The organism is uncultured Arthrobacter sp. (assembly GCF_947493765.1).
GTDB lineage: Bacteria > Actinomycetota > Actinomycetes > Actinomycetales > Micrococcaceae > Arthrobacter_D.
The window spans coordinates 1-110,149 of the sequence record NZ_CANLSZ010000002.1 but is presented as its reverse complement, the minus strand read 5'-3'; the positions used below and the strand labels follow the sequence as shown (position 1 = coordinate 110,149).

At 69.6% G+C, this 110,149-nt stretch carries 107 protein-coding genes, 4 tRNA genes, 1 other RNA gene, 3 pseudogenes and 1 riboswitch (1 of these 116 cut by a window edge); of the genes and pseudogenes, 57 read left to right on the top strand and 58 right to left on the bottom strand.

The genetic code is table 11. The features are described 5' to 3' along the window. The 3 genes from Q0747_RS03455 to Q0747_RS03445 form a co-directional block, all read right to left on the bottom strand. Nucleotides 1–923: the 5' portion of a YdiU family protein gene (locus Q0747_RS03455; RefSeq protein ID WP_298251868.1), read on the bottom strand. It extends 541 nt beyond the left edge of the window; only the first 923 of its 1,464 coding nucleotides appear in the window; it begins with the start codon at nt 921–923; its stop codon lies off the left edge, out of view. Nucleotides 924–978: 55 nt separating this feature from the next. Then, nucleotides 979–1,722: a hypothetical protein gene (locus Q0747_RS03450; protein ID WP_298251867.1), complete on the bottom strand. Its 744-nt coding sequence runs from the start codon at nt 1,720–1,722 to the stop codon at nt 979–981. Between the two features lie 145 nt (nt 1,723–1,867). Beyond that, the gene (locus tag Q0747_RS03445; RefSeq protein ID WP_298251866.1) at nt 1,868–2,323 is read right to left on the bottom strand and encodes a GtrA family protein; all 456 of its coding nucleotides are present in this window, start codon (nt 2,321–2,323) and stop codon (nt 1,868–1,870) included. Between the two features lie 197 nt (nt 2,324–2,520). Here Q0747_RS03445 and Q0747_RS03440 point away from each other — a divergent pair, with 197 nt between their 5' ends. Continuing rightward, entirely contained in the window at nt 2,521–3,876 is a 1,356-nt protein-coding gene (locus tag Q0747_RS03440; protein ID WP_298251865.1) for an MFS transporter, read from the top strand. Between the two features lie 60 nt (nt 3,877–3,936). Continuing rightward, a complete protein-coding gene (locus tag Q0747_RS03435) occupies nt 3,937–4,917 on the top strand; it encodes an alpha/beta fold hydrolase (RefSeq protein WP_298251864.1) in 981 nt (326 codons plus the stop codon). Here the strand turns inward: Q0747_RS03435 and Q0747_RS03430 are convergent. From Q0747_RS03430 to Q0747_RS03415, 4 genes are all read right to left on the bottom strand, one after another. Continuing rightward, nucleotides 4,907–5,530, bottom strand: coding sequence for a superoxide dismutase (locus Q0747_RS03430; RefSeq protein WP_298251863.1), 624 nt, complete (start codon nt 5,528–5,530; stop codon nt 4,907–4,909). The two genes, Q0747_RS03435 and Q0747_RS03430, sit on opposite strands and share 11 nt — an antisense overlap. A 29-nt stretch (nt 5,531–5,559) precedes the next feature. Next, nucleotides 5,560–6,081: a flavin reductase family protein gene (locus Q0747_RS03425; RefSeq protein WP_298251862.1), complete on the bottom strand. Its 522-nt coding sequence runs from the start codon at nt 6,079–6,081 to the stop codon at nt 5,560–5,562. 34 nt (nt 6,082–6,115) lie between these two features. Further along, a complete protein-coding gene (gene soxR / locus Q0747_RS03420; protein WP_298251861.1) occupies nt 6,116–6,568 on the bottom strand; it encodes a redox-sensitive transcriptional activator SoxR in 453 nt (150 codons plus the stop codon). 137 nt (nt 6,569–6,705) lie between these two features. After that, nucleotides 6,706–7,350: a nucleoside/nucleotide kinase family protein gene (locus Q0747_RS03415; protein WP_298251860.1), complete on the bottom strand. Its 645-nt coding sequence runs from the start codon at nt 7,348–7,350 to the stop codon at nt 6,706–6,708. A gap of 106 nt (nt 7,351–7,456) precedes the next feature. Here Q0747_RS03415 and Q0747_RS03410 point away from each other — a divergent pair, with 106 nt between their 5' ends. After that, nucleotides 7,457–8,710 (top strand): amidohydrolase, encoded by a 1,254-nt coding sequence (locus Q0747_RS03410; RefSeq protein ID WP_298251859.1) that lies wholly within the window; start codon nt 7,457–7,459, stop codon nt 8,708–8,710. A gap of 45 nt (nt 8,711–8,755) precedes the next feature. Here the strand turns inward: Q0747_RS03410 and Q0747_RS03405 are convergent, their stop codons facing one another. Then, on the bottom strand, nt 8,756–9,799 hold the full coding sequence (locus tag Q0747_RS03405; protein ID WP_298251858.1) for a zinc-dependent alcohol dehydrogenase family protein: 1,044 nt from the start codon (nt 9,797–9,799) through the stop codon (nt 8,756–8,758). A gap of 13 nt (nt 9,800–9,812) precedes the next feature. Beyond that, the gene (locus Q0747_RS03400; RefSeq protein ID WP_298251857.1) at nt 9,813–11,033 is read right to left on the bottom strand and encodes an MFS transporter; all 1,221 of its coding nucleotides are present in this window, start codon (nt 11,031–11,033) and stop codon (nt 9,813–9,815) included. Nucleotides 11,034–11,139: 106 nt separating this feature from the next. Here Q0747_RS03400 and Q0747_RS03395 point away from each other — a divergent pair, with 106 nt between their 5' ends. The 5 genes from Q0747_RS03395 (at nt 11,140) to Q0747_RS03375 (ending at nt 15,500) form a co-directional block, all read left to right on the top strand. Beyond that, complete coding sequence (locus Q0747_RS03395) at nt 11,140–12,480, top strand: cation:proton antiporter (RefSeq protein WP_298251856.1); 1,341 nt, start codon at nt 11,140–11,142, stop codon at nt 12,478–12,480. 70 nt (nt 12,481–12,550) lie between these two features. Further along, complete coding sequence (locus tag Q0747_RS03390; protein WP_298251855.1) at nt 12,551–13,825, top strand: Nramp family divalent metal transporter; 1,275 nt, start codon at nt 12,551–12,553, stop codon at nt 13,823–13,825. A gap of 32 nt (nt 13,826–13,857) precedes the next feature. Beyond that, a complete protein-coding gene (locus Q0747_RS03385) occupies nt 13,858–14,199 on the top strand; it encodes a thiamine-binding protein (protein ID WP_298251854.1) in 342 nt (113 codons plus the stop codon). 285 nt (nt 14,200–14,484) lie between these two features. Beyond that, entirely contained in the window at nt 14,485–14,688 is a 204-nt protein-coding gene (locus Q0747_RS03380) for a hypothetical protein (protein WP_298251853.1), read from the top strand. Beyond that, a complete protein-coding gene (locus tag Q0747_RS03375; protein ID WP_298251852.1) occupies nt 14,688–15,500 on the top strand; it encodes a spermidine synthase in 813 nt (270 codons plus the stop codon). Before Q0747_RS03380 ends, Q0747_RS03375 begins: the two co-directional genes overlap by 1 nt. A gap of 12 nt (nt 15,501–15,512) precedes the next feature. On the opposite strand, the gene Q0747_RS03370 is transcribed toward Q0747_RS03375, so the two are convergent. Beyond that, on the bottom strand, nt 15,513–16,415 hold the full coding sequence (locus tag Q0747_RS03370; RefSeq protein WP_298251851.1) for a LysR family transcriptional regulator: 903 nt from the start codon (nt 16,413–16,415) through the stop codon (nt 15,513–15,515). A 109-nt stretch (nt 16,416–16,524) separates the two neighbouring features. On the opposite strand from Q0747_RS03370, the gene Q0747_RS03365 reads away from it, so the two are divergent. Next, nucleotides 16,525–17,319 carry a 3-hydroxybutyrate dehydrogenase gene (locus tag Q0747_RS03365; RefSeq protein ID WP_298251850.1) on the top strand — a complete coding sequence of 265 codons (795 nt, stop codon included), beginning with the start codon at nt 16,525–16,527 and terminating at the stop codon, nt 17,317–17,319. Nucleotides 17,320–17,340: 21 nt separating this feature from the next. On the opposite strand, the gene Q0747_RS03360 is transcribed toward Q0747_RS03365, so the two are convergent. Then, nucleotides 17,341–18,792: an NCS2 family permease gene (locus tag Q0747_RS03360; RefSeq protein ID WP_298251849.1), complete on the bottom strand. Its 1,452-nt coding sequence runs from the start codon at nt 18,790–18,792 to the stop codon at nt 17,341–17,343. 159 nt (nt 18,793–18,951) lie between these two features. On the opposite strand from Q0747_RS03360, the gene Q0747_RS03355 reads away from it, so the two are divergent. Continuing rightward, nucleotides 18,952–19,614 (top strand): copper resistance CopC family protein, encoded by a 663-nt coding sequence (locus tag Q0747_RS03355; protein ID WP_298251848.1) that lies wholly within the window; start codon nt 18,952–18,954, stop codon nt 19,612–19,614. A gap of 16 nt (nt 19,615–19,630) precedes the next feature. Here the strand turns inward: Q0747_RS03355 and Q0747_RS03350 are convergent, their stop codons facing one another. Next, nucleotides 19,631–20,281: an FAD-dependent monooxygenase gene (locus Q0747_RS03350; RefSeq protein ID WP_298251847.1), complete on the bottom strand. Its 651-nt coding sequence runs from the start codon at nt 20,279–20,281 to the stop codon at nt 19,631–19,633. A gap of 261 nt (nt 20,282–20,542) precedes the next feature. Between Q0747_RS03350 and Q0747_RS03345 the strand changes: the two genes are divergently transcribed. Further along, a complete protein-coding gene (locus Q0747_RS03345) occupies nt 20,543–21,562 on the top strand; it encodes a universal stress protein (protein WP_298251846.1) in 1,020 nt (339 codons plus the stop codon). A gap of 25 nt (nt 21,563–21,587) precedes the next feature. Here the strand turns inward: Q0747_RS03345 and Q0747_RS03340 are convergent, their stop codons facing one another. Continuing rightward, nucleotides 21,588–21,947, bottom strand: a complete 360-nt coding sequence (locus Q0747_RS03340) for a metallopeptidase family protein (protein ID WP_298252264.1) — start codon at nt 21,945–21,947, stop codon at nt 21,588–21,590. 218 nt (nt 21,948–22,165) lie between these two features. Between Q0747_RS03340 and Q0747_RS03335 the strand changes: the two genes are divergently transcribed. The 8 genes from Q0747_RS03335 to Q0747_RS03300 all read left to right on the top strand — a co-directional run bounded on the left by Q0747_RS03335 (nt 22,166) and on the right by Q0747_RS03300 (nt 28,001). Continuing rightward, nucleotides 22,166–22,238, top strand: a tRNA-Glu gene (locus Q0747_RS03335). An 87-nt stretch (nt 22,239–22,325) separates the two neighbouring features. Then, nucleotides 22,326–22,399, top strand: a tRNA-Asp gene (locus Q0747_RS03330). Between the two features lie 71 nt (nt 22,400–22,470). Beyond that, nucleotides 22,471–22,543 (top strand) — tRNA-Phe (locus Q0747_RS03325). A gap of 244 nt (nt 22,544–22,787) precedes the next feature. Next, nucleotides 22,788–23,309, top strand: coding sequence for a hypothetical protein (locus Q0747_RS03320; protein WP_298251845.1), 522 nt, complete (start codon nt 22,788–22,790; stop codon nt 23,307–23,309). 266 nt (nt 23,310–23,575) lie between these two features. Continuing rightward, nucleotides 23,576–24,925 (top strand): ABC transporter substrate-binding protein, encoded by a 1,350-nt coding sequence (locus tag Q0747_RS03315; RefSeq protein ID WP_298251844.1) that lies wholly within the window; start codon nt 23,576–23,578, stop codon nt 24,923–24,925. A 134-nt stretch (nt 24,926–25,059) separates the two neighbouring features. Next, nucleotides 25,060–26,025, top strand: a complete 966-nt coding sequence (locus Q0747_RS03310; protein WP_298251843.1) for a carbohydrate ABC transporter permease — start codon at nt 25,060–25,062, stop codon at nt 26,023–26,025. Then, the gene (locus tag Q0747_RS03305) at nt 26,022–26,987 is read left to right on the top strand and encodes a carbohydrate ABC transporter permease (protein ID WP_298251842.1); all 966 of its coding nucleotides are present in this window, start codon (nt 26,022–26,024) and stop codon (nt 26,985–26,987) included. Before Q0747_RS03310 ends, Q0747_RS03305 begins: the two co-directional genes overlap by 4 nt. Nucleotides 26,988–26,990: 3 nt before the next feature. After that, the gene (locus Q0747_RS03300; RefSeq protein WP_298251841.1) at nt 26,991–28,001 is read left to right on the top strand and encodes a LacI family DNA-binding transcriptional regulator; all 1,011 of its coding nucleotides are present in this window, start codon (nt 26,991–26,993) and stop codon (nt 27,999–28,001) included. 90 nt (nt 28,002–28,091) lie between these two features. On the opposite strand, the gene Q0747_RS03295 is transcribed toward Q0747_RS03300, so the two are convergent. From Q0747_RS03295 to Q0747_RS03275, 5 genes are all read right to left on the bottom strand, one after another. After that, on the bottom strand, nt 28,092–28,940 hold the full coding sequence (locus tag Q0747_RS03295) for a hypothetical protein (protein ID WP_298251840.1): 849 nt from the start codon (nt 28,938–28,940) through the stop codon (nt 28,092–28,094). Continuing rightward, complete coding sequence (locus tag Q0747_RS03290) at nt 28,937–29,746, bottom strand: exodeoxyribonuclease III (RefSeq protein ID WP_298252262.1); 810 nt, start codon at nt 29,744–29,746, stop codon at nt 28,937–28,939. Before Q0747_RS03290 ends, Q0747_RS03295 begins: the two co-directional genes overlap by 4 nt. Nucleotides 29,747–29,769: 23 nt before the next feature. Next, nucleotides 29,770–30,597: an ammonia-dependent NAD(+) synthetase gene (gene nadE, locus Q0747_RS03285; RefSeq protein WP_298251839.1), complete on the bottom strand. Its 828-nt coding sequence runs from the start codon at nt 30,595–30,597 to the stop codon at nt 29,770–29,772. Nucleotides 30,598–30,848: 251 nt separating this feature from the next. Further along, nucleotides 30,849–32,279 carry a GH1 family beta-glucosidase gene (locus tag Q0747_RS03280; RefSeq protein WP_298251838.1) on the bottom strand — a complete coding sequence of 477 codons (1,431 nt, stop codon included), beginning with the start codon at nt 32,277–32,279 and terminating at the stop codon, nt 30,849–30,851. A gap of 359 nt (nt 32,280–32,638) precedes the next feature. Further along, complete coding sequence (locus Q0747_RS03275) at nt 32,639–33,466, bottom strand: DUF559 domain-containing protein (RefSeq protein ID WP_298251837.1); 828 nt, start codon at nt 33,464–33,466, stop codon at nt 32,639–32,641. Between the two features lie 344 nt (nt 33,467–33,810). On the opposite strand from Q0747_RS03275, the gene pyrE reads away from it, so the two are divergent. Beyond that, a complete protein-coding gene (pyrE, locus tag Q0747_RS03270; RefSeq protein ID WP_298251836.1) occupies nt 33,811–34,386 on the top strand; it encodes an orotate phosphoribosyltransferase in 576 nt (191 codons plus the stop codon). A gap of 9 nt (nt 34,387–34,395) precedes the next feature. Next, nucleotides 34,396–35,394, top strand: a complete 999-nt coding sequence (locus Q0747_RS03265) for an alpha/beta hydrolase (protein ID WP_298251835.1) — start codon at nt 34,396–34,398, stop codon at nt 35,392–35,394. 14 nt (nt 35,395–35,408) lie between these two features. Here the strand turns inward: Q0747_RS03265 and Q0747_RS03260 are convergent, their stop codons facing one another. Continuing rightward, nucleotides 35,409–36,188, bottom strand: a complete 780-nt coding sequence (locus Q0747_RS03260) for an HAD-IIA family hydrolase (protein ID WP_298251834.1) — start codon at nt 36,186–36,188, stop codon at nt 35,409–35,411. Between the two features lie 78 nt (nt 36,189–36,266). On the opposite strand from Q0747_RS03260, the gene Q0747_RS03255 reads away from it, so the two are divergent. From Q0747_RS03255 to Q0747_RS03235, 5 genes are all read left to right on the top strand, one after another. Then, nucleotides 36,267–36,929 carry a TrmH family RNA methyltransferase gene (locus Q0747_RS03255; protein ID WP_298251833.1) on the top strand — a complete coding sequence of 221 codons (663 nt, stop codon included), beginning with the start codon at nt 36,267–36,269 and terminating at the stop codon, nt 36,927–36,929. 75 nt (nt 36,930–37,004) lie between these two features. Beyond that, complete coding sequence (gene fbaA, locus Q0747_RS03250; RefSeq protein WP_298251832.1) at nt 37,005–38,024, top strand: class II fructose-bisphosphate aldolase; 1,020 nt, start codon at nt 37,005–37,007, stop codon at nt 38,022–38,024. Nucleotides 38,025–38,027: 3 nt separating this feature from the next. Continuing rightward, a complete protein-coding gene (locus Q0747_RS03245) occupies nt 38,028–38,444 on the top strand; it encodes a DUF3151 domain-containing protein (RefSeq protein ID WP_298251831.1) in 417 nt (138 codons plus the stop codon). A 197-nt stretch (nt 38,445–38,641) separates the two neighbouring features. Continuing rightward, complete coding sequence (locus Q0747_RS03240) at nt 38,642–38,836, top strand: helix-turn-helix domain-containing protein (protein ID WP_298251830.1); 195 nt, start codon at nt 38,642–38,644, stop codon at nt 38,834–38,836. Between the two features lie 80 nt (nt 38,837–38,916). Continuing rightward, entirely contained in the window at nt 38,917–39,801 is an 885-nt protein-coding gene (locus tag Q0747_RS03235) for an oxygenase MpaB family protein (protein ID WP_298251829.1), read from the top strand. Between the two features lie 60 nt (nt 39,802–39,861). Here Q0747_RS03235 and Q0747_RS03230 read toward each other — a convergent pair whose 3' ends face one another. Further along, nucleotides 39,862–40,464, bottom strand: a complete 603-nt coding sequence (locus Q0747_RS03230) for a hypothetical protein (protein WP_298251828.1) — start codon at nt 40,462–40,464, stop codon at nt 39,862–39,864. A gap of 241 nt (nt 40,465–40,705) precedes the next feature. Between Q0747_RS03230 and Q0747_RS03225 the strand changes: the two genes are divergently transcribed. Further along, a complete protein-coding gene (locus tag Q0747_RS03225) occupies nt 40,706–41,995 on the top strand; it encodes an adenylosuccinate synthase (protein WP_298251827.1) in 1,290 nt (429 codons plus the stop codon). A gap of 75 nt (nt 41,996–42,070) precedes the next feature. On the opposite strand, the gene Q0747_RS03220 is transcribed toward Q0747_RS03225, so the two are convergent. Both Q0747_RS03220 and Q0747_RS03215 read right to left on the bottom strand, forming a co-directional pair. Then, complete coding sequence (locus tag Q0747_RS03220; protein WP_298251826.1) at nt 42,071–42,859, bottom strand: SurA N-terminal domain-containing protein; 789 nt, start codon at nt 42,857–42,859, stop codon at nt 42,071–42,073. 97 nt (nt 42,860–42,956) lie between these two features. Beyond that, a complete protein-coding gene (locus tag Q0747_RS03215) occupies nt 42,957–43,463 on the bottom strand; it encodes a DUF427 domain-containing protein (protein ID WP_298251825.1) in 507 nt (168 codons plus the stop codon). A 77-nt stretch (nt 43,464–43,540) separates the two neighbouring features. Here Q0747_RS03215 and Q0747_RS03210 point away from each other — a divergent pair, with 77 nt between their 5' ends. Further along, nucleotides 43,541–44,347, top strand: a complete 807-nt coding sequence (locus tag Q0747_RS03210) for a carbon-nitrogen hydrolase family protein (protein ID WP_298251824.1) — start codon at nt 43,541–43,543, stop codon at nt 44,345–44,347. Nucleotides 44,348–44,520: 173 nt separating this feature from the next. Continuing rightward, a riboswitch (cyclic di-AMP (ydaO/yuaA leader) is annotated at nt 44,521–44,702 on the top strand. Nucleotides 44,703–44,705: 3 nt separating this feature from the next. Then, a complete protein-coding gene (locus tag Q0747_RS03205) occupies nt 44,706–45,695 on the top strand; it encodes a LysM peptidoglycan-binding domain-containing protein (protein WP_298251823.1) in 990 nt (329 codons plus the stop codon). An 84-nt stretch (nt 45,696–45,779) separates the two neighbouring features. On the opposite strand, the gene Q0747_RS03200 is transcribed toward Q0747_RS03205, so the two are convergent. The 3 genes from Q0747_RS03200 to Q0747_RS03190 all read right to left on the bottom strand — a co-directional run bounded on the left by Q0747_RS03200 (nt 45,780) and on the right by Q0747_RS03190 (nt 48,593). Then, nucleotides 45,780–46,565, bottom strand: a complete 786-nt coding sequence (locus Q0747_RS03200) for an ABC transporter permease (protein ID WP_298252260.1) — start codon at nt 46,563–46,565, stop codon at nt 45,780–45,782. A gap of 110 nt (nt 46,566–46,675) precedes the next feature. Next, on the bottom strand, nt 46,676–47,701 hold the full coding sequence (locus Q0747_RS03195; protein ID WP_298251822.1) for an aliphatic sulfonate ABC transporter substrate-binding protein: 1,026 nt from the start codon (nt 47,699–47,701) through the stop codon (nt 46,676–46,678). 79 nt (nt 47,702–47,780) lie between these two features. Continuing rightward, a complete protein-coding gene (locus Q0747_RS03190) occupies nt 47,781–48,593 on the bottom strand; it encodes an ABC transporter ATP-binding protein (protein WP_298251821.1) in 813 nt (270 codons plus the stop codon). A 265-nt stretch (nt 48,594–48,858) separates the two neighbouring features. Between Q0747_RS03190 and Q0747_RS03185 the strand changes: the two genes are divergently transcribed. The 4 genes from Q0747_RS03185 (at nt 48,859) to Q0747_RS03170 (ending at nt 51,952) form a co-directional block, all read left to right on the top strand. Then, a complete protein-coding gene (locus Q0747_RS03185; protein ID WP_298251820.1) occupies nt 48,859–49,275 on the top strand; it encodes a CoA-binding protein in 417 nt (138 codons plus the stop codon). Between the two features lie 77 nt (nt 49,276–49,352). Next, on the top strand, nt 49,353–49,916 hold the full coding sequence (locus Q0747_RS03180) for a DUF1990 family protein (RefSeq protein WP_298251819.1): 564 nt from the start codon (nt 49,353–49,355) through the stop codon (nt 49,914–49,916). Nucleotides 49,917–50,193: 277 nt separating this feature from the next. Then, nucleotides 50,194–51,138, top strand: coding sequence for a hypothetical protein (locus Q0747_RS03175; protein ID WP_298251818.1), 945 nt, complete (start codon nt 50,194–50,196; stop codon nt 51,136–51,138). Nucleotides 51,139–51,247: 109 nt separating this feature from the next. Then, nucleotides 51,248–51,952: a class F sortase gene (locus Q0747_RS03170; RefSeq protein WP_298251817.1), complete on the top strand. Its 705-nt coding sequence runs from the start codon at nt 51,248–51,250 to the stop codon at nt 51,950–51,952. Between the two features lie 43 nt (nt 51,953–51,995). Here the strand turns inward: Q0747_RS03170 and purL are convergent, their stop codons facing one another. The 5 genes from purL to Q0747_RS03145 form a co-directional block, all read right to left on the bottom strand. Continuing rightward, the gene (gene purL / locus Q0747_RS03165) at nt 51,996–54,284 is read right to left on the bottom strand and encodes a phosphoribosylformylglycinamidine synthase subunit PurL (protein ID WP_298251816.1); all 2,289 of its coding nucleotides are present in this window, start codon (nt 54,282–54,284) and stop codon (nt 51,996–51,998) included. After that, nucleotides 54,285–55,076: a phosphoribosylformylglycinamidine synthase subunit PurQ gene (purQ, locus tag Q0747_RS03160; RefSeq protein WP_298251815.1), complete on the bottom strand. Its 792-nt coding sequence runs from the start codon at nt 55,074–55,076 to the stop codon at nt 54,285–54,287. It abuts the gene before it with no gap. Beyond that, nucleotides 55,073–55,333: a phosphoribosylformylglycinamidine synthase subunit PurS gene (purS, locus tag Q0747_RS03155; RefSeq protein ID WP_148601337.1), complete on the bottom strand. Its 261-nt coding sequence runs from the start codon at nt 55,331–55,333 to the stop codon at nt 55,073–55,075. Before purS ends, purQ begins: the two co-directional genes overlap by 4 nt. A gap of 195 nt (nt 55,334–55,528) precedes the next feature. After that, nucleotides 55,529–56,179 (bottom strand): SSI family serine proteinase inhibitor, encoded by a 651-nt coding sequence (locus Q0747_RS03150; RefSeq protein WP_298251814.1) that lies wholly within the window; start codon nt 56,177–56,179, stop codon nt 55,529–55,531. 76 nt (nt 56,180–56,255) lie between these two features. Beyond that, nucleotides 56,256–57,134, bottom strand: coding sequence for a 3-methyladenine DNA glycosylase (locus Q0747_RS03145; RefSeq protein ID WP_298251813.1), 879 nt, complete (start codon nt 57,132–57,134; stop codon nt 56,256–56,258). A gap of 238 nt (nt 57,135–57,372) precedes the next feature. Between Q0747_RS03145 and Q0747_RS03140 the strand changes: the two genes are divergently transcribed. Then, nucleotides 57,373–60,513, top strand: coding sequence for a S8 family serine peptidase (locus Q0747_RS03140; protein WP_298251812.1), 3,141 nt, complete (start codon nt 57,373–57,375; stop codon nt 60,511–60,513). A 707-nt stretch (nt 60,514–61,220) separates the two neighbouring features. Here Q0747_RS03140 and Q0747_RS03135 read toward each other — a convergent pair. Beyond that, nucleotides 61,221–62,510, bottom strand: coding sequence for an aspartate kinase (locus Q0747_RS03135; RefSeq protein WP_298251811.1), 1,290 nt, complete (start codon nt 62,508–62,510; stop codon nt 61,221–61,223). A gap of 226 nt (nt 62,511–62,736) precedes the next feature. On the opposite strand from Q0747_RS03135, the gene Q0747_RS03130 reads away from it, so the two are divergent. Next, nucleotides 62,737–63,669: an ABC transporter ATP-binding protein gene (locus Q0747_RS03130; protein WP_298251810.1), complete on the top strand. Its 933-nt coding sequence runs from the start codon at nt 62,737–62,739 to the stop codon at nt 63,667–63,669. Then, the gene (locus Q0747_RS03125; protein ID WP_298251809.1) at nt 63,666–64,805 is read left to right on the top strand and encodes an ABC transporter permease; all 1,140 of its coding nucleotides are present in this window, start codon (nt 63,666–63,668) and stop codon (nt 64,803–64,805) included. The genes Q0747_RS03130 and Q0747_RS03125 overlap by 4 nt, the downstream gene beginning before the upstream one ends. 42 nt (nt 64,806–64,847) lie before the next feature. On the opposite strand, the gene recR is transcribed toward Q0747_RS03125, so the two are convergent. The 4 genes from recR to ffs all read right to left on the bottom strand — a co-directional run bounded on the left by recR (nt 64,848) and on the right by ffs (nt 69,888). Further along, on the bottom strand, nt 64,848–65,444 hold the full coding sequence (recR, locus tag Q0747_RS03120; RefSeq protein ID WP_298251808.1) for a recombination mediator RecR: 597 nt from the start codon (nt 65,442–65,444) through the stop codon (nt 64,848–64,850). Between the two features lie 118 nt (nt 65,445–65,562). Continuing rightward, nucleotides 65,563–68,814 carry a DNA polymerase III subunit gamma and tau gene (locus tag Q0747_RS03115; protein ID WP_298251807.1) on the bottom strand — a complete coding sequence of 1,084 codons (3,252 nt, stop codon included), beginning with the start codon at nt 68,812–68,814 and terminating at the stop codon, nt 65,563–65,565. Further along, nucleotides 68,811–69,764 (bottom strand): tRNA glutamyl-Q(34) synthetase GluQRS, encoded by a 954-nt coding sequence (gene gluQRS, locus Q0747_RS03110; RefSeq protein WP_298251806.1) that lies wholly within the window; start codon nt 69,762–69,764, stop codon nt 68,811–68,813. Before gluQRS ends, Q0747_RS03115 begins: the two co-directional genes overlap by 4 nt. Nucleotides 69,765–69,792: 28 nt before the next feature. Then, nucleotides 69,793–69,888: signal recognition particle sRNA small type (gene ffs / locus Q0747_RS03105), an RNA gene on the bottom strand. Nucleotides 69,889–70,000: 112 nt separating this feature from the next. Here ffs and Q0747_RS03100 point away from each other — a divergent pair. Next, nucleotides 70,001–70,085, top strand: a tRNA-Ser gene (locus tag Q0747_RS03100). A 365-nt stretch (nt 70,086–70,450) separates the two neighbouring features. On the opposite strand, the gene Q0747_RS03095 is transcribed toward Q0747_RS03100, so the two are convergent. Further along, on the bottom strand, nt 70,451–71,404 hold the full coding sequence (locus Q0747_RS03095; RefSeq protein WP_298251805.1) for a hypothetical protein: 954 nt from the start codon (nt 71,402–71,404) through the stop codon (nt 70,451–70,453). Between the two features lie 367 nt (nt 71,405–71,771). On the opposite strand from Q0747_RS03095, the gene Q0747_RS03090 reads away from it, so the two are divergent. Next, nucleotides 71,772–72,014, top strand: coding sequence for a hypothetical protein (locus Q0747_RS03090; protein WP_298251804.1), 243 nt, complete (start codon nt 71,772–71,774; stop codon nt 72,012–72,014). Between the two features lie 44 nt (nt 72,015–72,058). On the opposite strand, the gene Q0747_RS03085 is transcribed toward Q0747_RS03090, so the two are convergent. Further along, nucleotides 72,059–72,481, bottom strand: a complete 423-nt coding sequence (locus tag Q0747_RS03085) for a hypothetical protein (RefSeq protein ID WP_298251803.1) — start codon at nt 72,479–72,481, stop codon at nt 72,059–72,061. Nucleotides 72,482–72,627: 146 nt separating this feature from the next. Between Q0747_RS03085 and Q0747_RS03080 the strand changes: the two genes are divergently transcribed. After that, entirely contained in the window at nt 72,628–73,545 is a 918-nt protein-coding gene (locus tag Q0747_RS03080) for a ribokinase (RefSeq protein WP_298251802.1), read from the top strand. 136 nt (nt 73,546–73,681) lie between these two features. After that, nucleotides 73,682–74,383 (top strand): LytR C-terminal domain-containing protein, encoded by a 702-nt coding sequence (locus Q0747_RS03075; protein ID WP_298251801.1) that lies wholly within the window; start codon nt 73,682–73,684, stop codon nt 74,381–74,383. Nucleotides 74,384–74,442: 59 nt separating this feature from the next. On the opposite strand, the gene thiD is transcribed toward Q0747_RS03075, so the two are convergent. From thiD to Q0747_RS03050, 5 genes are all read right to left on the bottom strand, one after another. Next, entirely contained in the window at nt 74,443–75,267 is an 825-nt protein-coding gene (thiD, locus tag Q0747_RS03070; RefSeq protein WP_298251800.1) for a bifunctional hydroxymethylpyrimidine kinase/phosphomethylpyrimidine kinase, read from the bottom strand. A 65-nt stretch (nt 75,268–75,332) separates the two neighbouring features. Then, on the bottom strand, nt 75,333–76,595 hold the full coding sequence (gene tgt, locus Q0747_RS03065) for a tRNA guanosine(34) transglycosylase Tgt (protein WP_298251799.1): 1,263 nt from the start codon (nt 76,593–76,595) through the stop codon (nt 75,333–75,335). 65 nt (nt 76,596–76,660) lie between these two features. Continuing rightward, nucleotides 76,661–77,524, bottom strand: a complete 864-nt coding sequence (locus tag Q0747_RS03060) for a DUF6707 family protein (protein WP_298251798.1) — start codon at nt 77,522–77,524, stop codon at nt 76,661–76,663. Between the two features lie 69 nt (nt 77,525–77,593). Next, on the bottom strand, nt 77,594–78,133 hold the full coding sequence (locus tag Q0747_RS03055) for an NUDIX hydrolase family protein (protein ID WP_298251797.1): 540 nt from the start codon (nt 78,131–78,133) through the stop codon (nt 77,594–77,596). A gap of 84 nt (nt 78,134–78,217) precedes the next feature. Continuing rightward, a complete protein-coding gene (locus Q0747_RS03050; protein WP_298251796.1) occupies nt 78,218–78,931 on the bottom strand; it encodes a VOC family protein in 714 nt (237 codons plus the stop codon). Between the two features lie 79 nt (nt 78,932–79,010). Here Q0747_RS03050 and Q0747_RS03045 point away from each other — a divergent pair. Then, a pseudogene (locus Q0747_RS03045) lies at nt 79,011–79,609 on the top strand (YdeI family protein). A gap of 37 nt (nt 79,610–79,646) precedes the next feature. Here the strand turns inward: Q0747_RS03045 and Q0747_RS03040 are convergent. After that, nucleotides 79,647–80,879 carry a trans-acting enoyl reductase family protein gene (locus Q0747_RS03040; protein ID WP_298251795.1) on the bottom strand — a complete coding sequence of 411 codons (1,233 nt, stop codon included), beginning with the start codon at nt 80,877–80,879 and terminating at the stop codon, nt 79,647–79,649. A gap of 65 nt (nt 80,880–80,944) precedes the next feature. Further along, nucleotides 80,945–81,982, bottom strand: a complete 1,038-nt coding sequence (locus Q0747_RS03035; protein WP_298251794.1) for a glycoside hydrolase family 76 protein — start codon at nt 81,980–81,982, stop codon at nt 80,945–80,947. Nucleotides 81,983–82,121: 139 nt separating this feature from the next. On the opposite strand from Q0747_RS03035, the gene Q0747_RS03030 reads away from it, so the two are divergent. The 5 genes from Q0747_RS03030 (at nt 82,122) to Q0747_RS03010 (ending at nt 85,560) form a co-directional block, all read left to right on the top strand. Next, nucleotides 82,122–82,907 (top strand): SDR family NAD(P)-dependent oxidoreductase, encoded by a 786-nt coding sequence (locus tag Q0747_RS03030; protein ID WP_298251793.1) that lies wholly within the window; start codon nt 82,122–82,124, stop codon nt 82,905–82,907. 35 nt (nt 82,908–82,942) lie between these two features. After that, nucleotides 82,943–84,106, top strand: a complete 1,164-nt coding sequence (locus tag Q0747_RS03025; protein WP_298251792.1) for an acyl-CoA dehydrogenase family protein — start codon at nt 82,943–82,945, stop codon at nt 84,104–84,106. 242 nt (nt 84,107–84,348) lie between these two features. Beyond that, complete coding sequence (locus Q0747_RS03020) at nt 84,349–84,675, top strand: YidH family protein (RefSeq protein WP_298252258.1); 327 nt, start codon at nt 84,349–84,351, stop codon at nt 84,673–84,675. After that, nucleotides 84,672–85,052 (top strand): DUF202 domain-containing protein, encoded by a 381-nt coding sequence (locus Q0747_RS03015; protein WP_298251791.1) that lies wholly within the window; start codon nt 84,672–84,674, stop codon nt 85,050–85,052. The genes Q0747_RS03020 and Q0747_RS03015 overlap by 4 nt, the downstream gene beginning before the upstream one ends. Before the next feature lie 88 nt (nt 85,053–85,140). Then, nucleotides 85,141–85,560: a RidA family protein gene (locus tag Q0747_RS03010; RefSeq protein WP_298251790.1), complete on the top strand. Its 420-nt coding sequence runs from the start codon at nt 85,141–85,143 to the stop codon at nt 85,558–85,560. Nucleotides 85,561–85,726: 166 nt separating this feature from the next. On the opposite strand, the gene Q0747_RS03005 is transcribed toward Q0747_RS03010, so the two are convergent. Then, nucleotides 85,727–86,458 carry a DinB family protein gene (locus tag Q0747_RS03005; protein ID WP_298251789.1) on the bottom strand — a complete coding sequence of 244 codons (732 nt, stop codon included), beginning with the start codon at nt 86,456–86,458 and terminating at the stop codon, nt 85,727–85,729. 78 nt (nt 86,459–86,536) lie between these two features. Between Q0747_RS03005 and Q0747_RS03000 the strand changes: the two genes are divergently transcribed. Next, a complete protein-coding gene (locus tag Q0747_RS03000) occupies nt 86,537–86,989 on the top strand; it encodes an AAA family ATPase (RefSeq protein ID WP_298251788.1) in 453 nt (150 codons plus the stop codon). Between the two features lie 250 nt (nt 86,990–87,239). Beyond that, nucleotides 87,240–88,172 (top strand): NADP-dependent oxidoreductase, encoded by a 933-nt coding sequence (locus Q0747_RS02995; protein ID WP_298251787.1) that lies wholly within the window; start codon nt 87,240–87,242, stop codon nt 88,170–88,172. Between the two features lie 47 nt (nt 88,173–88,219). Here Q0747_RS02995 and Q0747_RS02990 read toward each other — a convergent pair whose 3' ends face one another. The 6 genes from Q0747_RS02990 to Q0747_RS02965 form a co-directional block, all read right to left on the bottom strand. Further along, a complete protein-coding gene (locus tag Q0747_RS02990; protein WP_298251786.1) occupies nt 88,220–89,566 on the bottom strand; it encodes a hypothetical protein in 1,347 nt (448 codons plus the stop codon). A 107-nt stretch (nt 89,567–89,673) separates the two neighbouring features. Next, complete coding sequence (locus Q0747_RS02985; RefSeq protein ID WP_298251785.1) at nt 89,674–90,612, bottom strand: pseudouridine synthase; 939 nt, start codon at nt 90,610–90,612, stop codon at nt 89,674–89,676. Nucleotides 90,613–90,651: 39 nt separating this feature from the next. Continuing rightward, nucleotides 90,652–91,470 carry a DNA-formamidopyrimidine glycosylase family protein gene (locus tag Q0747_RS02980; protein WP_298251784.1) on the bottom strand — a complete coding sequence of 273 codons (819 nt, stop codon included), beginning with the start codon at nt 91,468–91,470 and terminating at the stop codon, nt 90,652–90,654. Next, on the bottom strand, nt 91,463–96,463 hold the full coding sequence (locus tag Q0747_RS02975; protein WP_298251783.1) for a DEAD/DEAH box helicase: 5,001 nt from the start codon (nt 96,461–96,463) through the stop codon (nt 91,463–91,465). Before Q0747_RS02975 ends, Q0747_RS02980 begins: the two co-directional genes overlap by 8 nt. A gap of 118 nt (nt 96,464–96,581) precedes the next feature. After that, nucleotides 96,582–97,319 carry a DUF4232 domain-containing protein gene (locus tag Q0747_RS02970; protein ID WP_298251782.1) on the bottom strand — a complete coding sequence of 246 codons (738 nt, stop codon included), beginning with the start codon at nt 97,317–97,319 and terminating at the stop codon, nt 96,582–96,584. Between the two features lie 75 nt (nt 97,320–97,394). Beyond that, complete coding sequence (locus tag Q0747_RS02965) at nt 97,395–97,850, bottom strand: 23S rRNA (pseudouridine(1915)-N(3))-methyltransferase RlmH (RefSeq protein ID WP_298251781.1); 456 nt, start codon at nt 97,848–97,850, stop codon at nt 97,395–97,397. Nucleotides 97,851–97,945: 95 nt separating this feature from the next. Between Q0747_RS02965 and Q0747_RS02960 the strand changes: the two genes are divergently transcribed. Beyond that, nucleotides 97,946–98,713 (top strand): type 1 glutamine amidotransferase domain-containing protein, encoded by a 768-nt coding sequence (locus Q0747_RS02960; RefSeq protein ID WP_298251780.1) that lies wholly within the window; start codon nt 97,946–97,948, stop codon nt 98,711–98,713. A 36-nt stretch (nt 98,714–98,749) separates the two neighbouring features. On the opposite strand, the gene Q0747_RS02955 is transcribed toward Q0747_RS02960, so the two are convergent. Next, a complete protein-coding gene (locus Q0747_RS02955; protein WP_298251779.1) occupies nt 98,750–99,268 on the bottom strand; it encodes a GNAT family N-acetyltransferase in 519 nt (172 codons plus the stop codon). 71 nt (nt 99,269–99,339) lie between these two features. Here Q0747_RS02955 and Q0747_RS02950 point away from each other — a divergent pair, with 71 nt between their 5' ends. Then, nucleotides 99,340–99,873, top strand: coding sequence for a GNAT family N-acetyltransferase (locus Q0747_RS02950; protein ID WP_298251778.1), 534 nt, complete (start codon nt 99,340–99,342; stop codon nt 99,871–99,873). A gap of 87 nt (nt 99,874–99,960) precedes the next feature. After that, the gene (locus Q0747_RS02945) at nt 99,961–100,389 is read left to right on the top strand and encodes a hypothetical protein (RefSeq protein ID WP_298251777.1); all 429 of its coding nucleotides are present in this window, start codon (nt 99,961–99,963) and stop codon (nt 100,387–100,389) included. Here Q0747_RS02945 and Q0747_RS02940 read toward each other — a convergent pair. Both Q0747_RS02940 and Q0747_RS02935 read right to left on the bottom strand, forming a co-directional pair. Then, the gene (locus Q0747_RS02940) at nt 100,280–101,650 is read right to left on the bottom strand and encodes an MFS transporter (protein ID WP_298251776.1); all 1,371 of its coding nucleotides are present in this window, start codon (nt 101,648–101,650) and stop codon (nt 100,280–100,282) included. The genes Q0747_RS02945 and Q0747_RS02940 overlap by 110 nt on opposite strands. Beyond that, the gene (locus tag Q0747_RS02935; RefSeq protein ID WP_298251775.1) at nt 101,647–102,219 is read right to left on the bottom strand and encodes a helix-turn-helix domain-containing protein; all 573 of its coding nucleotides are present in this window, start codon (nt 102,217–102,219) and stop codon (nt 101,647–101,649) included. Before Q0747_RS02935 ends, Q0747_RS02940 begins: the two co-directional genes overlap by 4 nt. 143 nt (nt 102,220–102,362) lie before the next feature. On the opposite strand from Q0747_RS02935, the gene Q0747_RS02930 reads away from it, so the two are divergent. The 3 genes from Q0747_RS02930 (at nt 102,363) to Q0747_RS02920 (ending at nt 103,832) form a co-directional block, all read left to right on the top strand. After that, the gene (locus Q0747_RS02930; protein ID WP_298251774.1) at nt 102,363–102,521 is read left to right on the top strand and encodes a hypothetical protein; all 159 of its coding nucleotides are present in this window, start codon (nt 102,363–102,365) and stop codon (nt 102,519–102,521) included. An 80-nt stretch (nt 102,522–102,601) separates the two neighbouring features. Beyond that, a complete protein-coding gene (locus Q0747_RS02925; RefSeq protein WP_298251773.1) occupies nt 102,602–103,213 on the top strand; it encodes a phosphatase PAP2 family protein in 612 nt (203 codons plus the stop codon). Nucleotides 103,214–103,271: 58 nt separating this feature from the next. After that, on the top strand, nt 103,272–103,832 hold the full coding sequence (locus tag Q0747_RS02920) for a GrpB family protein (protein ID WP_298251772.1): 561 nt from the start codon (nt 103,272–103,274) through the stop codon (nt 103,830–103,832). Between the two features lie 34 nt (nt 103,833–103,866). On the opposite strand, the gene Q0747_RS02915 is transcribed toward Q0747_RS02920, so the two are convergent. From Q0747_RS02915 to Q0747_RS02900, 4 genes are all read right to left on the bottom strand, one after another. Continuing rightward, nucleotides 103,867–104,919 (bottom strand): S66 peptidase family protein, encoded by a 1,053-nt coding sequence (locus Q0747_RS02915; protein WP_298251771.1) that lies wholly within the window; start codon nt 104,917–104,919, stop codon nt 103,867–103,869. A 57-nt stretch (nt 104,920–104,976) separates the two neighbouring features. Continuing rightward, on the bottom strand, nt 104,977–105,525 hold the full coding sequence (locus Q0747_RS02910; protein ID WP_298251770.1) for a GNAT family N-acetyltransferase: 549 nt from the start codon (nt 105,523–105,525) through the stop codon (nt 104,977–104,979). Between the two features lie 34 nt (nt 105,526–105,559). Next, nucleotides 105,560–105,946, bottom strand: a complete 387-nt coding sequence (locus Q0747_RS02905; RefSeq protein ID WP_298251769.1) for an SdpI family protein — start codon at nt 105,944–105,946, stop codon at nt 105,560–105,562. Nucleotides 105,947–106,057: 111 nt separating this feature from the next. Beyond that, nucleotides 106,058–107,095, bottom strand: coding sequence for an NAD(P)-dependent alcohol dehydrogenase (locus Q0747_RS02900; RefSeq protein ID WP_298251768.1), 1,038 nt, complete (start codon nt 107,093–107,095; stop codon nt 106,058–106,060). 175 nt (nt 107,096–107,270) lie between these two features. Here Q0747_RS02900 and Q0747_RS02895 point away from each other — a divergent pair. The 3 genes and pseudogenes from Q0747_RS02895 to Q0747_RS02885 form a co-directional block, all read left to right on the top strand. Continuing rightward, nucleotides 107,271–107,794 (top strand): annotated as a pseudogene (locus Q0747_RS02895) (leucine zipper domain-containing protein); the annotation flags it as partial. Nucleotides 107,795–107,951: 157 nt separating this feature from the next. Further along, nucleotides 107,952–109,274: an ISL3 family transposase gene (locus Q0747_RS02890; protein ID WP_298251767.1), complete on the top strand. Its 1,323-nt coding sequence runs from the start codon at nt 107,952–107,954 to the stop codon at nt 109,272–109,274. A gap of 71 nt (nt 109,275–109,345) precedes the next feature. Further along, nucleotides 109,346–109,807, top strand: a pseudogene (locus Q0747_RS02885) (integrase core domain-containing protein); the annotation flags it as partial. Nucleotides 109,808–110,149: the final 342 nt, after the last annotated feature.

Genomic DNA, 110,149 nt, shown 5'->3' with positions numbered 1-110,149 from the left:
GTCTCGGCGAGGCGCGCGAGATTCCACTCGGCGATGGGCGGCTGATTGGCGTAGGCGTAGCGGCCGTCGCGATCGATGGAGCTGTAGCTGGCACCGTGGTCGAAGACGTCCATGAAGGCGCACGGTCCGTAGTCGATGGTCTCGCCCGAGATGGTCATGTTGTCGGTGTTCATCACGCCGTGGACGAAGCCCACGAGCATCCACTGCGCCACGAGGGCCGCCTGCGCGCTCACCACGGACTCGAAGAACGCCAGGTACGGCCGCTCGGCGGAGCCCGACTCGGGGTAATGACGGCCGATGGCGTGGTCCGCGAGGCGCTTCAGGAGGCTCCGGTCCCCGCTGGCCGCCGCGTACTGGAAGCTCCCCACGCGCAGATGGCTGCCGGCCACGCGGGTGAGGACGGCGCCGGGCAGCAGCCTCTCGCGGCGCACCTCGCGTCCGGTCGCGGTGACGGCGAGCGAGCGGGTGGTCGGAATGTTGAGGGCGTGCATCGCCTCGCTCACGATGTACTCGCGGAGCATGGGCCCGACGACGGCAAGACCGTCGCCGCCGCGCGCGAACGGCGTCCGCCCCGATCCCTTGAGGTGGAGGTCGCGGAGCCGACCGGCCGTGTCGGTGAGCTCACCGAGGAGGAGGGCCCTGCCGTCGCCGAGCCCCGGGTTGAAGCTGCCGAACTGATGTCCGGAGTAGGCCTGCGCCACGGGGCTGGCGCCGTCGGGCGGGGACGTCCCGAGCAGCAGGGCCAGACCCTCGGGGGAGCGGAGGCCGGCGGCGTCGAGACCGAGCTCGGCCGCGAGGGGTTCGTTGAGGGTTAGGAGGCGTGGCGCCGGGGCCGCGTCCGCCTGCCAGGCGACAGCCATCTCGGGCAGGTCCCGGGCGAAGTGGTCGTCGACGGTGATCCTGGACCGGATAGGCGCGCTCATCCCTCCACCGTACGCGCGCCCGACACCCTGGACGATCCGATCCGATCCAATCGAATCAGTGCGTGCGCCTGCGTCGGGGCTGGGCCACGACGGCGACCGCCACCGCCAGCAGGAGCGCGACGACGCTCAGGATCCCGGCGGCCGTGTTCCTGAAGGAGGACGCGACGCCGGCCTGCAGCGTGCCTGTCGCCTCGTCCGCCTGTACGGGTTCGTCCGGCTGGATGACGGCGGCCTCCGACGATGTCCTCGTGGCGGCGGGCGACGCCGGGGTGTCCGGGGTCCGGACGACGGAGCGTCCGCCGGCAGCAGGGGCAGGGTCGGCGATGCGCGGCAGGGTGCGTTGCGCGGGAATGCCCACACCTGCCTCCAGTGCTTCCGCGGGCACCACGCCGCGGGCAGGGGTCCTGGCACTCCCGTCCGCCGTGGGCGCCGTACCGGGCACCTCGCCGGTCGGGGCGCTCGGTCCGGAGAGCGGCGTGGTCGCCTCCGGGGTGGTCTGCACCGGGGCTGAGGTCTCCGGGCCTGGTCCCGGATCCGTTCCCGGGGTCGTCTCGACCGGCGGGGACTCGACGGTCCCGGTCGGAGGGTCTGCGGTCTCGAGGGGAGGCCCGCCAGTCTCGACGGGAGGCACGACCACCGGGGCAGTGGGAACCGCAGGGACCACGGGCTGGTCGGAGGGCGGTTGCTCGACGACGGTCGGTGGCACCGGGGTGGGCATCGTGGTGGCGACGGCCGCTGGTGCCGACAGCATCAGGCCGGAGCTGATCGCCAGTGTAGTGAGGACGAGAGAGGCACGCATGGCGGGGTCTTTTCGGGTGGGACGAGACAAGTCGTTCGGGTGGGACGAGACGAGGGGTACGCGACTGCGCGGAACGCTGCCGGCCACCCCGTTCATGGTACGCCGCTCCCGGGCCGAAGCCCACCCGCTGGCGGCTGTGTCGGGCCTACTCGTGACCGGCCGTGGTCCGGTCACCGCTCGTCCGCCCGGACGACCGTGCGGGGGGCTGGAAGACCACGAAGCGGTAGGCGAAGTACCGGAAGAGATTACCCAGGAGGACCCCCACCACGTTGCCGGAGATGTTGTCCGCGAGCGCGCTGGTCAGTCCGAGGACGTAGTGCGAGACGAAGAGGCATCCCGCGGCGATCCCGAGTCCCACGAGATTCGTCAGCCCGAAGAGGACGGCTTCCTGGCGCTTGGAACGCCCGCCCAGCTCCCGGAAGGTGAAGTATCTGCTGCCGAGCCACGAGACCCCTGTCGCGGCAGCGACCGAGATGATCTTCGACAGGATGGGCGCGACGCCGAATCCCGAGGACAGGATGTTGAACAGGATGATGTCCACCACGAAGGCCACGGTTCCGACTGCGGTGAAGGATCCGAGCCTCCTCAGCACACCCCGCACGAACCGGCTCCTTCATCGTCGACACCGCAGTCTATTCCTCCGGTCATCCAGGCAACCAATCATCCCGGTCAGCGGGTACTGATGCCCCGATCACGCCACGACGCGCCGGAGAAGGGCGCGCACGTCGGGCGGCGAAGGGTGACTCCTCCGCCCGGATCGGGGACCATTGGTCCATGGACCGCGCTGGCGAAGCCTCCATGACACCCGCATCCCCGTCGGCCGTGCCGCCGTCCGGTGCGCGGACGTTCGCCCAGATCCTGGTGAACACCGCCGTCGCGAACGTGACCACGAGCTTCCTGTGGTTCGCGCTGACGTTCTGGGTCTACCTCGAGACGCTCTCCGTGCTCGCGACCGGCATCATCGGTGGTGCCTACATGCTGTTCGTGGCCGTCTTCTCCCTCGCGTTCGGGACCGTCGTCGACCGTACTCGCAAGCACCGCGTCATGGTGCTCGCCGGCGCCGTCACCCTCGTCTCCTTCGGCATCGGCGGCGGCCTGTACCTCATGTTCCCCGAGGCGGCGCTCCTCGACCTCGGCGCGCCGTGGTTCTGGCTGTTCAGCGGCATCATCCTCTTCGGGGCGGTGGTCGAGAACATGCGCAACATCGCGCTGTCGACCACCGTCACGCTGCTCATCCCCACCGAGCGCCATGCCCACGCGAACGGCCTGGTCGGTACGGTGCAGGGACTCGCCTTCCTGGTGACGAGCGTGTTCAGCGGGCTGTCCGTCGGGCTGCTCGGCATGGGGTGGACGCTGGCGATCGCGATCGTGCTCCCTGCGGCGGCCCTGGCGCACCTGCTCTTCCTGCGGATCCCCGAGCAGCAGCCACAGCGGGGCGCCGGGAAGCAGCCACTCGTCGATCTGCGCGGCAGCGTGGCGGCGGTGCGCGCAGCCACCGGGTTGTTCGCGCTGGTCGTCTTCTCCACCTTCAACAACCTCATCGGCGGCGTCTACATGGCACTCATGGACCCCTACGGCCTCGAGCTCTTCCCGGTCGAGTGGTGGGGCGTGGTGCTCGGGGTCTCCTCGACCGGGTTCATCATCGGCGGTCTGGTGATCGCGAGGTTCGGGCTGGGGCGCAACCCCATCCGCACCATGCTGCTCCTGGTCGTCCTCATGGGGGTGCTCGGGGCGCTCTTCACGATCCGCGACTGGTGGTGGCTCTACGCCGCAGGCGTCTGGCTGTACATGCTGCTGATCCCCGCGGTCGAGGCGTCGGAGCAGACGGTGATCCAGAAGGTCGTGCCGTTCGCCACGCAGGGCCGGGTCTTCGGCTTCGCGGCGGCCTTCGAATCGGCGGCGGCCCCGATCTCCGCCTTCCTCATCGCACCGCTCGCCGAGTTCCTGATCATCCCGTACATGAACTCGGAGGCCGGCCGCGGCACGTTCGGCGGTCTGCTGGGCGACGGCGAGGCGCGTGGCATCGCCCTCGTGTTCGTCATCGCCGGGGCCGTCCTGGTGCTCCTCGCCGGAGCCGCGTTCCTGACGAGGTCGTACCGCCTGATCTCGGCGCAGTACCTGGCCCCGGCGGGACACCATCCGGCGGTGTCCTGACTCCGAAGACCACCCGTCAGGGCCGCACGGCGGTCCGCACCCGAGCACGAAAGGTCCAGCATGCCCTTCCTCAGCATCCCGTCCGATTCCCCGACCGGCGCCGTCGAACTCCACTACGAGGACTACGGCACCGGCCGGCCGGTGGTCCTGATCCACGGCTGGCCGCTCAGCGCTCGCTCGTGGGAGGGGCAGGTGCCCGCGCTCGTCGAGGCCGGCTACCGTGTCATCAGCTACGACCGCCGCGGCTTCGGTGCGTCGGCGCAGCCCTGGTCCGGGTACGACTACGACACCTTCGCCGCAGATCTGCACGCCCTGCTGGAGGAGCTCGATCTCCAGGACGCCGTCCTGGTCGGCTTCTCGATGGGTGGCGGCGAGCTCGCCCGGTACGTGGGCACCTACGGCGAGGAGCGGATCGGCAAGCTCGTCTTCGCCAGCGCCGTTCCGCCGTACCTCTGGAAGTCCGAGGACAACCCCGACGGCGGCGTGGACCAGGAGCTGGCGGACTGGTTCACCACGGGCCTCACGGAGGACCGTCCGGCGTTCCTCGCCGAGTTCCTCGGGATGTTCTTCACGGCCGGCAAGCAGACCCTGCTGAACAAGCCGCTGGTGAGCCGGGGAGCAGATCGCGTACAACCTCTCCATCGCGCTCGCCGCCTCGCCGAAGGGGACGCTCGACTCCACCACGGCGTTCGCGACGACGGACTTCCGGGACGATCTGACGAGGATCACCGTCCCGACGCTCGTCATCCACGGCGACTCCGACACGATCGTCCCCTTCGAAGTCAGTGGCAAGCGCACGGGCGAGGCCATCCCGACGAGCGAGACGGTGCTCATCGAGGCCGCCCCGCACGGTGTCACCGTGTCCCACCGCGAGGAGTGGAACAGGCACCTGCTGGAGTTCCTGGCGAAGTAGCCTCCACGGGGCAGTCCCCACGTGAACGCGGAAGGCCGCTCTCCTCGGGAGGGCGGCCTTCTGCATTCCCGATGCGACGTGCTCAGGTGTCAGTGCTCGGGTGTCAGTGCTCTTGTGTCAGGGGGTGATGAGGGTGGAGGCCCCGGCGGTCGCCGCCTGGTAGCGGGCCTGGACATCGGCCCAGTTCACCAGGTTCCACCACGCCTTGACGTAGTCGGGCTTCACGTTCACGTAGTCCAGGTAGAAGGCGTGCTCCCACATGTCGAGCATCAGCAGCGGGATGGTGCCCACGGGCACGTTGCCCTGCTGGTCGTAGAGCTGCTCGATCACCAGGTTCTTCCCCAGCGGCTCGTACGCCAGGACCGCCCAGCCCGAGCCCTGCAGCGACGTCGCCGCGGCCGTGAAGTGCGCCCGGAACGCGTCGAAGGACCCGAACGCCCCGTCCAGGGCGGAGGCGAGCTCACCGTCGGGCTTGTCGCCGCCCTCGGGGGACATGTTCTTCCAGAAGATGCTGTGGTTGATCACCCCGCCCACATGGAACGCCAGGTCCTTGGAGAGCTTGGGGATGGTCGCGAACTGGCCCTGCTCGCGGGCCTCGGCGAGCTGGGCGAGGGCGTCATTGGCGCCCTTGACGTAGGTGGCCTGGTGCTTGGAGTGGTGCAGTTCCATGATCCGGCCCGAGATGTGCGGCTCCAGGGCCGCGTAGTCGTAGTCCAGATCCGGCAGTACGTACTCGCTCATGCAATCCTCCTGATTGGTGTTCGGTTCCTTCAGCCCAGCAGCGACTGGTCTCCCAGCCGATGATAGGCGCGATTGTGGTAGACGAGCGGTGCGACGTCGTTGTGCGCCCCCGGCTCGATGGACAGCACTTCGGCCGCGAGGATCATCGACCCACCCACCGGCATGCGGTGCAGGATGCGGCAGCGCAGGGCCCACGGCGCATCCACCAGCAGCGGTTCGCCCGAGGCCAGGGGGCGCCACTCAACGGCCCCCGAGAAACGGTCGGCCCCGCGGGTGGCGAAGAGCTTCGCGATGTCGAGCTGGTCCGCGCCGAGCAGATGCACCACGATTGTCTCGGACTCCACGAGGGCCGCTGCGGACGCCGATGCCGTCGACACGGAGAAGGCCAGTACGGGCGGGTCCGCCGAGACCGAGGAGACCGACGACGCCGTCAGGCCCACGGGCCCCCTGGCGCCCTGCGCCGTGATGACCGCGATCCCTGCAGGATGCGCCCGGAAGGCGTCCTTGAAGAGCTCGGCGGTGGGGGCGGCGTGGCCCGGGGATGCTGTCATGTGATTCACCGTAGAACCTGAACATTGGTTGAGGTCAAATCGGGTGGTCGGGGTCCAGAAGGGTCGCGGTCCCGTCGCGACGGGCGGCGGCGTCGTCCGGATTGACGAAGCTGCACATGGACAGCGACAGGCAGCCGCACCCGATACAGCCGCCCAGGCGATCCCGCAGGTGCTCCAGCTGGGAGATGCGCTGCGCGATCTCCTGCTGCCACGCAGCGGACATCCGCTGCCAGTCCTGCTGGTCCGGAACGCCGTCCCGGGGCAGCTCGGCGAAGGCTTCGGCGACGGTGGAGAGCGGGATCCCGGCCCGCTGGGCGGCGCGGATCACGGCGACCCGGCGCAGGATCGAGCGGTCGTAGCGGCGCTGGTTGCCAGTGGTGCGCCGGCTCCGGATGAGGCCCTGGCGCTCGTAGAAGCGCAGGGCGGAGACGGCGACGCCGCTGCGCGCGGCCAGCTGCCCCACGGACAGATCCTGCTCGTTCGGCACTGCATTCCTTCCTGCCGTTACCCGGCGCTCCGGCGTCGTCCTGCCAGCGTAGCGGCGGCCGGGACGGAGTGGTCCTGCCCCCATCGATGCCCGGGCGCCTTCTCCTTCGCGTCGACTCCCACGGGAGCCGACGCAGTTCAGGCAGGAGTCCGGTCGCCGAGGTCGAGCACGCGGTCGGCCCGGTGCCGGGTGGCCTCGACGAGTGCGGCATTCGGATCGTCCACGCGTCGCACCCAGGCCTCGGCCTCCCGGGGCTCCTTGCCGAACCTGATGTGGCGGTCGATGAGTCTGCGCCGTCGAACGGCCGGATCCACGTCGAGGAACCAGACCTCGTCGAGCCGGCTCCGGGCCTCCCGCCACCCCGGCGCGTCGAGGAGCAGGTAGTTGCCCTCCGTGACGAGCAGGGTCGCCGACGCCGGGATGGGCAACGCGTTGGCGAGGGGCTGTTCGAGCTCGCGTTCGAAGGCCGGCGCGTACACGGTCTCGGCCGGCCTGCTCCGCAGCCGGGTGAGGAGGGTCGCGTAGCCGTGGGCATCGAAGGTTTCCGGTGCCCCTTTCCGGTCCAGGAGACCGAGGCAGGTCAGCGCCCGGTCCGCCAGGTGGAAGCCGTCCAGCGGCACCAGGGCATGGGCCACCGGGTCGAGGGCCGCGATCATCCCGGCAACGGTCGATTTCTCGGCGCCGGGTGCTCCGACGAGACCGAGCACGACCCGTTCGTTCGGCGCGGGCCGGGGGAGGAGGTGATGAAGATCGTGGATGGTGCGGATCCGTACGGTCTCCACGGGGCCTCCTTCGGCCGGATGGCCGACATCGTTCGGACGGGGTTCAAGCAGGGTACGTCACGCCGCTGCGCCGGATACCCGCGCTCATCCTGCGTAGGGTCGGAGGATGCAGCCCGAGACGATCATCGCCCTCCGCCGCCGGTTCCACGCCCACGCCGAGCCGGGATTCCTCGAATACCGCACCGCCTCCGTCGTCCTCGCCGAGCTCAGGAGCATGGGGGTCCGGGCCACCACCGGCGCCGCCGCCATCGCGGTCGACCGGATCGCGGTGCCGCCCACCCGCGTCGAGATGGATACGTGGGGAGCACGAGCCGTGGACGCCGGGACCCCGCCCGACGACGTCGCCTACTTCCAGGAGCACGGCACCGCGATCATCGCCGAGCTCGAGGGAAACAGGCCCGGCCCCACGTGGGGCCTGCGGGTGGACATCGATGCCCTTCCCGTCGACGAGGAGACCGGTGACGGGCACGCCCCGGCGGCAGGCGGCTTCCGGTCCACCACGGGCTACATGCACGCGTGCGGCCACGACGGCCACGCCGCGATCGGTCTCGCACTGGCCGAGCGATTGCGCGACGGCGACTTCCCCGGCACGGTGCGCATCATGTTCCAGCCCGCCGAGGAGGGGGTCCGCGGGGCGCAGCCCATGATCGACGCGGGTGTGACGCGCGGGGTCGACCGGATGCTCGCCGTCCACCTCGGCGGCGACCTGCCGACGGGGGCCGTGGTCGGCGGGGTCACGGACGCGATGGCGACCACCAAGTGGACCGCTCGTTTCGAGGGCGAGGCGGCGCACGCTGCCGCGGCACCGGAGAAGGGCCGCCATGCGCTCGCCGCCGCTGCCCAGGCCACGCTCGCGATCCTCGGGCTGACCCGGTTCGCCGAGGCGGACACCCGCGTCAATGTGGGCACGTTCCACGCCGACGGCAGCGCCAACATCATTCCGGCGCTCGCCACCATCACCTATGAGACCCGGTCGACGTCGAACGCCGTCCTCGAGGACCTGAACCTGCGTGCGGAGAACGCCGTGCAGGGGGCCGCGCGGATGTACGGGGTGGAGGCCTCGACCACGGTGTACGGCCGCGCCGCGGTGTCCCAGCCGGACGAGGCGCTGCTCGCCGAGGTGGCGCGCGCGGCGGGGGATGTTGCGGCGATCTCCGAGTTCACGCCCAGCGGACCCTCCGGCGGCGGCAGTGATGACGCGCACCTGCTCATCCGCGAGGTGCAGGAAGCGGGCGGACTGGGCACCTACATCTTCGTCGGCGCCTCGAACCCGGCCCCGCACCACCACCGCCGCTTCGACGTGGACGAGGACGCGCTGGTCATCGCGGTCGATCTGCTCGAGGGTCTGTTCCGCGGCTGACCGGTTCCTCGGGCCGTGGCGGTCCCGCCTGCGGAACCGGTCGGTTCACAGACGCGGATCGACGACGGTCACCCCACCCACCGACCGGTCACCCGCCATCGCGACGAGGGCGTCCGGGACGGCGGAGAGGGGGATGGTCCGCTCGATCAGATCCTGGGGACGCAGCCGGCCCTCGCCGATCAGGTCCAGCAGGCCGGGATAGTCCCGGGCGGGCATGCCGTGGCTGCCGAGGACGGTGAGCTCACCGCTGATCACCGCGCCCATGGGCACCACCGGGTCCGCGGGGAAGAGCCCGATCTGCACATGGCGCCCGCGCGGGCGCAGGGACAGGATGCCCAGGGCGGCGGTCTGCTCGCGTCCCAGCGCGTCGACGGAGACGTCGATACCCGACGGCACTGCGGCGCGCACGGCGTGCACCGCCTCCTCCACCGACAGGCCGGCGGAATCCACGGTGTGGACGGCCCCGAAACGGCGCGCACGCTCCAGTGCGGCGTCGTCCACGTCCACCGCGATCATTTGCGCGCCGAGGGCCACGCCGATCATGACGGCGCTGAGCCCCACGCCTCCGCACCCCACCACCAGGAGGGACTGGCCGGCCTCCAGCCGCGCCTGGTGGACCAGGCCGCGGTACGACGTCGCGAACCGGCAGCCCAGCAGGGCGGCGGCGCCGGCGTCGAGGGAGGCGGGGACCGCGATCAGGTTCGTGTCGGCGTCGTGCAGCGCCACCTGCTCGGCGAAGGACCCCCAGTGGGTGAAGCCCGGCTGCGTCTGGTTCCTGCAGACCTGGCCGTTGCCCGCGGCGCACTCGGGACAGCGTCCGCACGCGCAGATGAACGGGGTGGTCACGCGGTCCCCGGGGCCGAACCTCCGGACCTCCTGACCCACCGCGGTGATGGTGCCGACGAGCTCGTGGCCGGGGACGTGCGGCAGGGCGATGCCGTCGTCGTGCCCCAGCCAGCCGTGCACATCGCTGCGGCACAGGCCCGTCGCCTCGACGCGGACCACGACGCCGCGGGGCGTCGGAACGGGGTCCGGGACGTCGCGGAGGACGGGGCGTTCGGTGAAGCGGTCGAACCACACAGCGCGCATCAGGCCACTCTAGTCAGGGGCGGAGCCTGCGGCGCTCCCTCCGCCCCGTCACGGTGTCGGTGGTCAGGCTGAGGGCCAGTGCCACGCCCAGCAGGACGATCAGGACGAAGGGGAGGACCCCCAGACCCACGGAGTCGAGCAGGATCCCGCCGAACAGGGCGCCGCTGGCGATGCCGATGTTGAAGGCCGTGGTCTGCAGCGCTGCGGAGAGATCGCGGATGCGGTGCGAGGCCGTGCGCATCATCCTCGTCTGCAGCATGGCCGGGATCGCCCCGAAGGCGGCACCCCACACGGTCACCGCCAGCAGCACCACCGCGGTGTTCGACGGGGCGAGCGCGAGCGTCAGGACCGCCACCATGACCAGCAGCAGCACGGCCACGAACGCCTTGCGCGGGAAGCGGTCGGTGGCATAGCCGGCGATGATCAGGCCGATGATGCCCGCTCCGCCGTAGAGGAAGAGGACCAGCGCGATCCCCTCCGGGGCGAAGGTGGAGATCTCCGTGAGCCACGGGGCTATGTAGGTGTAGAAGAGATTCTGCCCGGTGAGGACGATCAGGATCACCGCGCAGAGCAGCAGCACGGCCCTCATGCTCGGATCCCGGCGCGCCGGGACCCGTTCCTCGCCCGCCGCACGCTCCACACGGTGCTCCACCGGGGGCAGGAACTTCACGATCACGAGGGCGAGGACGAGGACGACGACGCCGATGATGGTGAACGCCGCACGCCAGCCCAGTGCATTGCCGATCGCCGTCCCCACGGGTACGCCCAGCACGAACGCCGCCGTCCCGCCCCCTGCGGTGATGGCCACCGCCTTGCCCAGCTGGTGTGCCGGGACGAGGTGCGCGGCGTACGCGGCGACCACGGCCCAGAACAGACCGTGCGCCAACCCGCCCAGGATGCGCGCTGCCACCAGGACGCCGTACGTCGGTGCGATCGCCGCCAGGACATTGGCCACCGCGATCACCAGGAGCACGACGACGATCAGCGACTTGCGGGAGAAGCGCTGGGTCACCGCGGCCAACGGCGTGGTCGCGACGACGACGGTCCCCGCGAAGATGGTCACGAGGTAGCCCGCGGTCGACAGCCCCACCCCGAGATCGCGCGCCATGGCCGGCAGGAGTCCCGTGGGCAGGAACTCGCTGGTCACGGAGACGAAGATGGCACCGGCCAGCGAGAGCAGACCGAGGTACGGGAAGGGTGCGGCGGCGGACACCGTCGGAGGCGAAGCAGACAAGGAACACCCATCGGAGAACGTGGCAGTGATCCCCCGGCTGCACCATCGAGAGCCGAGGCGTACTGGGACCAAGCGTAGGGGGCGGCAGGAGGATCAGCAGCGTCGTGTGCCGCCCGATGCGACCGGGGAGAGGCTCCTCGAAGCCCGGCACACGGGACGGTCACCGGATTACTCTGGTGACGATCCCCCTGTTGACCCTCGGAAGGCGGTCCCGGCCCTGGACATCGATCTGCTCCTCACCCTGTTCGCGGGAACCATCCTCCTGCTCTCGCTCTTCTCCTCCACGCTGCAGCGCATCAGTCTCCCCGGGCCGGTGCTGGCGCTCACCACGGGCGTGCTCCTCGGCCCGGCCGTGCTCGGCGTCGTGCGCATCGAGGATCTCGGTGTACCGACGGGCGAACTGCTGGAGCAGGCGGCGCGGATCACGCTCGCCGTCGGCCTCGCGGGCGTGGCCCTCCGGTTGCCGCACGGCTACTGGCGACGGAACCGCCGCTGGGTCGTCGCGAGCATCGTCCTCGGCATGCCCGTCATGTGGGCGGTCTCCACGGGTGTCCTCTGGGCGCTGCTGGGTGTGCCGTTCCTCGTGGCCCTGACACTCGGGGCGATCATCACGCCCACGGACCCCGTGGTCTCCACCCCGATCGTCACCGGTTCCCTCGCCGAGGCGAAGATCCCGCGGCGTGTGCGGTACGACATCTCCTCGGAGAGCGGGCTCAACGACGGGCTCGGGTACCTCTTCGTCCTCCTGCCGGTCCTCCTCCTGACCTCGCCGGAGACGGCGGGTCGGGATCTGCTGGTCTCCGTGCTGCTCCGGGAGGTGCTCGGCGCCGCCCTGTTCGGAGCGCTTGCGGGATACCTCCTGGCCAGGATCTTCGTCCTCGCGAAGAACAGGGGCCTGATGGAGGACAACTCCTACCTGGGCTTCCTCCTGCCCTTCGCCCTCCTGCTGCTCGGCGCGGGCAAGTTGCTGGGGACCGACGCCGTCCTCGCCGTCTTCGTCGCAGCAGCGGTGTTCGGCCAGGTCATCCCGCAGCGGGACGAGGACCAGGAGGACGCGGTGGAGGACGTGGTGAACAGGTTCTTCCTGCTGCCGGTCTTCATCCTGCTCGGCCTCGCCCTGCCGTTCGACGCGTGGGCGACGCTCGGGTGGAGTGCCCCCGCGGTGGTCCTCGCGGCGCTCCTCCTCCGCCGGGCCGTGGATCTCCTGGTCCTGCGCCCACTCCTGCGGCGGGTACACAGCGTGCCCGAGACCGTGTTCCTCGGCTGGTTCGGCCCCGTCGGCATCTCTGCGCTCTTCTACGCGACCCTTGCCGAGCGGATGACCGGCAACCACGACCTGTTCGTCTACACGACCCTGGCCATCACGCTCTCCGTGGTGATCCACGGTCTGTCCACCGCCCCTGCCAGCGAGTGGCTGCGCCGCCGCGAGGCGTCCATGACGTCGTGACCGAACCGTAGGCGCACCGCCACGCCCTTGCTAGGCTCGACGCACCAACGGGACTCCGAGGGGGCACACAGTGGCTGATCCTGGAAGTACGGGCGTCGACGAGCTCGAGAAACCGAGATGGCGGCTGGTGGGGCCGGGGTTGCTCGCCGCAGCCACCGGCGTCGGCGCGGGTGATCTCGTGGCCACGCTGATCGCGGGGAGCCGCTACGGCTACGCCCTCCTGTGGGCGGCGGTGATCGGCTGTGTCCTCAAGATCATCCTGGTGGAGGGCGTGGGCCGCTGGTACCTCGCTACGGGTAAGACGATCTTCCAGGGCTGGCGGACACTCGGGGCCTGGACCAGCTGGTACTTCGGCCCGTACGTCATCATCTGGGGCTTCGTGTACGGAGCGACGGCCATGAGTTCCACGGCCCTGCCCCTGCAGGCCCTTTTCCCGGCCGTCCCCCTGAACGTGTTCGCCGTCGCCTCTGGCCTGATCGGTCTGACGCTGGTGTGGTTCGGCCGGTACGGGCTCTTCGAGAAGGTCATGACCGTGATGGTCGGCATCATGTTCGTCTCCGTGGTCGGCTCGGCCGTCCTCGCGCTGCCGAACATCCCCTCGATGCTCACCGGCCTGGTGCCCACCCTGCCCGCCGAATCGGTCTTCTACGTCCTGGGACTGGCCGGCGGGGTGGGCGGCACCATCACGCTCGCCGCCTACGGGTACTGGCTGCGGGAGAAGGGCTGGAACAGGCCGAAGTGGATGAAGGTCATGCGGGTGGACAACTCGGTGGCGTACACCATGACCGGCATCTTCGTGATCTGCATGCTCATCCTCGGCGCGGAACTGCTCTACACCGCGAACATCTCGCTCCAGAGCGGGGACCGCGGGCTCCTCGACATGGGGGCAGTGCTCGAGGACCGCTACGGCGTGGTGTGGGCCAAGGTGTTCCTCGTCGGGTTCTGGGCGTCGTCGTTCTCCTCGCTCCTGGGGGTGTGGCACGGCGTCAGCCTCATGTTCGCCGACTTCTGGGCCAACTTCCGTAAGAAGGCGGACGATCTCTCCGACGACGACGCCCCCGGATCGCACAGCAGGCCCGCCCGCGCCTACATGCTCTGGCTGACCATCCCGCCCATGCTGCTGCTCCTGCTCGGGCGGCCGTTCTTCCTGATCCTGCTCTACGGGGTGCTCGGGTCGCTGTTCATGCCCTTCCTCGCCATCACGCTGCTGGTACTGCTCAACAGCTCGCGCCTGGCACAGCAGTGGCGGAACAGGTGGCTCTCCAACGTGTTCCTCGTCATCACCACCGTGGTGTTCCTCGTGCTCGGACTGAACGAGCTGGTTAAGGCCGTCACCGGGGGCTGACCATCGAGCCACCCCCGTGCCAGACTGGGAGGATGCTCGTAGCCTTCAGCGTCGCCCCGTCCGGTTCCTCCGACACCTCACGCGAGAATCCCGAGGGGTCGGTGCACGACGCCGTGGCCGCCGCGGTCGCCGTCGTGCGTGAGTCGGGTCTGCCCAATCACACCGACGCCATGTTCACCACGATCGAGGGCGACTGGGACGAGGTGATGGCCGTCGTCAAGAACGCCACCGACGCTGCGGGCCGCTACGGCAGCCGCGTCTCGCTGGTCCTGAAGGCGGACATCCGGCCCGGGCATACGGGCGAGCTCACCGGGAAGGTGGAGCGGCTGGAGGCGGCCATCACCGATCAGGAGCAGTACGAGGGCCACTCCTGACCACTGCCGGGCCGGCGTAGTGCAGGTCGGCGCCGGCGCTGTCCCGGGCGAGGCTTTCCGGTGCGCCCGCTCTTCGCTTGCTGCACGTCGATGCATCGGATGGCCGGGCGCCTGACCTTCGGGGTCTTCGCGCGCCGGGGCGTACGGGACCGGGGTCTTCGGATCGCAGATCGACCTCCGGACGGCGCGTCCGGGGCGACACGCCGCACACCGGATCGGAAGTCCCCGGTCCCGACCCATCGGCAGCGACGGGACGGCCACCACACCGCCGCTAGCATGGGAAGCATGCCCTCCACCGCCCGACCGGCCCCGTCCGTCGTCGACGCTGCCGTGCATCCCGCTGCCGTAGGGCGCGCCGGCCGGCAGCCCGCGGTCGACGACGCCACCGTGCATCCCGCTGACGCATGGCCTACCGGCGACCACCTGCCGGGTGAGCAGCCCGCCGGCCAGCAGCCCGCCGTCGCACGAACCGACCTCCGGTGGGGCTGATGGCGAGACCCGCGGGTGCGCACCCCGAGATCGGGGAGTTCCCCATCGACACCGGGACCTGCGAACTCGAGCCCGATCCGTACAACCCGGATGGCTGGGTGCTGCGAATCAACGGCGTGCCCAGCTCCCACATCGATCTCGTGGACCCGCTGCGGCTGGACTTCGAGTACATGCGCTGGATCGCCTCCCTCGTCGACTCGCGCTGGGCCGCTCCGGACCGGCTGCGCGCCCTCCACCTCGGCGGGGGCGCCTGCTCCCTCGCCCGGCGCTTCACGGCGTCGCACCCGCAATCCCGGCAGGTCGTCGTCGAACTCGACGGGCGCCTCGCGGACCTGGTGCGCCGGTGGTTCGATCTGCCGCGGGCGCCCCTCATGCGCATCAGGGTCGGCGAAGCGCGCGCCGTGACGGAGTCGTTGAGCGAGGACAGCCGCGATCTCGTCATCCGGGACGTCTTCGCGGGCAGCACCACACCGGTGTCCCTGACCACGAGGGAGTTCACCCGTGCCGTCCGTCGCCCGCTCGCGCCGGACGGCGTGTACGTCGTCAACTGCGGTGACAGGCCGGATCTCGCGCTGGCCAGGCGTGAGGCGGCGACCATCGGCGCGGAGTTCGCGCACACCGTGATCATCGCCGACCCGGCCATGCTCAAGGGCCGGCGCCTCGGCAACGTGATCATCGCCGGGAGCGACGCACCCCTGGGCACCGACCCGGGGCTGGCACGCGAACTGCTCGGCGGGGGGATGCCGGCGCAGCTCTGGCAGGACGCCCGCGTACGGGCCTTCGCCGCGGGGGCACAGGTCCTGACCGACTGATCAGATCATGGCCTACGCGCGTCGATCCTGCCCGAGGAGCTGCGGTTCGAGCGCGCGGGTACCCTCGCGGAGGGCCTGCACGACGGCGGCCACGGCGGGACGGCGCAACGCGTCCGGGCGCGCCACGAGCCAGTAGTCCAGCTGCTCGGCCACCACGTCGGGCAGGAGCCGCACCAGATCGGCGTGGCGGTCCGCCATGAAGCACGGCAGCAGGCCGATCCCCGCGCCCACGCGGGTGGCCTCCACGTGGACGAAGACATTGGTGCAGCTCAGCGCGTCGCGCATGGCGGGCAGCAGGCGCCGGGGCGTGTCGAGTCCGTCGACCTGCAGCATCGAGTCGATGAAATAGACCAGCGGGTGCGCGAGGACGTCGTCCAGCTCCGACGGCGTCCCGTGCGCCGCCAGGTAGTCCCGTGAGGCGTAGAGGCCCAGCACGTAGGCGCCGAGCCGGATCGCCTCCGCGCGGTGGAGCTGCGGTTCCCCCACCACCACCTCGAAGTCGAGCCCGGTCCGCGTCTGTGAGGCGCGGCGGGTGGTCGCGACGATCTCGACGCTGAGCCCCGGGTTCCCGGTGCGCAGGCGGGCGAAGGCGGGCGCCGCGATGTAGGCGCTGAAACCGTCCGTGGCACTGAGGCGGACGACGCCGCTGAGTGTCCCGGCGTCGTCATCGGTGAGGTGCGCGACGGCGGCGGCGATCTCCGTGGCGGCCGCGACGGCACGCGCGCCGAGCGCCGTCAGCTCCCAGCCGTCCACCGCCCGGGAGAGGACGCGCCCGCCGAGGGCCTTCTCGAGGGCGGCGATCCTGCGGGAGACGGTCGTGTGGTTGAGCCCGAGGGCGTGGGCCGCGGCGGTGTAGCGGCCCGACCGGGCCACGGCCTGCAGGACGAGGAGATCCTGGGCGTTCGGGTCGGCCATGTGTGCAGTATTGCAGAGTGACGGTGCCGAAGTGGTCATTGGAGCGCCCTGGTCCGGCAGAGATACTCGGGAGTGCCGGACCCGTCCCCCGAGCGAGAAGAGGCCAGCCATGAGTCCCGATCCAGACGTGCAGCACGACGCCGGGAGCAGCTCCGCGCAGGGCGATCTCAGCGGGCGCCGCGCCGTCGTCACCGGGGGAGCGAGCGGCATCGGTGCAGCCTGCGCGCGGGCCCTGGCGGCGCGGGGTGCGACGGTGGTGGTCGCCGACCGCGACGAGGACGGTGCCCGGAGTGTCGCCGAGGACCTCGGGGGAGAGTCCTGGGCGGTGGACCTCCTCGACACGATCGCACTGGAGCACCTGTCCCTACGGGCGGACATCCTCGTGAACAATGCCGGCATCCAGGTGGTCAGCCCCATCCAGGACTTCGAGCCGGCCGATTTCCGCCGCATCCAGACCCTCATGGTGGAGGCGCCGTTCCTCCTGATCCGCGCCGCCCTGCCCGGGATGTACGAGCGCGGCTTCGGCCGCATCATCAACATCTCCTCCGTGCACGGCCTGCGCGCCTCGCCGTACAAGTCCGCCTACGTCACGGCCAAGCACGCGCTCGAGGGGCTCTCGAAGGTCACGGCCCTCGAGGGCGGCGAGCACGGCGTCACGAGCAACTGCGTGAACCCCGGATACGTGCGCACACCTCTCGTGGAGGACCAGATCGCCGATCAGGCCCGCCTGCACTCCATCAGCGAGGACGAGGTGATGAACCGGATCATGCTCACCGAGTCGGCGATCAAGCGGCTCGTCGAGCCCCGCGAGGTCGCCTCGGTCGTCGCCTGGCTCGCGGGCGACGACGCCGGGATGGTCACCGGCTCGTCCTACGTCATGGACGGCGGCTGGTCTGCCCGCTGAGAGCCGGGCCCGCACCGGCCCTCAGACGCCGAGCAGTTCTTCGATGGGGCCGAGGCCGAAGAAGACCACGAATGCTGCCGCGACCACCCACATGAGGGGGTGGACCTCGCGGGCACGGCCCTGGATGGCGCGGATCAGCACGAAGGCGATGAAGCCGGCGCCGATGCCGTTCGCGATCGAGTACGTGAACGGCATGAGGGTGAAGGTCAGGAACGCCGGGATGGCCACGCCCCAGTCGTCGAAGTCGATCCGACCCACCTGCGCCACCATCATGAAGCCGACCACCACGAGCGCCGGCGCCACGGCCTCGAACGGGACGAGGCTGATGAGGGGCGTGAAGAACATCGCGAGGAGGAACAGGATCCCCGTGACCACGTTCGCCAGGCCGGTCCGCGCGCCCTCGCCGATGCCGGCGCCGGATTCCACGTAGATCTGGTTCGAGGACACGGATCCGGCGCCGCCGGCCACGGCACCGAGCGCGTCGACCACCAGGACCCGGTCGACGCCGGGGATGTTGCCCTTCGCGTCCACGAGCTTCGCCTCGTTCGCCAGCCCCACCATGGTGCCCATCGCGTCGAAGAAGATGCTGAGCAGGATGGTGAACGTCAGCAGGAGTGCGGCCGTGGCCCCGAGATGGCCGAAGGCGCCGAAGAGACTCACGTTGCCCACGAGGGACAGATCCGGGATCCCCACCCAGGTGCCCGTGGGGAGCTCGGGGACCACGAGGGACCATCCGGCCGGGTTCGGCTCCTCTCCGGGCGACACACTGGGGCCGATGTCGAAGGCGGCCTCGAGGACCACCGCGAGGACCGTGGCGCCGAGCACGCCCATGAGGATCCCGCCACGCACCTTGCGGACCACCAGGGCCATGGTGAGGACGAGGCCGACGACGAAGACGAGCGTGGGCCAGCCGATGAGCACGCCGCCGAAGCCCAGGCCCACCGGTACCGTGGTGTTCGCCGTGTCGGGGATGCGCCGCACGAAGCCCGAGTTCACCAGACCGATCAGGGCGATGAACAGGCCGATCCCCACGACGATCGCCGTCTTGAGGCTTTCCGGGACCGCGTTGAAGACAGCTGTCCGGAAGCCCGTCAGCACGAGCACGAACATGGTCAGGCCCGCGAGCACCACGAGCCCCATGATGTCGGGCCAGGTCAGGCCCGGGTTCGTCGCGACCGTGATGGCGACGAAGGCGTTCACGCCGAGCCCCGTGGCCAGTGCGAACGGGTACTTGGCCCAGGCGCCCATGGCGATGGTGAGGATGCCGGCCACGAGGGCCGTCACAGCCGCGACGCGGCCGAGGCCGAGCTCGGTGCCCGCAGAATCCGCCCCGGCGAGGATGAGCGGGTTGAGGACCACGATGTAGCTCATGGCGAAGAAGGTCGCCAGGCCGCCGCGGAGCTCACGGGAGAACGTCGACCCGCGCTGCGTGACGGAGAAGTAGCGGTCCAGCGCGGAACCAGTTCTGGGCATGGGCGATCCTAGGGCGGAGGAGGGCGGGCGTCGACGCCAGACATCCTATCCCGGCCCCGCCCTGACCACCGGTTCGTGACGCCGCCCCGCGCATCCGCCGCGACCGGCTCCGCAGCGGCGGAGGGCCCGTGCGCCGGGGCCTCCGCGTAGGGTTGGAGCATGCCTGCCTCCCTCTCCCCGCGCGTCCTGCACCCGTCCACGTCGAGGCACCACCGTCGTCCCGGGCGCCGTGGTTCCGGGCGCCGTCGTCCCGTGGCCGCCGTGAACACCGTGGTCGCCGCCGTCCTGGCCCTCCTCCTCGCGACGGTGATGCTCCTCGGGGCGGGTGGCGCGGCAGTCGCGCACGACGAGCTGACCGGTACCGTCCCGGCGGAGGGCGCCACCGTGGCCGTCCTGCCACCGAGCGTGGAGCTCAGCTTCACCAGCGTGCCCTCCGGTATCGGGGCGCAGGTGGAGGTCCTCGACGGGTCCGGCGAGGACTGGGCCGAGGGGCCCGTGCAGATCGTGGACCGCACGGCCACGCAGGCCCTGCGTGCGGACGCCCCGGCCGGCGAGTACACGGTCTCCTGGCGCGTGGTCAGCTCGGATTCCCACCCCATCGAGGGGGTCTTCTCGTTCACCACCCAGCAGGGCTCGACGGCGTCGCTCGACTCGATCACCACGGCCGGCCCGGCGGAGGTGCAGGACGAGCCTGCGGCCGGGTCGCAGACCGCGGGCGTCAGCGACTTCCCCTGGAGCATCGTGCTGATGATCACGGCACTCGTGGTGATCGTCGGCGTCCTGGCCTTCACCGCGCGCAAGCGCCTCGGCGGCAGCCGGTAACTCCGGGGACCGACGTTCAGGCGCTCAGCGGTGTGGTCCCGGCGGGCGGAGCGGTGTGGTGCGCCGTCGCCGGTCCCCCCGTGGCGATGGCGTCGCTGACGAGCTTGGCCTGGCGCACGATCTCCCGCGTGGTGGGGGTCAGTGGCTCACCGACCCCGATCAGATGGAGACCGATGCTGCGCAGCGTCGTCCTCAGATCCTTCCCGACGGCGACGCCCATGGCCCTGAGGAACCGGCGCAGCTCGTTCTGCGGGTACTTCGTCAGGACCACGTGGTCGGCGAGCAGGACGCCATCGGCCGTCTGCACCGCCCACTGTTTCCGGCCGAGGCGTGCGGCGATGAGGGAGGGATGGCCGATGATGCTCAGCTGCCCGGCCACGGTGCTCTGGCGCACGTCGAGGCAGTGGGCCGAGGCGTAGCCGCGCAGGAGGCGCATGAGCTCGGTGCGCTCCGACAGCGACGCGGCGTCCGCCAGCACGGTGCGCATGGTGCCCGAGTCGGAGCACTCCAGGGCCTCGACGACGATCGATTCGACGCCGCGCCGGCTCAGCTCGCTCGCGACGGCGAGGCCGGACAGGCCGGAGCCGATCACCACGGTACTGGTCTGCTCCGCTGGCCCGCACGTGCCTGATGCACGGCGCGCAGCGTCGAACGGCAAGGGAATCACCGGGATACCTCCACAGGAAAGCCATGGTCCCGTACGGCCCGGCGCCTCTTCCGGGCCGTACGGACTCTTGATTGCGAACGGGTCAACCAAGAGCACTACGCACGGCAGGTCCCCGGTCGGGATGACCGGACCCCCCCGCCACGGGTTCCTGCAGCCTATATAACTTTTCGGACACTTGATAGACCGATCTTCTGCTGTGGGTTACAAAGGGGGGACCGGCCGCGCGAGGCGGTGGGGACACGCGACCGAGGGAGGCCTGTCGTGGGCAACGGGCATGCAGAGGGATCGTCGCAGTCACCGGCGCAGCACGGGATCGTCGTCGGGGTGGACGGCTCGGACCAGGGGACGTGCGCCCTGCTGTGGGCGGCGGCGGAGGCGCGCCGGCGCCGCACCCCGCTGTACGTGGTGACGGCGTACACCGTCCCGGTCTTCGCGGCCTCGAGCATGGATGCGGGGTACGCGATCGTCGACGACGACGTCATCAGGGACAGTGCGCAGGCCGTCCTGGACGGCGCACTGGCCCAGGTGCAGCACCTGGACGTCGACGTGCGGCCGAGGATCGAGACGGGCGATGCGGCAGGAGTCCTCCTGGACCTCTCCGAGCAGGCGGAACTGATGGTGGTGGGTTCGCGTGGCCGTGGTGGATTCGTGGGGCGCCTCCTCGGGTCGGTCAGCAGCGCCCTGCCCGCGCACGCCAAGTGCCCGACGGCGATCATCCCCGTCTGCGCCTCGGCGCGACTCGGGCACCCGGAACTGGGCAGCACCCCGGGCAGGGACGCCGGCACGCAGCCCACGGCTGTCGAGCCGATCGTCGTGGTCGGGGTAGACGGTTCGGAGCAGGCCCGCATGGCATCGCTGGTCGCCGCCGAGGAAGCGCGGTCCAGGGGTCTGGCCCTCCGCGTGATCTGCTCGGTGGCGCCCTTCAGCGGGTCGCTCTCCTGGGTCCCGGCTCCGGTGGACAGGGAGGCACTCCACGCGGATCTCGCCGTGCAGCTCACAGCCGGGCAGCACTGGCTGAAGAGCCACTTCCCGGACGTGGACATCCACGTGGATCTCGTGGACGGGTCACCGGCCGAGGTCCTGATCGAGGCGTCGGCGACCTCGGAGCTGCTCGTGGTCGGTACGCGGGGTCGCGGCGGCTTCACCGGGATGCTCGTGGGCTCGACGAGCCAGGCAGTGCTGCACCACGCGCGCGGGCCGGTGCTGGTGGTCCCGGACAGGGCGGACCCCCGGCTCGAGGACCGGGACTCCTTCGGGCCCATGATCGCCCCTGCCGGCTGACGTCGGGTGACCCGGTCGGGCGCCGTCAGCCCCAGCCGAGGTCGTGGAGACGTTCGTCGGAGATGCCGAAGTGGTGGGCGATCTCGTGGACGACCGTCACCAGGATCTCCTCCACGAGTTCCTCCCTGGAGTCGCAGAGCCTCATGAGCGGCCCACGGAAGATGCTGATGCGGTCCGGGAGCGAGCCCGCGTCCCACCACGCGTCCCGCTCGGTCAGCGGAGTGCCTTCGTAGAGCCCCAGGAGCTGTGTGTCCGCGGGCTCGGCGGGGCCGGGCTCGTACTCCTCCACCACGAAGATGGCCACGTTGTCCATGGACTGCGCGAGATCGTCGGGGATGCGGTCGATCGCGTCGTCGACCGCCTCCTCGAACTCGGTCAGGCTCATCTCGAAGGGCACGCCCTGATCGTACCGACCTCGGCGTGGCCCACCTCGCCCGGACAGGGAGCGGACCCTGGCGCGACGTGCGGCGGCGGCGGAACGGCGTCCTCGATGATTTTGTGTAATCGGTGATCTGGACCTATAGTTCTGTAGGTCCACGCCAGGGAATGATCCTTCGGAAATGCTTGCCGTCCGATGAACAGCACGACCTCTGGATGGTCAAGGCCCCCATCGTTTAGCGGCCTAGGACACCGCCCTTTCACGGCGGCAGCACGGGTTCGAATCCCGTTGGGGGTACGCATGGGTGGCCCTCACGGGCGGTCGATCGGAGCAGTAAGTGCTGGTAGGCTGAAGCTCGTGCAAAACGGCACATGAAGTTAGCAAGGCCCTGTAGCGCAGTTGGTTAGCGCGCCGCCCTGTCACGGCGGAGGTCGCGGGTTCAAGTCCCGTCAGGGTCGCTCAGGCGGCTGGATCCCCTCGCGGATGCAGCTCGCGCTGGATACGGTGATCATCGGCACGATGGTCGCAAGGCTCTGTAGCTCAGTTGGTAGAGCGTTCGACTGAAAATCGAAAGGTCACCGGATCGACGCCGGTCGGAGCCACCGCTGAAGACCCCGCTGTTCCCCACGGAGCGCGGGGTTTTTTCGTGCCGTCCCCGTCCCGCGGCCCAGCGGCGACACCAGCACGTCGACGGCACTGCCTCCCCGCCGACGCCTCTCCCAGCCAACGCCGGGATTGGACCAGTAGCATCGCGGTACCCGCGCCGGGGGCCGCCCCGGATGCGGCACCGTGGGGACGGGTCCGGCTCCGTGTGACCGATCCCGGCGTCGAGACGAAAGGGCTTCCGTGAGAATCCTGCATCCCGTCGTCGGTCTCTGCCTCCTGGCCGTGGTCCTGACCGGATGCAGTCAGGAAGCGGGTCCACCGGCCGGGGCCACGCTCACCATGCCCGCCGAACCCCACGTGGCGCCGCCGGACGGCGGGACGGCCGAGGATGACGCCCCCGCTGCCCCGGTTCCCGATGCCGCGGTCCCCGAGGGTGGCGCCTCCGGGTCCGGGAGCACCGGACCGTCGACGGAAGCCGGGCCTTCCCCCCACTGCGTGATCGTCGCCGGCGGGCTCACCACGGCCGTGCTGGCGCCCCTGGGCCTGCGCTCCTCCGAGGACCACGGGCGGATGGTGGAACTCGAGCAGGAACTCCTCGACCTCCGGGACAAGCTCCCCGCGGACCTGCAGGACGACTTCGAGGTCCTCGCGCACTCGGTCGAGGCGCCGCCCACGGGCTCGGGCACCTTCGACGAGGCAGCCTTCCGGCGCGCCATGGAACCAGTACAGGACTGGCTCGGGCAGCACTGCGAGCACCCCTGACCGGGTGCTCCACGGGGCGGTGGGACCGCCCGTCCGGCGGACGCATCCCGGGAGCATGAGGCAGCAGACTTGTCCCGCCGCGCAGGGTGAGGCGGGTCACAGTTGCGTATCGATACGCCTGACGGCAGGATCTCTGTTGTCGCATGCGATGTAAGCGCTTACTGTGACGATACGTAATCAGGAACAAGCGGCGCAGCAGCGGGGCGGCAGCAGTACACGGGCACCCCGGAGAGCACTGTGGACCGCAGGACGAAGGAGTCTGTGCAATGGCGAGAATTCGCTCACGGAAGTTGACCCTGCCCATCGCGGCCCTCAGCGTCTCCCTGCTGGCCCTCGCCGGCTGCGGGGACGGAGGATCGGACGACGCCGGAGGATCCGGCGACACGGACTGCGCCGACTACGAGTCCTACGGGACGTTCGAGGACGCGGAGGTCAGTGTCTACTCGACCATCGTCGACATCGAGGCCGAGAGGCTGGAGAACTCCTGGACGGACTTCGCCGAGTGCACGGGGATCGACGTCGCCTATGAGGGTTCCAAGGAGTTCGAGACCCAGATCGGCGTCCGCGCCCAGGGCGGCACCGCCCCGGATCTCGCCATCTTCCCGCAGCCCGGGCTGCTGGCGGCCCAGGCGTCCAACCTGGTCCCCGCTCCCCAGGAGGTCTCCGACCTCGTGGACGAGAACTGGTCGGAGGACTGGAAGAACTACGGCACGATCGATGGCACCTTCTACGCCGCGCCGATGCTCGCGAACGTCAAGGGCTACGTCTGGTACGTCCCGGCGACGTTCGAGGAGAAGGGCTGGGAGATCCCGGCCACCTGGGACGAGATGATGGAGCTGACCGAGAAGATCGCAGCCGACGAACCGGACATGAAGCCCTGGTGCGCCGGTTTCGAGTCCGGGGAGGCCACGGGCTGGCCCGGGACGGACTGGGTGGAGGACGCCGTCCTGCGCGCCAACGGCCCCGAGGTGTATGACCAGTGGGTGGCGCACGAGATCCCCTTCGACGATCCGCAGATCGTCGAGTCGTTCGACCGCGTCGGTGAGATCCTGAAGGACGACAAGTACGTCAACGGCGGCTTCGGTGATGTGCGCTCCATCCTCTCCACCCCGTTCGCCGACGCAGGCCAGCCCGTCCTCGACGGCACGTGCGCCATGCACCACCAGGCCTCGTTCCAGGCCAACAACTGGCCGGAGGAGACCGTGGTGGCCGAGGACGGCGATGTCTGGGCGTTCATGACGCCTCCGATCGACGAGTCCATGGGCACCGCGATCACCGGCGGCGGTGAGCTGATCGGCGCGTACGCCGACCGCCCGGAGGTCCAGGCGTTGCAGCAGTACCTGGCCAGCGCCGAGTTCGCCAACGCCCGTGTGTCGCAGGGTGGAGCCATCAGCGCCAACAAGGGGCTCGATCCGGAGATCGCGCAGTCGGACCTCGATCGCCAGTCGATCGAACTCCTGCAGGATCCGGACACGGTCTTCCGCTTCGACGGCTCGGACCTGATGCCCGGCGCGGTCGGCGCCAACTCCTTCTGGAGCGGCATCGTGAACTGGATCAACGGCTCCTCCACGGACGAGATCACGAAGTCCGTCGAGGACAGCTGGCCCTCCTCCTGACCTGCCGACGGTCGGTGCCGGCGCCCTGAACGGCCCGGTACCGATCGTCGTCGACGGACCAGGGCGCTCCCTCCGGGCGGCGCGCCCTGGTCCGTTCCCGGGTCACCCGACAAGCGCGCCAAGGAGGCTGTGCTGTGGAAGAAATTGCAGACAAGGGCATACAGGTGGTGGTGGGGCTCGCCATCTTCACGGCGATCATCGGCCTGATCATGCTCGTCGTGGACCGCGCTCCGAAGAGCGGGCGCGAGAAGATCCAAGTCGCGGCCTTCCTGGCTCCGGCGCTGGTGCTCCTCGCCGTCGGACTGGTGTTCCCGGCGCTCCAGACCTCCTACCTGTCGCTGACGAACCGCGACGGCGACTTCGTCGGACTCGAGAACTTCGCCTGGCTGTTCACCCAGCCCGAGGCCCTGGTGACCCTGAGGAACACCCTCATCTGGGTGGTGCTCGTTCCCCTGCTGGCCTCCTCGATCGGCCTCGCCTACGCCGTGTTCATCGACCGGGCGCGCGGCGAGAAGGCCCTGAAGGCGCTCGTCTTCATGCCGATGGCCATCTCCTTCGTGGGAGCCGGCGTCATCTGGCGCTTCGTCTACGCCTACAAGGGCGCGGGGCAGGACCAGATCGGACTGCTCAACCAGATCCTCGTCTGGCTCGGCCAGGAGCCCAGGCAGTTCCTGCTCGACGCCCCGGCGAACACGTTCTTCCTCATCGCCGTGATGATCTGGATCCAGACGGGATTCGCCATGGTGGTCCTCTCCGCGGCCATCAAGGGGATCCCCACCGAGATCGTCGAGGCGGCGAGGCTCGACGGCGCCAGCGCATGGCAGCAGTTCCGGAACGTCACCATCCCGACCATCCGGGGCTCGCTGATCGTGGTCGTCACCACGATCACCATCGGCACGCTGAAGGTGTTCGACATCGTGCGGACCATGACGGCGGGCCAGTACGAGACCTCGGTCGTCGCCAATGAGATGTACACCCAGGCGTTCCGGGCGGGAGAGCCCGGACGGGGCGCCGCGCTGGCCCTCGTCCTGTTCCTGATGGTGCTTCCCGTGGTGGTCTACAACGCCCGGCTGCTCCGCAAGCAGAAGGAGATCCGATGAGCACCGTGCCCGTGGAGAACAGGAAGGACCTCCTGCCCGAGGTCAAGGACGACGCAACGCAGGGCAGGTCCACCCAGCAGAAGCGGGTGAAGCAGAAGCTGACCTCGAGGCGGGCCACGGCGGCGGCGATCATCATCGCCGTCATCTGGACCATCCCCACGTTCGGGCTCCTCGTCTCCTCGTTCCGCCCCGAGGCGAACATCAAGGGCAACGGCTGGTGGAACGTCCTCACGGACCGGCAGTTCACGCTGGAGAACTACGCCGATGTGCTCAGCCCGGGCGGGAGCCAGTCGCCCAATCTGCTCTCGTACTTCGTCAACTCCCTGGCGATCGTGATCCCGGGAACGATCTTCACCCTGGTGCTGGGATCCATGGCGGCCTACATGTTCGCCTGGGGCCGGTTCCGGGGCAAGGACGGCCTGTTCATCTTCGTCTTCGCACTGCAGATCGTCCCGCTCCAGATGGCACTCATCCCGCTGCTGCAGCTGTTCACGAAGGTCCTGGCGATCGGCGACTTCCAGCTCCTGCCGAGCGGTACCTACGCGCAGCTCTGGGTGGCGCACACCATCTTCGGTCTGCCGCTGGCGATCTTCCTCCTGCACAACTTCATCGCGGAGATACCGGGAGAGGTCATCGAGGCGGCGCGGGTGGACGGCGCCGGTCACAGCACCATCTTCTGGCGGATCATCGTCCCGCTCGCGACGCCTGCTCTCGCCTCCTTCGGGATCTTCCAGTTCCTCTGGCTCTGGAACGACCTCCTCGTGGCCCTCGTGTTCTCCGGGGGCGGGGCGGACGTCGCCCCCATCACGCAGCGCCTGGCGGAGCTCCAGGGCTCGCGCGGCGGGGAGTGGCAGCGCCTCACGGCCGGCGCATTCGTGTCGATCGTGGTCCCGCTCGCCGTCTTCTTCGGACTGCAGCGCTACTTCGTCCGCGGCCTGCTGGCAGGCGGGTTGAAGGGCTGAGACATGATCGGCATCGACGACGTCGCCGCCTCGCTCGGGGTCTCCACGGCCACGGTGTCGAGAGCGTTGCGCGGACTGCCGGGGGTGGCCGAGGAGACCCGTGCACGGGTCGCCACGGCGGCGGCGGCCCTCGGCTACGTGCCGTCGTCGGCGGCGCGGGGGCTCGCGACCGGCAGGACCATGGCGATGGGGGTGCTGGTCCCCGCCATCAACCGGTGGTACTTCTCCGCCGTGCTCGACGGGATCGACCGAAGGCTGCGCGCGGCGGGCTACGACCTCATCGTGTTCAGTCTGGGTGGCATCGGCGCCAATCGAGAGCGCGTGTTCCACCGCTCCATCCTCAGGAAGCGCATCGACGCCCTCCTGGTCATGTGCATGCACCTGACGGAGGAGGAGCGGCTGGCCCTGCAGGAGCTCGAGTACCCGAGCATCTCGGTGGGCGGCGCGGTGGAGGGTGTGCGGCACGTCGGGATCGATGATGCCCGGGCCGCCGCGGACGCGGTGGAGTACCTGATCTCACTGGGGCACACGAGGATCGCCCACATGCGCGGGGGCGGATCCTTCGACATCGACTTCGAGGTGCCGCGCCTGCGTGAGCAGGCGTTCCGGAGGACCATGCACCTCCACGGCCTCCCCGTCCGCGAGGAGTGGTCCGCGTTCGGCGACTTCCGGTTCACCACAGCGAGGGTCGCAGCACTCACGTTGCTCGCCGATCCGAAAGACCGGCCGACGGCGGTGTTCTGCTCCTCCGACGAGATGGCCTTCGGCGTGCTGCGGGCGGCCGCCGAACTCGGGATCCGCGTCCCGGGGGAGCTGTCGGTGATCGGGATCGACGACCACGAGTTCGCCGAGCCCATGGGCCTGACCACCATCCGGCAGGATCCCGAGGACCAGGGAGCCTTCGCCGCCGATCTCCTGCTCGGGGAGCTGACCCGCGGCGCCGCCGCGGACTATCCGCCGTCCCGACCGCACGCGCTGGTGGAGCGGGCATCGACCGGGCGGGTCGGGCCCTGAGGCGGCTGCACCATCATGCCGGGCGGAAGCTTCCGGGCCACGTGCCTGTGAGGAGCATGACGTGCGAGCCCCGCGCCGGGGCGGTGGGGGTCAGGAGGCGCGGGCGAGCTGGCGGATCGGGATCCACCGCGACGCCAGGCGTCGGTAGGACGCCGCCGCGCCCAGCATGTCCGCCTCCGCGAGGCTCTCGATGCCCAGCCGCACATCGGAGGGCGAGTCGTCGGGGAACACGCGCTCGGCCACCGGACCGTAGTCCACCTCGACCACGGCGTCCCGCCGGAACACCTCCAGCCAGTCGAGGATCTCGGTGATCTCGTCGAGCAGGTCCATCTCCGGTGCCGCCACCGCGAGGTGGGCGATCGAGCGCCGGCCACGATCGATGCAGTCGCCGATGCGTGCGGTGACCCGGACCGTCTGCACCCGTCCGTCGTCCTCGACCACCTCGGTGAGGTCGTCCTCGTGGATGAGTGCGAACCAGGCGAAGGGGACCCCCCATGTGGCCGACCGGGTGTGCAGCTTGGCGGCCGAGTCGGCGAAGGTGTCCTGGTCGAGCCTGGCCTGGTGGGCCTCGCGGGCGGCCTCCGGGACCAGGACGTCGATCAGCGGGCCGCGGAGGCTCTGACCGAGCGATTCCGCCGCGAGCGTGGTCCGGACGGCGAGCTGGTTGGGGCAGTAGTACGGGGCCGTCGCCCCGCTCGGTCCGGGGAAGTGCGTGGTGCGCACGAGATCGGTCTCATGGTGCGGGAACGGATCCGAGAGCGTGCGCAGGATCCTGCGCAGCGACTGCTCGTGCTCGATCGAATCGGTCCGGTGCCGTTCGCGGCCGCGCTGGGCGAGGATCGCGAGCTGCTGGGCGTCGGAGAAGGCCTCGAGCGGCTCGTAGACGCGCAGGTAGGAGACGTAGGGGAAGGACTGGGCGCCACCGGCGAGCGGGTTCACGGCCCGCTGAGCTCCACGATCACGGGCGCATGGTCCGAGGCGCCCTTGCCCTTGCGTTCCTCGCGGTCCACGGAGGCGCCGGTGACGCGCTCGGCCAGGGCAGGGGAGCCGAGGACGAAGTCGATGCGCATGCCCTCCTTATTGGGGAAGCGCAGCTGCTTGTAGTCCCAGTAGGTGTAGAGGCCGGGACCCGGCGTGTAGGGGCGCGCCACATCGGCGAAGCCCGCATCGAGGAACGACTGGAAAGCCGAGCGCTCCGGAGGGCTGACGTGGGTGTACCCGCCGTCCACGAAGAGGTCGATGTCCCAGACGTCGTCGTCCTGCGGTGCGATGTTCCAGTCACCCATGAGCGCCAGCTGGGCACCCGGGTCCTCCGAGACCCACCGCTCGGCGTTGCCCCGGAGGGTGTCGAGCCACTCGATCTTGTAGGGCATGTGCGGGTCGTCGAGGGCGCGCCCGTTCGGTACGTACAGGCTCCACACGCGGATCCCGCCGCAGGTGGCGCCGATCGCCCGGGCCTCCTGGACGGCGTCCTGCCCCGGCTTGCCGAAGGCGGGCTGGTCCGGGAACGTGCGCTCGACGTCGTCGAGCCCCACCCGGGACGCGATGGCCACGCCGTTCCACTGGCTGAACCCGAAGTGCGCCACCTCGAACCCGCTGTTCTCGAACAGGTCCCAGGGGAAGTTCTCGTCCTTGCACTTCGTCTCCTGGATGGCCAGGACGTCGACGTCGGACCTCCCGAGCCAGGCTTCGACGCGATCTGCACGGGCACGGAGGGAATTGACGTTCCAGGTCGCGATCTTCACGGTGTCCACGTTACCAACGGCCCCTACGGCTCCCGCCACCAGGAATCGAGGATGCTCACGGGCACCGTGCGCTTGTGCCGTGTGGTCCGGTAGCGGTGCTCGATCTTCTCGGCCGCCCCGACAGCGACCTCGCGGCCCTCGAGGTAGTCGTCGATCTGGTCGTAGGTGAGCCCGAGTTCCTGCTCGTCGGTCCGGCCCGGGGAATCGTCGAGCAGATCCGCCGTCGGGATCTTGTCGTACAGGGCGGCCGGAGCTCCGAGCTCCTTGAGCACGGCTCTGTTCTGGCGCTTGTCGAGGCCGTACAGCGGCAGGATGTCCGCACCGCCGTCGCCGAACTTGGTGAAGAAGCCCGTCACGGACTCGGCCGCATGGTCCGTCCCGATGACGAGCAGGTTGCGCTGGCCCGCGATCGCGTACTGCGCCACCATGCGGACGCGCGCCTTCGCGTTGCCCTTGGTGAAGTCGGAGATCGGCTCGCCCGTCGCGTCCGTGTACTCCTGCTCGACGCCGTCGACGGCCGGCGCCACGTTGAACACCTGCGAGCTGCGAGGCGCGATGAACGCCAGGGCGGCCTGTGCGTCGTCCTCGTCGAGCTGCACCTGGTAGGGCAGCCGCACGGCCACGAAGTCGGCGTCGACGCCCTCGGCGCGGAGCTCGTCGACGGCGAGCTGGGCGAGCTTGCCGGCGAGGGTGGAGTCGAGCCCCCCACTGATGCCGAGCACGAAGCCACGGGTGCCCGTGGCGCGGAGGTAGTCCTTCAGGAACGACACCCGACGACGGATCTCCGCCGCGGGATCGATGGTGGGCTCGACGCCCAGGGCCCGGATGATCTCTGCCTGCATGTCACGCATGGTCCAAGGCTACTCGTGCCGGGTTGCTCGTTCCGAGCCCGCGGGGCTGGTCCGATCCCACCGAAGCCGGTCCCGGGGACTTCGGTGCTCGCGGCGGGTCTATCCGGGGACTTTGCTGCTCGCGGGGGGCCTATCCGGGGACTTTGCTGCTGCCGAAGGCGTGTCGCTCCACGACACGCCGGCGCAGCGTCTCCGTCGACGTCGAAACCCCCTGGCGTGCACGCTACGGGGTTTCGAAGCGCAGGTCGGGGTCACCTCGCGGCGGCGATCACCCGCGCGTAGGCCAGACCGCTTTCCTTGATCGTCCGTTCGAAGGTCCCGTAGTCCACGCGGACCACCCCGAAGCGTTTGCCGTAGCCCCAGGACCACTCGAAGTTGTCGAGCAGGGACCAGACGAAGTAGCCGCGTACGTCGGCGCCCTGGTCGATGGCCTCACCCACGGCAGCGATGTGGTTCAGCACGAACGCTGTCCGCTCGACGTCGTGGACGGCTCCGTCGGAGGCGACGTCGTCGTCGTACGCCGCGCCGTTCTCGGTGACGTAGAGCGGAGGGAGATTCTCGTACTCCTCCCCGAGCCGCACGAGGAGCTTCCGCAGCCCGTCCGGGTTGACCTCCCAGTTCATGGCGGTGCGCGGCAGGCCGCGACTGGGGAACGCGATGTCCTCCGAGCCGATCCAGCACGACGACGTCGGGCGCGGTGCGCCACCCGAGTGGCCGTCGCCGTCCTCGGTGGTGGGGTGCCCGCTGATGAGATCGTCGTGATAGTGATTCACGCCGAGGAAGTCGATGGGAATGCCGATGACGTCCAGGTCGCCGGGCTGGATGATCTCCCGCAGGCCGAACTGCTCGAGATCGGACAGGGTGTCCTCGGGGTAGGCGCCGCGGAGGATGGGGTCGAGGAAGATCCTGTTCTGGAGCGAGTCGAAGCGACGTGCGGCGTCCAGGTCCACGGGATCCGAGGGATTCTGGGGGAGCGCATTGCTGAGATTGAGCGTGATCCCTAGCTGATCGACGCCGCGCGAGCGCAGCTCGGCGACCGCCAGCCCGTGGGCAAGGTGCTGATGGTGGATGGCCGCGACGGCTGCCCTCGGGTCCTGGCGTCCGGGAGCATGGACTCCGGCGGCGTAGCCGAGCAGCGACGAGCAGAACGGCTCGTTGAAGGTGGTCCAGTGGTGGACGCGGTCGCCCAGGACGGAGTGGACGTCGTCGGCGTACTCGACGAAGCGGTGGGCGGTGTCGCGGTTGGCCCAGCCGCCCTTCTCCTCGAGTGCCTGCGGGAGGTCCCAGTGGTAGAGGGTGAGCCAGGGCAGGATCCCGGCCTCGAGCAGTTCGTCCACCAGTCGGGAGTAGAAGTCGAGGCCCTCGGCGTTCGGGGCGCGATCTCCGGGGCGTACACGGGCCCAGCTCGTCGAGAAGCGGTACGCATCGAGTCCCAGCGATTTCATGATCGCGACGTCCTCGGGCATGCGCCGGTAGTGCTGGACGGCGTCCTGCAGGGTCTCGCCGTTGGCGATGGCACCGGGGATCCGGGCGAAGGTGTCCCAGATGGAGTCCTCCTTACCGCCCTCGTGGCTGGCGCCCTCGACCTGGGCCGCGGCTGTGGCGGACCCCCAGAGGAACCCGTCGGGCCAGGACCTGGTGCCGAGTGGACTGTCGGGTCGGGGTGCTGTTCCGCGTGGCATGGGCCCTTCACTGTTCCTGGTAGGCGTGGAACCACGAGCCTACGACCCAGAAGGGGGTCACGCATTGAACCGCTGCCGGGGCCCGGAGTGTTGAGGGGCAGAGCCGTTCCGGTTCGGGGTGATTGCCGCTGCGTATCGGGTGTCGGCCCACGACACGCCGGGCTGAAGCTGTGGGGCCGATCCGAACTCCCCGGATCCGAACAGTATGGGCCCGAACTCCCCGGATCCGAACTGACTGAGTCGGACCGGACTCGAGCTCCACGGCATTGCCGTTGGGGAACTGGACCGCACCCGGTTTCTCACAGGTCATGGACGGCGATCCGAAACGTGGTCCAACGCATGGCCGGACGCCGGGCCGCTCAGCGGAGCGGACGACCGGAGAGGACGGTGAGAACCTGTGAGAGGACCGCATCCGGGTGGAACATCACGTCCTCGTAGCCGTACCGGAGGACGAGGTGTCCGCCCGCGACGGTCATGTTGTTGCGGTTGCGGTCCCGCCGTCGGGCTGCGCGATCCGAATGATAGGCATCGCCGTCCACCTCCACCACGAGGAAACCCTCCAGGAGGAAGTCGACGCGACCGACGCCGTCGAGCTGCACCTGGCTCTGGAGGTGGATCCCGGCGCGGGAGAACAGCACGCGGGCGACGACCTCCAGTGCTGACTCCGCCGTTCCTGTCACCAGGTCGAGTGCCGCGCGTGCAGGGCCGTTGCGGTTGCCCTGCAGGCGATCGAGGAGGAACGGCCGGACGGTGTCGGCGCGTCGGAGCGAGCTCTCCACCATGACCGCGGCATCGAGAGCCGGCAGGCAGTGGAGAGCATGGATCAGGACGTCCACCGGGCCGACCAGTGGGAGGGTCGGGTGCACGGGCACGGAGAGCTGCCGGTGATGGTTGACCCAGTGCTGTTGCGCGCGGGCATGGGAGCACAGATGATGGGCCACCGGTGGGTGCAGGAGCCACAGGCCGTAGTGCCGGGCGGCCGAGGCGCAGGTGAGGCGACCGGCGTGCAGTGTCGCGGTGACGAGATCCTGCGGTGCCTCCGGGAGCGCGAGAACACCCTGTCGTAGCCGGATGACGGTCCCGTACCGTACCTGCCGCGCGATCTCCCGGTGCGTGACTCCCTGTTCCACGAGCCGGTTCGTCCGCGCCACCGATCCGGCGAGTGCGAGGGCGGTGACGGCATCCATGGGTCGATTCCATGTCGGGCAGCACGGCCCCGGTGGAGAGCAAGCTGCTATGTGGACAACCGGACCGGCCAGTGGCGCTGATCCGGGGGACATGGGGCGGGTGAGAGGCCTGAGGCAGTGGTGCAACTCCGGGAGGGTCGAGCAGGGCAGGGCGGCTATCAGCGGTGCTGATCCGGGGACATCGGGCCGGGCGGACGCGTGTCGAGCCACGACTCGCCGTCGAATCCGGGTTCCGCGCGTCGAAGTCCCCGGATCGCGGCGGAAAACTATCCGGCGGACGAGGCTCGATCACGGCGCCGGACCGGGGAGCGCCGCGGTGCCCACGCGCTGGATAGACTGACCGCATGACCGCCGAGACCCCCGCGCCGACCGCCGATCGCACCCGGCTCCTCGAGCTGATCAAGGAGCTCGCCGTGGTGCACGAGCGCGTCACGCTCTCCAGCGGGGCCGAGGCCGACTACTACATCGACCTCCGCCGGATCACGCTGCACCACGAGGCGTCCGCGCTCGTGGGCCGTGTCATGCTCCAGCTGCTCGACGACGCCGGGATCGCCTTCGAGGCCGCCGGCGGACTCACGATGGGCGCCGATCCGGTGGGTACGGCCGTGATGCACGCGGCAGGGCAGGCCGGCCGTCCCATCGACGCCTTCGTGGTGCGCAAGACCCAGAAGACCCATGGGATGGGCCGCCAGGTCGAGGGTCCGGCGGTGACCGGCCGCGGCGTCGTCGTGCTGGAGGACACCTCCACGACGGGGGGCTCGGCGCTGACCGCGGTCGACGGCGTACGGCGCGCCGGAGGCGATGTGCGGGCGGTCGCCGTCATCGTGGACCGGGACACGGGGTCGAAGGAGCGCATCGAATCGGAGGCCGCGGTGCCCTATCTCTTCGCCTTCGGCAAGGACGAACTGGGTCTTCCCTAGGAACGGTGCATGGAGGACGACGGCGGGGCCCTTCGACGGGCGAGGGACTTCCATGTGTCCTCGCGCAGGTCCTTCCTCATCGGGTCGGCGGCGGCAGCGGCCCTCGGGACGGACCTCGTGGCCACGCGCATCATCCAGAACCAGCGGCAGCAGAACCGCATCCTCCCCCTCGACGACGAGCGGGCGCGACGGCGGTTCCCGTGGGACCGCTGGGTGCTCTTCCCCGGGTACAAGACGAGCTGGGAGGAAGGACTCTGGATCCTGGACTCGCTCCGCCCGGCCCTCTCCCGCCGCGGGCAGATGGCCGCGATGGGGTACTCGAACCGCGGTCTCGACATCAACGCCATCGTGGCGACCATGAACCGCTACGTGGCGAACTTCCGGCTGGAGAAGCTCTACTTCTACGGTCACAGCTTCGGCGGGATGGTCGCCGTCGAGGTGGCGGCACGCCTGCGGGACCGCGGGATCCCGGTGGACCTGGTGTTCCTCGACTCCTCGCCGTCCAGCCGCTTCGACGTCCGTGACCAGCGCATGTTCAACGGCGTCGTCAGGCTCTACGACGCCGGGCTCAGCGTCCCCATCAGCCTGCGGGGAACATACGAGCTCGGCGAACGCATCGCCCACAAGAACGAGCGCACGTGGACCCAGGTGGTGCAGCAGTCGCTCGAGCAGCTCTCCCCGCTGGCCCCCAGCAGTCGACTCGTGCAGTCGGAGTCCTCGTACATCTACCACTTCGACGTGTCACGCTTCAGGTTGTCCCTCGGCGACACGAGGATCGTCTTCGCGGGGAACCCGGACGACGAGGTGGTGGACTACTCGACGGCGCCTGCCGGGTGGGCGCGCGAACTGCCCGACAACGTGGTGGCCACCGACTACGTGACGGCGGGTGCGCTACCGGCCCATGCGAGTCCGCAGTGGAACGCGGACATCTACGCCCCGATCCTCACGGCCGTGCAGCGCGAGTACCTGCCGGTGCCAGGTGGCGGCGCACGGAAGACGGCGTTCTAGGACTCCGCAGGCGATCAGACCTGCTCGATCAGGTCGGCGACCGAGGTGCAGACCTGCGCAGGCCGGAACGGGTAGGTGTCGATGTCCTCCGGCTGCGTGATGCCGCTGAGCACGAGCACGGTGTGCAGCCCCGCCTCCATCCCCGCGATGATGTCGGTGTCCATGCGGTCGCCGATCATCGCCGTCGTCTCCGAGTGGGCGTCGATCCGGTTCATGGCCGAGCGGAACATCATGGGATTCGGCTTGCCGACCACGTAGGGGTCACGGCTGGTGGCGGCCGTGATCATCGCGGCCACGGCGCCGGTCGCCGGCATGGGCCCCTCCTTCGACGGACCCGTGACATCCGGGTTCGTGGCGATGAAGCGGGCGCCGTCGAGGATGAGGCGCACGGCCTTGGTGATCGCCTCGAAGGAGTACGTGCGGGTCTCCCCGAGCACCACGTAGTCGGGATTCGTGTCCGTGAGGACGAACCCGGCCTCGTGCAGCGCCGTGGTCAGCCCCGCCTCGCCGATCACGAACGCCCTGCCGCCGGGCAGCTGGTCGGAGAGAAACTGTGCCGTGGCGAGCGCGGAGGTCCAGAGATTCTCCTCCGGGATCTCGAGCCCGGAGGCCTTCAGGCGTGCGGCGAGGTCCCGCGGGGTGTAGATCGAGTTGTTCGTCAGGACGAGGAAGCGCTTCGAGGTGGCCACCCACCGCTCGATCAGTTCCGCGGCGCCGGGGATCGCATGGTTCTCGTGCACCAGCACGCCGTCCATGTCGGTGAGCCAGCACTCAATGTGTTCGTTCTCGTGCATGAGCTTCCTTTCACGGGGTGGATCCGGGCAACCGGACGGTGCCAGTCTCCCACTTCGGCGGCACACTACGCTTGGACGGTGAAGGAAACCCTGCCCGACGCCGGCATCACCACGGACGATCCCGCCGCGCCACCGGCAGTCGGGGTGGGCCCCTGGGAGGGTCCGTGGCCCGACGGCGAGCACTGGGACGGCGATCTGCTGGCGGCGGGGGACACCCGCAACGTCGTCGACCGCTACCGGTACTGGACCCACGAGGCGATCGTGGCGGAGCTGGACGAGCGGCGGCACGCCTTCCACGTGGCCATCGAGAACTGGCAGCACGACCTCAACATCGGCTCCGTGGTGCGGACCGCGAACGCGTTCCTCGCGAAGGAGGTCCACATCATCGGGCGACGCCGGTGGAACAGGCGCGGCGCCATGGTCACGGACCGCTACCAGCACGTGCGCCACCACCCGGATGTGGCCGACTTCGTCGCGTGGGCCGATGCGGAGGGACTGGCCGTGATCGGGATCGACAACTTCCCGGACTCCGTACCCCTGGAGACCTATGAGCTGCCGGAGCGCTGCGTGCTGGTGTTCGGGCAGGAGGGCCCCGGCCTGACGCCCGAGGTGCACGAGGCGGCGGAGGCCACGCTGTCGATCGCCCAGTTCGGGTCCACCCGCTCCATCAACGCCTCGGCCGCTGCGGCGATCGCGATGCACGGCTGGGTGCGGCGGCACGCCTTCGGCCAGCAGGTCTGAACCCCGGACGTACCCCTGCGCCCGGCAGGTCCGCTCGCTAGGATGAGGCAAGCACCTACCTAGAAGGAGTTCAGCATGCCTATTGCCACCCCTGATGTCTACGCCGAGATGCTCGACCGTGCGAAGGCCGACGGTTTCGCCTTCCCCGCCGTCAACGTGACGTCCTCCCAGACCCTCAACGCGGCGATGCGCGGCTTCGCCGAGGCCGGCTCGGACGGCATCGTGCAGGTCTCCACGGGCGGTGCAGCCTACTGGTCCGGAGCGAGCGTGAAGGACATGGTGGCCGGCGCGCTCGGCTTCGCGGCCTTCGCGAAGGAGGTGGCGAGGAAGTACGACGTCAACATCGCCCTGCACACCGACCACTGCCCCAAGGACAAGCTGGACGACCTCGTGTTCCCCCTGCTCGCGGCCTCCGAGGACGCCGTGAAGAACGGGCGGGACCCGATCTTCAACTCCCACATGTGGGACGGCTCGGCGGAGACGCTCGAGGACAACCTGCGCATCGCCCGGGAGATCCTGCCCCGCATGACCGCCGCCAAGATGATCCTCGAGGTGGAGATCGGCACCGTGGGCGGCGAGGAGGACGGTGTGGAGAACGCCATCAACGACAAGCTCTACACCACGGTCGACGACGCCCTGGCGACCATCGACGCGCTCGGCGCGGGGGAGCACGGCCGCTACATCACGGCCCTGACCTTCGGCAACGTGCACGGCGTCTACAAGCCCGGCGGCGTCAAGCTGCGTCCGGAGATCCTCAAGGAGATCCAGGAGAAGGTGGGCCAGAAGATCGGCAAGGACAAGCCGTTCGACCTCGTGTTCCATGGCGGTTCCGGCTCCTCCGAGCAGGAGATCGCCGACGCCGTGTCCTACGGCGTGATCAAGATGAACATCGACACCGACACCCAGTACGCCTTCACGCGCCCGGTGGCCGACCACATGCTGAAGAACTACGACGGCGTCCTGAAGATCGACGGCGAGGTGGGCAACAAGAAGACCTACGACCCGCGCGTCTGGGGTGCCGCGGCCGAAGCGGGCCTCGCGGCCCGCGTGGTCACCGCCGCCGCCTCGCTCGGCTCGGCCGGGAAGAAGCTCTGAGTCGTGTCCGACGACTTCAGGCGGAATCTGCTCGGTCCCGACGCCACACTGCTCCCCGAGGAGCCGGAGGTGGTCGAGCGGCTCGCCGCGGGGGACGAGGCCCTCGATCTCGCGGCCGCGCACCCGACGTCGTCGCTGGTCTGGGCCGTCCTCGCGGACGAGGCGTACGCGGAGGGCCGGACCATCGAGTCCTACGCCTTCGCCCGCACCGGCTATCACCGCGGGCTCGATGCGCTGCGGCGCAGCGGCTGGCGCGGAACGGGTCCGGTGCCCTACTCGCACGAACCGAACCGCGGCTTCCTGCGGGCGCTCTACGCCCTCGGCAGGGCGGCCGCCTCCATCGGTGAGATGGAGGAGGCGGAGCGGATCGCGGCTCTCCTCCGGGACTCCGATCCCGAGGCGAGCGCCCAGCTCGCCTGACGGCATGGGCCGGTCGCGCCCGTCCCGACAGCGGTCCCCGACAGCACTTCCCGTCCGGGGGCCGGACGCCCACTCGTCCGGCCGCCCGGCCCGAAGACGGGTAGTCACCATCCTTGCGCTTGTGGTAGGGGTGTGCCCAGAGTTAAGGCTCCACGAACGTACTGAGGCGAATGGGAGTGGGCTGGGTGTCGACGAAGATGAGTACGGAGCAGTTGTACACGGTGGCGGAGGTGGCCGCGATGATGCGGGTGTCGAAGATGACGGTCTACCGGCTGGTGCAGTCGGGGACCCTCGACAGCATCAGATTCGGACGATCGTACCGGGTACCCAAGAGCGCGGTACGCGAGTACCTCGACGAGAGGAACCCGGGGAGCGACTACTCGATCGACTGAACCGATCCCCCCGGACGATCCGGGACCGGGTGGCACGGCAGGTCCGCGGCCGGTGCCCTCCGACTCGGTAGTGTGGTGGGATGCGAGCGTGGACGAGGCGCCTGGGTCGGTTCTTCCCGGCGCGCCCCATGCCCGGTGCCGCGGGAGACCCCGGGCTCTTCGGCCCCGGGTCCACCGCGTGGAGGATCGCCCGCGAGCGGACGGTTCTCGCCGGCGGTCCGGCGGCGCTCCTGCTCCAGGTGGCGCATCCCCTCATCGGTGAGGGAGTCCGTGCCCACAGCGGCTTCGCCGCCGATCCGCTGCGCCGGCTGCGCGGAACGCTCGACGCCGTCCTGACCGTCACCTTCGGGGACCTGGCACAGGTCCGGGCTGCAGGCGACCTGGTGGCCCGCCGACACCGCCCGGTGCGCGGGACGCTCCCCGACGACGGCGCGTCGCTGCCCGCCGGTACCCCCTACAGCGCCCGGGACCCGGAGCTGGCCCTGTGGGTGTTCGCCACGCTCGTCTGGACCGCGCTCGAGGTCACCGAGATCCTCCTCCGGCCCGTCACCCCGGGGGAGCGCGACGCCTACTATCGCGACATGACGCAGTTCGCCCGGTTGTTCGACGTCACCGAGGAGGTTCTCCCCGCGGACTACGATGCCCTGGAGCGCTACGTCCACGAGCAGATCCACACGGTGCTGGACGTCGGGTCGACGGCGCACCTCATCAGCGGGCAGATCCTCGCGCCGGACCCTCCCCTGGTGGCGCGCCCGCTGCGCGGGGTGCCCTCGCTCCTGGCCGCGGGTCTCCTTCCGCCCACCCTGCGGGACGCCTATGCCCTCCCCTGGCGGCGTCGGGAGCAGCTGGCGTTCGCCGTCCTGCGCCGCGTGGTGCGCATCCTGGTCCCCGTGCTCCCGGGGAGCGTCCGCTACTGGCCGCACTACCGTGTGGCCCGCGAGCGCCTGGCCGGTGCTGCGGTCTGACCGGGAGGCGGGACGGCCGGGCCGGAGACGGAGCCGGAGCGGCGGACAGGACCGGCCGGGTCACTCCTCCGGGCGGCGGATGGTCGTGGTGACGGACACCAGCTGCGGTCGTGGCGGGGCGGAACTGAAACCGAAGCGCACCGGCGGGCTCACGGGGGCCAGGGCGCCGAGATCCGTGCCCCGCCACGCCGCCGTCGCACCGTCGACGGCGCGGGCCGAGGTGACCCCGTAGTACTCCGTGCGCCCGTGTCCCGCAGAACCGGCCGTCGCGACCCCCGCGATCAGCCGTGAGGCCAGCGGATTGACGAGCGCCAGCCAGCGCGGATGTGTGGCCAGGCGCGCGGGGACGACGCCGAGCAGGCGCCCGAGCGCGGTGATCCGGCCGATCTCGGCGAAGACCTGCAGCTCACCGGCGTCCACCACGAGGCGGTCCTCAGCGAGCGTCGAGGTGATGGGGCACAGGATCACGTCGTCGAAGGAGTAGGTGGCACCCACGTAGTCCGCCACGTCCTGCGACGGGGCCAGCAGGGTGCGGTGACCGACGGCGTCCTCCATCATGACGTCCGTGAACACGCCGAGCGGCGAGGAATCCCACCGGCCGATCACGAGCCGCGTGCCGGAGGTGGTGCCGATGCCGGCGATGTGTCCAACGAAGCGGTCCATGCCCCCATTGTCCATGCCCCCAGTGTCCACGGCTCCACCCTGACCCGGGGAGGAGACCGGGATCGGGCCTGCGACCGGTCCCTGGACCGACCCCGTGCGGCGACCTCCGGGCACCTCGGCTAAACTCGGACGGTAAGAGCCCCAGTGGCCGCGAGCAGCGTGCGGCCGGTTGGGGCGTTCTCATGCACGGCGTCTGGTCCCCGGCACGCGGGGGACGCCGTACCGAATGGGGGAGTATCCCATGCCAGCAATCGTCATCGTCGGAGCCCAGTGGGGCGACGAGGGCAAGGGCAAGGCCACCGATCTGCTCGGCGGGCGGGTCGACTACGTCGTCAAGCCCAACGGGGGCAACAACGCCGGACACACGGTGGTGGTCAACGGCGAGAAGTACGAGCTCAAGCTCCTTCCCGCCGGCATCCTGAGCCCCAACGCCGTACCGATCATCGGCAACGGCTGCGTCATCAACCTCGAGGCCCTGTTCGAGGAGATCGACGGGCTGGAGGCCCGCGGGGCCGACACGTCCAAGCTGCGTGTCTCGGCCAACGCCCACCTCGTGGCGCCCTATCACCAGGTACTGGACAAGGTCACGGAGCGGTTCCTCGGCAAGCGCGCCATCGGCACCACGGGACGCGGCATCGGCCCGGCGTACATGGACAAGGTGGCCCGGCTCGGCCTGCGGGTCCAGGACGTGTTCGACGAGTCGATCCTCCGGCAGAAGGTCGAGGGTTCGCTCAAGCAGAAGAACGAGCTGCTGGTCAAGGTCTACAACCGGCGCGACGTCGAGGTGGAGGAGGTCGTCGAGTACTTCCTGTCCTTCGCCGAGCGGCTGAGGCCCCTCGTCATCGACTCCACCTTCGTGCTCAACGAGGCGCTCGACGCCGGCAAGGTAGTGCTCATGGAGGGCGGCCAGGCCACCTTCCTCGACGTCGACCACGGCACCTACCCGTTCGTGACGTCGTCGAACCCGACGGCGGGCGGCGCCTGTGTGGGCTCGGGGATCGGCCCCACCCGGATCAACCGCGCCGTGGGCATCATCAAGGCGTACACCACGCGCGTGGGAGCCGGCCCCTTCCCCACGGAACTGTTCGACGACATGGGTCTCCACCTGCAGACCAAGGGCGGGGAGTTCGGCGTGAACACCGGCCGTCCGCGCCGCTGCGGGTGGTACGACGCCGTGCTGGCCCGCCACGCCTCCCGCGTCAACGGCTTCACGGACTACTTCGTGACGAAGCTCGACGTCCTCACCGGCATCGAGAGCATCCCGGTGTGCGTGGCGTACGACGTGGACGGCGTGCGCCACGACGAGATGCCCATGACGCAGACCGACTTCCACCACGCGAAGCCGATCTTCGAGTACTTCGACGGCTGGACCGAGGACATCACCGGGGCGCGGACCCTGGACGACCTGCCGCAGAACGCGCAGGTCTACGTGCGGGCGCTCGAGACGCTCTCCGGGACCCGCTTCTCGGCCATCGGTGTGGGCCCGGACCGCGACCAGACCATCGTGATCAACGATCTGATCGGGTCCTGACCGCAGCCCTGACCTCATGGGGGCCAGGAACTGGGCCCCGGAGCGGCCGGGAGTGGCTGTTCCGGGGTGTCCGGTCTAGAGCTTCACGGAGATGTCCGCGTCCGCCCGCAGCTCCTCGATGAGCTTCTGCGCCGCCTCGGAGAGCTTCTCCCCGGCGAGCTGCTCCTCGATCTGGGGACGGACCTCGTCCAGCGGCGGGATGGGCGTCGCCGTCTCGCCCGCTGCTTCCTGCTGCGCCTTCGCGGCGTCGTAGGTGTCCTGGACCTCCTGGTCGGAGGGCGCGGTGTCACCGGCCTCCTCGGCGAGCAGCGCGTCGAGCTTCACCTGGTCGGCGAGCTGCCTGTCGAACTCCTCGTCCTCGAGGCCCTGTTCCGCGAAGGCAGCACGCAGCTCGTCCTCGGTCCCGAGCTGGCTCGTCTCGAGCAGATCGTCGATCGCGGCGGCGCGGGCCTCGGGGGTCGCCTCGATGCCCCGGTCCTCGGCCTCCTGCCGCAGCAGTTCGGCGCTGACGAGATTGTCCGCCACGCTCGTTCGCAACTGCTCCTGGTCGAGCTCCTGCCCACCGGCCTGCGCCGCGGCTGCGGCCTGGGCGAACTGGGACTCGTAGGCGGTGGTGAACTCGTCACGCCCGATGTCCGTCCCGTTCACCACGGCCACCACCTCGGGGATGCCCTCGAGGTCCGGTTCGGGCTGCGGCTGTGCTTCGGCGGACGTCGCCGGTGCTCCGGAGGACGACTCGGCGGTGGCGGGGCCCGCCCCGCCGTCGGCCTCGTCCGAGGCTCCGCAGGCGCCCAGGAGCGCCGCCGATCCGATGAACGCGGCAGCGAGCAGCAACCGCTTCCGTGCTGATGTCCTGCTGGCCATGATGTGTCCTCGCGTCGTGGGTCAGCGTGGAACACTAGCAAACCCCGATGTACGCGCCGTGGGTGGACGCTCCACCGACGCTGGGAGTCGGGACCGGCTACCAGCCCCAGGTCCCGGCGGCGCCCTTGAACGGACCCACGACGGCGGAGGTGATCCACCCGCCGTAGAAATCACCCTCCTGTGCCTGGACCTGCTCGCCGTCCACCGAGCAGGAGTCCATCTGCGAGGGGTAGATCGCTGCCCGGGTGGAGAGGTCCTCGTAGCCGCGCACGGGGGAGGGGTACGTCCAGGCGCCGCGGAGGCTGCGTGCGGCGCCCGCGACGACGTCGAAGTAGGCGGCGGCGCCCTTGAACTCGCAGTGCGTGGTGCCCTCCACCGGTTCCAGGACGCCGGGCGCGAAGTCCTCGATCGGAAGATAGAAGACCGGCGGGTGACTCGTCTCCAGCACCCTGACCGCGTTACCGGTCCGGACGATCACCTGCCCGCCGAAGCGCACCTCGATCCTCGCCGGCATCCGCTCCACGCGGGGCGGTCTCGGATAGTTCCAGACCGATTCCTGGCCCGGTCCGGGCGGCACGCGTCTGTCGTTCTGCGGTGTCTTCATGGACACACAGGCTACTCCGGGGGTGCCCGGGGCGGGTCTGTAGGCTGGACGGAGGACACAGGGAAGAGGGCGGCAGTATGAAGGTCAGTGTTGGTCAGTTCCGGCCCGGCGGGGACACCGCTGCGAATCTGGGCGTCATGCGGGAACTCGCGGCGAGCGCCGGTGCGGACGGCTCCGCGCTGATCGTCTTCCCCGAGGAGTCGATGTTCTCCATCGGCGCCGTGGAGGGCCCCCTCGCGGAGGCGGTGGAGGCCCACTGGACCTCGTTCGTCCAGCAGCTGTCGTTCATCGCGGCCGAGCACTCGATCGCCGTCGTCGCCGGTGGCTACGAGCCCAGCGGGGAGGAACGCCCGTTCAACACCCTCGTACTCATCGACGCGACCGGGCGCATCGTGGACACCTACCGCAAGCTGCATCTCTACGACGCGTTCAGCTATCAGGAGTCCACCCGCATCAAGCCCGGCGACGGCGGCATCAAGGTCGCCGAGATCGGCGGTCTCCGGGTGGGACTCATGACCTGCTACGACATCCGCTTCCCCGAGCAGGCGCGTGCCCTGGCCGACGAGGGCGCTGAGCTGCTGTGCGTGCCGGCCGCCTGGTTCGAGGGTGAGCACAAGATCGAGCACTGGGAGACGCTGCTGAAGGCGCGGGCCATCGAGAACACGGTGTGGATCGCGGCAGCGGGGACCTCCGGAGGCCACACCATCGGTCACTCGGCCGTCATCGACCCCATGGGGATCCCGCTCGCGCACCTGGAGAACGAGGAACGCGGTGTCGTCAGCGCCGAGGTCACGCGGCGCAGGGTCGACGACGTCCGGGAGTTCCTGCCGGTGCTGAGGAACCGGCGGTTCAGCCGCAACGACACCATCGTCGACGCCCACTGATCCGCCGCCGGGCGGCTCGAGCGCCGGTCTCTCGCCGTGCCTGCGCCGCCGCGCGGCGGGAACAATAGGCGACGTTACCGGAATGTGACAAATCCCCGACGGGGTGGTTACTCTCATCCAGTGCCTCCGTCCATGTGAGGCTCTTCGGGTCGGATTGCCGAGCTCTGCCGCCGACCAGGACACGTCCGCACACACGAAGGCAGAGACGGGGGAACCATGGTTCCACCGGGCGCACAGGACCTCCTGACCGCGTCCTCGGGGTGAAGTCGCACAGCACCGCCCATCGGCGGTGCCCGCGACCGGGTGACTCCCATCCGAACCCGACAGCTCACCCCGCAGGCATGGGAGAGGTACACACATGTCACGAAACACTTCACCGGCACGCCACCGCGCGGCCGTCGACGGGAACATCGCGCTGCAGGGTCTGTCCCGCGCCGCCCGCGCACACGCCTCCACCGTGGGCCGCCCCGTCGCCATCGTCGCCGTCACCTCGGGTCTCGCCCTCAGCGCCATGGGTACGGCACAGGCCGGAACCTACTCGGAGCAGGGCACCACGTCGGCCGTCGTCGCCGCTCCCGGCACCCACACCGTCGTCGCGGGCGACACCCTCGGCGCCATCTCCGCACGCTACGCGGTGGACCTCAACGCCGTCCTGGCCGTCAACGGTCTGTCGCTCAACTCGGTCATCATGCCGGGACAGAGCATCGTCCTGCCGACCGCCGGCGCAGTGGCCGCACCGGTCCGGACGGTCTCCGTGCCCGTCGCCGTGGCACCCACCGTGCAGCAGGCCGCCGTCGCACCCGTTGCCCAGCAGGTGGCAGCGATCGCCCCTGTCGCCCAGCAGGTAGCCGTCGTCGCCCCCGTAGCCCAGCAGGCAGCGGTCTCGACCCCCGCCGCCTACGCAGCCCCGGCCGCCGCTTCCTATGCAGCCCCGGCTGCAGTCGCCTCGGACTACCAGCTCAGCTCCACCGGGATCACCGGCAGGACCGCGCCCAGGTCCACCCCCGTGGTCAGCGCCCCTGCAGCCGGCAACCTCGGCGGCATCATCCTCGGTTCGGCCCAGGCACAGCTCGCCGCCGGCGCCGTCCAGGACTGCACCGTGCTGGCCGAGGTCGCCCTGCGTGCAGCGGGCATCCCGGTGGGAGACCTCGGTCCCCTGCAGTTCCTCAACTACGGCACGCGCGTCTCCAGCCCGGCTCCCGGCGATCTGGTGGTCACCGGCGGTCACGTGGCCATCTACGCCGGCGGCGGACAGGTCATCAGCAGTGGCATGAACGGGCGGAACCTCACCATGCAGCACCCCCTCTCGGATCTCCCGGGTGCACAGTTCGTTCGGGTCTCGCGCTGACCCAGGAGCGATCCCACGCGGGAAGCGGCAGGTGCTTGGACGGGGCACCTGCCGCTTCCTTTTAAGCCGTGCCGGCCGGCAGGGTCAGGTCCAGCGCCGTACCGCCCACCGCTCGGCCAGCCCGAGGAGTGCGTCGGTCGCCTTGCCGATGACGGCGAGCAGGATGATCGCCAGGAAGATCCGGTCGGTCCGCCCGTTGTTCGAGGAGTCGATCAGTAGGAAGCCGAGCCCCAGCGACGAGGCGATCAGTTCGGCCGCCACCAGGAAGAGCCAGGCCTGGGCCAGCGCCAGGCGGAGCCCGGAGAAGACGGCGGGCACCACCGCCGGCAGCTGCACCGTGGTGAGGAGCTGCATGCCGCGGAGCCCGAAGGCCCGCCCCGCCTCCACGAGATCGCGGTCCACGTGGCGCAGCGCCAGGAAGACGGTGGTGAAGACCGGGAAGAAGGCGCCGATGAGGATCAGCGTCACCTTGGAATCCTCCCCGATCTTCATCCAGAGGATCAGCAGCGGAACCCAGGCGAGCGAGGGCACCGCGCGCAGGGCGCCGACGACCGGTGTCAGGAGCGCGTCCGCCAGTCGGGACAGGCCCAGGAGCGCTCCCACGGCGAGGCCGAGGACGGAGCCGATCGCGAAGCCGATGAGCACGCGCTGGGTGGAGATGACGATGTGCAGCCAGAGCTCGCCCCGGGCGGCCAGCTCGGCCCCCGCCGCGAGGACCGCTCCCGGGGACGGTAGCTGGACCGCGCTGAACACGCCGAGCACCGCGTTGGCCTGCCAGGCGCCGAGGATCAGCAAGGGGACGACCAGTCCCAGCAGCAGGCGCACGGGGCCGTGGGAGAGAGCACCGCTCGATGCACCGGTCCGACGGATGCGGGCGGGATCCCGTGCGGACCGGCTCCTGGTGTCGTCCTCCGCGTCGCCCCGCTGACCGGTGCGGGACGCAGCGGTCCGGGCGCCGACGGCGGTCCTGGCCTCCTGGCTCACGAGGCGGCGCCGATGGCGTCCGGGTCCGCGTTCGTCGCGAAGCTCTCGTCGAAGAGCGTGTCGAGGGCCTCGTCGATCGAGTCCTGCGAGGAGACGTCGCCGGTCTCCACGAAGTTCGGCCCCACCGTCTCGAGGACACGCCGTTGCGCCTCACCGGGAACGGGGTCGACGTCCAGATTCGTCCGTTCGACGATCACCGTCGTCGCCAGCTCCACGTCGATGCCCGCCTCCTCCGCGAGGATGCGCGCTGTCTCCTCCGGATTCTCCCCGGCCCACCGGCGCGCCTTCTCGTACGCGTCGACCACGGTCTGCGCCAGCTCGGGGCTGGTGGTGAGGAAGTCCTCGGTGGCGTTGAGGAAGCCGTAGGTGTTGAAGTCGATGTTCCGGTAGAACAGGTCGGCTCCCTCCTGCTCCGCCGACGCCATGATCGGATCGAGACCGGCCCACGCGTCCACCGACCCGTTGTTCAGGGCGGCCCATCCGTCGGCGTGCTGCAGATTCTGGACCGTCACCTCCGAGCTGTCCAGCCCGGCGGCCTCGAGGGCCTGGACGAGGAAGAAGTACGGATCGGTCCCCTTCGTGGCCGCGACGGATCTGCCACGGAGGTCCTCCACGCCGTCGACCCCGGTGCCGTCCACCGTGACCAGGGCCGACCACTCGGGCTGCGAGTAGATGTCGATGGTCTTGATGGGTGAGCCGTTCGAGCGGGCCAGCAGCGCGGCGGATCCCGCGGTGGAGCCGATGTCGATAGCGCCTGCCCGCAGCGCCTCGTTCGCCTTGTTCGAGCCGGCGGACTGCACCCAGGTGACGCTGATGTCCTGGTCTGCGAGCTCGTCCTCGAGCCACCCCTGGTCCTTGATGACGAGGCTCAGCGGATTGTAGGTCGCGAAGTCGAGGGTGAGTTCCGTGGCCCCGGACTCGTCGGTGGACTGCGTGGTGGAGGCGTCCTCTCCGGCGAGGCAGCCGGTCAGGCCGACGGCGAGGACGGCGGTGAGGGTCAGGGGCAGGAGGGTGCGATGCATGATGGATCCTTCGGAGGGTAGGCAGGAGGACACGCGCGCACGGTGTGCGGCGAGAGGGGGAGGAGGGGCGCCGAGGGGCCTAGTGGCCGTCGACGCCGAGCATCGAGAGCAGGGTGCTGCGGAGCGCGGCGAGATCCGCCGAGGCGCGGTCCCGCGGCCGGGTGCCCGGCACGGCGAGGAGCTCCGCGATGGTGGAGCCGGTTTGCCCGGCCCCCGGTCCGAGGACGAGGATGCGATCGGCGAGCAGCAGTGCCTCGTCGACGTCGTGGGTGACGAGCAGCACGGTGGTGGGCCGGACGCCATGGATGTCCAGGAGGAGATCCTGCATCCTGATGCGCGTGAGCGCATCGAGCGCGCCGAACGGTTCGTCGAGGAGGAGCACTCCCGGATTCCGGGCGAGCGCGCGCGCCAGGGAGGTGCGCTGGGCCATGCCGCCGGAGACCTCGCGCGGACGGTGCTTCGCGAAGGCCGTGAGCCCCACGAGCTCCAGCAGCTCCAGCACCCTGGCCTTGCCCGCACTCGCGCTGGAGGATCTGGGCAGACCCATCGCCACATTGGCCCGGAGCGTGTGCCACGGCAGCAGGCGTGGCTCCTGGAAGGCGACCGCGCACCGCTCGTCGATACCGCGGACGGGATGGCCGTCGATCAGCACCTCGCCCGTGTCCGGCGCGTCCAGGCCGGCCGCCGTCCGGAGCAGGGTGGACTTGCCGCACCCGCTGGTCCCGAGGATGGCCAGGATCTCACCGGGCCGGACCTCGAGGCTCACGTCGCGGAGGACGGCGCGCCGCTTCTCCGCCGTGCCGAAGCTCTGCCCGAGGCGGGAGAAGCGGATGCCGAAGGCCCTGTGGTCGTGGTGCGGGTGGGTGCTGCCCGGCGTCAGAAGTGCAGTCATCGTGTCTCCATCGATCCTGGCGGGAGCACCCTACGGATCGAGCCTTGCCACCGCTGCCGGTGGTCCCATGGCTCGAACCTCGTTATTGCCCGGCATCAGGGTGATGCGGACAACCAGGGTTGCTGCGGCGTCACTGATCCAGGTCTCTCAGCCGCTCGGGATGGTCACTCCCATGAAACGCTCGGAGGCGCGGGTGAACAAAATCCTGCGGCGAGGACGTGTAATAGAGACCGTAACAATCGACGCAGAAGCACGGGGAGGCACCATGGCGCACCAGAACGATCCCGACGTGATCGAAAGGCTCCTGACCGGGCACGGCCGCTGGGCCGTGGTGGGACTGTCCAGCAATCCGCGCCGCGTGGCCGTCGGCGTCTCGCGGTACCTGATGGACGGGCTCGGGATGGAGATCGTCCCGGTGAGCCTGAAGGGCGACGACGTCCACGGGCAGCAGGGCTACACGCGGCTCTCGGACGTACCGGGGCAGATCGACGTGGTCGACTGCTTCGTGAACTCCGAGAAGGTGGGAGCGGTTGTGGACCAGGCCATCGAGGTCGGAGCGCGCGCCGTGTGGCTGCAGCTGGGCGTGATCGACGAGGCCGCGGCTCAGCGGGCCTCGGCTGCCGGGCTCGACGTCGTCATGGATGCGTGCCCCGCCATCGAGGGACCGGCCCTCGGTCTCTGACACCCCCGTAGCATCCGGTATCCGGCAGGGCGACCGCGGCCGGACGGCTGCCCGCACATGACGACGAAGGAGCACGCATGGAGCAGTTCACCTACGAGGAGCAGGGTGCCACCGACAGGCCCTATCCGGCGTCGCTCGACGGCGGCTGGCCCCCCGGCTACACCGTCATGGTCGAGACCCACGAGATCGGCGCGGCGGATCCGTCGGCCGCCTTCATCGCGCTCACGGAGGGGATCCTCGCGTGGGAGCTGCACCGCGGCGCGGGTCTGACCATGGAGTCCGACGCCGGCCGGGCGGCACCGGGGGTGCAGGTCACCTCCGGGCTCGGGATCGGACCCGCGCGGATCAAGGCACCCTGCCGGGTCCTGTGGGCCAGGGACCCCCAGCTCGACGGCGCCGGCCGGGCGGTGCCGGGGCAGCGCGGGGGCTTCGGGTACGGCACACTTCCCGGCCATCCGGTGCGGGGCGAGGAGGGCTTCTACGCCGAGTTGACCGCCGACAATCGCGTGCTGTTCAGCTGCTCGGCCTACAGCGTCCCGGCCAGTGCGCTGTACCGGCTGGCAGCACCCGTGACCCGGCTGGGGCAGCGCTACGTCCTGGCGCGGTACGCGAAGGCTGCCGAGGCGCTGGCTCGCGGCTGAGCGGGCACTCCTGCGGGCCGGATCTGTGAGCTCGGACCGATACCGAAGTGTTATGGGAGCGCGCGTGTCGCGTCTCTTGCCGCGACCCCCTGCTGGCCCTATGTTGAGTCGTACAGCGATCGCACAGGGTCCGTTCAGTTCCGGGTCCTGGTCTCACGATCGGCGACATCATGGATCCCAGCGGCGCCCTCCCCGGAGGACGCCGCTTCCCTGTGGTTGCGCAGCTGCGCCGTCGGGGATGGCCCGGGGGATACTACGTGTTTCAGGAGACGCGAAAATGATTGTTCCGAAGAAGTGGGTCGCTGCTGGGTCGACGGTAACCCTTCTGGCCGGAGGACTGTTCCTCGGCACCCCGATGGCCTCGGCCGCTCCCGGCGACGCCGCCTGCCTGCAGGCCTCGACGCAGTTCGAGGCGGCACTCGCGGCGGCCGGCATCACCGTCGACTTCGTGGACCGGTTCGAAGCGGCAACCGACGCGGTCCTCATCGCGGAGGAGAAGTACGAGAGCATCGGGGCGGCACTCGGGCTCGAGGCACTGTTCGACGAGATGGAGCGCACCGACCAGCTCGTCGAGGACGCGCAGAATGCCGTGGCCGTCGCGCAGCAGGGCGTCGACGACGCGGTCGCCCTGGCCACCGCGGAGGACACCGACATGGACGGTGACCCCGAGAACGATGAGCGCGTCCGCAAGGCTCGTGAGGCGCTGACGGCGGCCGAGAACCTGGAACTCGCCGCCATCGCTGACTCCGACGCGGCCGATGCCGCTGTCCAGGCGGCCTTCGAGGACCCGGCGCTGGCCGCCGCGGAGCTGGAACTCGACGCCGCGGCCCAGGAGGTCCAGGCTCTCCTCGGTCAGGTGGGCGTGGACGAGGCGGTCGCCGATCAGCTGCTCGGTCTGTTCGAGGCGTTCCTCGCAGCGTGCGACGCGAGCGCCATCGGTACGGATCCGGTCACGCCCGTCGTGGTCCCGGCGCCGGTCGCGACGCCCGTCGTGCCCGTGACACCCGTGGCACCGGCAGCCCCGGCGGTGGTTCCCGGTGTCGCCCCAGTTGCTCCGGCGCCGGTCGCCACCAATCAGGGGCTGAATGTCCAGACCGCTGCCGCCGCCGAGGACACGGGTGGTCCGGCGCTCGCACTCATCGCGGCACTGCTGGCCGCCGGTGTGGCCGTCCCCGTGGCCACCGCCGCGCGGATGCGCCGCCTCGAGCGCGCCCAGCGCTAGCACTGCACCATGGCCGGCCCGGACCTGTGATCGAGGGATCACGGGTCCGGGCCGGACGACGCCCGGCCAGGATTCGAGTCAGGACATCGCAGGGATGAAGGAGCAGGGCATGCCCGACGACTCCGCACCGCAACGCGCAGCAGCGCCGCCGCGCACGTCACTCCGCCGGCGCTGGCTGGCCCTCCCCGTCGTGGCGGCCGTCGGACTGGCGATCGCCGCGTCGGTCCTGCCGCTGGAGCCTGCTCCCACGCCCCCGGCGGCGCCGCCGACCCTCTCCGCCGTCGCAGCACCGTCGTCGCCTGCCGCAACGCCTGCCACGACGCCTGCCCCGACAGTTCCCACCACGCACCCCACGCCGGACCGCCGCCCGGCGGCCTCCGCACCCACCGGATTCACCTTCCCCGCCGCGGGGATCGACATGGGGGTCCTGCCACTCACCCCGAGCGGATCGGAGCTCGCCGCGCAGACCCTCGTCCCGCCGCTCACGGTCGACGCCTACTGGCTGACGCCCTACGGCGTCCCGGGCGACGGCTCGGTCAACACCACCTACATCGCCGGTCACAGCTGGGAGGGCAGGGACGCACCGTTCAACCGGTTGAGCGACGAGTCCCTCGTGGGGAAGGAGTTCAGCCTCACCACGGGGACGGGCACCATGACCTTCGTCGTCGACTCCGTGACCACGCACGACAAGGACACCCTGAAGGACAGCGACATCTGGGACGTCGTGCCGAACCGCGTGGTCCTCATCAGCTGCTACACCGAGGACCCGTGGGGCAAGAACGTCGTCATCACGGCCCTGCCGAAGGCCGGCTGAGCAGCCAAGGCCGGCTGAGCGCGGCCCCGGCTGCCCCGCAGTCCTAGCCGAAGTGCCTCGGCAGCGTTCCCCGGTGCGCCTCACGGAGCTGGTCCAGCGGCAGATTGAAGTAGCCCTGCAGATCGAGCGCCTCGTTCTCCGTGTCCACCACGCCGATCCGCAGGGTGGGGTAGTTCCGCGCGGTACACATGTCGTTGTAGCGCACCTCCTCGGACCGCGGCACCGCGACGACGGCGCGCCCCTGGCTCTCGCTGAACAGGGCGGTGAAGGCGTCGATCCGATCGCGTTCGCACAGCTCATCGAGTCCGATGCGCGCGCCCACGCCGAAGCGCAGCGCCATCTCGCTCAGGACCGCCGCGAGACCGCCCTCGGAGAGATCGTGGGCGGCGTCGATCATGCCGTCGCGCGAGCAGTTCACGAGGATCGCGGCGAGCGTCTTCTCCGCGGCCAGATCCACCGCCGGGGGCCTCCCGCCGAGGTGCCCGCGCAGATTCGCCCACTCCGAGCCGTCCAGCTCGTCCTTCGTGGTCCCGAGCAGGTAGATGGCCTGGCCGTCCTCGCGCCAGCCCGACGGCGTCCGGCGGGCGACGTCGTCGAACACGCCCAGCACGCCGACCACCGGGGTGGGGTGCACCGCCACGCCGCCGGTCTGGTTGTACAGCGAGACGTTGCCGCCGGTCACCGGGACGCCGAGTTCCTGGCAGGCGTCGGCGAGCCCGCGGACGCTCTCGGCGAACTGCCACATGACCTCGGGATCCTCCGGGGAGCCGAAGTTCAGGCAGTCGGAGACGGCGAGGGGCTCGGCGCCCGACGTCGCCACGTTGCGGTACGCCTCGGCGAGGGCCAGGCGTGCGCCCTCGTACGGGTCGAGATAGGAATAGCGGCCGTTCGCGTCGGTGGAGATCGCGACGCCGAGGCCGGTCTCCTCGTCCACCCGGACCACACCGGCGTCGTCGGGCATGGCCAGTGCCGTGTTGCCCTGCACGTAGCGGTCGAACTGATCGGTCACCCAGTCCTTGGAGCACAGGTTCGGGGAGGCCATGAGCTCGAGCACCGCGGCGCGCAGATCGGTGGGCTGCTCGGCGTCGAAGGCGTCGGCCTGGACGTCGTCGAGCCAGGCGGGCCGATGATAGGGGCGCTCGTACACCGGGCCGTCATGGGCGACGGTGCGCGGATCCACGTCCACGATGGTCTCGCCGTCCCACTCGATGATCAGGCGGCCCGTGTCGGTGACCTCGCCCAGCCACGAGTACTCGACGGCCCACCGGTCCATGATCGCCTCGAACGCGCTCACGTTCTCGGGCGTGACCACGGCCATCATGCGCTCCTGCGACTCCGACATGAGGATCTCGCCGGGGGTCAGGGACGGATCGCGCAGCAGCACGTTGGTCAGTTCCACGTGCATGCCGCCGTCGCCGTTGGAGGCGAGCTCCGACGTCGCGCAGGAGATCCCTGCCGCCCCGAGGTCCTGGATGCCCTCCACCACGGAGGCCTTGAACAGCTCGAGGCAGCACTCGATCAATACCTTCTCGGCGAACGGATCGCCCACCTGCACCGCAGGGCGCTTGGACGGCTTGGAGGAGTCGAAGGACTCCGAGGCGAGCACCGAGGCGCCGCCGATGCCGTCGCCGCCGGTGCGTGCCCCGAAGAGCACCACCCTGTTGCCGGTGCCTGACGCGTTGGCGAGCCGGATGTCCTCGTGCCGCAGCACGCCGACGGCGAGGGCGTTGACCAGCGGGTTGCCCTGGTAGACGGCGTCGAAGACCACCTCGCCGCCGATGTTCGGCAGGCCGAGGGAGTTCCCGTACCCGCCGATCCCGGCCACGATCCCGTGGACCAGGCGGGCGGTGTCGGGGTGGTCGATCGCCCCGAAGCGGAGCGGGTCCATGACGGCCACCGGGCGTGCGCCCATGGAGATGATGTCGCGGACGATCCCGCCGACGCCGGTCGCGGCGCCCTGGTACGGCTCCACGAAGGAGGGGTGGTTGTGGCTCTCCACCTTGAACGTCACGGCCCAGCCGTCACCGATGTCCACGACGCCGGCGTTCTCGCCGATCCCCACGAGGAGGTGTTCCTTCATGCCGTCGGTGACCTTGTCGCCGAACTGGCGCAGGTGCACCTTGGAGGACTTGTAGGAGCAGTGCTCGCTCCACATCACCGAGTACATGGCGAGCTCGGCGCCCGTGGGCCTGCGGCCGAGGATCTCCCCGATGCGCCGGTACTCGCTCTCCGTGAGTCCGAGCGCGGCCCAGGGCAGATCCTGGCCCGGTGTCGCCTCGGCCTGCGCCACGGTGTCGATATTGAACTTCCTGGACATCGCCTCTGCCGTCATCTAGCCCACCAGCTTCCTGAGTACCGAGGTGAAGATCCCGAGCCCGTCGGTGCCGCCGCGCAGCCCCACGTCACCGCGCGCCGAGGAATCCGGGCCGAACCCGGCCTCCACCGCATGCTCGGGGTGCGGCATCAGGCCCACCACGTTGCCTGCCGCGTTCGAGATGCCGGCGATGTTGCGGCGCGACCCGTTGGGATTCTCGTCCACGTAGCGGAACACCACGCGGCCCTCACCCTCGAGCTCGTCGAGCGTCCGGTTGTCGGCGACGAACTGCCCGTCCTGGTTCTTGAGCGGGATCACGACCTCCTCACCGGCCCAGTACTCGCCGGTCCAGTGGGTGTCGGCGTTCTCCACCCGCAGGCGCTGGTCCCGGCAGAGGAAGTGGAGGTGCTCGTTCTTGATCATGGACCCGGGCAGCAGATGCGCCTCGGTGAGGATCTGGAATCCGTTGCAGATGCCGAGGACGGGCAGGGCGTTCGCGCCGCCGGAGGCGGCGTGCGTGATCTGCTCCATGAGCGGGGCGAACCGGGAGATGGCGCCGGCGCGCAGGTAGTCGCCGTAGGAGAAGCCGCCGGGGATGATCACGGCGTCCACCTCCTGCAGATCGTGGTCGCCGTGCCACAGCTGCACGGCGCTGCCCCCGGCGAGCCGGACCGCGCGCATCGCGTCGCGGTCGTCGAGCGAGCCGGGGAACGTCACGACGCCCACCCGCACCGTGGCGAGCGGACCGTCGTCGTCGGTCACGGCCTGCAGGTCGCCGATGAGCGGTGTCTCGATACTCGTGCTCGTCACGGGGCGTCCTCCTCGATGACCTCCACGCGGGTGACGTCCTCGATCACGGGATTGGAGAGCAGGGTGGTGGCGGCGTGACGTGCCTGTTCGAGGATCTGCTCGGTGATCTCACCGTCCACCGTCAGTTCGAAGCGCTTGCCCTGGCGGACGGCGGCGAACCCCGTCAGCCCGATCCGGGGCAGGGCCCCGGCGATGGCCTTCCCCTGCGGGTCGAGGATCTCGGGCTTCGGCATGACGTCGACAACAATCCGGGGCATCCGGCAACTCCTGTGCGTGAGCGGCAAACGCTGGCGGTTCCAGCAGTCGTGCAGGGGCCCGGGAGTGCCGTCTCACGCCGTATCGGGGTGACACGAGCGCTCCGCGAGCTTGCCCGTCAAGTCTACCGGGCACCCGACGGCGTCCGGGCCCGCCTCCGTGCCCCGGTCGCTTCCCCCGTGCCCCGGGTCCCTCTCCTACGCCCCGGGCGCGCCGAGGATGTCCTGGGCCTGCTTCCAGCGCGAGATCTCGCAGCCGTCCGTGAGGGCGAAGGAGGCCAGCACGGAGGTGCCGTCGAGCTCTCCCATGATGCTCGCCGTCTGCGGGCCGCCGTACTGCTGCGTGCAGATGATGTCCTTGTTCGGCCGGGCCGTGAAGAAGTCCGTCCCGAGCTGCGCGAGCCTGGCGCAGGCGGCCTCCGCGTTCGGGAGGGTGGACCCCGGGCCGGGCACGCCGTCGACGCACTCGAGGACGTACTGCACCGGTTCGGACGAGGCGTCCTGCCGGATGGCGACCGTCAGTCTCGCGCTCGACGCCGCGGCGTCGGGCGAGGAGGCGGACGGCGTCGGCGTGCTCTCCGCCGTCGGCCCTGCCGGCCCCGTCGGCCCTGCCGGCCCCGTCGGCCCTGTCGGCCCCGTCGGCGAGGCGGGGGCCGAGGATGCGGGAGGTTCGGGGGTGGGTGACTGCACGGGGCTCTCCGTTCCTGTCGATTCGGCCGTCGGCCCGGTGCCCGGCCCGCTCGTGGTGCAGGCCGAGAGCGCGAGGGTCAGGGCGGCAAGCGGGACCACGACCGTGCTGACGAGCCGGCGCGGCCCGGCTGCGGGCGAGATCCCGGATGTACGTGCCATGATGTCCCCTTCGGCTGGCCCTCCAGCCTAGCGGTTGATGCCCGGTCAACGGACGGCGGCCGCGGCGCGTGCCGGCTCAGGGTGCGAGCGCGGACTCCAGGTCACGCAGGAGCCGTTCCCGCAGGGCCTGGGACTCCTCGGCGAACCCGCGCTGCAGCCGGACGTACTCGGACTTGCCGGCGGTGGTCTCGATGGCGATGGGCGTGTAGCCCCAGGCCTCGAGATCGTAGGGGGAGGCGCGCATGTCCATCGTCCGGATACGCCAGGACAGCTCGAAGCAGTCCATCACGAGTTCGCTCGCCAGCAGGGGCGTGAGCTTGTACGCCCACTTGTACAGATCCATGTTGGCGTGCAGGCAGGCGGGCTGCTCGAGGTCGCGCTGGGTCTGCCGGGTGGGGGTGTGCTCGTTGAGCGGTTCTGCCTCGGGGGTGTAGAACCGGAACGCGTCGAAGTGGGTGCAGCGGAGGCGGGAGCCCTCGACGACGTCGTCGGTCCCGGCCGCGCCGAGGCGCAGCCGGAGGTACTCGTGCCGCACGCCGTTGACGGTCGAGCGGTAGGCCATGGCCCACTCGTGAAGTCCGAAGCAGCCGAACTGGCCGGGCCGGGCCGCCGTCCGGGCGAGGATCACGCGTGCGAAGTCGACGGCCTCGCGCCGCTCCTCGGCGAACCGCCCGGCATCGACGCGCACGCCGTCGTCGTCGGCGACGTAGTACTTCCAGTCGGCGCGTTCCGCTGCGGCGGTGCCCTCCAGGAGCACGCCCGCCCCGGGGTGCCAGCGGAGGAGTTGACCGGGTTTCTGGCTGTAGTAGGTGAAGAGGAAGTCCTCCACCGGATGCTTCTCGCCGCGCGAGCGGCGGTCCAGGTACGGCTCGGCGAACCTCGCCACGCGCTCCCGGTGCCGGCTCCGGCGGTCCTGCCATTCCCCTTCGGAGAGGCGGAGCGGACGGTGGGGCACCCTCTCATTATCACCCGTACCGGTGGGCGTAAATACCCTGGGAAGATTCCGGGAATCGCCCTCCGGAGTTGCTGGTCATGGTGTGTTGCCTCGGGTAAGTTTGTCCTCGCCGCGACGTCTGTGAGCATCATCACAGGCAGGGGGTCCTATCCGGGATCGCGGCACAGGGGGAACGGCACAGGCCGGCCCGCACAATGACGAGAGGCACAACCTTCTTATGACACAACGGAGAAAAGCCGTGCAGGGCCGCAGTACGCTGCGCGCCGCCACGGCGATCGTCCTGGGTCTGCCGTTACTGGTCACCTCGACCGCCGTGGCACCCGCTGCGTTCGCAGCACCCACTCCGTCCACCTCGGTCTCGCCCCAGAAAGCGCCGGCCAAGGATCTGGACCCTGCGAAGTACCCGGACGGCAAGTACATCGTCGTACTCGCCGACAAGCCGGTGGCCACCTACGAGGGCGGCGTGGAGGGACTGGCGCCCACCAAGCCTGAAGAGGGCGCCAAGCTCGACGCCACCGCCGAGTACGTCCAGCAGTACTCGGAGTTCCTCGAGTCGAAGCAGGAGGACGTCGCAGCCGAGGAGAACGTGGAGATCGCCCGCACCTACACGGCGGCCATCAACGGCTTCGCGGCCGACCTCAGCACCAGCCAGGCGGTCCAGCTGGCCAAGAGCGACGACGTGCTCCTCGTGGCGCCCGACGTCGAGAACGCCCCGGACTACTCGAGCATCGACTTCCTCGGTCTCGATGGCGGCAAGGGTGCCTGGAAGACGCAGTTCGGCGGCAAGAAGAACGCGGGCAAGGGGACCGTCGTCGGTGTCATCGACACCGGCTATGCCCCGGACAACCCCTTCTTCGAGGGCAAGAAGGTCAAGCCGCTCAAGGGCAAGCAGCAGCCCAAGGTCGGCGAGCCCTACCTCACCCCCGCGGGTTCCATCGCCATGCTCAAGAGCGACGGCACCACCTTCGAGGGCGAGTGCCAGGTCGGTGAGGACTTCGACGGCAGCCTCTGCAACTCGAAGGTCGTCTCGGCCCGCTACTTCGCGGACACCTTCCTCGACAACGTCCCGGCCGCCAAGCGTGCCCCTGAGGAAGTCATCTCCCCGGTGGACATCGACAACCACGGAACCCACACCGCCAGCACCGCCGCCGGCAACTCCGGCGTGGAGCAGCGGGCCGCGGGCCGCGCGTTCGGTGAATCGTCGGGCGTCGCCCCCGAGGCGAAGATCTCCGTCTACAAGGTCTGCTGGGAGGACACCGATCCCGATACCGGCGGTTGCTACTCCTCCGCCGCCATCGCCGCCATCAACCAGGCCATCCTCGACGGCGTGGACGTGCTGAACTACTCGATCTCGGGCAGCACGACGACGACGACGGACCCCGTATCCCTCGCCTTCCTGTCCGCGACCTCCGCCGGCGTCTTCGTCGCGGCATCCGCGGGCAACTCCGGTCCCACCGCGAGCACGGTCAACCACGGCGGACCGTGGATGACCACCGTCGCCGCCAGCACCTTCAGCTACGAGCTCCAGGGCACGGCCGAGTTCTCCGACGGGTCCAAGTACCGCGGAGCGTCCATCATGCGCAGCGGCGTCCCGGCCAGCCCGGTCGTCATCGCGGCGAACGTCGCGGCAGCGGGAGCAGCCAGTCCGAATCTCTGTGGCGCGAACACGCTCGATCCGGCGAAGGTCGCCGGCAAGATCGTGGTCTGCGACCGCGGTGCCATCGCCCGGACCGACAAGAGCGACGAAGTCGCCCGCGCCGGCGGCGTCGGCATGATCCTGGTGAACCTCGTCGATTCGTCGACGGACACCGATGTGCATGCAGTTCCCACCGTGCACGTGAATGCTCCGGAGGCGCTCGAGCTCAAGGCGAAGGTCGCGGCGAACCCGTCGATCAAGGTTGCCCTGAAGCCCACGGACACCACCGGCAAGCCCCTGCCTCCCACACCGCAGGTGGCCGGCTTCTCCTCGCGCGGGCCGCTCCTGGCCACCGACTCCGATCTGTTGAAGCCGGACATCACCGCTCCCGGTGTCGCCGTCCTCGCAGGCGTCTCCACCGTCGGGTCGAACGGTGAGCAGTTCGGGTTCCTGTCCGGAACCTCCATGGCCTCGCCGCACGTCGCGGGTCTCGGTGCCCTGGTCCTCGGGCAGAAGCCCAACTGGTCGCCCGCTGCGGTCAAGTCCGCGATGATGACCACGGCCTACCCGCTGAAGACCGCATCCGGCGGCGTCGAGACCGACGTCCTCGCCGTGGGTGCCGGTCACATCAACCCGGCCAGTGTCCTCAGCCCGGGTCTGGTGTACGACCAGGATGCCGACGACTACCTGCGCTTCATCCAGGGCACCGGGCTCGACCTCGGGATCGAGGGCCTCGAGGCCGTCGCCGCGAAGGACACCAATGTGCCGTCCTTCGCCCTCGGTAACCTGACCGGACGCACCGAGGTGACCCGTACGGTCACCGCCGTGACGCCCGGCATCTACCGCGCCACCTCGAACGTGCCCGGAGTGAAGGTCACGGTCACGCCGTCCATCCTGAACTTCAGCGCGGCCGGCGAGACCCGCACGTTCAAGGTCTCCTTCGAGAACCAGGGCGCCGCCTTCGGTGAGTTCGCCAAGGGTTCGCTCACCTGGTCGGGTCAGGGCAAGAAGGTCACCTCCCCGGTGGCCGTCCGTCCCCAGGCCGTGAACGCGCCTGCCGAGGTCGGCTTCACGTCCGCCGATGCCGACGGCAGCGGTACCTTCGACGTCACCTCGGGTACCAACACCCCGATCAAGATGACGCTCGAGGGTCTGTCGAAGGCCGACTCCTCCGCGATCAGCCTGGTCCCCGGTGGGCTGATCAACGGGAACAACGCCTCCAACGCCGTCAAGGACGTCACCGTCCCCAAGGGCACTCCGGTGGCGAAGTTCTCGGTGCTCTCGGACGATCCGACCGCCGACTTCGACATGTTCCTCATCACGCCGGCCGGCACCCTCACCCAGGTGGCGACGTCGGACTCCAGTGAGACGATCACGCTCGAGAATCCGGCTCCCGGCGCCTACCGCATCATCGCCAATCTGTACTCCAGTGTCGATGGCAAGCCCGCTACCGGCACGATCGACGCTGCGATTCTGGGCGGCGACGAGAACAACGCGAAGGTGACACCCAATCCGCTTCGCCTGGCGAACGGCACCACCGGTGCGGTCACGCTCACCTGGACCGGACTCGCGCCGGGCTCCTACGTGGGCCGCGTGAGTTACGCAGGATCCTCTGCGACGACCTACGTGACCGTCCTGGTCGACGGGAAGGGTCAGGCCACGGCCCAGCTCCCCTCCGTCAACCCGGCCGACAAGCTCCTGACGGGACCCGCCCAGTCGACCACCCCGACCGGCGACAAGTAGCACCAGCTCAACCTGTGACACCAGCTGAGTGATCAGCACGGGAAGGCCGATGGATCATCGATCCATCGGCCTTCCTGCGTTCCGGCTCCGGGCGGGAGCTGGGGTCTGTGGTCTCGGCGCTGGTGTTCGGGCGGGGCTTCGGGTGGGGCGTCGGTCACGGGCTGTACGGGTTCTCGGGCGGACGTCGGTCTCGGGCTGTGGGCGTCACTCCCAGTGTCGGTTCCCGAACGGTGGGATCGAGCATGGTGCGTCCTCCTCGATCCCATCACTGGCGTCGAAGCAGTGGGGATGAGCGGTCGTTCCCACTGGTGGGCCTCGAGCAGTGGGAACGAGTAGTCCAGGGCCTTCCACCCCAGCACTCGCGCTCGATCAGTGGGGTTGAGCCGGGCATGCACTTCGATCCCAGTGCTGGGCACTGAGTAGTGGGATTGGGCGTGGTGCGTCCTCGTCGATCCCACTACCGGCGTTGAAGCGGTGGGGATGAGCGCTCGTTCCCACTGTTGGGTCCCGGACGGTGGGAGCGAGCCGAGGGTGGGCATCGATCCCAGAGCCGGGGCCCGAACGGTGGGAGCGAGCCGGCGGTGGGTATCGATCCCGGTGCTGGGGCCCGGGCGCCACAAGAAGGGTTGAGCGGCGGGTCGAGCAGGCGCACCGCCGAAGAGAGGGAGCGGGCCCTTGCCGAGGGAACGGCCCGGATCAGGGGAGGATCAGCGTCCCGTCCCCGCATGCACCACAGCGGGGGATTCGCCGTCGAGCTCGAACGCCGCGTGGACCGCGCGGACCGCGGTGTCCAGCAGCTCCGCCTCGGTGACCACGGAGATACGGATCTCGGAGGTGGAGATCATGTCGATGTTCACGCCGGCGTCGGACAGGGCCCGGAAGAACCGGTAGGAGACCCCGGGATTGGAGCGCATGCCCGCCCCGATCAGGGAGAGCTTGCCGATCCTCTCGTTGTACTCGACCGATTCGAAGCCCACTCGGTCCCGCGCGGAGTCGAGGGCCGCGAGGGCGGCGGAACCGTCCACCATCGGCAGGGTGAACGAGATGTCGGTCCGGCCCGAGCCGTGCGTCGAGATGTTCTGCACGATCATGTCGATGTTCGTGTTGGCTCCGGCGACGATGCCGAAGATGTCGGCGGCCTTGCCGGGGATGTCCGGGACGCCGATGACGGTGACCTTGGCCTCGGACCTGTCGTGCGCAACGCCGGAGATGATGGGCTGTTCCAAGGGTTCTCCCTCTTCGATCGTGATCTGGTCGTCGGGCGCCGGGAGCACCCAGGTGCCCTCGTTGTGCGTGAAGGAGGAGCGGACGTGGAGGGGCACCCCGAAGCGGCGCGCGTACTCGACGCAGCGCAGATGCAGGATCTTGGCACCCGAGGCCGCCATCTCGAGCATCTCCTGGCTGGAGATGGCCTCGATCTTCTGCGCGGAGGGGACCACGCGCGGATCCGCGGTGTAGACGCCGTCCACGTCCGTGTAGATCTCGCAGACATCGGCGTCGAGGGCCGCTGCGAGGGCGACGGCGGTGGTGTCCGACCCGCCGCGCCCGAGCGTGGTGATGTCGTTGCTGTCCCGGCTCATGCCCTGGAAGCCCGCGACGATGGCGACGTCGCCCTTCTCGATGGCCGTCCGGATCCGGTGGGGGGAGACGGCGATGATGCGCGCCTTGCCGTGGATGGCGTCGGTGATCATGCCCGCCTGGCTGCCCGTGAACGACTGCGCCGAGGCGCCGAGCCCGTGGATCGCCATGGCCAGCAGCGCCATCGAGATGCGCTCGCCGGCGCTGAGGAGCATGTCCATCTCCCGGTCGCTCGACGACTCGGGGCCCACCTGCGCGGCGAGATCGAGCAGCTCGTCGGTGCTGTCGCCCATGGCGGAGACGACCACCACCACGTCGTGACCGGCGGCCTGGGTGTCGATGATGCGCCGCGCAACGCGCTTGATCCCCTCGGCGTCGGACACCGAGGAGCCCCCGAACTTCTGGACTATGAGGCTCATGCACTCGCTCACTGCTAGGGAGGACGGCGGGACCGCGCCGCGTTGTCGGGACCATTCGCGGGTGCCTCGCGACCTGGACCCTGCGGCCGGGCCCGGGCACCCGTGTCAGTGTAGGACGCCGTGATTGCGGACCGGAAGTCGGTGTCCGTTTGTGTACGTGCGCTTCCGCCGGAAAATATGCGCCCGGCCGGGGTCCGGGAGCGCCGGTATCGCATACCCTCTTACCATGACCGACGAGAATGGGGGAATCGTCGTCGAGGGCGTCGCCAGGAGCTTCGGCTCGGTGCAGGCCGTCGACGACGTCGATTTCATGGCCCCGCCCGGAGAAGTGACGGCCTTGATCGGCCCGAACGGCTCCGGGAAGACCACGCTGCTATTGATCCTGGCGAGCTTGCTGGCCCCCGACAGGGGGACCGTCCGGGTGGCGGGCTTCGACCCGGTCGCCCAGCCGGGCGAAGTCCGCAGGCGCATGGGCTGGATGCCGGACACCCTCGGTGTCTGGGATTCCCTCACGGCGTCGGAGGTCCTGAGGACCATGGGTGCCCTCTACGGGCTGGGCGAGGCGGACCGCGTCGCCCGGGCCGAGGATCTGCTCGGCACGGTGAACCTCACCGAGTACGCGAAGCAACCGGCGCGGGTCCTCTCGCGCGGTCAGCAGCAGCGCCTGAGCCTGGCGCGGGCGCTCATCCACGACCCGCAGGTCCTGTTGCTGGACGAGCCGGCGTCGGGCCTGGACCCGGGATCGCGCGTGGAGCTGCGCTCCCTCCTGCGGTCGCTGGCGGCGGCCGGCAAGACCGTGGTCGTGTCCAGTCATGTCCTGTCCGAGCTCGACGAGATCGCCGACCGCGCCGTCTTCGTGAGCCGAGGGCGGTCGGTGAAGAGCCAGACCCTCGACGAGGCCGGCAGCCAGACGAGGCGCTACTACGTGCGCGCGGAGCCGATGTCGGAGCTCGCGGCGGCACTGCAGAGCTACGGGGTGCGCTTCGAGGCACGCGGGGACTCCCGGCGCGAGGAGTTCCTCATCCAGCTCGGCAGCACCGCGGAGGCGTCGTGGTTGCTGCGGACCCTCGTGCTCGGCGACGTGGTCGTCACGGCTTTCGCGCCCGCGGGCGGCGCACTGGAGGAGACCTACATGAGCCTCGATACGGACAGACGATGAGCACGGTGATCGAGCCGTCGACCCCGCAGCCGGTCCGGACGTCCACGAGCCTTCCCGCCTGGACGGCCGTCCGCACCGTGTTCTCGCTCGAGATGAAGCAGCGTCTGCGCGGCAGGGCCTGGTACTGGATGCTCGGCGTCTGGTTCGTGGTGATCGGCTTCATCTTCGTGCTCGGGACCGCTTTCCTCGGGACCATGGACAACGAGGGCGGTATCCTCTTCGACCTCGTGGTCGGTTTCGTCCTCTTCTTCGGGCTGCTCGTGGCGCCCGGGCTCTCCGCCAACGCCGTCAACGGGGACCGCGCCGGAGGGACCCTCGCCATCCTGCAGGTGACACTGCTGAGCCCTGGGCAGTTGCTCCTGGGGAAGTGGCTGGCATCCTCGGTCGGATCGCTCGCCTTCCTCGTGCTGAGCAGCCCCTTCATCTTCTGGGCCCTGGCTCTCGGCGGCGTCGACGCGTCCGAAGCGCTCGTCTCCCTGCTCATGCTCGCCGTCGAGCTCGGCATCCTCTGCGCCATCGGTGTCGGGATCTCCGCGCTCGCCGACCGGCCCCTGTTCTCGATCGTCAGCACCTACATGGTGGTGGCCCTGCTCAGTATCGGGACGCTGATCGTCTTCGGGCTGAGCAGCGCGCTGGTGACGGAGGAGAGGATGACGACGACGTCCTACTACGACTACCCCGAATCCGCGTACCGGGACGACGGGATGTTCGACGAGGACGCCGAACTCGAGTGCATCACCCAGACCTACACCACTCCGGTGGCCCACACGGAGTACGTGGCCTGGCTCCTCGCAGCCAACCCCTTCGTGGTGGTGGCCGATGCGGTGCCCTACAGTCTCCCCGACGAACCACCGGCGGACGCCCTACCCGGCCCCTACGGGCCTACGGGCGACTACTACTCGCCCGGTGTCATGGAGATGGCGAGCCAACTGGTGCGTGCCGCGCAGGCCGGGCCGGATCTGGACGTCACCTGCGAGGAAGCCGCAGCGGCACTGCGCCCGCTGCCCCAGGAGGTTCCCATCTGGCCGCTCGGCCTGGGCATCCAGCTAGCCCTCGCGGGAGTCCTGCTGCTCCTCGGACGCCGGCGCCTGACCATGCCGGCCCGGCGACTGGCGAAGGGGACGCGGATCGCCTGACCCCGGTGTGGGGACCGGGATGCGGCCCGCCGTGGCGGTGGCTCAGCTCATGACCCGGCGGCCCTCGAAGGCTCGGCCGAGTGTCACCTCGTCCGCGTACTCGAGGTCACCGCCCACCGGCAGCCCGGATGCGAGCCGCGTCACCGGGATGCCGATGGTCCGCAGCATGCGCACAAGATAGGTTGCCGTCGCCTCGCCCTCGAGATTCGGGTCGGTGGCGATGATGATCTCCTGGACCTGGTCGTCGGACAGGCGCGCCAGCAGTTCGCGGATGCGCAGCTGATCGGGTCCCACGCCGGCGATCGGATTGATGGCGCCCCCGAGGACGTGATACCTCCCGCGGAACGACCGTGTGCGTTCGACGGCGATGACGTCCTTCGATTCCTCGACCACGCAGATCATGCTCGGATCCCGCCGTGGGTCGCGGCAGATGGCGCAGCGTTCCTCCTCCGCGACGTTGCCGCAGACCGTACAGAACTTGACCCGCTCCTTCACGGTCGTGATGGCGGTGACGAGACGCGCCATGTCCTCGCCGTCGGCCTCGAGGATGTGGAACGCGAGGCGCTGGGCGGATTTCGGACCCACCCCTGGGAGGCGTCCGAGCTCGTCGATCAGCTCCTGGACTGCGCCTTCGTACACGGTGCTCCCTCTTCTGCGGTGATGACTTGTGTCCATTGTCCGCCCTCGACGGGTGCTGCCCGCCGAGGAGCGCAGTGGTTACGCCGTGAGCGTCGACCGGTCGATCCGGTCCGCGGTGCTACTGGCCGTCAGGCGTCCGTTCCTCGACCAGGCGCCCGTTGAGGATCCGCTCGATCGCGGCGCGTCCGACGAGTCCGGAGTCCTCGAGCGTCTCGTCGTCGGCGCTGGGTTCGTCCTCCACGAACCGGAGGTCGACGGCGCCGCGGGTGCTGGCCGCCTGCTCCGCCCGCTTCCGCTGGCCCTCGTCGAGCAACTGCTGGTACCGGCTGACGGGCTTCTCGCGGAGCGGACCTGCCGCCTGGCGCTGCTCCGTCGCGAAGCCGCCCCCCGCACGGGGGGCGGCGGCGGACGCACCGGTGCGGGCTGTCGCAGCAGGACCGTTCCATCCGCAGCCGGTGCCGGGTGCAGTGCCGGGGGTCCCGGCTGCTCCGTCGGTGTCTCCTGTCGGTGCGGGAGCTGCCGGAGGACTCCACACCACGGAGCGGGACGGCGCCGCTTCAGCAGATCGCGGCTCCGTAGGACCTTCCGTGAGATCCTGCGACGCCGACGCCCGGTCCCGGCGATCCGCTGCAGCACCGCCGGGGGCGCGCGTCGTGTCCGCGGAGGCGGTCCTGGGGCGGTCGGAGGGGTCCTCCGGCACGGAGCCCCAGGCTGCGCCGGGGTCGAACGCATCCTCAGGAGGCTCGACGAGCGCCCACGAGTCATCGGTGATGGTCGGGTCCCAGGCGCCGACCCCTTCGTCCGGCGAACGTCCGGCGGTGGACGCCCGTGCAGGGGACGCTTCTCGCGGGGTCTCACGTGGCCGGCGTGCAGAGTCCGCACCGGGATCCGGGGCGCCGGCCGTCCCGGCGAGCGGGTCCACCTCACGGGAGGAGGGCCCCCGGACCGGGGTCGACGGCGTGGCCGGTTGCGTGGGCTGTGGACGGGGGCCGCGGTTCACGCTCGACGGCGCGGCCGGTTGCGTGGGCTGCCGGCCTAGCCCCTGTTCCGCGGCGGCAGGGCGCTGGGGAGATGGTGCGGTCGCAGCGGGACGCCGGTCACTGGTGGGGGCCGGCGGGCCGGCTGGTGCTTTTGGGTCGGCCCCACCTCCTCCGCCGGCATCGTGCACCGCTTCGATGGAACAGGTGAGGCCGAGGACCTTGTGGATGGCCTGCTTCACGTTGTCCATGTGCTGTCCGCGCTGGAATCCGATGGCATTGCCCTGATTGGCGAAGGCGAGCACCAGTTGGTTGCCGTCGAACGAGCGCGGCGCTGCCGAGACGTTGACGATCAGCCAGGTGGCTCGCTTGATCCCGGCGACCTCGCTCATGATCTCGGGCCACGCGCGGCGGATCATCTCGATGTTCTCGCTCGGTGCATGGTCATGCCTGGGCGATGATCCCTGAGCCGGCGCGGATCCCGAGGGGGAGGCCTCCACGGACGTGGACGCGGACTCATCCGGCGCGACCGAGCCGTCGGCGTCGGTGGACCCGGCAGGCGCGGACTCATCCGGCGCGACCGACCGGTGGGGATCGGAGGACCCGGCAGGCGCGGACTCACCTGGCGCGACCGACCGGTCGGCGTCGAAGGACCCGGCAGGCGACGGATCACCCGGTGTGGGCTGATCGACGGAGGTCGGGCCGGCCCCGCCGGGGCTGTTCGGCATCGGCCCGCCCGACTCCGCGGAGGGGCCGGCGTCGGAGGGGCTTTCGACGGTCCGACCGGACGAGGGCAGACCGACACCCGAATCACCGGAAGCGGCATTACCGGAAGCAGGGCGGCCGCCGGCGGACTGCTCCGCCGAGGCCGGCGCTGCAGGGCGGTTGGCTCCCGAGGCAGCGCCCTGCGTCGTCGGAGCAGTCCTACCTCCGGTCTCCGCTCCGGAGAAGCCTGCGTCGGTCGACACGCCCCAGCTCGCGCCCCAGTCGGCCGACGTTTCCGGCGCGGACGGCGAGCCGGTCCGTGCAGCAGCAGGAACGGCCGGCGCGTGCGGGTCCGATCCAGCCGTGGGCAGGGACCACTGCGCGGCCGCCTCCTCGGCGTTCCGTGGCACGCCTTCGAGCCGCGAACGCTCCGCGGGTCGCGCAGGCACCTCCGGCGCTGCCTCCGTCTCGACCCCCGGCTCGATCCCCGTGTCGACCGGCGTCTCGACCACCGGGGCGCCGCCGGCGTACTCGAGGCGCCGTTCGATGCGGTCCACGCGGGCCAGGGTGCCGCGCACGGTCGCGTCGGCCGCCGGCAGCAGCAGCCTGGCGCACAGCAGCTCCAGGTGCAGCCGCGGCGAGGTGGCCCCGGTCATCTCGGTCAGCGCTGTGTTCGTGACGTCGGCGGCGCGCGAGAGTTCACCGGCGCCGAGCTGGTTCGCCTGGGTGCGCATGCGGTTCAGCTGGTCGTCGGGCACACCGCGGAGGATCGACGCCGCGCCCTCGGGCACAGCATTGATGACGATCAGATCGCGGAAGCGCTCGAGCAGGTCCTCCACGAACCGGCGGGGATCGTGTCCGGTCTGGATGACGCGATCGACCGCGTGGAAGACCGTTGCTGCGTCACCGGCCGCCATGGAATCGACGACGTCGTCCAGCAGTGCCGCGTGGGTGTACCCCAGGAGGGAGACGGCCAGCTCGTAGTCGAGGCCGTCCTCGCCGGCTCCGGCCATGAGCTGATCGAGCACGGAGAGCGAGTCACGGACCGATCCGCCGCCGGCCCGGATCACGAGCGAGAGGACCCCGGGCGCCACCGGCACGTTCTCCTGCCGGCACAGCAGCTCCAGGTAGGCCATGAGCGGCTCGGGTGGCACGAGGCGGAACGGGTAGTGGTGGGTGCGCGAGCGGATGGTGCCGATCACCTTGTCGGGCTCGGTGGTCGCGAAGATGAAGAGGATGTGCTCCGGTGGCTCCTCCACGATCTTCAGCAGGGCGTTGAACCCTGCGGAGGTCACCATGTGGGCCTCGTCGATGATGAAGATCTTGAAGCGGTCGCGCACCGGCGCGAAGGTGGCGCGCTCGCGGAGATCGCGGGCGTCGTCGACGCCGCCGTGGCTGGCGGCGTCGATCTCCATCACGTCGAGACTGCCCGAGCCGTTGCGGGCGAGTCCCACGCAGCTGTCGCACACACCGCACGGGGTCGACGTGGGGCCCTGGGCACAGTTCAGGCAGCGGGCGAGGATCCGCGCCGACGTGGTCTTGCCGCAGCCGCGCGGACCCGAGAACAGGTAGGCGTGGTTGATGCGGTCCTTGTCGATGGCCGCCATCAGGGGGTCTGTGACGTGCTCCTGGCCGATGACGTCCGCGAAGGTCTCGGGGCGATAGCGGCGGTAGAGGGCTGTACTCACGGATGAACCTTATCGGTTGGTGCTGACTGTTCGGGTGCCGGACGGGCGACGGTGGAGAGCAGGTGCGCAGGGTCCACGATCCACGGCTCACGAGGTACCCGCTGCGCATCGAAGGCTTCGAGCGCTGCTGCCAGTGAGCCGGTGGGGAGCTCGAGCGAGCCGAGGATGGCGGCCAACACGGCCGACGGCGCGTGGCCGAGGTCCGCGAGGTCCTCCAGTGTCACAGCGCCGTCCCGTTTTGCCAAGCGCTTCCCCTGCGGCGAGAGCGCGAGCGGCACATGGGCGTACGTGGGACCGGGCAGTCCGAGCAGCGAGGCGAGGTAGGCCTGCCGGGGAGCGGAGGCGAGCAGGTCGTCGCCGCGCACCACCTGGTCGATGCCCTGGGCCGCGTCGTCCACGACCACGGCGAGGTTGTAGGAGATCACGCCGTCGTTCCGGCGCAGGACGACGTCGTCCACCGGCGCCCGGAAGCGGCCGACCAGGACGTCGTCGATCTCCCAGGAGTCGACACCGGAGCGCAGACGGAGGGCGGGTGTGCGCTCCGCCCGTCGTCGTGCCCTCTCGCCGTCGCCCAGATTCCGGCACGTGCCGGGGTAGAGGCCGGGGTCGGCGTGGGGTGCGTGGGCGGCCTCGGCGATGTCCCGGCGTGTGCAGAAGCACTCGTAGACCAGGCCCAGATCCTGCAGCCGGCCGAGGGCGCGGGTGTAGTGGTCGATCCGCTCGCTCTGCCGGATCACGGCGGCGTCGGACACCAGGCCCAGCGCCGAGAGTTCGGCCAGCTGCGCGGCCTCCGCTCCGGCCCGGACGCGGTCGAGGTCCTCGATCCGGAGGAGGAAGCGGCGGCCTGTCGATCGCGCGAAGAGCCAGGCGAGGACGGCGGTGCGCAGATTGCCCACGTGGAGCGGACCCGAGGGGCTAGGCGCGAATCGACCGGCGCCCGTCTCTGCCACCGCGCAACCTCCTGTAGCCGGTACTTAAAGGTAAGACCCCCCATGCACCTGCCAGAGCCCGCTTACCCTTGCTACCTTCCGGTCCTGGGGGAGTTCACAGGGTGACACCACATGAGGGGCCAGCAAACAGTCTACACAGTCGCCTGCACGGCTTTCGAATCGATCGGGGGTGCCCTGCCGGGGCCGTGATTCGGCAGGATCCCCTTGTATGGGTATTCTGGGAGCTGCTCCACTGAGGAGGATTCGCCTAGCGGCCTATGGCGCACGCCTGGAACGCGTGTTGGGTTCACGCCCTCGGGGGTTCAAATCCCCCATCCTCCGCTGCAGCAGAACACGAAGGACCCCGGCCCATCGGTCGGGGTCCTTCGTGTATCCGGGCGGGTGTATCCGAGGCGCTGCGAGCGCGGCAGTGGTGGGCGGCGGATGTAGGTGGGCGTCTCCTGGACCTGCGCGCTGTCGGTGAGTTCGCCGTCGAACGCTGCGTGCTCGGATCACCGTCGGTGAAGGTGGTGGGGAGCTCGAGCTTCCACGTATCGATGATTCCCAGGCGGTGCCCTGTTCTCTCCCTGGCCCGGCGGCCGGTCGACGCCCTCGTCGGGCAGGGAGAGCCGGCCATGGAGCCGTCCCCCGAGTCCAACGTCCCCGGTGCCCGATCTGCTCCGGCGCGGCCGTCAGGGCCCAGCGATTCAGAGCGGGGCAGCCCCGTCGGACGCACCGGCGTCCCAGGGGAGCGACGCCACGCAGCGCGCGAGGAACGCGGCTCCCGCCTCCTCGTGGATGAGCGGACCCTCGGTGAGCACCTCGTAGGGCTTGTCCGGAATACCGTCAGCCGGGCGGACGTCCACGTGCGCGACGTCGAAGCCCTGGTCGTGCAGGTAGTCGGCCATGGCGTAGTCGGTACGGGAATCGCCCACGGTCCGCCAGGTGCGGGGGAGGTCCATCAGCGGTGCCACGAGCGTCAGGGCCCGCTCCGCCCCGAGGTCCTTGCCCACGCGGACCGATTCGATGTCGGTGGAGATGATGGTCGGATCGATCCGGTACGCGATGTCCCCCGAGCTGTCCGGCTCGTCGCGCTCCAGTCGGGTCACGCCCATGTCGTGGCTGTGCATGACGTCGACCACATCGTCGTCGAAGTGGGCCTGGCCCTCGAGGTACTCGGCGTTCGTCGCGGTGAGTGACTGCTCCACGGAGACCATCGCGAGCTTCGTCTCGTCGAAGAACATGAGGTGCGCGTACTTCTCCTCCACGAGATCCCGGATGTCGTCGGCGAAGCTGGTGGGCAGCGCGAGTCCCTCGTCGACGAGGACCTCCCCGGCGCCGTCGGCCGTGAACGAGAACCACGTTCCGCCCTTCTCGCAGACGGCGTGGAAGGTGACGCCGGCCGGGATCCCGACGGCGAGCATCGGCTCCATCACCTGTGTTCGGATGAAGTGGTCCGAGCGGCCCGTGTTGAACACCACGGGCCAGCCCGCCGCGGCGAGGAGCAGCAGATCCGTGATGATGCCGGGCGGAACCGTCCGGGTCTCAGGACTGGCGATCGGGCCGTCGACGTCGAGGAGCAGCCCCTGCACGGGGTGGCTTTCCTCCGAGGGCAGGGCGGGGGCGTCGGGCAGCAGGTCGATGGGGGCATCCGTAGGCATGGTCCCAGTATGTTCCCGCGCGGGGCTGGCTTCCATTCCGACGCCGGAACAGGCCTGGCGCCAGGCAACGGTCGTCCGAAGGCCGGTAGGGAGGAGCCCAGTAGACTCACCGAATGACAATGGGGAAACGTTGACCCGCACCTCGAGGCAATGCACTTGGCGTCAGCTTCGCAAGCATCGTTCTGAGCGTGGTGTCGCGATCGTCATCGCCTTGGCCGCAGATGCCTGGTATCTGGCTCTGGTACCACTGCTGTTGATTGCCGGAGCCGGGGGCACCATGTTCTTGGGTATTAAACTCCTTCGGGACGGCAACCAGCCCGGCAGGTCGAAGTAGTTCCACCACTTTCTCGTACGGAAGGTCCTGAGATTGAACACTCGTAGCACCCTCTGGTTCGTCGTAGCTGCGCTGTGCGTGGCGGGGGCAGTCGTCGTCTTCGGTGGACGCACGACGCTGGCCGAGCACCTGGGTGAACCTCTCTACAGGACCCTGATCATCGGCGCCTATGTGCTCCTCGCCGGCGCTGCAGGCAGCCTCACGAGGGCCTTCTTGTCCGGTGATGACGAATCCGACCATGCCGCAGGCGATATCGGACCGCACCAGGGGCTCTGATCCGGGTCTTCCACTGCCGATCGGATATCGGCAGCACGCGCCGGTCAGCGGGTGAGGAGATTGTCGTGGATCTTCGTCCACCCGTTTTCTTCGAGGTAATCGGTGGAGTAGCCGTCGACCACCAGCTTCACGACTCCGGGGATGCCTCTGGATTGGGCAGTGATTGCTTCGCCGACAGGTCCGCCGCATGCCGATATCCAGGCCCGTTCGTCCTGGTCTTTCGTCAAGGTCAAACAGAAACCGACGCCTTCCTTCCGCTCGGAGATGAAGTAGTTGATCCCTTCCTGCTCGACGACCAGCCGCACGGAATCGACGTCCAGGTCCTGCGTCACCACACAGCCCGGCAGCTGATCATCTGCCGTAGGGGCACGATCAAGGGCAGCGATACCGCCACCGCCACTGCATCCGCCAAGGCTCACGAGGCCCGACATCCCGACTGCGATCGCGGCGTATCGTCTTGGCTGCATGGCACCACCTTCTTGATGATCCGATGCTTCAGCACGCTACAGGAAGGGACTTTGCGTCACTTCCAGCACCTGCCCCTGAGTCTCCGGCGACATCGCGACTCCGGCGTCATCAGGGCAACTCATGCCGCCCATGAGAGACTCGCCGCATGAGTACAGGGTCGCCCGGGATCGTCGTCGTCGGCTCCATCAATGCCGACCTCCTGGTCACGCTGGAGCGGCATCCCAAGCCCGGGGAGACAGTGCGCGGCCGGTCGCTGACCGTGCTGCCCGGCGGCAAGGGCGCCAATCAGGCGGTCGCGGCAGCGCTGCTCGGCGGCCAGGTCACCATGATCGGCGCAGTGGGATCGGACGAGTACGCAGATACGGCGCTCTCGATGCTGAGAAGCGCCGGCGTGGACCTGCGAGCGGTTCACAGGTCGCCCGGCACCACGGGCATCGCCGTCGTCGAGGTCTCCGACGACGGCGAGAACACCATCGTGGTGGTTCCCGGAGCGAACGCCGACGTGACCCCTGGCCTCGTGGAGTCCTGCGCGAAGACCGTCGCGGAAGCGACCGTCGTCGTCGTGCAGGGCGAGCTCCCCGCCGGTACCACGGAGACTGCCATGCGACTGGGCTCGGGGCGGATAATCCTCAATCTGGCTCCGGCCCTCCAGCTCGACCACGCCGTGCTCCTGCGCGCCGATCCGTTGGTGGTCAACGAACACGAGGGAATGCTGGTCCTGGCGCACCTCGGAGGCCCGGAGGTGACGGACCACCGCGGTGTAGTGGAAGCGCTGCTGGAGTGCGGGCTGGCGTCGGTGGTGATGACGCTGGGCGCCGCTGGTGCCCTGGTCTCCGACGGAGACGCCGTAACTGAGATGCCCGCTCCTCGCGTGGATGCTGTGGACACCACGGGGGCGGGGGATGCCTTCGTCGGTGCCCTGGCCGTACGGCTCGCCGAGGGGGTGGGTCTCGAGGACTCCGTCCGGTTCGCCGTGCAGGTCGGAGCGTATGCGGTCCAGCATGCCGGGGCCCAGCCCTCCTACCCGGCGCTCCACGACGGTCTACCGCTGCCAGGGCAGTAGGGGCGGACCAGGCGAGGAACCCGGGGAGGCGCCGCCATGCCGGGGAACGGCGCCGCGTTCCATTGCGGGTGACGATTACCTAGGCTGGGGCAGTGATCCTCAGAACAGTTCGCCCCCGCAACCCTGGTGATGCCCGATGAGCGGACAGGATTCGCCGCGCAAGCAGCGGGCCAGGGCCAGACGGGATCCCAGGGAGTGGCACGGCCAGCGGATCGTCACCGAGACGGATCTCGGCACCACCTTCGAGGCCGACGACGCAGCGGACCGGCAGCGGATCTTGCGGCGGCGACGCATCCGCCACGGTGTGGTCCTCGTGCTGCTGGTCGGTCTGGTGGCGGCGGCTGTCTACCTGGCGGTCGGCATGGCCCGCGGCGACATCACCCTCGACGCCCTCGAGCGCACGCCCTCGTCGTCCGCCACCTCGGGATCCGACTGCCCCGCCGGGCCGTTCGATCTCCAGGACCCCAGCTCCATCACCGTCGACGTCTACAACAGCACCACCATCGGCGGCCTCGCCGGAACCGCGGCCGAGCAACTGCGCGGGCGTGCATTCGCGGTTCGTGAGATCGGGAACCGGGACGTGGACCCGACGGGTATGACGGCCATCATCGTCGCCGGGGAGGGTGGCCTTGCCAACGCCTTCACCCTGCAACGCACCATCCCCGACGCGATCTTCGTGCCCGACGAGCGCGAGGACCGCACGGTCGACGTGATCCTGGGCTCGGCCTACAAGGGACTCGTGGCGCCGCAGGGGGTCGATGAGACACCGGCAGGGTTGTCCTGCACAGCCGAGGACGAGCAGAGCCCGACGCCGGAGGCCACGCCGACGGCGCCCTAGCAGGACTGCCCTAGCAGGACTGCGGCGCGGAGGACAGGCCGTGGGTCTCCCGAGGCGGATCAGTCCGAGGAGCGTGCCCCACCCTGCCGGACGGCGTCGAACGGTGCGTTGGACGTGAGGCGGTTCCGGATGCCCTCCGTCACGAAGTCCTTCGCCGTCCGCGCGGCGTCGAGCGGTGTGGCGCCCTTCGCCAGTTCCGCCGCGACCGCGGCGGCGAGCGTGCAGCCCGCGCCGCTCACGGCGACGTCGCCGATCTTCGGGGTGGACAGCACCTCGAGGGTCTCGCCGTCGAAGTAGACGTCGACGGCGTCCGGGCCCTCGATGCGCACACCACCCTTGGCGAGGACGACGGCGCCGCTCTTGCGGTGGATGATGCGGGCGGCCTCCTTGAGGTCCTCGAGGTTCTCGATGCTCATCCCGGAGAGCGATTCGGCCTCGAAGTGGTTCGGGGTGACGAAGGTGGCCAGCGGCAGGATCTTCGCCGTGAGTGCCTGGTCTGTGTCGAGGGCCGCGCCGGGTTCCTGGCCCTTGCAGATGAGCACGGGATCGAGCACCACGTTCTCCCACTCCTGGCTCTGCAGTGTGGCGGCCACGGTGTCGATGGTGGCGGGCGTGCCGAGCATGCCGAGCTTGACCGTGGACAGCGGATAGGTGGCCCGGATGGCTTCGAGCTGATCGGCGATGACCTGCTGGTCGACCGGCACGAAGCGGTGCTGCCAGTCGTGCTCGGGGTCGAAGGAGACGATGCAGGTCAGTGCCGTGATGCCGAAGACGCCGAGTTCCTGGAAGGTGCGCAGATCGGCCTGGGCGCCGGCACCGCCGGTGGCCTCCGATCCGGCGATGGTCAGGGTGACAGGGGCTGCGGATGACTCGGTGGTGGACATCCCCCTAGTCTGCCCGACCGGCATCCGGAGCGGCCAGTCCCGATGCGCCGGGACCGGCAGGGGCCTCAGGTGTAGTAGCGCCCGAGGACCTCGGCCTTGAGGTCGTAGAACGTGCCGTCGTCGATCGCTGCCCGGGCGTCGTCCACCATGCGCACCACGAAGCGCTCGTTGTGGATGGAGATCAGCGTGGCCGAGACCATCTCCTTGGCCTTGAAGAGGTGATGGATGTAGGCGCGCGTGTAGTGCGTGCAGGTGTAGCAGTCGCAGCCCTCCACGAGCGGGGTGAAGTCGCGCCTGAATCGCGCATTGGAGAGATTCCACCGCCCGTCGGGGGTGTAGAACGCGGAGTTGCGGGCCACCCGGGTGGGGGAGACGCAGTCGAAGGTGTCGGCGCCGTTCTCGATTCCGGTGAACAGATCGTCCGGTTCGGAGATACCGAGCAGATGGCGTGGTTTGTCCTCGGGGAGCTCGTCGCTGCACCAGCCCAGGATGGTGCCCAGATTCTCCTTCTCGAGGGCACCGCCGATGCCGAAGCCGTCGAAGTTCATGCCCCCGAGATCGGCGGAGGCCTTACGCCGCAGGTCCTCGTACTGGGCGCCCTGGATGACGCCGAAGAGCGCCTGGTAGGGCCGGTGGCTGCGCTCGGCGGTGAGGCGCTCGTGCTCGGAGACGCAGCGCTGCGCCCAGAGCCGGGTCCGCTCGAGGGATTCCTCCTGGTAGCCGCGGGAGTTCATGAGGGTGGTGAGCTCGTCGAAGGCGAACATGATGTCCGCGCCGAGCTGGTGCTGCACCTGCATGGAGATCTCGGGCGTGAACCGGTGGCGGTCACCGTTGAGGTGCGACTTGAACCAGACGCCGTCGTCGTCAATGTGCGCCAGGCGTTCCTTCCCGACGGCCACGCGGTCGTCCGCCCCGGTCTGCTCGGCGTCCACGGGGGCGTCCATGGTGATGACCTTCTTGAAACCGGAGCCCAGGCTCATCACCTGGAAGCCACCGGAGTCGGTGAAGGTGGGGCCGGGCCAGTTCATGAAGGCGCCGAGTCCCCCGGCCTCGTCGAGGATGTCCGCGCCGGGCTGCAGATACAGGTGGTAGGCGTTGGCCAGCAGGGCCTGCGCTCCGAGCTCGGCCATCGCGCCGGGGAGGACCGCCTTGACCGAGGCCTTCGTTCCCACCGGGATGAACGCCGGTGTGCGGATCTGCCCGTGCGGTGTGGTGATGGTGCCGGTGCGCCCGTGCCGCGGACCGCCGCTCCCGCCACCCGGCGTCGTGTCCTCCAGGCGTGAGTGGACGGCGAAGGCGAAGGACGACTGCTGGGACTGTGGATGCACCACCCTATTTTGCCAGTCCTCCGTCGCCCGGCGTGCCGCGCGTCAGCGGCCCGCCAGTCGCGCCCTCAGCGCTCCGCCAGTCGCTCGTTCAGGGCTGCGACGGCGGCGAGTTCCGCGGCGATGCGCCGTTCGAGCACCTCGCGGCCCAGGGTCTGGGAGCCGCCGTGCGCCCGGAGATAGAGCAGCACGCCGATGCGCAGCACGCGCCAGTCGCGTTCGACGTCGTCCTGCCCGGCCGCGGCTGCCCGGAGGATCTCCGGGTCGTACACATTGGGCTCGTTCAGTTGCCGCTGCCGGTAGATGGCCGCCGTCTTCGCGCGCAGCGGGTCCGTCTCGGCGGCATCGGCCGCGAGGATGGCCGCGGAGTACCCGGCGGACCGCTCGGCGTCGTGCCGCGTGAGATAGGCCGCGATCGCCAGCCCGCCCTCGATCCACTTCCAGCGACCGAAGTTGCCGTCGAACGCTTGCCCGGCGAGCAGATCGGCGATGCCGAGGGCCGCAGCCGTGTCCGCCTCGTCGACGAGCAGGGTGGTGGCGAGCTGGTGCAGATCCTGGAGATTGCTCCCGGCCTTGAGATTGATCCCGCGTGCCAGGCGTCCGGCGATCTCCTGCAGGCCGGGGTTGTGCTCATGGGTCCGGGCAATCTGGGCCACGAGTGCTTCGGGCGAGCCGTGGTCGGCCGCCACGGCCGAGACCCCGAGCTCCGTGTCCGCGGGCTCGAGGTGGACCAGGGACCCACTCGCGATCGAGATCCGCCGCCCGTCCGTGAGCGTGGCGATGACGAGCGCGGCGATCCCGAAATCGTCGTTCTCCACCTCCACGGAGGCGACCTCCGCCGTCCCTTCGTCCCGGGGGAGCGCGAGCATGTCCCCGGCCGCGAGCCGGTCAGCGGGCACCGCACGCAGCCCCCTCATGTCCTTGTCCGCCACTCGATCCTCTCCTGGGTGTGCGCCCTGCGGCGCTCCGTCGTCACGGCCTGCCCGTGAAGGTCCTCCTGCTCAGCGACCCCACCCGGCGTGGGCCAGGGCCTGGCGGAGCAGGTCGGCGCGCCCGCCGGAGAACTCGGCCTGGATCGCCGGGCTCAGCGCCTCCGTCGGCGTCATCCACGACAGCTCGAGGGCATCCTGGCGCGGATTGCACTCGCCCGTCACCGGGATCAGGTAGGCCAGTGCGACGGCGTGCTGGCGATCGTCGGTCAGCCCGGTCTCGGAGGGGGACGGGAAGTACTCGGCGATGGTGAAGGGCAGGGGAGAGGGGGACAGCTGCGGCAGGGCCAGTGGCCCGAGGTCCTTCTCCAGGTGCCGGAGCAGGGCTGCCCGGATGGTCTCCCGGTACATCACGCGACCCGAGACGAACGTCCGCACCATCTCGCCCTGCTCGTTCGCCTGGAGCAGCAGGCCCACCTCGTCGACGTAGCCCAGCGCATCACAGCGCACGGGGATCGCCTCCACGTAGACCATCGGCAGGCGGCGGCGGGCCTCGTACAGATCTTCGTCGGAGAGCCAGCCCGGATTGGGGTCAGGGGTGCGAACGTTCATACCCTAGTTCTATAGCAGACCTCGGCCCCTCCGTCACCGCAGGGCGGTTCTTCGGCCAGTGGCTGAAAACCGCACCGCCCGGAATCAGTGCTCGGTGTACCCGTGGAGATCCTGCTGCCGCTCGTTGATCCAGAGCTCCCCGCCCCAGGGAGGGCGGACACGCAACGACCGCCCGTGGCTCTCGTCGATCAGCGCGGACTCGACGCCGGCGGCGGTGAGATCGGAGACACGGGACTGCACGTCGCCGTCGTCCTCGAAGGCCAGCTCCAGCCCGGTGCGCGCGCCGGCGTGCAGGGCGACCAGCCCGCCGTTCTTCGCGTTGAAATCGTGCCACGTGCCGGCGTCCGAACTGGTGCGGGGCCTGGCGCCGATGTCCTTCAGGACACGCACGGCGGAGCCGATGCGGTGCGTGTACCAGAGGGCGACCACGGACAGCGGGGTTGCTGCGGCTCCCGTGGCACGCGGACCGGCCTCGGCGCGGAAGGAGATCCCGTCGGGAGCGGTGATGCGCGCCACGAGCTGGTGCCCTTCCTCCGACAGCTCGGCGGCGGTCCCGGCGGCGTTGGTCCTCCGGACGAATTCGGCCACGTCCGACACATCGAACGCCAGCGCCGTCGTGCCGTCCTCGGGGCTGCCCGGTGCGCAGGCATGGAGTGCCACGCGGCCGCTCCCGGCGTCGAACACCGCGTAGGAGTCGTTCGGCCCAGGGTCGACGGCGGGGGCGAGCCCCAGCGCGACCAGGAATCCGGCGGCGCGGGGCAGATCGGAGGTGTACACGAGCGGGCGGACGCGGAGCATCAAGTCTCCCTCGGATAGGCGAAGGGCGTGCTCCAGCAATCTAGTGCACGAGGAGTGACAGCGGCCCTACAGTGATCGCATGAAGCCCGAGCTGCCGGAACTCCTCCTGCCTGACGCGGCGGCGTGGCACCGCTGGCTCGAGGAGCACCACGGCGACTCGCCCGGCGTGTGGCTCGTCCAGCACAAGAAGGGCGGGACGACGACGGCGCTCACCTACGCGCTGGCGCTCGACGAAGCGCTCTGCTTCGGCTGGATCGACGGCCAGGCCAGGACGCGCGACGAGGGCAGCTACCTCCAGCGCTTCACCCCGCGCGGGCCGCGGAGCATCTGGTCGGTGCGCAACAGGACCTACATCGACCGGCTCCGCGGCGAGGGCCGCATGCAGGAGGCGGGTGAGCGGGCTGTCGCGGCGGCGCAGGCCGACGGACGGTGGGAGCGCGCCTATGCGGGCCCGGCGACGGCCGAGGTGCCGCCCCGGCTCATGGCGGCGATCGAGGCCGACGACGCGCGCTCGCCACGTTCACCACCCTGAGTTCCCAGAATCGCTATGCGCTGATCTTCCGCCTGTCACAGCTGAAGACCGAGGCGGCCAGGGAGCGCAACATCGCGAAGTTCGTCGCCATGCTCGCCCGCGGGGAGACCTTCCATCCCCAGGGCGTCCGGCGGAGGGACGTCTAGCGCACGCTGCCCTCTGCCGCGCGAGCCGGTCTGCGTCTCAGATCAGCCGGGTCACCTCGTAGGTGTGGCCGGCGGCCCGCAGCCGCTCCACGAGCACGTCGCCGAGCGCGGTGGCCGGCGTCAGCGATCCACTCACGGGTGGGAGCCGGTCGCCGTCGAGCGCCAGGGAGAGCGCGGTCTCACCCGCCATGACGGCGGTCGCGGCGTACCCCGGATCGCCCGGAGCCTTCACCGTCGCCCGATAGCGTCGGCCGCCCTCGGTGCGGGCGGTCACCGTGGAGCGGAACCAGCCCGCCTCCTGTGCCTCCCGGCTCGGGCCCTTGCCCGGAGCGGGCAGCACGCGATCGAGCAGTCGCCGGGTCACCGGTACCGCCATGGCGCCCATGAAGATCTTCAGCCCCACGGCGATGATGCGGGCGACGACGGCCCCTGCCGGTCCGCTGGAGATGCCCATCACCTCGCCGTAGCTGAGCGAGCGGCCGTAGGCCCAGCCCTGCAGGGCGTTGCTGCGGCGGACGATCCGCGTGTTGCCGGCGGCCATCACGAACGGCGCCGTCCACAGGCCGTTCGTCGAGCGGCTCACGGGGCCGTAATCCGCGGGCTGGTCCGTGGACGGTTCCGCGGCGCGGTCCGGGCTGAGCGCGTAGGGATCGCCGGCGAGCGATTTCAGTGCGGGGTCCGAGCGTGCACCGTCGAGCTGGCCGCGCATCGAGTCGACGGTGCCTCCGCTGACGCCGCCCTTCGCCGTCGCGACGAGCTGGACGTCGGTCAGCGCACCGGCGTCGTCGGCCTCGGCTGCCCTGTGCAGCAGGAGGACCGCGAGATCCGACGGGACCGAGTCGTAGCCGCACGCATGCACGATCCTCGCGCCGCTCGCCTTGGCGAGCGCGTCGCAGCGATCGATGGCGTCGCGGACGAAGGACACCTCGCCGGTCAGATCGCCGTAGTGGGTACCGGCCTGGGCGCAGGCCTCGACGACGGGCAGCCCGTACTTCACGTAGGGACCCACGGTGGTGAAGAGCACCTGTGTGCTCTCGGCGAGGGCGGTGAGGGCGCCGGCGTCCTCCGAGTCGGCCTCGATGAGGGACCACTCGCGAGCGGCCGCCGGAAGCCGCGACCGGACGGCCTCGAGCTTGCTTCTCGACCGGCCGGCGATGCCTACCCTGAGGCCGGCCGGGGCATGTTCCGCGACGTATGCGGCGATCAGCTCACCGACGAAACCCGTGGCTCCGTAGATGACGAGGTCGTAAGCGCGTTCTGTGTTCTCCATGGGAGCAGTCTGTCATCGGGGCGGGTGCGCTGCGGGTGACGTCCCGCCAGGATGGTCCGTACGGATCAGATCCGGGGGCCAGGATCCTGTCTGCTCCGCGAAGCCCGCTCCGCCTCCAGGATCATCCAGGCTTGGAGCTGCGACGACAGACTGATCGCTCCGTCCTGCGGCGGGGGGAAGACGATGCCGCCGCCGGCGATCGGGGTGCGCCCGGTCCACACGTACGCGGCCGTGGACTCGAGCAGGTGCCGGGCCGTCGTCGCCGCCGACCCGCCGATGTCCGACCCGACGACGTCCGATGCGGCGGCCCGCGCCAGATAGCGCGCGAGGATCCCGGTGAAGAGACCGCCGTCGCCGGTGGATCCCAGCGGCAGCACGCCGTCGTCGGCGGCCATGTCGCGCGCGATCGCTTCCACGAGCTCGCCGGCGTGCTGCAGATTGCTGGGTCCGCCGACGGCGACGAGCGCACCGAGCACCGTGCCCTGGTTGTAGGTGTGGAGCGTGCGTTCCACCCGGCCGTCGGTCCTGATGCCGTCGAGGTAGAGCCCGCTCCCCGTCTCGAACAGGTGTTCCCTCAGCCAGTCGAGAAGGCGCTGCGCGCGCTCCTCCTCCCCTGCCCTCGCGAAGAAGAGCGCAGCGGGGGCCGTGCTGGGCGTGTTCTTGTAGTCCCGCGTCGTGTTCCAGAAGACGCCGCCACCCAGCTCCTGCGTATGCGCGGAGCGCAGTGCGTCGCCGAGGACCCGCACGGGGCGACTGGGTCGGCGTCGCCGCTCCACCGCGTCGAGGCGCTGCAGGGCCAGGGCCAGCCAGGCCATGTCGTCGTAGTAGGCGTTGCGCCATCGGGCACCATTGCGCAGCCAGATCCCGCGGGCCAGTTTTCGTGCCTCGGGGAGCGCGTGACCCGAGGGATCACGGACGTGCTCGTCGATGAGGCAGTCGAGGAAGTGCGCCTGCCACCAGTAGTGCCAGTGGCTCCGCAGGCCGGCCGGTGCAGGGAGGGCGATGGCTCCCAATCGCGTGCCGGGGACGCTCAGGCTGCGGCGGGCGAACAGCTGCCGGATGCTGGCTGCGGCCGCGGGCGCGGCGTCGTCGGGGATGGGCATACGACCACCCTAGCCAGCTCGCCCTGCCCTGCCGTTGGGCACAATGCTCAGTAGAACTCCGCGCGGGTGCGCAGTGGGCCAGGTCACAGTAGTCTGGCCCCGGATGGACCAACGGCGGTCCCCGGGCGGAAGGATCAGCATGGACATCAGTAGAGCGGTGGCTCTCGTCACCGGTGGCGCCTCGGGACTCGGTCTCGCCACGGCTCGCAGACTGTTCGACGGCGGCGCCTCCGTGGTCCTCGTCGATCTGCCGCAGTCCGCCGGAGCAGACGCGGCCGTCGAGCTGGATCCGTCGGGGGAGCGCATCCGCTTCGTCGCCGCCGACGTCGCCGATCCGGAGCAGGTGCAGGCAGCGGTCGACGCCGCCACCGGGCTCGGCCCGCTGCGGATCGTCGTCAACTGCGCCGGTATCGCCACTCCCGGCAAGGTCCTCGGCCGCGACGGGGTCCTGCCACTCGAGCAGTTCACGCGCGTCATCACCGTCAATCTCCTCGGCACCTTCAACGTGATCCGACTCGCCGCCGCAGCCATGGCCCTCACGCCGACGGTGACCGGGCTCGGCGGCTCGGACGAGCGCGGCGTCATCATCAACACCGCATCCGTCGCCGCCTTCGACGGGCAGATCGGCCAGGCCGCGTACTCCGCCTCGAAGGGCGGCGTCGCGGCCATGACGCTTCCGATCGCACGCGAGCTCGCCCGTTCGCTCATCCGCGTGGTCACGATCGCCCCGGGCATCTTCGAGACCCCGATGATGTCCTCCCTGCCGCAGGAGGCCCAGGACTCCCTGGGCACCCAGGTACCGCACCCCTCCCGCCTCGGCAAGCCGGTCGAGTACGCAGCACTCGCCGCGCACATCGTGGAGAACCAGATGCTCAACGGGGAGACCATCCGTCTCGACGGCGCCATCCGGATGGCCCCGAAGTAATCGCTGCCACCGGTCACGATCGAAAGGACGGCTCCATGGAGAGCCAGCTACCCACCGCGGACTTCCTCGCGTTCGAATCGCTCCTCGCCGCCCACGAGCGGGAGAAGCTGCAGGACGTGCGCGATTTCCTCGCCAAGGAGGTCTCGCCGCTCGCCGTCGAGTGGTGGAACCGAGCCGAGTTCCCGCACGAGCTCCTCCCCAAGCTGGCGGACCTCCAGCTCAGCACCCCCCTCCAGCAGGGGTACAGCCACCTCTTCAGCGGTCTGGTGATCGCCGAGCTGACCCGCGCCGACACCTCGATCGCCACGTTCTTCATGGTCCACCACGATCTCTTCGTCGAAGCCCTGCACACCTTCGGCAGCGAGGACCAGAAGGCCAGGCTCCTGCAGGACGCCATGGACCTGCGCATCACCGGTGCCTTCGCGCTGACCGAGCCGCTGCACGGCTCCGACGTCGCCGGTGGCATGACCACCACGGCCACCCGGGACGGCGACACGTGGGTCATCAACGGCGCGAAGCGGTGGATCGGCAACGGCACCTTCTGCGACTACATGCTCCTGTGGGCCCGCGACACCGAGACCGGAGGGGTGCGCGGCTTCATCCTCGACGCCACCCTGCCCGGAGTCACCCGGACCGCCATCGCCAACAAGACGGCGCTGCGGACCGTGCAGAACGCCGACATCACCCTCACCGACGTGCGCGTTCCCGAGGCCGACCGGTTCGCCGGCATCGACTCGTTCAATGACACCCGCCAGCTCCTGCTCGGCTCACGCATCCTCGTGGGCTGGCAGGCGGTGGGACAGCAGCTGGCGGCGTTCGACGTCGCCCGGCAGTACGCGCTGGAGCGTCATCAGTTCGGCCGGCCGATCGCGGGCTTCCAGCTCGTCCAGGACCAGCTCGTGACCATGATGGGCAACACGACGGCGAGCCTGGCGGTCATGGCGCGGATCGCGGACCTGCAGGCACAGGGCGCCTCCGACATGGCGCAGGCGGCCTTCGCCAAATCCTTCACCACGGCGCGCATGCGCGAGACCGTGGCGCTCGGGCGCGGGATCCTCGGCGGCAACGGGATCGTGACGGACTACGGGATGGCCAAGATCTTCGCGGACGCCGAGGCCGTCTACACCTACGAGGGCTCCTACGAGATCAACTCCCTCATCGTGGGACGGGCGCTGACGGGCATCTCCGCATTCGCCTGACGCCGGCGCCGGTCCGTCCGGGAGCCGGTGTCTGGCCTGCAGGTACCGACGACGGCGCCGATACCCGCTGCGCCGCCGACCGGACCTACGATGGGCGCGTGAGATCTTCCCGCGGTGAAGCCGACCGACCCGACCAGCTCGGCGACGCCGGTGCCGCTCCCGCCGCGGCGGCCACGCCCGAGCAGCCCGTCGCCGATCGCGATCGTCGGGCCTCCCGAGCCGTCCGACTCCTCGGCGGCGGCATCGAGCCGGACCCCCGCTTCACCCTGGCGAACGAGCGCACTTTTCTGGCCTGGATCAGGACGGCTCTGGCGCTCCTGGCGGGCGGTATCGCGGTGGAGGCCTTCACCCCGGACACCTTCGTGCCTCCTGTCCGCACGGCGCTCGCCGTCGTCCTGCTGGTGCTCGCGCTCGTGCTCGCTCTTGCGGCGGGAGTCCGCTGGCTCCGGGTGGAGCGGGCGCTGCGCCGTCAGGGGCCCCTTCCCCTGCCGCTGCTGGTCCCGGTCCTGGCGATGGGCGGTGCCCTCGTCGCCGCTTCCGTGCTCGTCGGGGTGCTCGTCGGCGGATGAACGCGCACGGTGCGTCCGGGGATCGGGAGGCAGGTTCGGGTCTGCCGCTCCCGAACGGTCCGGTCGATCCCGGTCTGCAGCCCGAGCGCACGTCACTCGCCTGGAACCGCACCCTCCTCGCGCTGATCCTGGCCGGGGTGCTGTTGCTCCGCTGGGTCCCGCTGCACGGGTGGTTCCCTCTCGTGATCAGCGGCCTGACGGTGTGCATCGCGCTGGGCATCGCCACCGGTCAGGGGCGCCGCTATCGGCGGGATGTGCGGGGTATGCGCTCCGGCCGGATCGGGGCCTACGTCGTCGGCGTCGCCTGGATGGCGGCCGCCGTCGCGCTGGTCAGTGTGCTGGCGCTGGTCGTCGTCGTCGCACTGCCGCTGCACTGAAGTGGAGGGCGCCGATCGCGGAGGAGCATCCGGAGGGACCGAGGGGAAGGGTGGAAGCGTTCAGGACGACGACAGAAAGGGAGGTCCCATGAAGTCTGCTGTGACTCTGATCCGCTCCAGCACTCTGGCCCACTCCGTGCCGTACGCGTATGCGGCTACTGCGCCGGCGGACGCACGGCTGGTCTTCCTCGCCGGGTCCTGTCCGCTCGACGAGGCCGGTGCGATCGTCGGTCGGGGCGATTACGCGGCGCAGGCGATGCAGTGCCTCGACAATCTGCTGGCGGCGTTGGGTGACGCTGGCGCGAGACTCGAGGACGTGATCAGTACGCGTGTCCTCGTGGCATCCACCGTCCGGGCGGACCTCGTGACGGCCTGGGACGTTGTACGCGCCAGGTTCGGTGACCACGATGTCCCGAGCACCCTGCTGGGCGTGACCGTTCTCGGCTATGAGCACCAGCTCGTCGAGATCGAAGCGGTCGCGGCCGTCCTCGATCGACGCTCGAGCTGACTGGGACCGACGAGGTCGAGCACTCTAGAGCGCATTTGTAGACCCGCCCCACTCGTCCCTCCGGATGCGGACCGACGGGCCCGGATCCTGGGCCGACTCGGTCGAATTACCTGACACACATCTCGACCGGCAGGACCGGACATCAGGCTCTGCTGGCTGCTGCGGATCACCGGAGAAGGGCGAGATCCCGTCGGATGTAGCGCAGGTGCGCCCATTCCTCCTCCAGGATCACGCGGACGCAGTCGCCGACACTGGGACGCCAGTCGCCGCCGCCCCAGGGGTTCTCGCGTTCGTCTGCGAGCAACTCCGTCGTGACGGAGGAAAGGAAGTCGGTCACCTGCTGCTGTCGTTCGGCCCGGACCGCGAGAATCTCCTCGTACGATGGCGGATCCACCCGGAAGATCGACATGTCGAAGCCCGTGTCCTCGGCACCGGTGAAGATCAGCCCGATCTCATGGAACGGTTGTTCCAGCTGTTGGATTCCACCGCGCAACCAGCCGTCCGACGCCAGGATCAGGTGCCGGAGCGTCTGGGCCAGCGACCACTCGTCCTCGACATGGGCGTCCACCAGCTCCCGCGGAGTGTCGGCCACGGTCTCCTGCCACGCATTCCGTGCAGCGACCCAAGCCTCGCGTAGGCCCTCGGGCGTCTGCGCGTTCTGCAGCTCACGTCCTGGGAACTGCCGATTGAGTTCGGCGTCCACGAGCGGCACCACGTCGACGCCGTTGACGAAGAGGCTGCCGAAGAACAGATCATGACTGTCGATGTCGAGTCCGTCTACCTCGACACCACGCATCCGCAGACCACTCACATCGGAGAACCGGAGCGCCGCGCCTTTGAAGCTCGCGTTGACGAAGGTTGCGCCTTCGAATTCCTTCGTCTTGGAATAGGTCGCCATCGCCCAATTATCAGCGCCGTGACGGACATTTCAAGGGTGAGGTATTCCCGCCGACAGGTGCCTCGGTAGGCTGACCCCATGTCCCGAATCCTGATCACCGGTATGTCAGGGGCAGGAAAGACGACGCTGCTCGGCGAGCTGTCCCGGCGGGGTCACCGAACTCTCGACACCGACTACGACGGCTGGACGCTGCCTGACGGCACCTGGGATGAGCCGCGCATGTCCGCGCTTCTCGCGTCCGATCCGTCGCTCGTCCTCCAGGGCACGGTGGAGAACCAGGGGCGCTTCTACGACCACTTCGCGGCCGTCGTCCTCCTCAGCGCCCCGGTGGAAGTGCTCATCGAGCGCGTCTCGACCCGCACGAACAACTCCTACGGGAGAGCAGCAGAAGAGCAGCTGCTGATTCGTCAGCAGGTCCTCGACGTCGAGCCGCTGCTGCGCAAGGGGGCGACCCTCGAGCTCGATGGTCGCCGACCGATCTCAGAGCTGGCGGACGAGGTGGAACGTCTCATGGTCTCCACCCAGACATAGCAGCCCGAAGTGGCTGGGCAGATGAGCCGAGGACCTTCCCTCACGGGCATGCCCCGGCACGGGTCCACCAGGGCGATCGGCGAGGCACGGGCCCGGCTGAGCAGGGAACTTCGGGCCTGTCTCCGACAGTGCCCCGAGTAGTGCCCTGTTCTTCTGTCGGCTGCCCCTGGACCGCGACACCTCGGAATACGCGTGAACGGCTGCCGGTTACCGCCCAGGAGACGAACAGCGATCCACGAGAAGGAGCACCATGAAGGCTATTTTCTACGAGAAGTACGGCGATCCCGACACCCTGCAGTACGGGGAACGGCCAGACCCGAAGATCGGGCCGGATTCCGTCCTCGTCGATGTGCGCGCGTCCTCGGTGAACCCCGTCGACTGGAAGATCACGGCCGGTTACCTCGACGGCGCCCTCCACACCTACTTCCCGGCGATCCCGGGCTGGGACGTGGCAGGCGTCGTCGTCGAGCCCGGCCCGTCCGTGACGGAGTTCCAGGCGGGCGACGAGGTGATCGGCTATGTGCGCATGGACACCGTGGGCCTCGGCACCTTCGCCGAGAAGGTGGCAGCCCCGGTGCGGGCGCTCGCGCGCAAGCCACGCAATGTCTCCTGGGCCGAAGCAGGCACCATGCCGCTGACCGGATTGACGGCCTACCAGTCTCTCCGGGCCGTCGGAGTGGGCGAGGGCGATGTCGTCCTGATACACAACGGCGCCGGAGGCGTCGGTACCTACGCCATCCAGATCGCGAAGGCCTGGGGTGCACGGGTGATCGCCACGTCCTCCGAGAAGAACCACGACTTCCTGCGGTCTCTCGGCGCCGAGCCCTTGACCTACGGCGAGGGTCTTGCCGGGCGCCTGGCCGAACTTGTCCCGGACGGGGTCGACGCGATCGTCGATTTCGTTGGCGGCGAGGACTGGGTGGCCACTATCGACCAGCTGAAGGTACCGGGGCGCATCGCCTCGGTGGCCGACGCGGAGGTCAAGGACAGGGGTGGACTCTACATCTTCGTCCGCCCGAATCCGGCCGATCTGCTCGCGCTCACCGAACTGGTGGAGGCGGAGAAGGTGAAGCCCATCATCGCGGGCATCTTCCGCCTCGAGCGGGCGGCGGAAGCCTTCCGCAGCAACATGGACGGCCATGCGCCCGGCAAGATCGCCATCACGGTGGGCGACGCGAGCTAGTGCACCGGGCCTCGCGTCCCAGGGATGCGAGGCCCGTTCCGGTGGTCCTACAGGAGAGTCTCCCGATCATCGGCGAGCAGATCCAGCGGCTCGCGCTCGGCGTCCTCCTCCGCACGGAGTCGACGCCGGTAGGCGTGGTCCACGCGGTGCCTGCGGGACCCGGCGGTGATGACCAGGAGGAAGACCGCCAGGACGGCGGTGAAGGCGACGTCGATCGCCGAGGGTTCGCCGAAAGCGCGCTCGACGGCGATCCAGAGCAGACCCCACGAGGTCGCGGCGGCCACCGCGAGGCGGCCTCGAGCCGTGGAACAGATGACGGCCGCCGTGATCAGGACCGCGGCGATGCCCACGATGGCCCAGGTGTCGCCGGCCCAGGCGAAGAGATCGACATTCCTCGCCGTGAGGAGAGCGGCCGCATTCGCTGCTGCGGCCACCAGGATCCACCCCAGATAGAGGCCGACCGGTGTATCGACGAGCGCACCCTCGAGCCGCGAGGTGCCCGGGAAAGCGTTCAGGATCCGAACGGCCGCGAGCAGGGTGAAGAACAACAGCAGAATGATGATCAGGCTCAGGACCAGCAGCCCGGCCTGGGCGCTGAGGATCCACGCGACATTCAGCAGCATCGAGGCGGCTACGGTCCAGCCCAGCCGTCGTTGCCGCGCTGATCGGCGCTGCGACGGCAGCCACTGGAAGACGGTGTAGGCCACGAGGCCCACGTAGATCAGGCTCCAGATGGAGAAGGCCGACGACGACGGCGCCAGGAGGGTCGCGTCCGGCGAGAACAGCCCGCCGGCGGCATCCGCGATGGACGGGCCCCCGAAGACGCCGACGCCGGCCGCCGACCCCAGAATGCAGGCCACGACGCTGAGGGTGACCACCGATTGCCGGACGATGTCCGGGTCCCACGCTCTGATCCGGTGGCCGGCCGCGGCGCTTCCCCGGCCGATGGCCTGTCCGGCGACACGGCTACCCCGCCCGATGGATCGACCGGCGGTGCGGCTACCCCGCCCGATCGTCCGGGCAGTGGCTCCCGCAGTGAAGCGGGCCCTCTGGACCGCGGCCCGACGCCGCTCCACACCGGCCCGACGCCGGTCGGCGGCGGCCGCCGCTGCGGCGTCGTTGCCAGGAGTGTCGTGACCTGCCGAGGTCGTCCCGTCGCTCGGTCCGACGTCCGCCGCGTCGTCAGTGCCGGCACTGTCGGCATTGCCCTTACCTGCCGACGCGGACGTCCCGGGAACAGTGGACGGCTCGGACCCGGCCGTGCGCGGTCGTGCTGCCTTCAGGCGTTCGAGGACACTCGGGGTCCCGCCAGTGGTGGCCGGGTCCGCGGTGATCCTCGGCGGCCTGCCCGGTGTGTCGGGAAGCTGGGATCCCGGGCTCTTCGGGGTGCTCATGCGCTGGTGTGGCCTTCCGGTGCTGCTTCAGGGCGTGGCGTACCGCCGTGATGACGTCACCAGCGTACCGATCATCGCCCGACCGGGTCACCGCGGCCCTCCGGGGTCTACCGCGGCGCTCCGTCCCCGGAGAACCCCGCCAGGGTCAGCCCCGATTCGAAGCGTCGATCGGTGCCGCTCAGGGGATCGGTGAACGCGATGCTGTGGGCCAGGAGTTGCAGGGGCCTGCCGTAGTCGTCCGGCGCCTGCGGCAGCAGCACGGGATAGAAGGGGTCGTTGACGATTCCCAGGCCGAGCGACGCCATGTGCAGTCGGAGCTGGTGCGTCTTGCCGGTGTGCGGCTGCAGCCGGTACAGCCCGCGCTCCTCCGCTCCGGTGCCCGTCCGATCGAGCAGGCTGATGGTGGTCAGGGTGTTCTCCGGGCCCTCCACCTCCTGCGCGAGCAGATACGTCCGGGACTTCACGATCCGGCTCCGCACCTCGAGGGGCTCCGTCTCCAGCCGCAGCTCCGGGCGTACGGCTGCCACCGCCCGGTACTCCTTGCGGATCCGCCGGTTCTCGAAGAGCAGCTGGTACGCGCCTCGGGTCTCCGGGTTCACGGAGAACATCAGCACGCCCGCGGTCATCCGGTCGAGACGGTGCATGGGGATGAGCTCGGGCAGGCCGAGCTCCACGCGCAGCCGCACCAGCGCCGACTCCGCCACGTACCGGCCGCCGGGAGTGGTGGGCAGGAAGTGCGGCTTGTCGACGACGAGCAGGTGGTCGTCCCGGTGCAGGACCGACAGCTCCACCGGCAGCCGCTCCTCGACCGGAAGCTCGCGGTAGTACCAGACGAAGGTGTGCTTCCCGAGCGGTGTGGAGCGCGTCAGGGCCTCTCCTCCGAGCGCCACCACCTCCCCGCGGTCGAACCGCCGGCCCATGCCCTCGGGGTCCACGTGGTCGAAGCGGTCGAGGATGTACTCGAGCGCCGTACTCCACGGGCCGTCCTGTGGCAGGCGGAGGCGGGTCGCGTTCACGCCGTCGCGCACCGGCAGGGGCGACGTCATCGCCATCCGCCGCTCACCTGCCTCATCGTTCCCACCCTGTCAGGGTAGTGCCGTGCGGGCCGGCACCACCATTCGCGGCTGGCAGTGCGGACAGTAGTAGAGCTCGCGCAGCTCGGTGTCCCTGTCCCCGAGCTGCTCGAGCGCCACGGGGGTCCCGCAGCGCAGGCACCCCCTGTGGGAGCGACCGTAGACCCACAGGTTGTTGCCGCGCAGCTGCCCGGTGGTGGCCCTGGTGCTGCGGTTCTTGTTCGCCTCGAGGAGCTTCTTCGACAGCTCCACCATGCGCGGCAGATTCGGCACCTCGCCCGTCGGCGTGAGCGGGTGGACACCGGCGAGGAAGCACAGCTCGCACCGGTAGACGTTGCCGATCCCGGCGAGATTCCGCTGGTCCAGCAGCGCCAGGCCGATGGGCCGTTCCGGCTCCTCGAGCAACCGCCGCAGCGCCTCGTCCGGATCCCAGTCCGGGCCGAGCAGATCAGGCCCCAGATAGCCGACGGCGTCGTCCTCCTCGGCCCGGGAGATCACCCGGAGGAACCCGAGTTCGAAGCCGACGACGACGGCGTCGTCGGTCTCCAGGATGCAGCGCGCCTTGAACGCCGGACGGCGCCATTTCTCCCCGCGCGCATACACGTGCCACAGGCCCTCCATCTTGAGGTGCGAGTGGATGTCCCAGCCGTCGTCGCCTCCGCCGCGGATCAGCAGGTGCTTCCCGTGCGCCACGGCCTCCTGCACGGTGTCGCCGGTGAAGTCCACGGTCGCGAAGCGCGGCACCCGGATGTCGCACCGCGTGAGGATCTTCCCTGCCAGGGCGCGGTGCAGCTCGCGGGCGGCCCGCCAGACGGTATCTCCCTCAGGCACGGATCCTCAGTCCCCTCGGCGTCGTGTAGAAGCCGGCGTCGGCGAGCGCACGGCCCACCTCGGTGTCGAGGATCTCGCCGCCGTTGACCTTCTCCAGCGCCATCTTGTCGGCCGCACCGCGCCGGATGATGGTCACCAGGGCGAGCGCCGCGGCGCGCAGCACGCCGGCTTCCTCCGTGAACACGAGCAGCGTCTTGCCGCCCCGCTCCACGTACAGGGCGAGCGCTCCGTCGACGAGCACCACGAGCGCACCGGCCTTCCGCCCGGCGCGGTGGCCGCCGTCGGCCTGGGGCCAGCTGAGCGCGGCGCCGTAGGGATTCGCCGGGTCGGTGGCGGCCAGGGCGACGGCGTGCAGCGGTGCGGCCTCGCCGCCGAGCACGTCCTGCGCGGTGGGGAGCTGGTTGTCGGCGCTGAAGGAGCGCAGCCGGTCCACCGTAGCGGGGACGGCGAACTGGGCGGCGCCGAGGTGCTCGATGAAGTAGCCGCGCCGGCACCGGCCCATCTCCTCGAGCCGGGCCAGCACCTTGTACATGAGACCGAAGCCGCCGGGGATGCCCTCCATGCCGACGGCGCCGCGCGTCACCACACCGTAGCGATCGAGCAGGAGCTCCGCCGTGGCGTGGGCGTGCAGTGTCCTCTCGGGCTCCACCGGGGGGAGGATGTTCCAGCGCCCGGCCGCCAGGGGAGGCGTGGCGCGCTGGTAGCCACCGCTCGCGCCGGCGCCGTCATCGGAGCCGGACGCTGCGCTCAGGCGCATCGACGCCCCGGTGAGGGATTTGCCCGGGGCGCGGCCGAGGCGTCCCGCGCGGGACGTGCGCGCCCGGGCGGGGACGGGTCGCTGCTTGTGGGCCGTCTTGCCGTTGGCGAGCAGGGCCCGCACCGGTGTGAAGGTGTCGTTGCTGATCCGCCCGGCCCAGACGAGATCCCAGAGGGCGGTGACGATCGCCGCGTCGCTCGTCGGCTCCTGCACGTCGAGCTGGGGCGTGAGCTGGCGCAGGAAGTAGCCGCCGCCTCCGGCCAGCAGTTCCAGGAGGGCCGACTGCAGGGCGGAGGCTTCGAAGTCGGGATCGGGCTTGAGCGTCAGGGCCGCGTTCTCGGCCAGGTGCAGGGCGATCCAGCCGTCGTTGCCGGCCAGCGATCCGGCGCCGGACCAGAGCACCTCGCCCGTCGCGGTCAGTTCGTCGAGCATGGCGGGGGAGTAGTTGGCCACGCGCTGGGCGAGGATCAGCGGTTCCCAGGCCGACGCGGGGATCGGCACGCCCGAGAGCTGGTCGATCACGGTGATGACGCCGTCGAGCCCGCGCAGACCGGAGCCGATATGCTGCCAGGCGGGCAGGAAGCGCCCGTAGGCCGCAGGGTCGACCGGCTCCACGTCCTGGCGCAGTACGGCCAGCGAGCGACGGCGCAGGCGCCGGAGCACCTCGACGTCGCACCACTCGCTCGCCGCGGGCGTGTGGACGGTGATGGTCCCGGGCGCCGCGCCGGACTCCGCGGAGATGTCGAGCGCCGGGACCGACTCCACGGGGCGGAACTCGCCCTCGATCACGCGGCCGGCACCGGCGAGGCGCTGCAGGGATCCGGCGACGACGGCGACGCCGAGTCCCAGCTGCGCGGCTGCTTCGGCGGCGGTGAACGGGCCGTGGGTGCGCGCGTAGCGTCCTACGAGGTCCCCGAGCGGATCCGCCACCGGCTCGATGAACGCGAGCGGGATGCCCATGGGCAGCGGGACGCCGAGGGCATCGCGCAGGCGTGCGGCGTCCTCGACGGCGGAGATCCTCTCCACACCGGCGATGTTCACGGTCAACGCTCGGTTGGCCTTCACGAGCGCTGCGACGTGCTCCCGTACGAGCTCGGGCGACGCTCGGCCGGCCAGTGCGGCAGGCTCGCCGTCGGCGCCGGGCGCGAGCTCGTGTGCGGCAGGATCACCCTCGATGTCGTCGGCGTCGTCGGCGTCGGTGGGTGCCAGTTCTGCGGTGGGCGGTGCCGTCGTCCCGATCCCGGCGGGGGCTTCGAGCCGCTGGGTGAGCTCGTCGACGGTGAGCGGTCCGAGCAGGCGCAGCAGGTCCGCGACCCCCTCGAGCCCGCGGGCCAGGCGGTCCGGCTTGAGCCGCTGCAGTTCCAGCTCGGTCTCGGCGATGACCCGCGCGTCGAGCAGCTCGCGCAGCTCCGCCCGCCCCAGGAGTTCGTTCAGCAGGGTCGGGTCGAGCGAGAGCGCGGCGGCGCGGCGCTCGGCCAGCGGGGAGTCACCCTCGTAGAGGAAGGACGCCACGTAGCCGAACAGCATGGACCGCGCGAAGGGTGAGGGCTGCTGCGTGGTGACCTCCACGATTCGCAGCTCCCTGCGCTCCAGGGACGCCGTGAGATCCTTCAGGGCAGGGAGATCGTAGACGTCCTGGAGCACCTCGCGCACGGTCTCCAGCACGATGGGGAACGTGGGGTACTTCTTGGCGACGTCGAGCAGCTGGGCCGAGCGCTGCCGTTGCTGCCAGAGCGGCGAGCGCTTGCCCGGGTTCTGGCGGGGCAGCAGGAGTGCCCGGGCGGCGCACTCGCGGAAGCGCGAGGCGAAGAGTGCGGAGCCGCCCACCTCCGCGGTCACCATGCCGTCGAGTTCCTCGGCGTCGAACAGGAACAGATCGGCGCCCGGCGGCTCGTCCTCCATGAGCGGCACACGCAGCACGATGCCGTCGTCTGAGGCCATGGCGGAGCCGTCCATGCCGTAGCGCTGCTCGAGGCGCGCACCGACCGCCAGGGCCCACGGCGCGTGCACCGGCATGCCGAACGGGCTGTGCAGCACCACGCGCCAGTCGCCGAGCTCGTCGTGGAACCGCTCCACCACGAGCGTCCTGTCGTTCGGCACCACCTCGGTGGCCTCCCGCTGCTCCGTCAGGTAGGTGATGAGATTGTCGGAGGCCCACGTGTCGAGGCCGATCGCCGAGCATCGCTCGCGTGCGGCCTCCGGTGTGCCGCCGGACATCTCGCGGTTGAAGGCGCCGAGCGCACGGCCCAGTTCCACCGGCCTGCCGAGCGAGTCACCCTTCCAGAAGGGCAGCTTGCCGGGCTGGCCGAAGGCGGGGGACACCAGGACGCGGTCGTGCGTGATCTCCTCGATCCGCCAGCTCGTGGCCCCGAGCGCGAAGACGTCGCCCACGCGCGACTCGTAGACCATCTCCTCGTCGAGCTCGCCCACGCGGCGACCGCCCGCCCGCGCGCCCTCGCCCTCCGAGCCCACGAGGAACACCCCGAAGAGCCCGCGGTCCGGGATGGTGCCGCCGGAGGTGACCGCGAGGCGCTGCGCCCCGGGGCGTCCCGTGATGGTGCCCTCCACGCGGTCCCAGATGATGCGCGGGCGCAGCTCGGCGAACTCGTCCGAGGGGTAGCGGCCCGCGAGGAGATCCAGGGTCGCCTCGAAGGCCGACCGCGGCAGGGTGGCGAACGGCGCCGATGCCCGGACGACGTCGAACCACTCCTCGACGTCGATGGTCCCGAGAGCTGCGGCGGCCACGGTCTGCTGCGCCAGGATGTCCAGCGGATTGGTGGGGATGTACAGGGGTTCGATCCGGCCGGCGAGCATACGCTCCACCGTGACCGTGGTATTGACCAGATCGCCGCGGTGCTTCGGGAACAGGACTCCCTGCGAGACCTCGCCCACCTGGTGCCCCGCCCGGCCCACGCGCTGCAGGCCGCTGGCCACGGAGTGCGGGGACTCCACCTGCACCACGAGATCCACCGCGCCCATGTCGATCCCGAGTTCCAGCGAGCTCGTCGCGACCACGCAGCGCAGGCGGCCCGACTTCAGGTCGTCCTCGATGAGCGCACGCTGGTCCTTGGACACGGAGCCGTGGTGGGCGCGTGCCAGGAGCGGCTCCGCCCCCTCGCTCTGGCCGGACTGCGCCATGACCTGCGCGGGCGTGCCGGTGGTGTGGGCGTACGACGGCGTCGGTGCGGTACCGGGCTCGACGGCTCCACGCTCGGCGTCCGGGCCACCGGCTGCCCAGACGGCGTCGCGCTCCCGACGTTCGGCGTGGATTTCGTTGAGCCGGGCGGTGAGGCGCTCGGCCAGCCGGCGTGAGTTGGCGAAGACGATCGTCGACCGGTTCTGCTCGATCAGGTCGACGATCTTCTCCTCGACGTGCGGCCAGATGCTCGCCTGCGGCACGGCGTCGCCGTCGTCGTCGGTGTTGGCCGCCGCGCCGCCGAGCTCCGTCATGTCCTCCACCGGGACGGTGACTGTCAGATCCCACTGCTTGTTCGACGGCGGCGCCACGATCTCCACCGGGGCGTTGCCGGAGAGGAAGCGGGCCACCGTCTCCTTGGGCTCCACCGTGGCGGAGAGCCCGATGCGCTGCACGGGCTTGTCCAGCAGGGCATCGAGCCGGGCCAGCGACACGGCCAGATGCGCGCCGCGCTTGGTGCCGGCGACGGCGTGGACCTCGTCGATGATGACGGTGTCCACCTCCATCAGGGTCTCCCGGGCTTTCGAGGTGAGCATGAGGAACAGCGATTCGGGCGTGGTGATGAGGATGTCCGGTGGGCGCGTGAGCATGGTGCGCCGCTCGGCCTGCGGGGTGTCGCCGGAGCGGACACCCACCGTGATGCTCGGTGCCGGCAGGCCGAGGCGCTTGGCCGTCTGGGTGATACCGATCAGCGGTGCCCGCAGGTTCCGCTCCACGTCCACGCCGAGAGCCTTCAGGGGGGAGATGTAGAGCACGCGGGTGGTGCGCTTCGGCTTCTTCGACGCCGGAGCCAGGCCCTTGGCCGGCGTCGGCGCGGGCTCGTCGTCGTCCCCGCTGCCCTCTCCGGAGGCGATCAGCCGGTCGAGCGCCCAGAGGAACGCGGCCAGGGTCTTGCCGGATCCGGTGGGCGCGACGACGAGCGCGTTGGACCCGGCGGAGATCGCCGACCAGGCCCCTTCCTGGGCCGGTGTGGGTGCCGAGAAGGCTCCGGCGAACCACTCATGGGTGGCCGGGGTGAATCTGGTCAGCACCTGCGTCATCTGTTCATCATGCCCCAGCGCGCCGACACTCGATCGCGTCGCTGGCGCGCTGTCCACCAGCCCGCGGAAGAGGGGAGGAACGACGCGTCGGACGGGGCGGGCAGCTTCCGCCGCGACCTCACCCGACGGGCTGGACGGCCCCCACGGTCATCAGGACGATCGAGCCCGCCGAGCACGCAGCGATGTCCTGCGGCAGGATCAGCGAGTCGGTGGCGCCGGGTGGGTAGACGCGGACGCCTGCGGCCTGGGTGAGACCGCAGTCGGCCCCGTAGTTCTGCGCGTTGGTCTGCTGCAGCGTCGTCGAGACGGACGTGCCCGGGGCGAGGGTGACGGGGACGACGGCGGCATCGGCGCGGTCAGCCGGCGCGCCGAGCTGGTTCCCGGCAGCATCGACGAAGGACACTCCCGGGTAGCCCGCCATGGTGCAGTCCGCCTGGGAGATATTGGTCAACCGGAGGGTCCGGTACACGCTGCCGGCCGCACCTCCGCCGAGCCGGCTCTCGACCGCTCCACCGAGCTGGGCCGCCGTGCAGGTGGCCGGCGCCAGGGGTGCGGAGGACGAGGCTGCGGAGTTCTGAGGTGCGGACGAGGCTGCCGGGGGCGCGGACGACGTCGTCGGGCCGGGCGGCACACTGGCTGCCGGCGTCGCGGCGGCGGAGGGCGTCTCGCCCGTGGTGGCGGTAGGAGCGGCGGTCGACCCTGCGCTCGCGATGTCGGGCGCGGTGGGCGACGACGACGCCGGTGCGGCTGCCCCGTCGTCGCCCACCGCGGACGCCGTGCAGCCGCTCACCGCGACCAGCGCCCCTGCAGCCAGAAGGGTCGTGATCCAGTACTTGCTCCCCAGCAATGTCGTCATGCCCTCACTGTAGGGTCGGCGCGCCACACATCCGGAGGGCGCAGCCAGGTGTGCCGAATCGTTATCCGGAGCCGGTCATTCGTGGTGGTACGAGCGACCGCCCGCTATCTCCTGGGCCCGGTAGACCTGCTCGGCGAGGATGAGGCGCACGAGCTGGTGCGGGAAGACCAGCGGGGAGAGGGACCAGACGAAATCGGCCCGCTGGTGGACCGCCGGGTCCACCCCGTAGGCGCCACCGATGATCACGGTGACGCTGCGCGAGGACTCCAGGGGCGCGAGCAGGGTTCGGGACAGGGCCGGGGAGTCGATGGCCTTGCCGCGCTCGTCGAGCAGCACCACGAAGTCTGTTCCCACCTTGCTGAGGAGCCGCTCCGATTCCTCGGTGCGGGCGGCGTCCTGCTCGCGGGCGGAGTGGGCGATCAGCTGCCAGGAGAGCTCGAACGGCTTCTTCAGGCGTTTGGTGTAGCGCTCGATGCCCTCCGCCACCCAGCTCTCGTGCTTGCGGCCCACTGCGAGCACCCGGATTACCATGGGCTCAGGCTATCGCCCGGATCACGGGTCCATGCCGCAGGCGATCGGACCGGGCCAGCAGCGCCGCAGGCGCAGCCGACGAGAAGGAGCACCACATGAAGAAGATCCTCATGGTTCTGACCAGCGTCTCCGAGCTCGGAGACACGGGTGAGAAGACCGGCTACAACGTGGCCGAGGCCGCGCATCCCTGGAAGGTGTTCAAGGATTCCGGCCACTTCGTCGACTTCGCCTCCATCAAGGGCGGGCAGCCGCCGCGCGACGAGGTGGACACGTCGGATCCCATCCAGGTCGCCTTCACCGAGGACGAGACCACCCGAGCGGGGCTCTACAACACGGCGCGCGTCGACGTCGTCGATCCGGACCAGTACGACGGCGTCTACCTCGTGGGCGGGCACGGCACCATGTGGGACTTCCCCGACAGCGAGGGCCTGCGGAAGCTCGTTGCCGCGGTCTATGACGCCGGCGGCCTGGTCGGCGCGGTCTGCCATGGGCCGGCCGGGCTGTTGGGCGTGGAGCTGGCGAACGGACTCCGCCTCGTGGAGGGCCGGAGGGTGGCCGCCTTCACCAACGACGAGGAGGTCGCCGCCGGCAAGGACACGGTCATCCCGTTCTTCCTGGCCGACCGGCTCGAGGACCAGGGCGCCACGCATGTCTCCGCGGAGGTCTTCGAGGAGAAGGTGGTGGTCGACGAGCGACTGGTCACCGGTCAGAACCCGGCGTCGGCCGCCGGTGTGGCCAAGGAGATGGAGAAGCTCCTCGCGGAGGTCATCCATCGGGAGAAGGCCGAGGAGCAGCACGAGACGGAGGCCGTGCGGGCCGAGAAGGATGCGCTGAAAGCTGCTGCGGAGGACAACGAGGGCTGAGCAGGCTCTCCTTACTGAACGCGCCCATCGCTCGCGTCAGTCGTTCAGCCTCTGGTACATCACATGGTCCTGCCAGACGCCGGCGATCTGCAGATACCTCGGAGCCAGCCCGTACTGCTCGAAACCCGCCCTGGCAAGAACTCGGCGGGAGGCAGCATTGCTCGTCAGCGTTTCAGCCTGGACGCGGTGGAGGCCGAGCTCCGAGAACGCCAGCGAGACGGCTGCCTGCACGGCCTGCGTGGCGAGTCCCCGGCCGGTTCGATCCTCGGCGAGCCAGTAGCCCATGCGGCACGACTGGAACGGCCCACGGACAAGACCGTTCAGGGTCAATCGACCCGCGATCGTCCCGTCGTCGTCGAGGATGACCAGTGGAACCGCGTCCCCGCGCTCCTGCCGCATCAACACTGCATCGATGTCGGCGCGTTGCCCGGCGACGGTGAAATAGCCCTCCTCGCGCAGCGGCTCCCACGGTGCCAGGAACCGACGATGACGCCGAAGTAGCTCCGCCAGCTCTGCGGCGTCGTGCACGCTGACGAGACGGAGGCGGGAGGACACGATCCCAGAGTGCCATGCCGTACCGATCTCCATGCTGATCGGCGGAGCAGTGAGCGCGGTATAGATGGTTCATGACCTTCGAACTCCGTCCCTGGACGCACGACGACGCGCCGGCCCTCCTGTCGGCCTACCAAGAGACTCCGGATCTGGTCACGCAATTCGGCGGCACCGATATCTCCTCCGTCGAACAGGCCCGGGTCTTCATCGGTGAGCATCTTGTCGCACTGCCGTCCCGCCGATCTTGGGCACTGAGTGTCGACGGCGCCGTCGTGGGCAACGTCGGCCTGTCGAACATCGAGCGCGAGCACGAGACGGCGTGGGCCTCCTACTGGCTCGTTCCCGCAGCCCGCGGCAACGGCTATGCAGCGCGGGCCCTCGGTGCCGCTGCCCTTTGGGCCTTCGACGACGGCCTCTTCCGTCTCGAGCTCGGGCACCGCGTCAATAACCCGGCGTCGTGCAGGGTCGCCACGCGGGCGGGCTTCGTTCCCGAGGGGATCGAGCGCGGGAAGCTGCGCTACGGCAGCCGACGGTTCGACGTCGAGGCCCACGCACGTCTCCACACCGACCCGGCACCAGACCTCGACGCCGTCAGCATCGCCGGGTGAAACCTCTCGTTCCTTCGGACAACACATCCTGGTAACGATGTACTGCTGTTCGAGGAGTTCTGCGGCTCTGTTGGTACCTTCTGACCCATGACACGACGGATGCGGGTGGGCGTTCCAGCGGTGACCCTGCTCTTGGCAGCGCTCCTCTCGGGCTGTACGGCGCAGAACGAGCCGGAGCCCGAGGGAGAACCCACTCCTGCCACGCCGTCGTCGGCGGGTACATCCGTCGCAGCTGACCCGGTGACGGGCACCTATACGGGGACCACCACGTTCGATCTCGGCCCTGCACCGGAGGGTGCCACCACTATCTCGATCACGCTGATGTGCCTCAGCCCGGGCACCTTCGGTGTGGAAGGCGGCGGGGAAGCCCTGTGCGACGACGGCGTCAACGAGGAGGCTCCCGGAGCTACCACCATCTGGTCGCTGCCTCTTTCGGCAGGTCAGGAATCGACCGAGGTGACCACGAGTGATCCGGACGCCACCTATCAGGTGAGAATCTTCTACAAGACCGACTGATCCAGTCCGGGGCTTTGCCGTGATCGTCGATTGCCGGCCCACCGGTGCGCTCCATGAGCTTCCACGGCCCTCCGCGAAGCGGGGTCAGAGTCGCGGTGATGTAGATGACGAAGGCTGCGGTGAAGGTTGCCGTCAGGCCGAAGGAGTTCGCAGCGAATCCGCCCAGGAGACCTCCGAGGGGCATTCCGGCCCAGGCTCCGGCGGTGATCAGCCCCAGGACCCGAGCGCGCAGGTGCGGTGGAATGCGCTCGAGCTCGACGGCGCCGATGATGGGATTGATCGCACCGGCTGCCAGACCGGACAGGATGAACACCCCGAGCAGCCATGGAGTGTCCAGGCCCAAGGCGGGCCCGAGCGAGGAACCGGCGACGAGGGTGTAGCACATGACGAACGGTACCCGGCGGGGGAGTCGGTGGGCGATGAAGCCGAACACGACGGAACCGAGGAGCGCCGCGCCGCCGAAGGCGCCGGCAATGATCCCGAGGGACGCCGGCCCGGCGAGCTCCTGGCTGGCATACAGGGGTAGCAGGGTGCCGCCCCGCGCGGCGTCGAGCGTATTCGTCACCAGGACCAGGACGATCAGCGGTCGGAGCAGGCGGTCGTCCCTGACGAAGCACAGCCCGTCCCGCAAATCCGTCCAGTAGCTGCCCGCATCGGCCCCGGCATCGGCCGTCGGGGCCGGCGGACGGACGAGGAGCCCCGTGATGATGGCGGAGAGCGCGAATGCTGCAGCGGTTACCAGAAGCGCGGGAAAGGCTCCGAGCGAGGCCACGAGGAGTGCTGCCAGGGGCGCCCCGGTGAGTGTCGCTGTACGGGTGGCACCGTCGAGGAAGCCGACGGATCGCTCCAGCGGAATCCGTGCCTCCGTCGAGAGGTCCGGGAGCAGGACGCGGCGCGCTGTCTCTCCCGGAGTGTCGAGAAGTCCGCCGAGGAACACCAGCGCAAGCAGTGCCGGGAACGGAAGGCCGGTCAGAGCTGCGAGAACGGGGACGAGCGCGATGGTCGCCCCGCTCACGACGTCGGAGCTGACCGACGAGCGCAGGTATCCGATGCGGTCGACGAGCACCCCGCCCAGTGGAGCACCGAGGACCACGGGAGCGGTCGCTGCTGCAGCTGCGATACCGACCTGAACCGGCCCACCGCCGGTTTCGAGGACAAGGAAGGGGATGGCGAAGAGCGTGACGACGTTCCCGGTACGCGACACCGTGTGGGCGGCCAACAGTGCCGTGAGGGACAGGCGGGCGCGTCCGGGAGTATTCATGTGGCGCTGCGATACGCCTGCATGAGGAGGAAGATCTCCTCGCCATCATCGCCGGCCGTGTGGTCAGCACTGATGGCCGCCCATTTGGCCTCGAGTGCATGGAAGTCGTCGCGGAGTTCGTGTAGTTGCTCCGCGGTGAGGCGGAGTCGGCGGTCGCTGCCGACGGCGCCGTCAACCCACACGCGGTCCAGCTGGGGCATGGACTCCACGTACGCCTCGTGCTGGCGGGCGTAATGCTGGCCCAGGATGCGGTAGTAGTCCTTCGCCACCCGGAACTTCTCGGGATCTCCGGCGAAGTCGGCGTCGTCCCACACCGTCTGCTCCTGGCTCGCTCGCCACCAGCGTTCACGCCGATCGCTGCCGGGGCGGGCGTCCTGCTCGATCAGCTCCGCTGCAGCGAGTTTCGACAGGTGATAGCTCAGGGTGCCGGGCGCCTCGTCGACATGCTCGGCCAGACTTGCCGCAGTCTGGGGGCCAAGACGCCGGAGTAGCCCCAGCAGACGGAGGCGGGTGGGGTGGGCCAGGACGCGCAGGTGAGCCGCGCTGTGCAGATTTCGCTGAGGTTCCATTCCTTCACGCTACTCCACAATGATCATTGCGCAATAGTTCTTGTGGATTGTTTGGTTCAAGTTGAGGCGCTGGCCTCCGAGGACGGCGTGGGTCTCCGGCTAGGCTGACGGCGAGTGCAGAAATACGAGATGGGGGAGCAGTCATGGCTATGAACGGGTTCGAGGTCGTCGTCCTCTTTGCGTGGATCGTGCCTCTGCTGATCGGTGCGCTGGTTCTGTACGTCGTCATCCGGTTGGGCGTGAAGCACGGGATGCGCTCCTACTACGCCGACGCTGCCACTCGTCCCGGCCCCTCCGAGTAGGCGGGCCGGCTCCACTGGGCTCGCAGCGCGCTGCTTGGCAGGCGGGCTACTGCAGACCGAATTGATCGTATGATCGCCTGATGCCAGAAACCGCCCCGTCCATCGGTGCCCATCTCAGCCGGACGCTGGCTCTGACCGTCACCGAGGTGTTCGCTCCGACTGTTCTGGTCGGTGTCTTCCTGCTGGCGCAGCCCCTGCTCACGCCGGGAGCAACCTGGCTGCAGTCGGTCACGGCTATGGTCTTCACCGTGGGTCTGCCCTTCGCACTGCTCCTGTGGCTGAAGCATCGTGGTGCTGTCACGGACCACCACATCAGCGTGCGCGAGGATCGCGCCCCGGTCATGGCATTCGCCGCGCTCTCGCTCGGAATCGGCGCGTTGCTGCTGGTGCACCTGGGTGCGCCGGCTGGGCTGTTCGGTGCGATCGGTGCGATCGGTGCGGTCTTCGTCGGTCTGGTGCTCTGCCTGCTGGTGAACCTGGTGTGGAAGCTCTCCGTGCACTCGGCTGTGGCCGCCTACATCGCGCTGGCGCTGCTCGCCCCCGTCCCGGCACTCGGACCGGCCCTTGCGCTGCTCCTGGCCTCCGCTGTCGGGTGGTCCAGGATCCGTGTCGGGGCTCACTCCCCGGGTCAGGTGCTCGCGGGTCACGCGGTCGGATGCCTGGTCTTCGCCGTGTCGCTGCTCCTGCCCTGACTTCCAAAGCCACTGCTGGTGGAGGTGCAACATGTGAAGACGTCGGTAGTGTGGCTCCGTGAGCGATCGGTACAGCAGGGGCATCTCGGTGGTCGCACACTCGCCCGAGTGGGCCCGCCAGTTCGAGCTGGTCGCCGGAGAGCTGGCGACGATCCTGGCCGGGGTGCCGGTGAACGCGATCGAGCATGTCGGCTCGACGTCGGTCCCGGGGCTACCGGCAAAGCCGGTCCTCGACGTCGACGTCGTCGTCCAGCGAGAGACCGTGACGAGCGCCATCAGGGCGCTCGAGTGCGGCGGATACATCCACTGCGGCGACCTCGGTCTGACCGATCGCGTAGCGTTCACCGCAACGGATGAACGGCCCTCCCGGAATGTGTATCTCTGCGTCGCGGACACGCTGCATCTTCGCAACCATCTGGCCGTGCGCGATGTGCTGCGGGCACGGTCCGATCTCCGGGACCGCTACGGAGCCGTCAAGCAACAGTTGGCCCGCAAACCGGGCATGACCATCGACCGCTACATCGCAGGCAAGTCCGCGGTGCTGCAGGAGATTCTGGCCGTGTCCACCCTGACCGACGAGGAGCGACGGCGGATCCTCGAGGTCACCGCAGGCTCGTGACCGGTGCGTCTCCGTAGCCCGCTGTGCAGAAGGCTCAGCTGTAGCGTGCGGTGATGGTCCGGGTGTCACCGTTCAGCGTGATGTGGCCGCCGTAGGGGATGATCCACTGGGGCCGCGTGTGCCCGAAGGGAACGCCGACGCAGACCGCCGCGTCCGGATTGTACTGACTGAGTTGCGACAGGACGGCGTCCTGCTGCTGCGCCCTCAGGTCGGCGCGCTCGCCGGAGCCCGGGCGCGATGAGGAGCTGCTGGTCGGCGCTCTGGCAAGGATGACCCCGTCCACAGCGCCGAGAATGCCTGCCTCGCCCAGGGAGCGGATCCAGCGCTTGACGGCGCTCGCAGGCGGGAGTTCCTCGCTCGTCTCCAGCAGCAGGATCGTGCCTTCGAGGTCGCTGGCCGAGGGCATCCGCTGGGCCACGGCCAGCTGGTCGATCACTTCGAGGCAGCCGCCCCACGTTCGGCCCGTCACCTCACGCCGCGGCCCGGCCCAGACCCACGGCTCGGTATCCTCGCGGTCGCCGAACTCGGTCAGGGCCCGCGGGTCGAGCCAGTCCCGGCCGAAGTCCTCCGATTCTCCGGGATCGGTGATCTCGAGGTCCTCGCCGGTCAGGAGGGCGGCTCGCAGTGAGGCGAGATGCACGTCGTCGAGGTGTGGTCCGGGGCCCAGATGCACTTGGCTGGAGCCACCGTAGAAGCCCGGGATGCCGTTGGTCCACAGCCAGTTGAGCAGATTCGTGTTGTCGCTGTAGCCGAGGAAGATCTTCGGGTCGGCCCGCGCGAGCTCGGCGTCGAGGTGGGGGATCACGGTCACCTGGTCGTCACCGCCGACCGTCGCGAGGATCGCCCGAATGCTTGGATTGGCGAACGCGGCGTTGATGTCCCTCGCGCGTTCTTGTGGACTCGCGCCGAGCTGGCGGGTGGTCGGGAACTCCACGGGGACCAGGCCGGTCGCCGTCGAGAAACGGTTCATCGCCTGCTCATGGACAGCAGGGGCGAAACCAGGAGCAGCGAACGACGGCGACAGGATCGCCACGCGATCGCCAGCGGTGAGCTTCGCCAGGGACCGCATCCGGTGGTCGTTCGTCATGGCATCATCCAAACACGGCGCTTCTACCGGGTTGGCAAGGCGCTCCAGGCCGTTTCGTCACAGGACAAGATCCTCCCAGACGAACGTCGTCGTCCGGCCTGTTTCCCAGTCGCGGCGCAGGATCGCGTAGGCCACGGACGCGAGAGGCTCGCCGCCCTCGACGGGCCAGCCCTCCCGGTAGTGGGCTTCCTTGACCCAGCCGCACTTGAGGAACGTTCGGCGCATCGCGATGTTGTCCTCCCGGGTCTGGCCTTCGAAACGGTCGACCTGCGGCATCGAGGTGAAGACGTGCCGCGTCGCAGCCTGCAGGACCTCCACGCCCAGTCCTCGTCCCCGGAAGGCGCCGTCGAGTCGCAGATCGAAGACCGGAGTGGGATCTCCCAGATCCTCGAGCCGAAAGAAGCCGATACGTCCGAGTTCGTCATGATCGATCCAGAAGGACTGATTGTCCTCGTCCTGGTACGCGCCCTCGCTGATGGCGTTCTCGATGTCTTCGCGGACCGGATGCGGTCTCCCGTGGAAGGGGAACTCGTTACGCGTCATGAAGTCGATCAGCGGTTCGCGGTCATGCCCGACGGCGTCGAGGGTTATGAAGCTGATGGGCATCGCTGAGTTCCTGTTCTCGGAGGAAGTCACGGGCCTAATACTTCCCGGTCCGATGATCGGTGACCGACCGAGCAGCGCTGTTGGCAGCCGAGGCAGCGCGAAGGAGAATCACTGTCTGGGCCAGGAGCGCGGCGACGCCGACGACGGCGCCTGCTTCCCCGCCCACGAGAACCTGCGCGCTGATGGTCAGCAGGACTCCCGCGCCTGCGGCCAGCCACATCTTTTTCACCACTGGAAGGGCAGCTGCATGCCCGGCGATCCAGGCGGTGTCTGATGCTTTGGTGTAGCGCGTACGGATCCCGCCAGAGGCATTCCGGCCAATCAATCCCTCGGCCGCCTGTCGTGTGACGAAGACACACACGGCAGGCAGACCGACGAGAGATGCGAGCAGAAAGAGCAGGCCTACGAAATCTTCGTCCATGGTGCCTGTGAGTCTAGCGATCCCGCTTGTGCAGAATGGCCGGTTCAACTTGACCGGACGGTTTTGGCGGCCCCGCCGGGGTCTTTCCCAACGGGGCCACAAGGCTGTCGACTACGGGACGAGGACGGCGCGTCCTGGGACGTTTCCGGCCTCGAGGTCGTCGAAGGCCTGGATGCCGTCCTCAAGAGAATACTGCTTCACATCGACGGAGATCTTCCCGAGTTTGGCGAGCTCGATGACTTGGCGCTGATCGGAGCGTGTCCCGCCATAGGAACGGCGCACATCGACACCCCACGGCAGAGTCGAGGTGAGCGCGTCGGCTGCGTAGGTGAAAGATCCCTCACCCAGACCGGCGAAACGAAGCGCGCCGTCGGGGGCGATGATGTTCGTCGCGAGGTCCACGGTCGGCTGGACACCGACGAAGTCGAAGACGGCATCGGCACCGTAGTCATCGGTGAGCGCCAGCACCTTCGCCGCGGTCTCGCCATCACTGATGAAGGTCTCGTCCGCGCCGTGCTTGCGGGCCAGCTCCAGCTTCTGCTCGCTCGAGTCGATGGCGATGATCCGGGCGCCCGTAGTGGCCTTGAGGATCTGAAGCCCCATATGTCCGAGGCCGCCCAAACCGATGACGACGGCGGTGGAACCCGGGGTGAGGCGGTGCCGGGCGCCGTTCACGGCATGCATCGGCGTCAGTCCGGCGTCGGCCAAGGGGCCGGCGGTCACCGGATCGAGATCACCGAGGGGTTCGAGGTAGCGTGCTTTGACCTTCATGTACTCGGCCATACCGCCATCGGGCCCGAGTCCCGGGCAGGGGGGCATGCCCAGGCGCCCTCCATAGTTCGCGCAGACATTGTCGCGGCCCTCGATACACGGACGGCAGACTCCGCATGCCCAGACGAGGTAGACCAGGACTGCCTGGCCTTCGGAAACCTCCGTGACGTTCTCGCCGAGCTTCTCGACGTAGCCGGCGGTCTCGTGGGCCAGCGTCATGTTCGGGATCGGCCACTCGGGCATGTGGCGCACGTGGATGTCCGAGTGGCACAGGCCAACTCCTGCGACCTTCACGAGGACCTCGTCGGAATCGATCTCGGGAACCGGTACGTCCTTGATCTTCAGGACACCGGCGGATTCAATCTGCAAAGCGCGCATGAGAAGCTCCCCTTGATAGGAATGACGCCCGTCATTGGACCTCGAATCCAGGCTAGGTGTTGTGGGTCATGAGGTTAGTGACACGGGTGGGTGTGTTGGTGTGAAGAAGGGGTAGGTCTCTGGTTGCAGGATGGAAGTACCTCTACAAGCCATTCGCACGAAGGACCTACCCCTCATGACCCACGCTAATGCCCCGTTGACCCCTGCTGGAAGACTGCGCCTGGTCGAGCGCTGCCAGCACCGCCCGATCGCCCACGTCGCCGCGGAAGCAGGGGTGGCACGCCAGACGGTGACGAAGTGGGTGCACCGGTACCAGGTACTTGGTGAGGCTGGGCTGGTCGACCGGTCCAGCGCACCCCACACCAGCCCCACCCAGATCCCCAAGACGGTGGTGGACCGGATCGAGGTCCTGCGTCGGGAGCACAATGGACGGCACGGCAGATCCACCTCGAGCTCGTCCGGGACGGTCACCGGATCTCCTCGGTGACCGTGGCCCGCTGGTTGCGCAGGCTCGGGATCTCCCGTCGGCGGGACATCGACCCCACCGGTGCCAGTAACCGCACCAGCACCAAGATCGTGGCCCGGTATGCCGGGCACATGGTTCATCTGGATGTGAAGAAAGTCGGACGGATACCCGATGGTGGGGGCTGGCGGGCCCACGGACGCGGCTCCGCGGCCGCCAAAGCCGCCGACCGTGCCAAAACCGGCCCTTCGCAGTTGAGCGTGGGTAGGGCGGTCGGGGACTAACGCGGCAGGGGTTCGCTGGGGTTGTTGCGGCGTGGTGTGGGAGGAATGAGGTCAGGGCCTCTTTGAATTGGTAGCGACCAAGCAACCGAGATTCAGAAGAGACCCTGACATGAATAACTCTATGTCGTGCTCCGGCGACCGCTGGTGCGCACGCGCGGACACCATGCTCGGCGTCGCCAGCATCCACCTCACTACCGTCACGACAACGCCGACGGCCCTGGTCCTCGGCGTTGAAACCGGCGACACGATCGCTGGCTGCCCGGCCTGCGGAGTCATCGCGGTCGGCCACGGACGCCGACCGGTCCGGCTGCATGACATCCCGTGTTTTGGCCGGCCCGTGCGCCTGGTCTGGTCCAAACGCATCTGGCGGTGCCCAGACCCGGGATGCCCGACGACCACGTTCACCGAAGAGCACCCGCTGGCCAGTCCACGGTCGAAGCTCACCGGCCGGGCCATCGGGTGGGCGGTCGACGCCCTGTCCCGTTACGACACCTCAGTCTCCGCCCTGGCCTATCAACTCGGGGTGTCCTGGCACACGCTCTGGGACGCGATCACACCCGAGGCGATCCGCCGCACCACCGGGCCCGGACGGCTGACCGGAGTCGACGCTCTCGGTGTCGATGAGCACGTCTGGGCTCACACCGGACCACCGGGCACGGGTATGGTCACCGGCATTGTGGACCACACCCGCGACGCGAACGGCGTGGTTCATGCGAGGTTGCTGGATCTCGTTCCGGGCCGGTCGGGTAAGGCCTACGCCACCTGGCTCACCGACCACGGCCCGAACTTCACGACCGGCATCAAAACTGCGGCCCTGGACCCGTTCCGCGGGTACGCGAACGCGATCCGCGACGAACTCCCCGAAGCCATCACCGTGCTCGATGCGTTCCATGTCGTGAAGCTCGGCTCGGCCATGGTCGACGAGGTCCGCCGCCGTGTCCAGCAGAACACCCTCGGGCACCGCGGACGCAGCGGGGATCCGCTCTACGGAATCAGACGGACCCTGCAATGCGGGGTCGAGCACCTCACCGACAAACAAGTTGCCCGCCTGAACACCAAGCTCGACTTCGGGGACCCCGACCACGAAGTCACCCTCGCCTGGCAGTGCTATCAACAGCTCCGCTCGATCTATCACGTCAAACCGGAGAAGGGCCGGGCCCTGGTCGCCACCATCCTGGCCTCGTTCCCCTCTTGTCCGATCCCCGAGATCGCACGACTCGGCCGGACACTACGGCAGTGGAAGTCCGCGATCCTGGCGTACTTCGACACCGACGGCGCGTCCAACGGGCCTACCGAAGCCGTGAACGGTGTCATCGAAACCACCCGCCGCATCGCCCGAGGATTCCGCAACTTCACCAACTACAGACTCCGCTGCCTCCTCGCCGCCGGCGGCCACCGCCCCTACCGCACGAAACGAACCAACCACGCCTAAATGCGAAGGGCCCCAAAACCACAGCCAGGACCGCCGCCAGGACCGAAGGGAAGACGACCGGCGGCCGGGCCGGGTACGTGTACTTGCACTCGGCCGTGGACGGCTTCTCCCGCCTGGCCTACACCGAGGCCCTGCCCAACGAGACCGCGGCGACCACGATCGGGTTCTGGTCTCGTGCCAGGGTCTTCTTCGCTGCCCACGGCATCCACCGCATCACTCGTGTCGTGACCGACAACGGGTCCAACTACCGGGCGAGGAACTTCACCCGGACCATCGTGTCCACCGCGGTCCGCCACCAACGCATCCGACCCCACACCCCGAAGCACAACGGCAAGGTGGAGCGCTACAACCGGACCCTCGCCGAAGAGCTTCTCTACGCCCGCGAATGGATCTCAGAAACCCAGCGCGCCGACGCCATCACCATCTGGAACATCCACTACAACTACCATCGAGCACATACTGCGATCGGTGACCAACCCCCAGCCTCACGCCTCCACCAGACCATCACCAACGTCATGACACAGAACAGCTAGGGAAGTCGCTGAAGAGAGAGCAATGACGTTAGCCCCGTGCCATGCGCACCACCGGACGCCTCATCAGCTGCGGCTATATGGCAAAAGTAAAACCCCCGCGCTCCCAGTGCTTATGCAGGATTCGCGGGGGTTTCAGTGGCGGTGACCGCGGAGATGCACGGGTCAGGTCATGGGACCGGTGCAGCGACGTCGGACCTCTCCAAGGGGCTCGATCGAGTGGGAAGGCTCGGTAGCTCCCGCCGCACTACTCTGACGCATCTGCCCCTAGGGCGTGTCTCCTAACCTTTTGGTGGGATGAACGAGATGATTGTGGAATGTCGCGTACTCGTAGTCTTTCGGATG

What these genes read in the sequence shown, in the direction of transcription:
- Q0747_RS03055 (WP_298251797.1), bottom strand. Translation starts at nt 78,133, where the DNA reads ATGAACGTTCGCACCCCTGACCCCAATCCGGGCTGGCTCTCCGACGAA.
- Q0747_RS03230 (WP_298251828.1), bottom strand. Translation starts at nt 40,464, where the DNA reads ATGGACCGCTTCGTTGGACACATCGCCGGCATCGGCACCACCTCCGGC.
- Q0747_RS03265 (WP_298251835.1), top strand. Translation starts at nt 34,396, where the DNA reads ATGGAGGACGACGGCGGGGCCCTTCGACGGGCGAGGGACTTCCATGTG.
- Q0747_RS03315 (WP_298251844.1), top strand. Translation starts at nt 23,576, where the DNA reads ATGGCGAGAATTCGCTCACGGAAGTTGACCCTGCCCATCGCGGCCCTC.
- Q0747_RS03405 (WP_298251858.1), bottom strand. Translation starts at nt 9,799, where the DNA reads ATGCGCGCTGTGTGGTTCGACCGCTTCACCGAACGCCCCGTCCTCCGC.
- Q0747_RS03040 (WP_298251795.1), bottom strand. Translation starts at nt 80,879, where the DNA reads ATGGAGAACACAGAACGCGCTTACGACCTCGTCATCTACGGAGCCACG.
- Q0747_RS02970 (WP_298251782.1), bottom strand. Translation starts at nt 97,319, where the DNA reads ATGACGACATTGCTGGGGAGCAAGTACTGGATCACGACCCTTCTGGCT.
- Q0747_RS03340 (WP_298252264.1), bottom strand. Translation starts at nt 21,947, where the DNA reads ATGAGCCTGACCGAGTTCGAGGAGGCGGTCGACGACGCGATCGACCGC.
- Q0747_RS03010 (WP_298251790.1), top strand. Translation starts at nt 85,141, where the DNA reads ATGAAGTCTGCTGTGACTCTGATCCGCTCCAGCACTCTGGCCCACTCC.
- Q0747_RS02900 (WP_298251768.1), bottom strand. Translation starts at nt 107,095, where the DNA reads ATGCGCGCTTTGCAGATTGAATCCGCCGGTGTCCTGAAGATCAAGGAC.
- Q0747_RS02930 (WP_298251774.1), top strand. Translation starts at nt 102,363, where the DNA reads ATGGCTATGAACGGGTTCGAGGTCGTCGTCCTCTTTGCGTGGATCGTG.
- Q0747_RS03375 (WP_298251852.1), top strand. Translation starts at nt 14,688, where the DNA reads ATGGCGAGACCCGCGGGTGCGCACCCCGAGATCGGGGAGTTCCCCATC.
- Q0747_RS03430 (WP_298251863.1), bottom strand. Translation starts at nt 5,530, where the DNA reads ATGAGCGAGTACGTACTGCCGGATCTGGACTACGACTACGCGGCCCTG.
- Q0747_RS03365 (WP_298251850.1), top strand. Translation starts at nt 16,525, where the DNA reads ATGAGTCCCGATCCAGACGTGCAGCACGACGCCGGGAGCAGCTCCGCG.
- purS (WP_148601337.1), bottom strand. Translation starts at nt 55,333, where the DNA reads ATGCCCCGGATTGTTGTCGACGTCATGCCGAAGCCCGAGATCCTCGAC.
- Q0747_RS03300 (WP_298251841.1), top strand. Translation starts at nt 26,991, where the DNA reads ATGATCGGCATCGACGACGTCGCCGCCTCGCTCGGGGTCTCCACGGCC.
- Q0747_RS03085 (WP_298251803.1), bottom strand. Translation starts at nt 72,481, where the DNA reads ATGCAGCCAAGACGATACGCCGCGATCGCAGTCGGGATGTCGGGCCTC.
- Q0747_RS02975 (WP_298251783.1), bottom strand. Translation starts at nt 96,463, where the DNA reads ATGACGCAGGTGCTGACCAGATTCACCCCGGCCACCCATGAGTGGTTC.
- Q0747_RS02965 (WP_298251781.1), bottom strand. Translation starts at nt 97,850, where the DNA reads ATGGTAATCCGGGTGCTCGCAGTGGGCCGCAAGCACGAGAGCTGGGTG.
- Q0747_RS03000 (WP_298251788.1), top strand. Translation starts at nt 86,537, where the DNA reads ATGTCCCGAATCCTGATCACCGGTATGTCAGGGGCAGGAAAGACGACG.
- Q0747_RS03225 (WP_298251827.1), top strand. Translation starts at nt 40,706, where the DNA reads ATGCCAGCAATCGTCATCGTCGGAGCCCAGTGGGGCGACGAGGGCAAG.
- Q0747_RS03355 (WP_298251848.1), top strand. Translation starts at nt 18,952, where the DNA reads ATGCCTGCCTCCCTCTCCCCGCGCGTCCTGCACCCGTCCACGTCGAGG.
- Q0747_RS03235 (WP_298251829.1), top strand. Translation starts at nt 38,917, where the DNA reads ATGCGAGCGTGGACGAGGCGCCTGGGTCGGTTCTTCCCGGCGCGCCCC.
- Q0747_RS03275 (WP_298251837.1), bottom strand. Translation starts at nt 33,466, where the DNA reads ATGGATGCCGTCACCGCCCTCGCACTCGCCGGATCGGTGGCGCGGACG.
- Q0747_RS03035 (WP_298251794.1), bottom strand. Translation starts at nt 81,982, where the DNA reads ATGCCCATCCCCGACGACGCCGCGCCCGCGGCCGCAGCCAGCATCCGG.
- Q0747_RS02915 (WP_298251771.1), bottom strand. Translation starts at nt 104,919, where the DNA reads ATGACGAACGACCACCGGATGCGGTCCCTGGCGAAGCTCACCGCTGGC.
- Q0747_RS03440 (WP_298251865.1), top strand. Translation starts at nt 2,521, where the DNA reads ATGACACCCGCATCCCCGTCGGCCGTGCCGCCGTCCGGTGCGCGGACG.
- nadE (WP_298251839.1), bottom strand. Translation starts at nt 30,597, where the DNA reads ATGCGTGACATGCAGGCAGAGATCATCCGGGCCCTGGGCGTCGAGCCC.
- pyrE (WP_298251836.1), top strand. Translation starts at nt 33,811, where the DNA reads ATGACCGCCGAGACCCCCGCGCCGACCGCCGATCGCACCCGGCTCCTC.
- Q0747_RS03280 (WP_298251838.1), bottom strand. Translation starts at nt 32,279, where the DNA reads ATGCCACGCGGAACAGCACCCCGACCCGACAGTCCACTCGGCACCAGG.
- Q0747_RS03095 (WP_298251805.1), bottom strand. Translation starts at nt 71,404, where the DNA reads ATGCCTACGGATGCCCCCATCGACCTGCTGCCCGACGCCCCCGCCCTG.
- Q0747_RS03050 (WP_298251796.1), bottom strand. Translation starts at nt 78,931, where the DNA reads ATGCTCCGCGTCCGCCCGCTCGTGTACACCTCCGATCTGCCCCGCGCC.
- fbaA (WP_298251832.1), top strand. Translation starts at nt 37,005, where the DNA reads ATGCCTATTGCCACCCCTGATGTCTACGCCGAGATGCTCGACCGTGCG.
- Q0747_RS03190 (WP_298251821.1), bottom strand. Translation starts at nt 48,593, where the DNA reads ATGACTGCACTTCTGACGCCGGGCAGCACCCACCCGCACCACGACCAC.
- Q0747_RS03370 (WP_298251851.1), bottom strand. Translation starts at nt 16,415, where the DNA reads ATGGCCGACCCGAACGCCCAGGATCTCCTCGTCCTGCAGGCCGTGGCC.
- Q0747_RS02925 (WP_298251773.1), top strand. Translation starts at nt 102,602, where the DNA reads ATGCCAGAAACCGCCCCGTCCATCGGTGCCCATCTCAGCCGGACGCTG.
- Q0747_RS03305 (WP_298251842.1), top strand. Translation starts at nt 26,022, where the DNA reads ATGAGCACCGTGCCCGTGGAGAACAGGAAGGACCTCCTGCCCGAGGTC.
- Q0747_RS03180 (WP_298251819.1), top strand. Translation starts at nt 49,353, where the DNA reads ATGGAGCAGTTCACCTACGAGGAGCAGGGTGCCACCGACAGGCCCTAT.
- Q0747_RS03025 (WP_298251792.1), top strand. Translation starts at nt 82,943, where the DNA reads ATGGAGAGCCAGCTACCCACCGCGGACTTCCTCGCGTTCGAATCGCTC.
- Q0747_RS03220 (WP_298251826.1), bottom strand. Translation starts at nt 42,859, where the DNA reads ATGGCCAGCAGGACATCAGCACGGAAGCGGTTGCTGCTCGCTGCCGCG.
- Q0747_RS03260 (WP_298251834.1), bottom strand. Translation starts at nt 36,188, where the DNA reads ATGCACGAGAACGAACACATTGAGTGCTGGCTCACCGACATGGACGGC.
- Q0747_RS02910 (WP_298251770.1), bottom strand. Translation starts at nt 105,525, where the DNA reads ATGCCCATCAGCTTCATAACCCTCGACGCCGTCGGGCATGACCGCGAA.
- Q0747_RS03015 (WP_298251791.1), top strand. Translation starts at nt 84,672, where the DNA reads ATGAACGCGCACGGTGCGTCCGGGGATCGGGAGGCAGGTTCGGGTCTG.
- purL (WP_298251816.1), bottom strand. Translation starts at nt 54,284, where the DNA reads ATGACGGCAGAGGCGATGTCCAGGAAGTTCAATATCGACACCGTGGCG.
- Q0747_RS02935 (WP_298251775.1), bottom strand. Translation starts at nt 102,219, where the DNA reads ATGGAACCTCAGCGAAATCTGCACAGCGCGGCTCACCTGCGCGTCCTG.
- Q0747_RS02940 (WP_298251776.1), bottom strand. Translation starts at nt 101,650, where the DNA reads ATGAATACTCCCGGACGCGCCCGCCTGTCCCTCACGGCACTGTTGGCC.
- Q0747_RS03080 (WP_298251802.1), top strand. Translation starts at nt 72,628, where the DNA reads ATGAGTACAGGGTCGCCCGGGATCGTCGTCGTCGGCTCCATCAATGCC.
- Q0747_RS02950 (WP_298251778.1), top strand. Translation starts at nt 99,340, where the DNA reads ATGACCTTCGAACTCCGTCCCTGGACGCACGACGACGCGCCGGCCCTC.
- Q0747_RS03170 (WP_298251817.1), top strand. Translation starts at nt 51,248, where the DNA reads ATGCCCGACGACTCCGCACCGCAACGCGCAGCAGCGCCGCCGCGCACG.
- Q0747_RS02960 (WP_298251780.1), top strand. Translation starts at nt 97,946, where the DNA reads ATGAAGAAGATCCTCATGGTTCTGACCAGCGTCTCCGAGCTCGGAGAC.
- Q0747_RS02905 (WP_298251769.1), bottom strand. Translation starts at nt 105,946, where the DNA reads ATGGACGAAGATTTCGTAGGCCTGCTCTTTCTGCTCGCATCTCTCGTC.
- Q0747_RS03125 (WP_298251809.1), top strand. Translation starts at nt 63,666, where the DNA reads ATGAGCACGGTGATCGAGCCGTCGACCCCGCAGCCGGTCCGGACGTCC.
- Q0747_RS02985 (WP_298251785.1), bottom strand. Translation starts at nt 90,612, where the DNA reads ATGACGTCGCCCCTGCCGGTGCGCGACGGCGTGAACGCGACCCGCCTC.
- Q0747_RS02995 (WP_298251787.1), top strand. Translation starts at nt 87,240, where the DNA reads ATGAAGGCTATTTTCTACGAGAAGTACGGCGATCCCGACACCCTGCAG.
- Q0747_RS03385 (WP_298251854.1), top strand. Translation starts at nt 13,858, where the DNA reads ATGCTCGTAGCCTTCAGCGTCGCCCCGTCCGGTTCCTCCGACACCTCA.
- Q0747_RS03130 (WP_298251810.1), top strand. Translation starts at nt 62,737, where the DNA reads ATGACCGACGAGAATGGGGGAATCGTCGTCGAGGGCGTCGCCAGGAGC.
- Q0747_RS03450 (WP_298251867.1), bottom strand. Translation starts at nt 1,722, where the DNA reads ATGCGTGCCTCTCTCGTCCTCACTACACTGGCGATCAGCTCCGGCCTG.
- Q0747_RS03030 (WP_298251793.1), top strand. Translation starts at nt 82,122, where the DNA reads ATGGACATCAGTAGAGCGGTGGCTCTCGTCACCGGTGGCGCCTCGGGA.
- Q0747_RS03380 (WP_298251853.1), top strand. Translation starts at nt 14,485, where the DNA reads ATGCCCTCCACCGCCCGACCGGCCCCGTCCGTCGTCGACGCTGCCGTG.
- Q0747_RS02945 (WP_298251777.1), top strand. Translation starts at nt 99,961, where the DNA reads ATGACACGACGGATGCGGGTGGGCGTTCCAGCGGTGACCCTGCTCTTG.
- Q0747_RS03185 (WP_298251820.1), top strand. Translation starts at nt 48,859, where the DNA reads ATGGCGCACCAGAACGATCCCGACGTGATCGAAAGGCTCCTGACCGGG.
- Q0747_RS03360 (WP_298251849.1), bottom strand. Translation starts at nt 18,792, where the DNA reads ATGCCCAGAACTGGTTCCGCGCTGGACCGCTACTTCTCCGTCACGCAG.
- Q0747_RS03150 (WP_298251814.1), bottom strand. Translation starts at nt 56,179, where the DNA reads ATGGCACGTACATCCGGGATCTCGCCCGCAGCCGGGCCGCGCCGGCTC.
- Q0747_RS03075 (WP_298251801.1), top strand. Translation starts at nt 73,682, where the DNA reads ATGAGCGGACAGGATTCGCCGCGCAAGCAGCGGGCCAGGGCCAGACGG.
- Q0747_RS02990 (WP_298251786.1), bottom strand. Translation starts at nt 89,566, where the DNA reads ATGAGCACCCCGAAGAGCCCGGGATCCCAGCTTCCCGACACACCGGGC.
- Q0747_RS03205 (WP_298251823.1), top strand. Translation starts at nt 44,706, where the DNA reads ATGTCACGAAACACTTCACCGGCACGCCACCGCGCGGCCGTCGACGGG.
- Q0747_RS03135 (WP_298251811.1), bottom strand. Translation starts at nt 62,510, where the DNA reads ATGAGCCTCATAGTCCAGAAGTTCGGGGGCTCCTCGGTGTCCGACGCC.
- Q0747_RS03005 (WP_298251789.1), bottom strand. Translation starts at nt 86,458, where the DNA reads ATGGCGACCTATTCCAAGACGAAGGAATTCGAAGGCGCAACCTTCGTC.
- thiD (WP_298251800.1), bottom strand. Translation starts at nt 75,267, where the DNA reads ATGTCCACCACCGAGTCATCCGCAGCCCCTGTCACCCTGACCATCGCC.
- Q0747_RS03210 (WP_298251824.1), top strand. Translation starts at nt 43,541, where the DNA reads ATGAAGGTCAGTGTTGGTCAGTTCCGGCCCGGCGGGGACACCGCTGCG.
- Q0747_RS03410 (WP_298251859.1), top strand. Translation starts at nt 7,457, where the DNA reads ATGCAGCCCGAGACGATCATCGCCCTCCGCCGCCGGTTCCACGCCCAC.
- Q0747_RS02890 (WP_298251767.1), top strand. Translation starts at nt 107,952, where the DNA reads ATGAATAACTCTATGTCGTGCTCCGGCGACCGCTGGTGCGCACGCGCG.
- Q0747_RS03175 (WP_298251818.1), top strand. Translation starts at nt 50,194, where the DNA reads ATGATTGTTCCGAAGAAGTGGGTCGCTGCTGGGTCGACGGTAACCCTT.
- Q0747_RS03240 (WP_298251830.1), top strand. Translation starts at nt 38,642, where the DNA reads ATGAGTACGGAGCAGTTGTACACGGTGGCGGAGGTGGCCGCGATGATG.
- Q0747_RS03195 (WP_298251822.1), bottom strand. Translation starts at nt 47,701, where the DNA reads ATGCATCGCACCCTCCTGCCCCTGACCCTCACCGCCGTCCTCGCCGTC.
- Q0747_RS03435 (WP_298251864.1), top strand. Translation starts at nt 3,937, where the DNA reads ATGCCCTTCCTCAGCATCCCGTCCGATTCCCCGACCGGCGCCGTCGAA.
- Q0747_RS03425 (WP_298251862.1), bottom strand. Translation starts at nt 6,081, where the DNA reads ATGACAGCATCCCCGGGCCACGCCGCCCCCACCGCCGAGCTCTTCAAG.
- Q0747_RS03215 (WP_298251825.1), bottom strand. Translation starts at nt 43,463, where the DNA reads ATGAAGACACCGCAGAACGACAGACGCGTGCCGCCCGGACCGGGCCAG.